Source organism: Bacillus sp. LR--39, from assembly GCF_053613335.1.
This window is the reverse complement of record NZ_JBSIOT010000004.1, coordinates 173,015-263,222: the sequence shown is the minus strand read 5'-3', so window position 1 is coordinate 263,222 and position 90,208 is coordinate 173,015. Positions and strand designations below refer to the sequence as shown.

Annotated in this window: 85 protein-coding genes, 1 rRNA gene and 5 pseudogenes (1 of these 91 only partly in view); 29 read left to right on the top strand and 62 right to left on the bottom strand. The window is 47.0% G+C overall.

The window, feature by feature from the left end; genetic code table 11:
- Positions 1 to 108 (bottom strand): 16S ribosomal RNA (locus ACWHAR_RS18225); the annotation flags it as partial.
- Positions 109 to 336: 228 nt separating this feature from the next.
- On the bottom strand, positions 337 to 1,221 hold the full coding sequence (locus tag ACWHAR_RS18220; protein ID WP_007610197.1) for a nucleotidyltransferase-like protein: 885 nt from the start codon (positions 1,219 to 1,221) through the stop codon (positions 337 to 339).
- Between the two features lie 202 nt (positions 1,222 to 1,423).
- Between ACWHAR_RS18220 and ACWHAR_RS18215 the strand changes: the two genes are divergently transcribed.
- Complete coding sequence (locus ACWHAR_RS18215) at positions 1,424 to 1,777, top strand: YgzB family protein (RefSeq protein ID WP_007408568.1); 354 nt, start codon at positions 1,424 to 1,426, stop codon at positions 1,775 to 1,777.
- 34 nt (positions 1,778 to 1,811) lie between these two features.
- On the opposite strand, the gene perR is transcribed toward ACWHAR_RS18215, so the two are convergent.
- Both perR and bcp read right to left on the bottom strand, forming a co-directional pair.
- Positions 1,812 to 2,249 carry a peroxide-responsive transcriptional repressor PerR gene (gene perR, locus ACWHAR_RS18210; RefSeq protein ID WP_003155465.1) on the bottom strand — a complete coding sequence of 146 codons (438 nt, stop codon included), beginning with the start codon at positions 2,247 to 2,249 and terminating at the stop codon, positions 1,812 to 1,814.
- Between the two features lie 124 nt (positions 2,250 to 2,373).
- The gene (gene bcp, locus ACWHAR_RS18205) at positions 2,374 to 2,847 is read right to left on the bottom strand and encodes a thioredoxin-dependent thiol peroxidase (RefSeq protein WP_032872423.1); all 474 of its coding nucleotides are present in this window, start codon (positions 2,845 to 2,847) and stop codon (positions 2,374 to 2,376) included.
- Positions 2,848 to 3,006: 159 nt separating this feature from the next.
- On the opposite strand from bcp, the gene ACWHAR_RS18200 reads away from it, so the two are divergent.
- Both ACWHAR_RS18200 and ACWHAR_RS18195 read left to right on the top strand, forming a co-directional pair.
- The gene (locus ACWHAR_RS18200) at positions 3,007 to 4,296 is read left to right on the top strand and encodes a glutamate-1-semialdehyde 2,1-aminomutase (protein WP_032872421.1); all 1,290 of its coding nucleotides are present in this window, start codon (positions 3,007 to 3,009) and stop codon (positions 4,294 to 4,296) included.
- A 210-nt stretch (positions 4,297 to 4,506) separates the two neighbouring features.
- A complete protein-coding gene (locus ACWHAR_RS18195) occupies positions 4,507 to 5,571 on the top strand; it encodes an aromatic acid exporter family protein (protein ID WP_032872419.1) in 1,065 nt (354 codons plus the stop codon).
- A gap of 79 nt (positions 5,572 to 5,650) precedes the next feature.
- Here ACWHAR_RS18195 and ACWHAR_RS18190 read toward each other — a convergent pair whose 3' ends face one another.
- The 5 genes and pseudogenes from ACWHAR_RS18190 to fabL all read right to left on the bottom strand — a co-directional run bounded on the left by ACWHAR_RS18190 (position 5,651) and on the right by fabL (position 9,555).
- Positions 5,651 to 7,393 carry an ABC transporter ATP-binding protein gene (locus ACWHAR_RS18190; RefSeq protein WP_032872417.1) on the bottom strand — a complete coding sequence of 581 codons (1,743 nt, stop codon included), beginning with the start codon at positions 7,391 to 7,393 and terminating at the stop codon, positions 5,651 to 5,653.
- Between the two features lie 81 nt (positions 7,394 to 7,474).
- Entirely contained in the window at positions 7,475 to 8,005 is a 531-nt protein-coding gene (ntdP, locus tag ACWHAR_RS18185; RefSeq protein ID WP_003155475.1) for a nucleoside tri-diphosphate phosphatase, read from the bottom strand.
- 135 nt (positions 8,006 to 8,140) lie between these two features.
- Complete coding sequence (locus ACWHAR_RS18180) at positions 8,141 to 8,407, bottom strand: YgaB family protein (protein WP_003155476.1); 267 nt, start codon at positions 8,405 to 8,407, stop codon at positions 8,141 to 8,143.
- A 159-nt stretch (positions 8,408 to 8,566) separates the two neighbouring features.
- Positions 8,567 to 8,719 (bottom strand): annotated as a pseudogene (locus ACWHAR_RS18175) (gamma-type small acid-soluble spore protein); the annotation flags it as partial.
- A gap of 83 nt (positions 8,720 to 8,802) precedes the next feature.
- Positions 8,803 to 9,555: an enoyl-[acyl-carrier-protein] reductase FabL gene (fabL, locus tag ACWHAR_RS18170; RefSeq protein WP_032872413.1), complete on the bottom strand. Its 753-nt coding sequence runs from the start codon at positions 9,553 to 9,555 to the stop codon at positions 8,803 to 8,805.
- Between the two features lie 81 nt (positions 9,556 to 9,636).
- Between fabL and ACWHAR_RS18165 the strand changes: the two genes are divergently transcribed.
- Positions 9,637 to 9,861: a hypothetical protein gene (locus ACWHAR_RS18165; RefSeq protein WP_007408563.1), complete on the top strand. Its 225-nt coding sequence runs from the start codon at positions 9,637 to 9,639 to the stop codon at positions 9,859 to 9,861.
- A gap of 6 nt (positions 9,862 to 9,867) precedes the next feature.
- Here ACWHAR_RS18165 and mutY read toward each other — a convergent pair whose 3' ends face one another.
- Positions 9,868 to 10,965 carry an A/G-specific adenine glycosylase gene (gene mutY / locus ACWHAR_RS18160; RefSeq protein WP_007408562.1) on the bottom strand — a complete coding sequence of 366 codons (1,098 nt, stop codon included), beginning with the start codon at positions 10,963 to 10,965 and terminating at the stop codon, positions 9,868 to 9,870.
- 225 nt (positions 10,966 to 11,190) lie between these two features.
- On the opposite strand from mutY, the gene ACWHAR_RS18155 reads away from it, so the two are divergent.
- On the top strand, positions 11,191 to 12,174 hold the full coding sequence (locus ACWHAR_RS18155; protein ID WP_003155481.1) for a metal-dependent hydrolase: 984 nt from the start codon (positions 11,191 to 11,193) through the stop codon (positions 12,172 to 12,174).
- On the opposite strand, the gene ACWHAR_RS18150 is transcribed toward ACWHAR_RS18155, so the two are convergent.
- The 6 genes from ACWHAR_RS18150 to ACWHAR_RS18125 form a co-directional block, all read right to left on the bottom strand.
- Entirely contained in the window at positions 12,171 to 14,756 is a 2,586-nt protein-coding gene (locus ACWHAR_RS18150) for a YfhO family protein (RefSeq protein WP_032872411.1), read from the bottom strand. The two genes, ACWHAR_RS18155 and ACWHAR_RS18150, sit on opposite strands and share 4 nt — an antisense overlap.
- 36 nt (positions 14,757 to 14,792) lie before the next feature.
- Positions 14,793 to 15,773, bottom strand: coding sequence for a glycosyltransferase family 2 protein (locus tag ACWHAR_RS18145; protein WP_032872409.1), 981 nt, complete (start codon positions 15,771 to 15,773; stop codon positions 14,793 to 14,795).
- 211 nt (positions 15,774 to 15,984) lie between these two features.
- Entirely contained in the window at positions 15,985 to 16,845 is an 861-nt protein-coding gene (locus ACWHAR_RS18140) for an alpha/beta fold hydrolase (RefSeq protein WP_032872407.1), read from the bottom strand.
- On the bottom strand, positions 16,838 to 17,173 hold the full coding sequence (locus tag ACWHAR_RS18135; protein WP_032872405.1) for an SdpI family protein: 336 nt from the start codon (positions 17,171 to 17,173) through the stop codon (positions 16,838 to 16,840). Before ACWHAR_RS18135 ends, ACWHAR_RS18140 begins: the two co-directional genes overlap by 8 nt.
- A gap of 85 nt (positions 17,174 to 17,258) precedes the next feature.
- Positions 17,259 to 17,786 (bottom strand): SH3 domain-containing protein, encoded by a 528-nt coding sequence (locus ACWHAR_RS18130; RefSeq protein ID WP_032872403.1) that lies wholly within the window; start codon positions 17,784 to 17,786, stop codon positions 17,259 to 17,261.
- A gap of 131 nt (positions 17,787 to 17,917) precedes the next feature.
- Positions 17,918 to 18,187 carry a YfhJ family protein gene (locus tag ACWHAR_RS18125; RefSeq protein ID WP_003155492.1) on the bottom strand — a complete coding sequence of 90 codons (270 nt, stop codon included), beginning with the start codon at positions 18,185 to 18,187 and terminating at the stop codon, positions 17,918 to 17,920.
- Positions 18,188 to 18,310: 123 nt separating this feature from the next.
- Here ACWHAR_RS18125 and ACWHAR_RS18120 point away from each other — a divergent pair, with 123 nt between their 5' ends.
- From ACWHAR_RS18120 to ACWHAR_RS18110, 3 genes are all read left to right on the top strand, one after another.
- Positions 18,311 to 18,463, top strand: a complete 153-nt coding sequence (locus ACWHAR_RS18120; protein WP_003155495.1) for a small, acid-soluble spore protein K — start codon at positions 18,311 to 18,313, stop codon at positions 18,461 to 18,463.
- A gap of 145 nt (positions 18,464 to 18,608) precedes the next feature.
- A complete protein-coding gene (locus ACWHAR_RS18115; RefSeq protein ID WP_032872401.1) occupies positions 18,609 to 19,520 on the top strand; it encodes a trypsin-like serine peptidase in 912 nt (303 codons plus the stop codon).
- Complete coding sequence (locus ACWHAR_RS18110; protein WP_032872398.1) at positions 19,483 to 19,872, top strand: DUF2606 family protein; 390 nt, start codon at positions 19,483 to 19,485, stop codon at positions 19,870 to 19,872. Before ACWHAR_RS18115 ends, ACWHAR_RS18110 begins: the two co-directional genes overlap by 38 nt.
- A gap of 39 nt (positions 19,873 to 19,911) precedes the next feature.
- On the opposite strand, the gene ACWHAR_RS18105 is transcribed toward ACWHAR_RS18110, so the two are convergent.
- The 3 genes from ACWHAR_RS18105 to recX form a co-directional block, all read right to left on the bottom strand.
- Positions 19,912 to 21,105, bottom strand: a complete 1,194-nt coding sequence (locus tag ACWHAR_RS18105; RefSeq protein WP_025284446.1) for an MFS transporter — start codon at positions 21,103 to 21,105, stop codon at positions 19,912 to 19,914.
- A 144-nt stretch (positions 21,106 to 21,249) separates the two neighbouring features.
- Complete coding sequence (locus ACWHAR_RS18100; protein ID WP_007408553.1) at positions 21,250 to 21,564, bottom strand: YfhH family protein; 315 nt, start codon at positions 21,562 to 21,564, stop codon at positions 21,250 to 21,252.
- A 6-nt stretch (positions 21,565 to 21,570) separates the two neighbouring features.
- Positions 21,571 to 22,362, bottom strand: coding sequence for a recombination regulator RecX (recX, locus tag ACWHAR_RS18095; protein WP_032872395.1), 792 nt, complete (start codon positions 22,360 to 22,362; stop codon positions 21,571 to 21,573).
- Positions 22,363 to 22,453: 91 nt separating this feature from the next.
- On the opposite strand from recX, the gene ACWHAR_RS18090 reads away from it, so the two are divergent.
- The 3 genes from ACWHAR_RS18090 (at position 22,454) to ACWHAR_RS18080 (ending at position 23,783) form a co-directional block, all read left to right on the top strand.
- The gene (locus tag ACWHAR_RS18090) at positions 22,454 to 23,353 is read left to right on the top strand and encodes a TIGR01777 family oxidoreductase (RefSeq protein WP_032872392.1); all 900 of its coding nucleotides are present in this window, start codon (positions 22,454 to 22,456) and stop codon (positions 23,351 to 23,353) included.
- 57 nt (positions 23,354 to 23,410) lie between these two features.
- Positions 23,411 to 23,521: a YfhE family protein gene (locus tag ACWHAR_RS18085; RefSeq protein ID WP_003155504.1), complete on the top strand. Its 111-nt coding sequence runs from the start codon at positions 23,411 to 23,413 to the stop codon at positions 23,519 to 23,521.
- A gap of 70 nt (positions 23,522 to 23,591) precedes the next feature.
- Positions 23,592 to 23,783, top strand: coding sequence for a YfhD family protein (locus ACWHAR_RS18080; protein WP_003155508.1), 192 nt, complete (start codon positions 23,592 to 23,594; stop codon positions 23,781 to 23,783).
- Between the two features lie 39 nt (positions 23,784 to 23,822).
- Here ACWHAR_RS18080 and ACWHAR_RS18075 read toward each other — a convergent pair whose 3' ends face one another.
- The 3 genes from ACWHAR_RS18075 to mprF all read right to left on the bottom strand — a co-directional run bounded on the left by ACWHAR_RS18075 (position 23,823) and on the right by mprF (position 28,033).
- Positions 23,823 to 24,407: a nitroreductase family protein gene (locus ACWHAR_RS18075; RefSeq protein ID WP_032872389.1), complete on the bottom strand. Its 585-nt coding sequence runs from the start codon at positions 24,405 to 24,407 to the stop codon at positions 23,823 to 23,825.
- A 76-nt stretch (positions 24,408 to 24,483) separates the two neighbouring features.
- Positions 24,484 to 25,368 carry a PhzF family phenazine biosynthesis isomerase gene (locus ACWHAR_RS18070; RefSeq protein WP_032872386.1) on the bottom strand — a complete coding sequence of 295 codons (885 nt, stop codon included), beginning with the start codon at positions 25,366 to 25,368 and terminating at the stop codon, positions 24,484 to 24,486.
- Between the two features lie 94 nt (positions 25,369 to 25,462).
- Positions 25,463 to 28,033, bottom strand: a complete 2,571-nt coding sequence (gene mprF, locus ACWHAR_RS18065; RefSeq protein WP_032872384.1) for a bifunctional lysylphosphatidylglycerol flippase/synthetase MprF — start codon at positions 28,031 to 28,033, stop codon at positions 25,463 to 25,465.
- A 168-nt stretch (positions 28,034 to 28,201) separates the two neighbouring features.
- Here mprF and ACWHAR_RS18060 point away from each other — a divergent pair, with 168 nt between their 5' ends.
- The gene (locus ACWHAR_RS18060) at positions 28,202 to 28,684 is read left to right on the top strand and encodes a MarR family transcriptional regulator (RefSeq protein WP_007610142.1); all 483 of its coding nucleotides are present in this window, start codon (positions 28,202 to 28,204) and stop codon (positions 28,682 to 28,684) included.
- A 108-nt stretch (positions 28,685 to 28,792) separates the two neighbouring features.
- Complete coding sequence (locus ACWHAR_RS18055) at positions 28,793 to 30,385, top strand: MFS transporter (RefSeq protein WP_032872380.1); 1,593 nt, start codon at positions 28,793 to 28,795, stop codon at positions 30,383 to 30,385.
- On the opposite strand, the gene bstA is transcribed toward ACWHAR_RS18055, so the two are convergent.
- The 5 genes from bstA to ACWHAR_RS18030 all read right to left on the bottom strand — a co-directional run bounded on the left by bstA (position 30,345) and on the right by ACWHAR_RS18030 (position 35,557).
- A complete protein-coding gene (gene bstA / locus ACWHAR_RS18050; protein ID WP_007610139.1) occupies positions 30,345 to 30,887 on the bottom strand; it encodes a bacillithiol transferase BstA in 543 nt (180 codons plus the stop codon). The genes ACWHAR_RS18055 and bstA overlap by 41 nt on opposite strands.
- A 25-nt stretch (positions 30,888 to 30,912) precedes the next feature.
- A complete protein-coding gene (locus ACWHAR_RS18045; protein ID WP_029973990.1) occupies positions 30,913 to 31,185 on the bottom strand; it encodes a ribonuclease inhibitor Barstar in 273 nt (90 codons plus the stop codon).
- A 22-nt stretch (positions 31,186 to 31,207) separates the two neighbouring features.
- Positions 31,208 to 33,619: a PEP/pyruvate-binding domain-containing protein gene (locus ACWHAR_RS18040; protein WP_032872377.1), complete on the bottom strand. Its 2,412-nt coding sequence runs from the start codon at positions 33,617 to 33,619 to the stop codon at positions 31,208 to 31,210.
- Positions 33,620 to 33,875: 256 nt separating this feature from the next.
- Entirely contained in the window at positions 33,876 to 34,964 is a 1,089-nt protein-coding gene (locus ACWHAR_RS18035; protein WP_032872375.1) for an acyltransferase family protein, read from the bottom strand.
- Positions 34,955 to 35,557: an NAD(P)H-dependent oxidoreductase gene (locus tag ACWHAR_RS18030; RefSeq protein ID WP_032872373.1), complete on the bottom strand. Its 603-nt coding sequence runs from the start codon at positions 35,555 to 35,557 to the stop codon at positions 34,955 to 34,957. Before ACWHAR_RS18030 ends, ACWHAR_RS18035 begins: the two co-directional genes overlap by 10 nt.
- A 214-nt stretch (positions 35,558 to 35,771) precedes the next feature.
- Here ACWHAR_RS18030 and ACWHAR_RS18025 point away from each other — a divergent pair, with 214 nt between their 5' ends.
- Positions 35,772 to 36,323, top strand: a complete 552-nt coding sequence (locus ACWHAR_RS18025) for a PadR family transcriptional regulator (RefSeq protein WP_012117104.1) — start codon at positions 35,772 to 35,774, stop codon at positions 36,321 to 36,323.
- A gap of 37 nt (positions 36,324 to 36,360) precedes the next feature.
- On the opposite strand, the gene cyoE is transcribed toward ACWHAR_RS18025, so the two are convergent.
- The 19 genes and pseudogenes from cyoE to ACWHAR_RS17930 all read right to left on the bottom strand — a co-directional run bounded on the left by cyoE (position 36,361) and on the right by ACWHAR_RS17930 (position 59,251).
- The gene (gene cyoE / locus ACWHAR_RS18020) at positions 36,361 to 37,308 is read right to left on the bottom strand and encodes a heme o synthase (protein WP_032872371.1); all 948 of its coding nucleotides are present in this window, start codon (positions 37,306 to 37,308) and stop codon (positions 36,361 to 36,363) included.
- Between the two features lie 137 nt (positions 37,309 to 37,445).
- Positions 37,446 to 37,526: pseudogene (locus tag ACWHAR_RS18015) on the bottom strand (hypothetical protein); the annotation flags it as partial.
- A 144-nt stretch (positions 37,527 to 37,670) separates the two neighbouring features.
- Positions 37,671 to 38,528, bottom strand: coding sequence for a VOC family protein (locus ACWHAR_RS18010; RefSeq protein WP_032872368.1), 858 nt, complete (start codon positions 38,526 to 38,528; stop codon positions 37,671 to 37,673).
- A 16-nt stretch (positions 38,529 to 38,544) separates the two neighbouring features.
- Positions 38,545 to 38,949, bottom strand: coding sequence for a DoxX family protein (locus ACWHAR_RS18005; RefSeq protein WP_007408534.1), 405 nt, complete (start codon positions 38,947 to 38,949; stop codon positions 38,545 to 38,547).
- Positions 38,950 to 39,115: 166 nt separating this feature from the next.
- Positions 39,116 to 40,933 (bottom strand): ABC transporter ATP-binding protein, encoded by a 1,818-nt coding sequence (locus tag ACWHAR_RS18000; protein ID WP_032872366.1) that lies wholly within the window; start codon positions 40,931 to 40,933, stop codon positions 39,116 to 39,118.
- Complete coding sequence (locus ACWHAR_RS17995; protein ID WP_032872363.1) at positions 40,914 to 42,647, bottom strand: ABC transporter ATP-binding protein; 1,734 nt, start codon at positions 42,645 to 42,647, stop codon at positions 40,914 to 40,916. The genes ACWHAR_RS18000 and ACWHAR_RS17995 overlap by 20 nt, the downstream gene beginning before the upstream one ends.
- A gap of 284 nt (positions 42,648 to 42,931) precedes the next feature.
- A pseudogene (locus ACWHAR_RS17990) lies at positions 42,932 to 45,258 on the bottom strand (peptidase G2 autoproteolytic cleavage domain-containing protein).
- A 176-nt stretch (positions 45,259 to 45,434) separates the two neighbouring features.
- The gene (locus ACWHAR_RS17985) at positions 45,435 to 47,021 is read right to left on the bottom strand and encodes an alpha-glucoside-specific PTS transporter subunit IIBC (protein ID WP_032872361.1); all 1,587 of its coding nucleotides are present in this window, start codon (positions 47,019 to 47,021) and stop codon (positions 45,435 to 45,437) included.
- Positions 47,022 to 47,037: 16 nt separating this feature from the next.
- Positions 47,038 to 47,799, bottom strand: a complete 762-nt coding sequence (locus tag ACWHAR_RS17980) for a MurR/RpiR family transcriptional regulator (RefSeq protein ID WP_032872358.1) — start codon at positions 47,797 to 47,799, stop codon at positions 47,038 to 47,040.
- A 68-nt stretch (positions 47,800 to 47,867) separates the two neighbouring features.
- A complete protein-coding gene (gene glvA, locus ACWHAR_RS17975; protein WP_032872356.1) occupies positions 47,868 to 49,217 on the bottom strand; it encodes a maltose-6'-phosphate glucosidase in 1,350 nt (449 codons plus the stop codon).
- 170 nt (positions 49,218 to 49,387) lie between these two features.
- Positions 49,388 to 49,570: an H-type small acid-soluble spore protein gene (locus ACWHAR_RS17970; RefSeq protein WP_003155535.1), complete on the bottom strand. Its 183-nt coding sequence runs from the start codon at positions 49,568 to 49,570 to the stop codon at positions 49,388 to 49,390.
- Between the two features lie 65 nt (positions 49,571 to 49,635).
- Positions 49,636 to 51,444, bottom strand: coding sequence for a sigma-54-dependent Fis family transcriptional regulator (locus tag ACWHAR_RS17965; protein WP_032872354.1), 1,809 nt, complete (start codon positions 51,442 to 51,444; stop codon positions 49,636 to 49,638).
- Positions 51,445 to 51,550: 106 nt separating this feature from the next.
- Complete coding sequence (lpdA, locus tag ACWHAR_RS17960) at positions 51,551 to 52,930, bottom strand: dihydrolipoyl dehydrogenase (RefSeq protein ID WP_032872352.1); 1,380 nt, start codon at positions 52,928 to 52,930, stop codon at positions 51,551 to 51,553.
- 14 nt (positions 52,931 to 52,944) lie between these two features.
- Entirely contained in the window at positions 52,945 to 54,138 is a 1,194-nt protein-coding gene (locus ACWHAR_RS17955) for a dihydrolipoamide acetyltransferase family protein (RefSeq protein WP_032872350.1), read from the bottom strand.
- Positions 54,139 to 54,152: 14 nt separating this feature from the next.
- The gene (acoB, locus tag ACWHAR_RS17950; RefSeq protein ID WP_032872348.1) at positions 54,153 to 55,181 is read right to left on the bottom strand and encodes an acetoin:2,6-dichlorophenolindophenol oxidoreductase subunit beta; all 1,029 of its coding nucleotides are present in this window, start codon (positions 55,179 to 55,181) and stop codon (positions 54,153 to 54,155) included.
- Between the two features lies 1 nt (position 55,182).
- Positions 55,183 to 56,184, bottom strand: coding sequence for an acetoin:2,6-dichlorophenolindophenol oxidoreductase subunit alpha (gene acoA / locus ACWHAR_RS17945; RefSeq protein WP_032872346.1), 1,002 nt, complete (start codon positions 56,182 to 56,184; stop codon positions 55,183 to 55,185).
- A 256-nt stretch (positions 56,185 to 56,440) separates the two neighbouring features.
- On the bottom strand, positions 56,441 to 56,941 hold the full coding sequence (locus ACWHAR_RS17940; protein ID WP_032872344.1) for a DUF6884 domain-containing protein: 501 nt from the start codon (positions 56,939 to 56,941) through the stop codon (positions 56,441 to 56,443).
- A gap of 145 nt (positions 56,942 to 57,086) precedes the next feature.
- Positions 57,087 to 58,070, bottom strand: coding sequence for a tRNA dihydrouridine synthase (locus tag ACWHAR_RS17935; protein ID WP_032872342.1), 984 nt, complete (start codon positions 58,068 to 58,070; stop codon positions 57,087 to 57,089).
- 881 nt (positions 58,071 to 58,951) lie between these two features.
- Positions 58,952 to 59,251 (bottom strand): YfzA family protein, encoded by a 300-nt coding sequence (locus ACWHAR_RS17930; RefSeq protein ID WP_032872339.1) that lies wholly within the window; start codon positions 59,249 to 59,251, stop codon positions 58,952 to 58,954.
- Between the two features lie 447 nt (positions 59,252 to 59,698).
- On the opposite strand from ACWHAR_RS17930, the pseudogene ACWHAR_RS17925 reads away from it, so the two are divergent.
- A pseudogene (locus tag ACWHAR_RS17925) lies at positions 59,699 to 59,860 on the top strand (PLP-dependent aminotransferase family protein); the annotation flags it as partial.
- 156 nt (positions 59,861 to 60,016) lie between these two features.
- Here ACWHAR_RS17925 and rlmD read toward each other — a convergent pair.
- On the bottom strand, positions 60,017 to 61,417 hold the full coding sequence (gene rlmD, locus ACWHAR_RS17920) for a 23S rRNA (uracil(1939)-C(5))-methyltransferase RlmD (protein ID WP_007408520.1): 1,401 nt from the start codon (positions 61,415 to 61,417) through the stop codon (positions 60,017 to 60,019).
- 128 nt (positions 61,418 to 61,545) lie between these two features.
- A complete protein-coding gene (locus ACWHAR_RS17915; RefSeq protein ID WP_032872337.1) occupies positions 61,546 to 62,409 on the bottom strand; it encodes a DNA-3-methyladenine glycosylase family protein in 864 nt (287 codons plus the stop codon).
- 106 nt (positions 62,410 to 62,515) lie between these two features.
- Between ACWHAR_RS17915 and corA the strand changes: the two genes are divergently transcribed.
- The 3 genes from corA to ACWHAR_RS17900 all read left to right on the top strand — a co-directional run bounded on the left by corA (position 62,516) and on the right by ACWHAR_RS17900 (position 65,097).
- On the top strand, positions 62,516 to 63,475 hold the full coding sequence (corA, locus tag ACWHAR_RS17910; RefSeq protein WP_032872334.1) for a magnesium/cobalt transporter CorA: 960 nt from the start codon (positions 62,516 to 62,518) through the stop codon (positions 63,473 to 63,475).
- A gap of 63 nt (positions 63,476 to 63,538) precedes the next feature.
- On the top strand, positions 63,539 to 64,186 hold the full coding sequence (locus ACWHAR_RS17905) for a hypothetical protein (protein WP_032872331.1): 648 nt from the start codon (positions 63,539 to 63,541) through the stop codon (positions 64,184 to 64,186).
- 50 nt (positions 64,187 to 64,236) lie between these two features.
- Positions 64,237 to 65,097, top strand: coding sequence for an NAD(P)-dependent oxidoreductase (locus tag ACWHAR_RS17900; RefSeq protein ID WP_032872328.1), 861 nt, complete (start codon positions 64,237 to 64,239; stop codon positions 65,095 to 65,097).
- Positions 65,098 to 65,203: 106 nt separating this feature from the next.
- Here ACWHAR_RS17900 and ACWHAR_RS17895 read toward each other — a convergent pair whose 3' ends face one another.
- From ACWHAR_RS17895 to ACWHAR_RS17865, 7 genes are all read right to left on the bottom strand, one after another.
- On the bottom strand, positions 65,204 to 66,229 hold the full coding sequence (locus tag ACWHAR_RS17895; RefSeq protein WP_032872326.1) for a sensor histidine kinase: 1,026 nt from the start codon (positions 66,227 to 66,229) through the stop codon (positions 65,204 to 65,206).
- A complete protein-coding gene (locus tag ACWHAR_RS17890) occupies positions 66,219 to 66,932 on the bottom strand; it encodes a response regulator transcription factor (RefSeq protein ID WP_014417206.1) in 714 nt (237 codons plus the stop codon). Before ACWHAR_RS17890 ends, ACWHAR_RS17895 begins: the two co-directional genes overlap by 11 nt.
- Positions 66,933 to 67,304: 372 nt before the next feature.
- Positions 67,305 to 67,904: an undecaprenyl-diphosphatase gene (locus tag ACWHAR_RS17885; RefSeq protein ID WP_022552759.1), complete on the bottom strand. Its 600-nt coding sequence runs from the start codon at positions 67,902 to 67,904 to the stop codon at positions 67,305 to 67,307.
- A gap of 96 nt (positions 67,905 to 68,000) precedes the next feature.
- Positions 68,001 to 68,738 carry an ABC transporter permease gene (locus ACWHAR_RS17880; RefSeq protein ID WP_032872325.1) on the bottom strand — a complete coding sequence of 246 codons (738 nt, stop codon included), beginning with the start codon at positions 68,736 to 68,738 and terminating at the stop codon, positions 68,001 to 68,003.
- Positions 68,731 to 69,651 (bottom strand): ABC transporter ATP-binding protein, encoded by a 921-nt coding sequence (locus ACWHAR_RS17875; protein WP_014417203.1) that lies wholly within the window; start codon positions 69,649 to 69,651, stop codon positions 68,731 to 68,733. The genes ACWHAR_RS17880 and ACWHAR_RS17875 overlap by 8 nt, the downstream gene beginning before the upstream one ends.
- Positions 69,652 to 69,861: 210 nt before the next feature.
- Complete coding sequence (pdaA, locus tag ACWHAR_RS17870) at positions 69,862 to 70,653, bottom strand: delta-lactam-biosynthetic de-N-acetylase (RefSeq protein WP_014417202.1); 792 nt, start codon at positions 70,651 to 70,653, stop codon at positions 69,862 to 69,864.
- Between the two features lie 101 nt (positions 70,654 to 70,754).
- Positions 70,755 to 70,940 (bottom strand): SE1561 family protein, encoded by a 186-nt coding sequence (locus ACWHAR_RS17865; protein WP_003155558.1) that lies wholly within the window; start codon positions 70,938 to 70,940, stop codon positions 70,755 to 70,757.
- 146 nt (positions 70,941 to 71,086) lie between these two features.
- Here ACWHAR_RS17865 and yfkAB point away from each other — a divergent pair, with 146 nt between their 5' ends.
- Both yfkAB and ACWHAR_RS17855 read left to right on the top strand, forming a co-directional pair.
- On the top strand, positions 71,087 to 72,208 hold the full coding sequence (gene yfkAB, locus ACWHAR_RS17860) for a radical SAM/CxCxxxxC motif protein YfkAB (protein WP_032872324.1): 1,122 nt from the start codon (positions 71,087 to 71,089) through the stop codon (positions 72,206 to 72,208).
- 6 nt (positions 72,209 to 72,214) lie between these two features.
- Entirely contained in the window at positions 72,215 to 73,048 is an 834-nt protein-coding gene (locus ACWHAR_RS17855) for a mechanosensitive ion channel family protein (protein ID WP_007408513.1), read from the top strand.
- Between the two features lie 28 nt (positions 73,049 to 73,076).
- Here the strand turns inward: ACWHAR_RS17855 and ACWHAR_RS17850 are convergent, their stop codons facing one another.
- Together ACWHAR_RS17850 and cax are read right to left on the bottom strand one after the other, a co-directional pair.
- Positions 73,077 to 73,871, bottom strand: a complete 795-nt coding sequence (locus ACWHAR_RS17850) for a YfkD famly protein (protein WP_087920754.1) — start codon at positions 73,869 to 73,871, stop codon at positions 73,077 to 73,079.
- Between the two features lie 70 nt (positions 73,872 to 73,941).
- Complete coding sequence (gene cax, locus ACWHAR_RS17845) at positions 73,942 to 74,997, bottom strand: calcium/proton exchanger (protein WP_007610064.1); 1,056 nt, start codon at positions 74,995 to 74,997, stop codon at positions 73,942 to 73,944.
- Positions 74,998 to 75,155: 158 nt separating this feature from the next.
- Between cax and ACWHAR_RS17840 the strand changes: the two are divergent.
- Positions 75,156 to 76,332: pseudogene (locus ACWHAR_RS17840) on the top strand (MFS transporter).
- A gap of 186 nt (positions 76,333 to 76,518) precedes the next feature.
- Here the strand turns inward: ACWHAR_RS17840 and ACWHAR_RS17835 are convergent.
- From ACWHAR_RS17835 to ACWHAR_RS17825, 3 genes are read right to left on the bottom strand one after another with little or no spacing between them, the layout of a single operon-like run.
- Complete coding sequence (locus ACWHAR_RS17835; RefSeq protein WP_032872320.1) at positions 76,519 to 77,358, bottom strand: YihY family inner membrane protein; 840 nt, start codon at positions 77,356 to 77,358, stop codon at positions 76,519 to 76,521.
- 11 nt (positions 77,359 to 77,369) lie between these two features.
- Positions 77,370 to 77,696, bottom strand: coding sequence for a hypothetical protein (locus tag ACWHAR_RS17830; RefSeq protein WP_032872318.1), 327 nt, complete (start codon positions 77,694 to 77,696; stop codon positions 77,370 to 77,372).
- Positions 77,697 to 77,709: 13 nt separating this feature from the next.
- Complete coding sequence (locus ACWHAR_RS17825; protein ID WP_012117078.1) at positions 77,710 to 78,183, bottom strand: low molecular weight protein-tyrosine-phosphatase; 474 nt, start codon at positions 78,181 to 78,183, stop codon at positions 77,710 to 77,712.
- Positions 78,184 to 78,338: 155 nt separating this feature from the next.
- Between ACWHAR_RS17825 and ACWHAR_RS17820 the strand changes: the two genes are divergently transcribed.
- The 5 genes from ACWHAR_RS17820 to ACWHAR_RS17800 all read left to right on the top strand — a co-directional run bounded on the left by ACWHAR_RS17820 (position 78,339) and on the right by ACWHAR_RS17800 (position 82,986).
- Positions 78,339 to 78,554 carry a DUF1128 domain-containing protein gene (locus tag ACWHAR_RS17820; RefSeq protein ID WP_003155571.1) on the top strand — a complete coding sequence of 72 codons (216 nt, stop codon included), beginning with the start codon at positions 78,339 to 78,341 and terminating at the stop codon, positions 78,552 to 78,554.
- 332 nt (positions 78,555 to 78,886) lie between these two features.
- Entirely contained in the window at positions 78,887 to 80,080 is a 1,194-nt protein-coding gene (locus tag ACWHAR_RS17815; RefSeq protein ID WP_007408506.1) for an MFS transporter, read from the top strand.
- A gap of 26 nt (positions 80,081 to 80,106) precedes the next feature.
- Positions 80,107 to 80,868 carry a type I 3-dehydroquinate dehydratase gene (gene aroD / locus ACWHAR_RS17810; protein ID WP_032872316.1) on the top strand — a complete coding sequence of 254 codons (762 nt, stop codon included), beginning with the start codon at positions 80,107 to 80,109 and terminating at the stop codon, positions 80,866 to 80,868.
- 65 nt (positions 80,869 to 80,933) lie between these two features.
- Positions 80,934 to 81,818, top strand: coding sequence for a shikimate dehydrogenase (locus ACWHAR_RS17805; RefSeq protein ID WP_032872314.1), 885 nt, complete (start codon positions 80,934 to 80,936; stop codon positions 81,816 to 81,818).
- Positions 81,819 to 81,954: 136 nt separating this feature from the next.
- Complete coding sequence (locus ACWHAR_RS17800) at positions 81,955 to 82,986, top strand: LacI family DNA-binding transcriptional regulator (protein WP_032872311.1); 1,032 nt, start codon at positions 81,955 to 81,957, stop codon at positions 82,984 to 82,986.
- Between the two features lie 20 nt (positions 82,987 to 83,006).
- Here ACWHAR_RS17800 and ACWHAR_RS17795 read toward each other — a convergent pair whose 3' ends face one another.
- Entirely contained in the window at positions 83,007 to 83,522 is a 516-nt protein-coding gene (locus tag ACWHAR_RS17795; protein ID WP_003155578.1) for a type 1 glutamine amidotransferase domain-containing protein, read from the bottom strand.
- Positions 83,523 to 83,742: 220 nt separating this feature from the next.
- On the opposite strand from ACWHAR_RS17795, the gene ACWHAR_RS17790 reads away from it, so the two are divergent.
- The 3 genes from ACWHAR_RS17790 to ACWHAR_RS17780 all read left to right on the top strand — a co-directional run bounded on the left by ACWHAR_RS17790 (position 83,743) and on the right by ACWHAR_RS17780 (position 90,142).
- Positions 83,743 to 88,035, top strand: coding sequence for a multifunctional 2',3'-cyclic-nucleotide 2'-phosphodiesterase/3'-nucleotidase/5'-nucleotidase (locus ACWHAR_RS17790; RefSeq protein ID WP_087920753.1), 4,293 nt, complete (start codon positions 83,743 to 83,745; stop codon positions 88,033 to 88,035).
- A 209-nt stretch (positions 88,036 to 88,244) separates the two neighbouring features.
- Positions 88,245 to 89,384 carry a YibE/F family protein gene (locus ACWHAR_RS17785; protein WP_032872307.1) on the top strand — a complete coding sequence of 380 codons (1,140 nt, stop codon included), beginning with the start codon at positions 88,245 to 88,247 and terminating at the stop codon, positions 89,382 to 89,384.
- A complete protein-coding gene (locus tag ACWHAR_RS17780; RefSeq protein ID WP_007408500.1) occupies positions 89,381 to 90,142 on the top strand; it encodes a YibE/F family protein in 762 nt (253 codons plus the stop codon). The genes ACWHAR_RS17785 and ACWHAR_RS17780 overlap by 4 nt, the downstream gene beginning before the upstream one ends.
- A 35-nt stretch (positions 90,143 to 90,177) precedes the next feature.
- On the opposite strand, the gene ACWHAR_RS17775 is transcribed toward ACWHAR_RS17780, so the two are convergent.
- On the bottom strand, positions 90,178 to 90,208 hold the 3' end of the coding sequence (locus tag ACWHAR_RS17775; protein ID WP_029974056.1) for an NAD(P)H-dependent oxidoreductase. 635 nt of this gene lie beyond the right edge of the window; the window shows 31 of its 666 coding nt (coding positions 636-666); its start codon lies off the right edge, out of view; it ends in the stop codon at positions 90,178 to 90,180.

Sequence of the window (90,208 nt, the reverse complement as noted above, 5' to 3'; positions counted from 1 at the left end):
CCGTCCGCCGCTAACATCAGGGAGCAAGCTCCCATCTGTCCGCTCGACTTGCATGTATTAGGCACGCCGCCAGCGTTCGTCCTGAGCCAGGATCAAACTCTCCGATAAAGTGTTTGACTGACTACGCACATCGCTGTGCGATTTATTTAAAACTTTGAATTAACAGGTACGTTTTGTCTTGTTTAGTTTTCAAAGATCATTTCAACCTCATCTCGAGGCGACTTTTTCAGTATAACATTTCAGCGAGTTGCTGTCAAATGTTTTTTTGTTTTTATTTCTCCGCCGCTGTGAGCTTTTTGTTGAAGCGCATCAGCGACGTTTAATAATATACCATGCCTATAATTCAGCGTCAACACTTTTTTTGAAAGAATATCCTCGATGATATACTTCCTGCCCTTTGGTCTCTATTTGAGATACTTCAACAAAGCCTTTTTCCGTCAGGTAATCAAGCATGACACCGAGATCTTGGGTGAAGTGCACCAGTTCAGGGTGCTGAAGCAATTCTCCAAACTGCCACATTTCTTTTTCTTTCATCACTTGAAAAAGATGCGCAGAACCGATTTCAGCTTTTGAATGGATGAGAAAATCATTTGCTAAGAATAATAATTCGAGCCTTTTCTCCAAACTTTCGTGACTCTCGACAAGTTCGGAATATAGCTTATATACCTGCGGCTCAATGTGACGGACCTGGTTCCAGACTGTCGTTTCGGGATAAAATCCCCGGTCAATCACTTCTATGCGGGCCAAGTGGTGAAGAGCATGCACTACCGCATAATATGCATCCAGAAAATGATCAGCTTCAAAAAACGCTTTTCCTTCTACAAATCTTCTGATCAGCTTGCCGTATTCCATTCCAATCTTTAATTTCCGCTCGGCGAAAGGAAAAGTGCTGAGCCGGTCATTGAGTTCAGATATATATTCATTGCGGTCAAACAGCACTTTGCCGTTGATGATCCAATCTATGACTCTTCTATTGGTCCCAAGCAGAATCCATTCCTGAAGCAGAGCATCCGTTACAATATGTAAAGAAGCGGTTTTTTGTTCGAATTCATAATGCTTTATAAAAAGAGGTTCATCAGCCTGTTTGACAATGACAAGCATGACCGCATCAAAGTTATCCGTGATGGATGATGCTTTACTCCTTCTCTCAATCATAAGGACGGCCAGCGTATCGGGATGACTTGCTCTTTCTTGGTAAATTGGACGGAGAAGATTGTCCATTACGATTCCTCCAATGCGATTGTTTCACTAGCTATTGTTTCTACATTTCTATGATAAAACATGAAAGTCCTTTTTTCTAAACACATTGCACTATTATAACAAATTTCCTTTCAGGTGCCATATTTATTCTTCCCTTTTCTTACGAAAACATGAAGAATATGCCATCTGTTTTGTGCTATAGTTAAACGAGAGGGGGATGGCCATGGCGAAATACTCAAGCAAAATTAATAAGATCAGAACGTTTGCGTTAAGTTTGGTTTTCGTTGGGTTTATCATTATGTACATCGGGCTGTTCTTTAAGCAGTCTGTTTTGCTTGCCAGCTTGTTTATGATTCTCGGCCTGCTGTCGATCGGACTCAGCACCGCCGTTTATTTTTGGATCGGCATGCTGTCCACAAAAGCGGTCCGGGTGATGTGCCCCGCTTGCGAGAAAGAAACGAAGATTCTGGGCAGAGTGGATATGTGCATGCATTGCAGAGAGCCGCTCACATTGGATAAAGGATTGGAAGGCAAAGCGTTCGATGAGTCTTATAACAGAAAAAACAGTGTAAAATAAACGAAGCTGACCGTATCAAAGCGGTCAGCTTCGTTTAGTGGTTTTCTTTTTTGGAACATTCTTGGCATACGCCGTAAATCTCCAAACGGTGGTGGCTTACCTTAAACCCCGTGACATGAGCCGCAAGCTGTTCCACTTCGTCAAGCCCGGGATAATGGAAGTCTACGATTTTTCCGCAGCTTTCACAAATGGCGTGATAATGGTCAGAGGTGACAAAGTCAAATCTGCTGGACGCATCTCCGTACGTCAGTTCCTTTACAAGCCCCGCTTCCCGGAATACACGCAAATTGTTATACACTGTCGCAACACTCATATTAGGGAATTTCCCTTCCAAAGCTTTATATATATCGTCCGCTGTCGGATGTGCCATAGAATCCACGAGATATTCCAGAATGGCATGACGTTGAGGAGTAATCCGGACTCCCGTATCCTTCAACGTGTCTAAGGCTTCTTTTAATTCATGTGCAGCCATCCGTCATGCACCTCTCTTCTAAAAAAGATTCTTACTTTATAATGTTTATAATTAGTGTACATCTTTTTCCGGTCTCCTGTCAAATGTAATCTGAAGAAAACCCCGTGAGTTCAGCATTTGTCCATTAATTAGACGCAATTTGTTCCAATTCTCGAAGCGCCTCGGCAACGTGATCTTTCACTTTTACCTTTCTCCACTCCTTCACAAGACGGCCTTCTTTGTCTAACAAAAAAGTGGATCGCTCGATACCCATATATTCTTTCCCAAAATTCTTCTTCAGCTTCCACACATCAAAAGCTTCCGCCAGTTTGTGCTCATCATCAACGAGGAGCTGGAAAGGAAGATCGTGTTTTTGCTTAAATTTTTCATGTTTGTCACGGCTGTCAGGGCTTACTCCGATGATAACGGCATCAAGTCCCGCGAAACTTTCGTGCTGATCACGGAAATCACATGCTTCCGTCGTGCATCCGGATGTCATGTCTTTCGGATAAAAATAGAGAACGACGTACTTCCCTTTAAAATCCGTCAATGCTACTTCTTCCCCGCTGTCATTCACTAATTTCATATCCGGTGCTGTTTGTCCGATTTCAATCGTCATTTCTTATACCTCCGGGTTTTTTATTAAGCGTATCCAATTGACGTTAAGATTACAACCGTTACCCCCCCCGCTCTTTTCTGGAAGCATGAACCCGTTGTGCTCGCAATGAAGCATGCTACAATAGAACATGATGTAAGGAGATATTAGGAGGGTCATTTTTTGTATACAAAATCAGTTGAACTTCATAAGGAAGCGTTAGAGCATATCGTCGGAGGCGTGAACAGCCCGTCCAGATCCTATAAAGCGGTAGGCGGCGGTTCACCCGTTGCGATGGAAAAAGCGAACGGCGCTTATTTCTGGGATGTAGACGGGAATCAGTATATCGATTATTTAGCGGCTTACGGCCCGATTATTACCGGACATGCCCACCCGCATATTACTGAAGCGATTAAAACAGCGGCGGAAAACGGTGTGCTGTACGGGACGCCGACCAAACATGAGGTCACTTTCGCCAAAATGCTGAAGGAGGCCATTCCTTCACTTGATAAAGTACGATTCGTAAACTCAGGCACTGAAGCGGTAATGACAACGATCCGGGTTGCACGCGCTTATACAGGCCGGACAAAAATCATTAAATTCGCAGGCTGCTATCACGGCCATTCTGATCTCGTACTTGTCGCTGCGGGTTCCGGTCCGTCTACGCTCGGCACCCCTGATTCCGCCGGCGTGCCGAAAAGCATCGCCAATGAGGTGATTACCGTTCCTTTCAATGACATTGAAAGCTACAAAGCCGCGCTGGATAAATGGGGTTCGGAAATTGCAGCGGTTCTCGTCGAGCCGATCGTCGGCAACTTCGGCATCGTTGAACCTGAAGAAGGATTTTTAGAACAGGTAAATGAATTGACCCATAAAGCGGGTGCGCTCGTCATTTATGATGAAGTGATCACGGCGTTCCGTTTTATGTACGGAGGCGCGCAGGATCTTCTTCAAGTGAAGCCTGATTTAACGGCGCTCGGTAAAATTATCGGGGGCGGCTTGCCGATCGGCGCTTACGGAGGCAAAAAAGAGATCATGGAGCAGGTTGCTCCGCTCGGCCCGGCATATCAAGCCGGCACGATGGCCGGAAACCCGGCATCTATCCTATCAGGCATCGCCTGCCTGGAAGTGCTGAAGGAAGAAGGCGTTTATGAGCGGCTTGATGAGCTCGGCGCCAGACTTGAGCAAGGCATTCTCACCCATGCGGAGACACATGGCATTACCATCACCGTCAACCGTTTAAAAGGCGCGCTCACGGTTTACTTCACTGATGAAAAGATCGTCAATTACGAGCAGGCGGAAAATACGGACGGAGAAGCATTCGCCAAGTTCTTCAAACTGATGCTTGAGCGCGGCATCAATCTCGCTCCATCGAAGTATGAAGCTTGGTTTATCACAACCGCACATACTGAAGAGGATATCGACGCCACTTTACAAGCCGTTGAAGATGCGTTCAGACATATGAAAAAATAACTGCTGAAACAAGCGGGAGCCCAGGGCTTCCGCTTGTTCTTTTTGTCCGATTTGTGAGATAATGGTTTTTTCAAAAAAAAGACCTTGAATAATTGGTATGATCCCTGTATATTACTTTATTGTTTAGCAAATCAGCCGACAGGGAAATGTAAGTGTCAGCCGTTCGTTCGGCACATAATTTATTAGAGAAAGGAATGCACGCACAAACCAATGAAACTTGGTGCCCGCATTTTTAAAACAGGGATTGCGATTACGCTCGCGCTCTACTTAGCATCATGGATCGGACTTCCGTCGCCGATCTTTGCCGGGATTGCAGCTATATTTGCCATACAGCCCTCTATTTACAGGTCTTTTCTTATTATTATTGATCAGGTTCAGGCAAATATCATCGGCGCTGTCATCGCTACGGCATTCGGACTGATTTTCGGACCGAGTCCGATTATGATCGGATTGACCGCAGTGATTGTCATCACGATCATGTTAAAACTGAAAATTGAACACACCATTTCGATTGCGCTCGTGACGGTTATCGCAATTTTAGAAACACCGGGAAACAGCTTCCTGACGTTCGCTCTGATACGAACAAGCACCGTTATTTTAGGCGTGCTGTCTTCTTTTATTGTGAACCTTGTGTTTCTTCCGCCGAAATACGAAACGAAGCTGACTCATCATACGGTTGAATATACCGATGAGATCATGAAATGGATCAGGCTGACGATGCGCCAGTCCACGGAACACTCGATATTGAAAGAGGATATTGAGAAGCTGAAGGAAAAGATGATGAAGCTTGATCATACGTACCTTCTTTATAAAGAGGAGAGAAGCTACTTTAAGAAAACGACGTATGTAAAGTCGCGCAAGCTTGTTTTATTCAGACAGGCGATTATTACGGCGAATCGGGCGCTTGATACGCTGAAAAAGCTGCACCGCTATGAAAACGAGATTTATCATATGCCGGAGGAATTTCAGGAGACGCTGACAGAAGAAATTGATTATCTGCTTCATTGGCACGAAAGGATTCTGATGCGGACGGTCGGCAAGATCAAACCGCATGATGACGATGCTGAAGAAAGCATAAGATATAAACAGCTTTTGACGAAGTCTTTCTTGAAAAATCAGCAGAACTGCGAGGATGAACTGCTTGATTACAATATGCTCAGCATTATGGCTGCGGTTGCGGAATACCGCGAGCAGCTGGAGCATCTCGATACATTAATTACGAGTTTTCAGACATACCACCCGGAAGACAGCGAATTAGAAACAGACGAAGAGTAACCCGGTGCTTCCGTAAAACCGGGTTTTTTTGCATTCAAAAAAACTTATGCCGCCCATTCGGACGGCATAAGTTTTTGTATCAGTTCAAATTCTGAATCGTAAATAAGTGTCTGTACTGGCCGCCTTGGGCCATTAATTCCTCGTGCGTGCCGGTTTCGACGACGGCGCCGTTTTCCATGACGACAATTTTATCCGCGTGCGTAATCGTGGACAGCCTGTGGGCGACGATAAATGTCGTCCGGTTTTTCGCAAGCTTTTCCATCGCTTCCTGAATGTAGTGTTCACTTTCAAGATCAAGAGCCGATGTCGCTTCATCCAAGATTAACAGCGGCGGATTTTTTAAGAATACACGCGCGATGGAAATCCGCTGTTTCTGCCCGCCTGACAATTTGACGCCCCGTTCGCCGACTTTGGTTTCGTAGCCTTCGGGGAAATTCATAATAAATTCATGGGCATTTGCCGCTTTCGCAGCCGCAACCACCTCATCCAGAGACGCTCCCGGTTTACCGATGGCGATATTTTCACGAATCGTCTCACTGAACAGAAACGTATCCTGAAGCACCATTCCGACTTGATTGCGGAGGCTCCTCGCTTCATACTCGCGAATATCCGTTCCGTCAATCAGCAGGCTGCCGCCGGATACATCATAAAAACGCGGTATGAGGCTGACAAGCGTCGATTTTCCGCCGCCGCTCATCCCGACGAGCGCGACGGTTTCCCCTTTTGTCACCTTTAAGGAAACGTCCTGCAAAATCGTTTCTTTTCCTTCCTCATAACGGAACGAGACATTTCGGAATTCGACTTCGCCCTTAATGTCGTCAGCTTTTAGTGCATTCGGTTTATCAGTCAGTTCATACGGCTCGTCGATAAATTCAAATATGCGATCCATTGAAGCGATCGACTGGGTCAGCGTCGTCGATGAGTTGATCAATCTTCTGACCGGGTTGTACATTCTGTCAATATAGCCGACGAACGCAACCATCGTCCCTACCGTCAGCGGACCGTTTATGACAAAATAACCCGCAAACGCGATAACAAGCAGCGGCGCCAAATCCGTAATGGTATTCACGACTGCAAACGTTTTTGCGTTCCAATTCGTATGACGGATCGCCCTGTCCAGAAAATGTCCGTTTTTTTCATCAAAATTGGCTTGTTCATAATCTTCAATGGCGAAACTTCTGATAACGGGCATCCCCTGAACTCTTTCGTGCAAATGTCCTTGAACTTGGGCAAGTGCCTGAGAACGCTCACGTGTCAGTTTTCGGAGACGGCCGTAAAAGTATTTCACTGAAATTCCGTATAACGGAAACAAAATGACAGATATCAATGTCAGCTTAACATCGAGTGTAAACATAATGCAGATGACGATCAGCACCGTCATCATATCAAGCCAGATATTCATCAGTCCCGTTATGACAAAGTCTTTTGTCTGTTCGACATCATTTATCACCCGGGAAATGACTTCGCCCGTTCTCGTGTTGGCATAAAACCTCAGGCTCAATTTTTGAATATGATCAAACAATACCCCCCTGATATCGTAGAGCACCCGGCTGCCCGTCCATTGCGCGAAGTATTGCCGATAGTACTCTACCGGGGGACGCAGAATTAAAAACAGCACGAACATGATGCCCATTATCGTGAATAGCGATGATGTTTTAGCGCTTGCCGTTCCGCTCCCTTGAATAATGTCATCGACCACGTATTTTAACAGAAGCGGGAGAGCCAGCGGGATGGAGAATTTTATGATGCCGATTAACACTGTGATAAAAATTTGTTTTTTATAAGGTTTTACAAATTGCATATAGCGTCTGATTACGCCCACACTTTATCCCCCTCTCTCTTTAAGGCGTGTGAGCCCATGTGAAAAACCTGTTGACACCCCAACAGGTTTTTTATTGTATCTTTATTTTGTATAGCGCAGATACCGTTCATACCACATATCAACAAATTCCGGAGCAAACGGTCCTTTCCGCTGATGAATCCAGTGCAGCAGCGTATTCAGATACTCCTTCAGAATGCTGTCGATCTCTTTAGGGTAATTCATTGATTTGCGGTGGTCATCGTATTCATCCTCGTCAAGAATGTTATACGTCATATCCGGAAACACCTTGACATCCAAATCGTAATCAATATATTTGATGGCCTCTCCGTCATAAGCGAACGGCGAGCTGATGTTGCAATAATAGTGCACCCCGTCATCTCTCAGCATTCCGATGACGTTAAACCACTGACGGGCATGAAAGTAGCAGATCGCCGGTTCTCTCGTCACCCACGTCCGTCCGTCGGATTCCGTCACCATTGTCCGGTCGTTGGCTCCGATGATACACAATTCCGTACTTTTTAAAATCGTCGTTTCATTCCAAATTCGATGAAGCAGCCCGTTATGCTTATAGCTGTGAATTTGAATGGTTTCTCCTTCCTTGGGATACCCCATATTTCTCCCCTACTTTCTGTAAAGCCCTGCAGTCAATGCAGCCGCAATTGCTTTCCGACAAGTCTTTTCACTATTATAACGTTACGAATTAAAAAATGAAAATAAAAGAACCACTCCGCTTCCGGAATGGCACATTCATTTCTGCACATAGGAAGACGGCTTTTCCGTGCTGCGATAAGACTGGATGACTTGCTCTGTCTGCCTTTGGAATAACTCCTGTATGCCGGCCAGGTCTTTTCGCTTTGTCGCAATTTCGTCCTGTACATTGTCCAGCTTTGCATCTCTTTCCAGACTGATGAGTTCCGCTTCCACCTGCCGGCAGCGGTCAAGTTCTGACTGCAGCTCGAGAAGCTGATCCATGATTTTCATCTGTTCACTTACAAGCTTTTCAAACTCTGACATCGGGTTCCTCCTTAGGCTTTTAGGTTGATACTCCTTACCATTTCGATTTTCCGCCGGAAAACCCTTTGACTCATTCTGTAGAGGAATCACAAGTTTTGTCGTTTTGGCAACAAAAAAAAGCACTTCATCCGAAGATGAAGTGCTTTTTCGTTTCAGTGATTAGCTGTTTTGTTGTTTGTTTTGTTCAGCAGATTGGTTTTGCTTTCTTACCTGCTGCACATCAGTTTCACTGCCGAATTCAGTGCCGAATTGACCCTGACCGGAAGCTGATTGCTGGTTTTGTCTTTTCACCTGCTGAACGTCTGTTTTGCTGAATTTTGAGTTTGCCATTGTTATCACCTCCACGCACTTTAGAATGCGCAGGAGACGATAAGGCTATTCATCTTTTTTAAAACTTATACGAGCAGAGAGCGTCCGCCGTCAATTATGATGGTCTGACCGCGGATCATGTCCGCTTTTGAAGAAACTAAAAACTCCACCGTATCGATCATATCTTTAATTTCGACCATTCTGCCGGCCGGCGTATTTTGGCGGGCATCTTCCAGCAGTTCATCTCTGTTAGGGAAATGCTTCAGCGCGTCCGTATCAATCGCTCCGCCTGACACCGCGTTTACGATGATATTTTTCGGAGACAGCTCAACCGCCAGATAACGGGTTAACGCTTCTAAAGCGGCTTTTGAGACACCGACCGTCGTATAGTTTTCAAGATAGCGGATGCTGCCGAGCGAGCTGATGCTGACGATGTGGCCGCCTCCGTTTTTCTCCATCATCCTTGCCGCTTCCTGGGCGCAGAAAAGCAATGCTTTCGCATTGATATTCATCGTCCAGTCCCAGTGTGTTTCTTCAAGTTCCATAACCGGTCTCAGCACGCCTGAAGCCGCATTATTGACGAACACGTCCAGTCTGCCGAATGTTTCGTCAATCTGGCGGAACATGTCTTTGATTTTTGCCGGCTGGCCGACATTGGCTTTAATGACGAGCGTTTTCACGCCGAGTTTTTCAATTTCTTCGGCGGTTTCTAATGCCGCTTTTTTACTGCGGGCGTAATTGATGACGATGTTGTATCCTTTTTCCGCGAGTCTGATGGCCGCTGCTTTCCCGACGCCGCGGCTGCTTCCCGTGATCAGTGCGCATTTATTTTGTTCCATTTTTCCTCAGCTCCTTGCTGTGTATAGTTCTTTTCATTCAACAAACAATAAAAGCAATATGTGTTGAAAGGGGTCTTTTATATGTATGTCGGACGTGATATGGGCGAATTGGCCATGATGCCCAAAAAAGATTGGAGAGATTCAGAGCTCGCCTATTTCCATCATGCCTTCCAGCAAATTATGCCGTATTTAAACGAAGAAGGCCAGTCCAAATACCGGGAACTGATTCAGGAAATCGAAGCCCGCGGCGGACTGAAACGGAATGAAGCGGATTACGGCCACGGCACTCGCGTCAGCTATGACTGACGCTTTTTACAGGCGGCCGCTTTCTTCCGCCATTTTCCATATCTTTTGATGGGATACGGGAAATGCGTATTCCTCGAGCTCCTCTTTTGTGACCCGTATGAATTCCGTTGTATCCGACACTTGTTTTACTTTACCGAAAAAGACCGAAATATTCCAGACGAGATGGGTGAAAACATGTTCTACGATGCCTTCCAGCTCCCCAATTTCAGCGGTTGTTCCCATCTCTTTTTCTAAATAGGCTTCAAGCTGCTCTCTTTCGGTTTTGATTCCTTTCTGGGTTTCGGTATTCGGAAACTCCCACAAGTTGGCGAGCAAGCCTTTTGGCGGCCGTTTATGAATATAGACATCGCCTTGATCGTCTGTCAGCACAACGGCTGCCATTGTTTTTATTCCGGGCTTTTTCTTTTTGCTTTTAACGGGCAGCTCCCGCTCTGTCCCTTCCGCAAATGCCGAGCAGTGCTTTTGTACGGGGCAAAGCAGGCAGGACGGCGATTTCGGGGTGCAGATGATCGCGCCGAGCTCCATTAAACCCTGATTGAATTCAGATGGTTTTTCATGAGAAATGAAAGCGGATACCGCCTGTTCGAAAATGGTTCTGGTTTTAGGTTTTGCGATATCGTCCCATATGGAAAGAATTCTCGACATGACACGCATCACATTGCCGTCTACGGCGGGAATCGGTTTGTTGTATGCGATGCTGAGCACGGCGCCTTTTGTATAAGGGCCGACGCCTTTCAGTCCGCCAAATTCCTTTTCCTCGGCAGGGACGACTCCCCCGTATCGCTCATGCACTTCTTTTACAGCGCTTTGCAGATTTCTTACACGGGAGTAATAACCCAGCCCTTCCCAGGCTTTGAGCACTTTTTCCTCATCGGCTTCAGCGAGCGCCGAAACGGTCGGAAATTGCTCAACAAACCGCCGGAAATAAGGGATGACGGTATCTACGCGCGTCTGCTGCAGCATCACCTCTGACACCCACACCCGATACGGGTCCTGATTTTCTCTCCACGGCAGAATTCTCTGTTCTCTTTCGAACCATGTAATTAAGTCCTCGCGAAATTTGTCTATATCTTTTTGTTTCATTTTTTCTTCAAGTGCGTTCATATCTTCTCCTCAGATGTTTCGGGTTCCGCTTTTCTTGACACCGTATTTTGGTGTAAACTTAGGGCACGTTACGATAATATGTTACATTAAATAGTGATAAAGAAAAAGCGGAAACATATGAGAACGGCGGATAAACGCCATGATTGGGCAAACAGAAAATGGGGAATATCTTATAATGCGAAATATGCGGGCGACTGATTGTTAACGCCTGCTAGGAGGTCAACAATGGATACTGGCACTCACGTTGTCATGGGTATCGCGCTTGGCGGAATCGCAACTCTTGATCCTGCCGTCGGCATGCACACCCCCATGTCTCAGGCAGTTATGATCGCCGCTCTTGCCGGCTCTCAGGCACCTGATATTGATACCATATTGAAGCTGAAAAATAATGCCGTTTATATTCGAAATCATAGAGGGTTCACGCACTCCATTCCCGCCGTTTTATTTTGGTCCGTTCTGATTCCGGGTATTTTGTTTATGTTTTATCCGGAAGCGAACTTTTTGCACCTGTGGCTGTGGACGCTCCTCGCTGTCGTGTTGCATGTGTTTGTTGACATTTTTAACGCGTACGGCACACAGGCCATCCGCCCGTTTTCGAGAAAATGGATCGCTCTCGGTTTAATCAATACCTTTGATCCGTTTATTTTCGTCAGCCATTTGGCCGCGATTGCTGTGTGGTATATCGGAGGTCATCCGGGCGTGACATTTCTGATGCTTTATATCATCCTCGCAGGATATTACGCCGTCCGGTTTTTGATGCAGCTGCGGATAAAGCGAAGGCTGCGCGAAATGATTGAAGAGGAGATTGAAACCATCATTATTTCGCCGACGATGAAATTCAGGCAGTGGCGTATCGCCGTGACGACGGCGCATGCCTTTTATGTCGGCAGAAGCCTTGACGGCCATGTCGTGATATTGGATACATTCAACCGCGTGCCCGTTCCGGAAACCGATGTGATGAAGGCCGCGAAACAGGACGAAAATATTGCAGCCTTTCTTTCATTTTCCCCCGTTTACAGGTGGGAGGTCGATACCTTTAAAGATCATTATGAGGTGCGCTTTATTGATTTGCGCTACCGGAGCAAAGGCCACTATCCTTTTGTCGCCATCGTCCACCTCAGTCATGATTTAGAGCTTCTCTCTTCTTACACGGGCTGGATTTTCAGCGAGGAAAAACTGCAGAAAAAATTAAAGCTCGGCTCTGTTTAAGAGCCGGGCTTTTTTTGTCTTCTCACATATAGAGCCGCAAACACGAGGCTGATCACCGATAGAGCGGCCGCGGGTTTAAAAAACGGCGGGTAATACGTTAATTGAATATCGTTTTTTCCTTTTTGCGCTTTAAATCCGATGAAGGAATAATCCGCTTTTTCAATCTGCTCCTGTCTGCCGTTTATCTTCAGCTCCCAGCCTTTTTCATATGGAATCGGAAGCATGATATACGGCGCGCGGGTTTTGTTTTCATACGAGATATGAAGCGTATTTCCGCGCCAGCTGAGATCGGCCGGCGGTTCTTTTTCCGCTTTTCGGTATACGCTTTTCAGCGTATCGTACCGTTCTTCATAAAGCGCCAGTCTGTCAAGCTGATACGACCCTTTCGGCAGACGGATTTGGATGTTTTTTGTTTTCGGCACTCTCACAGTAAGATCGTTGACACCTGTTTTGTAAATGGATTGATTCGATTTTCTCGTTGTCGTGTAATCGTTCACTTTTAATGTAAAGCCCTGGTCCTTCGCTTTATTCTTCAAATAAAAGCTGACGTAATAATCGCCGCCGTCCATCTTAGCGGCTTGCGGCGTAATGATCAGGCCGCCGCCGTCTTCGTTTACCGTCAGGATGCCGTTATGATAATCGCCATGTTCGGCCGCTACCTCTGCATGGCGGATCATATTTTTCGCCTCAGGCGCTTTTTTCGTGTTGATTGTGCTTGATTTCATGACGATCCCGTCAAGCATTGCCCGTTCCCTGGCAAGGGCGGGAGCTTTTTTCAGGCCGCCCTCGTTATATACGCGATCGGCTGTCCGTACGAACGGAAGCACATATTGATTTTGATAAACCGCATAATGGTTTGATTCCATGATTTTTTTGAACCCGTACGGCACGCCGGCCTCGTTTGTTTTTTCCGTCATATAATATTTTCCGTAAAGCAGGCTGTATAAATTAGCCCTGTTTCCTAATGTCGCATAGCGGCTGACGCTTTCTCTGCCCATGTCAATCTGGAGGTCGTTCCAGTAAAAGGACAGCAGATTACGGTTCAGTATGCTTGAGTATACGCTGAATCCGTTGAACCCGTATATGATCGGGGTGTTATTGAAAACACCGTTCATCCAATCTAAACGGGCAAACGGATCAGGGTCTTTTTCTTTCAGACGCTGAATGAGCTCCGATTGTTCTTTGCCTTTATAGCCAGCACCCGTCATAAATGTATGCGATACCGTATAAATCTTCCCGCCTTCTGATAAAGCATATTTTTCATATGTATTAGCCGTAAGCACAGCCGTAAGCAAAATGACGGCATAGACGGCGGGCACCGCGCCTTTCAGTCTTGTCTTTGCTGCAAAGAAAGCGGCTATGCTCAGCACCAGAAGAAGGATGACGGGCAGGTTGGCGTGATCAGAAATATCCAGACTGTACCGCCTCACCTGGCTCCAATAGAGCAGAACGACGAGTACGGCGGACATCAGCATACTCTTCATGCTGATGTCTGAAAGCTTAGAAAGCCCGGCTGAAACCGTTCCGGCAATCGTGAAGCAGAGGACGTATTCAAACCTGTTCTGCGGAGCTGAAAAACCGTTAAAGGCACTTGCCGCAAACGGACTGAAGTGAAACAGAATATACAGCAGACTGATTCCCGCAAACAGCCGGAACAAGCGGTTTTTGTATAAAGTAAATGTAAATAGAAAAAGCAAAAAAGCCGCCGGCAGGATGATAATCCGGCTTGAAAATAAAATGTTGTCGGAAAAATCAAGCCAAGCAATATGCTCTGAATACGGCGGCCGCAGATTATGAAGGTATCCGTATACGACAGGAATAAAGGAAACTGCGCTTATGCCGAACCCGAGAAGACCCGACAGAATAAATATCCTGCATTGAGTGAGCCTTTTCGCCTCATTGCCTTCAAGGGGGATCACCCACCTGAATAAGATATAAATGCCGATGAAAATCAGATTAATATACGCAAAATAAAAGTTGTTGATCAATGTCAGCGCACAGGCGAAGATAAACCACGCCGGCTTTTTTTCCCTGATGATTTTTTCCGCGCCCAACACAAGCAGCGGCAGCCACACCATACTGTCAGTGAAAAAGTCCCAATATACCTCATGCCGGAAGTAGATAATCGAGACCCCGTACAACACGGCGCCGGCAAAAGCAGGCACCGTCCGTTTGACGAAATAACGGAATACACACGCCGCCGTGAATATGATAAAACTCTGCTTGGCAATGCTGATAAAAACGGAGGCCTGCGCCCAGAACAGCGCATCAGCCTCGCCCGTCAGCTGAATAAGCTGCAAAAAGCGGACAGCGGCGGAGATAAACAGGAATAGAAAAGAAGTAGAGAAATAATAGCCGAGCTGACTGTACACTCCCCCGCCCAGTCCGAACGAATAGCTGTAAAACAGCCTGCCGTTCATATATTGATCAAACAGCAGCTTTTTGAAGACCGCCATTTGGGCGATCCCGTCTCCAGACCCCGTCATATAGCGGCCTGCCGACCACTCTTTTAAGAAAAAAATATGAGCGGCTGCCGCAGCCAGCACACAGGCTGCCGGCAAGATCCATTTATTTTTTTTCATACAACGTCCCCAGACCCTGCGCACAGCGGCGGCTGTTTAATGGTTCCACTTGCGCTTTTTTGTATAATTCGTTTCATTTTGTTCTCCGTATGTTATATTCGCTTCTTTAATTAAATAGTGCGGGCGTTTTTTTGTTTCATAGTAAATCCGGCCGATGTATTCTCCGATGATGCCGAGACTCAAAAGCTGGATGCCCCCTAAGAACAGCACGGCGGAAATAATGGTGAAGTATCCGGGTACGGACACGCCGTGTGTCAGAATCTGAACAAAGGTCGTTACAATATAAACCATCGACAGAAGAAGTATCAGAATACCGGTGAAAAAGCATACCCTCAGGGGCTTGTTGTTGAAGGAGACGACACCGTCCATTCCGTAGTTGAACAGATTACTGAATGACCATTTGGACGTGCCGTTCTTCCTTTCGACATTTTCATAAAACACGATTTTCTGGTCAAACCCGATCCAGCAGAACAGCCCTTTCGAGAAACGGTTCCCTTCACTCAGCTTCAAAAGGGCATCAACGGCCTGCCGGCTCAGCAGGCGGAAATCTCCGACCCCGTCACGCAGATCCACTTCGACGGCTTTGTTGATAAATTTATAATACAGGGAAGAAAGCACGGAACGCACAGGGCTGTCCCCTTTTCGGTTGCGCTGCGCGATGACTTGGTCATACCCTTCTTCATAGCCTTGAATGAAGTCTTTCAGCAGATGGGTCGGATGCTGCAGATCGGCGTCCATCACGATTACCGCTTCGCCCTGCACGTGTTCAAATCCTGCCAGAATGGCCGCTTCTTTCCCGAAGTTGCGGGAAAAAGATATGTATTTGACGCGATGGTTTCTGGCGGCCAGTTCTTTAATCTGCTGAAGGGTGTCATCCGCGCTTCCGTCATTGATGTAGAAAATTTCATAGTCATAATGAATCGTCTGAAACTCTTTTTTTAAAGATTCATGGATGAGCTTGACATTGTTCCCTTCATTGTAAGACGGAATAATAATTGAGATTAACCTTTGTTTCATGAAGGCACCTTCTTTGTATTATTCTTTTTTTAGGACGGCCTTAAAGGAATTGTCCGCAAAACTTCAGTAAGGCTTTTCCTTTTTTTAATGACGTTTAAACCCTTTTTTTGTTACACGGGCAGAAAATTTTTTCTGCATATGGTTTATATTTTGTCATGTTTTTCGGCAGATATGAGAAAAAAAAAGAAAAAGTCTGTACGCGGGACAGACTTTATTGCTGAAGGTATTCATGAATCAAATGGCTGACGATGCGCGGTTTTTCGTGAATGACCCAATGTGAGGCATCGTCTATAAAGATTAAGTCGCCGTTTGGAATCATCCGTTTTGTTTCCTTGGCGAGCTTTTTGCTCAGCGCGCGGTCATTGACGCCCCATATTAATCGGTACGGAACGGGCATTTTTAGCGGAACGGCAGGGCCTAAACCGCCGGCTCTGATCGCCCGGTACCAGTTCAGCATCGCCGTGAGCGCTCCTTTTCTGCCCCATGCCTGTTTGTAGCTGTCGACATCTTCCCGTGAAAAAAGCGCCGGGCGTTCGGATAAGCCGATCGCGTGATCCAATACGCGGTAATTGTCTTCAGACAATCTCCGTTCCGGCTTTTCCGGAAGCTGAAAGAAAGCGATATAAGAGCTTTTCTTCCACTGCGGCGGGTAGAACGGTGTGACCTTCCGCATAACCGCCGGGTGCGGGATATTGACCGTGATCAATTTTTCAACGTATTGCGGCCGCGTGGATGCCAGATGCCAGGCCACGGCTCCTCCCCAATCGTGTCCGATGACGACGGCTTTGTCATCTGTAAAATGAGTGATCAGCCCGATAATGTCGTCTCTGAGCGTATCAATGGTATAGTTTTCAATGCCCTCCGGTTTGTCACTGAGATTATAGCCGCGCTGATCAGGCACGACAACATGGTATCCGGCATCCGCCAGCGGTTTGATCTGGCTCTTCCAGCCGTACCAGAATTCCGGAAACCCGTGCAGCAGCACCGCCAAAGGACCGTCTTTCGGACCGGCTGAAGCCGTGTGCAGCGTCACTCCGTTTGTTTCGATCATGTGAAACGTAATGTCATTCATCGATTCTCCTCCCCGTTTGTTTCAATCTTCTTTCTGTTAAGACGATGATCAGTACGCTGATCGCAATCAACAATACGGCCTGAACGATCAGGGCGAACGGCTGAGTCAGCCGGATAAGCAGGCTGCCCGCAAATCCAGCTGCCGCCGATATAAGGCCGAACAAAATCATGAGGAGCGCACTGAATCGATTGCCTTCTTTCCACTGCGACTCATCCGCCATAGAGCGCTTCGTCCGATATCCGTACAGGCTGTTGATCGACTTCGGCGGAAAAAATGTGACTAAAATGCCGGCCGCAGCCATCAGAAGGCCGCCGATTGCCATTATCATATCCGTCACTCTCCTTTTCATCTTTTACGAAAGGAAAGGCGAAAGGTTTCAGAAAAAAAGCAGGCTCATTCGCCTGCCTGAATCTTTATTTTCGATTTAAGTCGGCCGTTTTCACATAACCTGCTTTCCCGCCGTATATGACGTACGCCCATTTACGGTCAAACCCTCCGTCATGGCTGAACCCCCAGCCGAGCACATTGACGGTTTCACCCGCTTTAACGAACCCTTTTTTGCCGGTTTCCAAAGTCGGCGTATAAAAAGCGGTTTGTTTCGCCGTCACCGCCTTCACCGGCTGCTTCATCAGAAAATGTGTGGAGATATAGGCTTTGTGACCTTTGTAGTCAATTTCAGCCCAATCTGCTCCTTGAAGCCGTTTAACCTTTACGGAATCCTCTGAACGAAGCGTGCCGATAATCGACCCTTGTTTATTTGGTTCTTTGCGGACGTTAAGTTCTCCTGCTTTCACGATATATGTATCTGCTGCGGTGTCTATTTTTGTCTGGTGCACTGCTGCGGCATTCGCTGCCGGATCAAAAAACACGGTGCCTGCGGCTAAAAATAAGCAAAGTCCTGCGGCCGGAATAAATGCGGTTAACCCCTTCTTCATGTTCATTGTGGTTCCTCCCCGCTATTTTATGAGTTATTACACATTTCCACATTCCGCGGGTCGTCAAACATGATTTTCCCATTTCTTTTATAAAAAGAAAAAACCGCCGGACGGTATCCGGCGGGCGCACTGCTATGTTAATGCAGGAGACCCCTGCTTTGATCCAAATAATGAGAAACGTCTTCCCGAACGCTCTGGAACATATGGAGCTTGCTGCCGTATGATTCGATCCATTCCTTGACGACGCGTTCTGTCATTTGCTCTCCTTGATACGGGCGGCCGGCTTTTGCGTAAGTCGCTTCGAAATCTCCCCATAAAAGCTCAACCCAAGTTCGCGCTTGCAAATAGCTGAGCATGTCATTTTTCTCAAGCAGCAAATTCGTCAGTTTGTCGATATATGTATTCATGTCTCTGTCTCCTTTCCTTGGGAAAACCTGCTGCTTTTACGCAGCTTGTCACAGGCATATACTAACTTTACGTCTTCAATCCAGAAGGCGCAACCTTTTGATATTGGCCGAGGGGGAAAACAAATGGTCCGGAACAAGGCAAAAGGATTTCCTAATCAGAACAATAATAAGTTTGAAGGCGAACCGCGGGCAAAGGATGACTACGCTTCTAAACGGGCGGACGGTTCAATTAATTCGCACCCGCAAGAGCGCATGAGAGCTTCAGGCAGACGATAACACACACCGTAAGAGACCGGGAATGAGCCGGTCTCTTTTTTTGCAGAAAAAAACATCCTTTTGCGGTCATAACGCTAAATAAATTCCATAATATGTTAAATGTTCAACCGAAAGCCGGTAGACAAAAAAGGAGGGGTTTTATAAAATGAAGACAGTTTCCAAACGATTGCTGAGCCTTACCGCATTCTTACTGTCAGTTTCATTATTTGCTGTTTCAGCTGAAGCAGCGGGCAGCCCGCAGACATCTGTATCAAACAGCGGTGAGGAGTTTGACGCCAATCTGAATCAGCCTGTACAAACAACACAGACATCCCCCGCTTATGAAGGAACGGGCCTCACCAAAAGACAGCTTGCACAAAACAGCAAAGCTGACATCAAGTCATTAAAGCCTTCCAGTATTATTGGGACAGACGAACGAATCAGAATTTCTCCTACAACATCATTTCCATATCGCGCGACAGCACAGCTGACCGTCACATACAGCGGCAGCACAAGCACCTACGGATGCACCGGTTTTTTTGTCAATGCCGACACGATCGTTACGGCGGGACATTGCGTGTATGACCAGAAAAACGGCTGGGCATCGAAAATTACGGCAGCTCCCGGCCGCAACGGGTCATCGTACCCGTACGGCTCTTATTCAGGAAAGACATTCTACAGTGTCAAAGGGTGGACAGAAAACGGTGACACAAACTATGACTACGGCGCAATCAAAGTAAACGGGTCGCCCGGGAATACTGTCGGCTGGTACGGCTACCGGACGACCAACAGTTCCAGTCCGACCGGGCTTTCCTCAACCGTGACAGGATATCCGTGCGACAAAGTGTCCGGTTCCATGTGGTCGGACAGCAAACCGATTCGTTCTGCCGAGACATATAAACTCACCTACACGACAGATACGTTCGGCTGTCAGAGCGGATCGCCCGTTTACCGCAATTACAGCGACACCGGCCAGACCGCCATTGCCATTCATACAAACGGCGGGTCGTCTTACAATCTGGGAACAAGGGTGACAAACAGTGTATTCGACAACATTCAATATTGGTCAAATCAATAAAGCTTTTGTTTTCTTTCTCGCGGCGGCCGTTTTATGCGGATGCGGCAAAGCGGATGATTCCGCCGCCAAAAAAGCACTGCCCGTTACGCTCCGTGTTGAGGATGCAGACGGTTCACCGGCGGCCGGTGTGACGGTCACCGTGATGAAAGCGGCGGAGTCAGATCATCAGCCGAATATAGACCGCGGAGAGATAATAGGCAAGACTGATCACCACGGCGAGATTGCATGGAAAAGCGGCGCAAAAGGAACCTATGCCGTCGTTTTTGAAAAAGACGGAGTACCGGAAACCCGGAATATTTCCTTAGCTGAGAGTGATAAACATACGGTGATCAGCATTACATTGAAACACTGAAAAAAGCTTGCAGGCGGAATATCCCCTGCAAGCTTTTTGTTATCCTTTATGCACTTGATATTCATAAACATCTTTCTTCTCAGACAGATGAGCGAACGTGGAAAGCACAAGGCCGAGAGCTGTCATCAGCGCACCGCCGGCAAACAGCCATGAGTAAGATCCCGTTCCGCCGAGAATCAATCCGCCGATCCAGGCGCCGAGCGCGTTTGCCAGGTTAAAGGCGGAAACGCTCACCGCAGCGGCGATTGTCGTGCCGTTTTCAGAAGAAGAAATAACCTTGGTCTGCAAAAGCGGCGGCGTGCCGAACGCACATGCGCCGAATAAAAATGTCGCTGAAACCGCGGCGGCTGGAAAAACGGCGATATAAGGAAAAATCGCCAAGACGCCGATCAAGCCGATCATCACACCGATCATCGTGCGCGTCAGCAGTTTGAGCGGCACTTTCCCCGCGAAGAAATTCCCCGCCACTCCGCCGAGACCGTAGGCAAATAATGCGCCTGTAATGCCGACTGTGCCGAACCCCGCTGAATCTCTTAAAATCGGCTCAATAAACGTGTAAGCGATAAATACGCCTGAGTAGCCGAGAATGGTGATCGCAAAGGAAAAAATCACTTGTTTATGCTTAAAGACACTCCATTCATTCATCAGCATCGGAATCACTTTCGGTTTCCGGTTCGGTACGACCAGCATCAGTCCGATCAGCCCGATCATGCCTAAAACGGAAATAATGAAAAAGACGGCCCGCCAGTTAAGGGCATCTCCTAAATATGAGCCGAACGGGACGCCGAGCATCAGCGCCACGGTTAATCCGCCGTTCATGGAAGCCGCGGCGGCGGAACGTTTTTCAGGCGGCACCATTTCACTCGCAAATACCATGGCGATCGCAAAAAAAGCTCCGTGGATGGATGCGGATAAAATTCTGGAAATCGCCAGCACGGCGAAGTTCGGCGCAAAGACGCTCATCAGGTTGGCAAGGACGAAGATGCCCATCAACCCCAGCAGCACCGGCTTTCTCGGCAGCTTAACCGCGATAATGGTTACGATCGGGCCCGTCAGGCAGACGCTTGCCGCGTACGCCGTAACAAGCATGCCCGCTGAAGATACATGTATATGAAAGTCATCGGCAATCGACGTCAGAATACCCATGACAGCATATTCCGTATACCCGATGGAAAATGTGCAGATCATTAAAACAAAAATCATTAATTTCACAGATGGCTGTTTCATTTTGATATTCAACGCAAATCGCCTCCTTTTTATTTAAAAAACAACGAATTCCATCTTAAAAGATATCAAAAATGAATTCAATCATTTTTTACTGAAAGGTTGAAACGAATGTGCCCGAAAAGAAAAAGAGGCCGGAACCGGCCTCTTTTGTTATTTTTTTTCTTTTAAAACGGAAATCGGCAGTGCTTCTTCCCCGTCTGACGGGGAAGATCTGTGTCCCCAGGCGAATACGCCGTTGATGTAATCAATGCGGAAAGTGTCATCAGAACCTTCTATCTGATACACCCCGCCGGGCCGAAAGTCTTCCGGGTTCAGCATGTAAGCTTTGGCCATCGTAATTTTCCGTTCAAGCACGGCCAGTTCATTTACAATGCCCATCTGTTCCGCTTTTCGCGCTTTTTCCGTCAGTCCCGCAATTTCTGTCTGAAGTTCATGAGGCGTCATTTGACTGTATCGTTTGTCCATTTCAGTTTACTCCTCTTCCTGCAAGAATTGATCAATATCGTCAATCGAGAATCCTTTTCTGAATAAGTACTGTTTAACCTTCATTCCGCTTTCATAGCTGCCGTCATAGCGGTATTTCCTGATCGCTTTTTCCGCATGAGCCTTCAGAGCTTCCATCTCGGCTTCATCATCATTTTCATACTCCGTCTGCTCCAGAGCGGCATTGATGACGTCGAAAGGGAAACCTTTTCGCTGAAGCTGCATCTGCGCCCGCTGTCTGATCTCTTTTGTGGACAGCTTTTTGTCCTTTTTCAGGATTTTGCTGATATGTTTCAGCGCTTCTTGTATCTGCTCATCAAATGTAAACGCACTGAGCGTCTCCTTGATGGTATCGTCGTCTATTCCTTTCGCTTTCAGCTCGCGGAACAGGACGTCAGGGCCTTTGCCGTTTGTTTTTTTGTGGGTGCTCGCATAGGCTTCGGCAAATTCTTTGTCATTTAAGTAGCGGTAATCGTACAGTTTATGGATGACTTCAGAAATGACCATGTCCGGTGTTTCTTTTTTCTTCAGATGATCGCGGACTTCTTTTTCAGAGCGCATCCGGTATGATAAAAATTCTACGGCGCGGTTAAAGGCTTTTTTCACGTCATCGCCGTACTGGATTTCAAGAATGTCAAGCTCGTCCAGTTCTTTCCCTTTTTTCAGGTCATAACGCACAAGCACGTCGGCGTCGACGCTGAATGCATATTTCTCATCAAGAAAGATGTTGAAGCGCTCGGTATTTTTCTTTTGGGTCGATATTTTTGTAATAAACGGCATCCCGGTCTCCTTCCCCGCCCCGATGTTCAGGCGTTTTTCTTTTTGGCAAATGAGGTACAGTATATATATCAACGTGTAAGGAGAGATGGATATGAATATCGCGATGACAGGCGGCACTGGTTTTCTGGGCCGGCATCTGACAGGTGTGTTTACCCGCCGGGGACATCATGTCTATATTTTATCAAGAAAACAGAGAGAAACCGAACAAAAAAATGTGACATATGTTCAATGGCTGGCCGAAAATGCGGCGCCTGAGCGCGAGCTTCCCCCTATTGATGTATGGGTGAACCTCGCCGGCAAATCCATCTTTGACCGCTGGACGGACACAACGAAGGAACAAATCATCTCAAGCAGAATAGAAGCGACGAGAGAAGTCAGACGGATTATGAAGCAGCAGCCGAAAAAACCCCGGGCTTTGATTCAGGCCAGCGCCGTCGGCATTTACGGCACAAGCACAGAAAAAACGTTCACCGAACAGTCCGATACGTCAAATGAAGACTTTCTCAGTCATACGGCTCGTATGTGGGAGCGTGAAGGCCAGAAAATTGAAGCGCTCGGCATCCGGACGGTATATGCCAGATTCGGGGTGATGCTCGGTGAAAAAGGCGCCCTGCCGCTCATGGTTCTCCCTTATAAGCTGTTAGCCGGCGGCACCATCGGCTCTGGACGGCAATGGCTGTCATGGGTTCATGTGGATGACGCCGCGGGACTCATCGCTTATGCGGCGGAGCATGATGACTTGTCCGGTCCCATGAATGTGACATCGCCGAACCCCGTAGAAATGAAGCAATTCGGAAAGACGATCGCAAGCGTCCTGCACCGCCCCCATTGGATTCCCGTACCGGAACTTTTTCTGGAGAAGACCTTGGGAGAAATGAGCCTGCTGATCGTAAAAGGCCAGCGCGCCCTGCCTAAGCAGGCGCTGACATCCGGTTTTCAATTTACATATGAAGAACTTGATTTGGCTTTAAAGGATCTCTTATCTGCATAAAAACGGAAATAAAAGCCAATCCTATTGGTATTCTGTTTTGAAGGAGGGTCTTCTTTTATGGAAAAGAAGCGCGAAAAACATCAGCAGGGAGCCAATCTGAAAAAAATGCAGGAAGTCCTTTATTCCGGTGAATTCAAAAAAGCGGAAAGAGCAGCCAAACGGAAATAAACTGAATAAAGATCAGGACCGGGCAGATACTATGTTTGTTTGATATCACTTTTTTCAGGGGGCGATTGATATGGGCAGAAATCATACTCACAAAAACCGTGATAAAAACAAACAAAAACTTCCTCAAGTTCCGGATGCTTTGAAACGCGAAACAGACGGCACGTACGAGGAATATTCAAGCGAGCTTGCTGATTCCGCTGACCGCGAAGCGCAGGCGCGGATGAAAGCCGCTGACAACAGAGCTAAAAGCAAAACCCGCTAATACGAAATCCCCGCCTCTGTATAGAGACGGGGATTTTTTTTACAGTTCGGTAAACAGGCTTTTTGCCGGCGTCCGTTCTTTCGCCTTAGGCTGTTCGTCCGGATAGCCCGTTTGAATGATGGCGGCAAAGCGCTCATTATCAGCAAGACCGAAGTCTTGGTGCACCTGTTTGTCATACATGATGCGGCCGCTTTTCCAGACCATGCCGATGCCGTTTGAATGTGCGAGAAGCTGAAGGTTTTGAATCATGCCGCTCAGCGCCGCGAAATCATCGTTTCTCGTAAATTCATTTTCATCTTCTTTTAAGACGACCAGTAAAAATCCCGGAACGGCGCTGAGGTTTTTTCTCATGTTCCGCTCTTTTTCCTCGTTGAAATCATCTTTTATCTTTTTGAAAAATGAGACGTAGCTGTCCGCAAGCTTTGCTTTTCCCGCTTCGCTTGCTGCGTAGATAAAACGCCATGGCTCCGTCAGTCTGTGGTTCGGTGCGTAAACGGCCGTTTCAAGCATCTCTAATATGACTTCAGAAGGTACGGTTTCCGGTTTAAACGACCGGATGGATCTTCTGTTTCTGATTGTATGTGCAAGACTTTCGTTTTGCTGTAATTGTTCGGTTTTCGGCATGCCGATTCACCTTCCTATCCAAATGAAAATGATTATCATTTATAATATAACGGATACGACCGGCTTTTGTAAACCGTTACGGAAGCTGAAAATTGATTGTTTCGGCATACACGGCCGTTCCCGTCATCTTGATGTTCATCTTTTCGTTATCTTCTGTAATCCTGATTTCCACTTTTCCGTCTTTCCCGATTTCCTGGCCTTGTTCAATCGTGAGGCATTCGGCTTCGGAGCCTCCGTATTGCCGCATATAGGCCGCCATGACGCCTGAAGCGGTTCCCGTGACGGGATCTTCGGTCGTACCGGAGAAAGGGGAAGAAAAATGGCGTCCGTGCAGATCACTTTCCGGATGAACGGTTTCAAGAGAAAACGGATGAACGCTCGCTTTCGGAAGATCGCGCAAAATAGCGGGGAATTGTGCGTTGTCCGGCACCATATTCCGTGATGCTTTAAGTGATCTCAGCGGAACAATCAGTGTCCAGATCCCCGTTGATCCGTAAACAATCGGCAGCTCGCTGTGAAAATCCTCAGCCGTAATTCCGAGCGAGGCCGCAAGCTTTTCTTTGTCGCCCGTAAACGGCAGAAATTGCGGGGGAGCCTGTTCGAGTGTGATGTATACCCGGCCGTTTCGTTCAGCGGCTTTTGCGGGAAGAATGCCGGCTTTTGTTTCAATTTGATATGTCTGATCAGCCTGAAGCCTTCCCTTTTCAATTAATGCGTAAAGAGAGGCGACGGTAGCATGTCCGCATAAATTCATTTCGTGGCCGGGTGTAAAATAGCGGATGCGCAGATCGGCTTCTCCGCTTTTACAGAGAAATGAGGTTTCATTGTACCCTGCCATTTCGGCGATCATCTGCATCTCTTCATCTGAATAATCATCTCCGTTAAAGACGATTCCCGCGGGATTTCCCAAATCCGGAATATCGGAAAACGCTTCATATTTAAACACGGTTGCCTGTTTCATTCATCAGCCTTCCTTTCACCTTATGATCATGTTATTCAGTATAACAGAGTGAAATTAGAATTTTTAGTCAATTATTTTTAAAAAAAGACGCCTTTTAACGGCGTCTTTTTTTGGTTTTTCCGATCAGGCGGGTGACGAGGATCATCGTGACGGACAGCGATCTGTTTTTGCGGTACGCCAAGTATTTCCCGCGCCACTCCGGTTTGTATTTTTCTTTAAAGGCCCGCAGCCCGCTGAAGCTGTACATATACCGGACGTTGTTGAAGATGACGGCCGCGATTCTTTCCGACCAGAAAGATGTAAAAGCCGTTCCTACGTTTGACAAAGGCGCCATGCCCATATTGAAGGTGGTATAGCCTTTTTCCTGCGCCCAGAGAAACAGACGGATGAAAAGCGCGTCCATAATACCGTTCGGCGCGCTTTTCCGATAACGCATCAAGTCGACGGATATCTCGCCTTCCTGATACATCGGCATCAGGTTGGCAAAAGCGATGATCTCCCCTTCCGCGTCTTTCACGTAAGCAATCGGCGCCTGTTCCAGATAATCCCGGTCGAAGAAACCGAGGGAAAAACCTTTCTCTTTTTTCGGTCCGAGCCATTCGTCCGAAATGTCTTTCAGCTTGGCGATAAACTCGGAGGAAAACGGCGGTTCCCCGACATGAAATGTGTAGCCTTCGCGGTCAAATTTGTTGTTAATCGCCCGCAGCCCCGCTTTTTTCTTACCTGAGAGCGTAAAGGCCTCCATATCCACGAATGCTTCTTCTCCAAGCTTGAAGAAGTTATAGCCGAAGTCATGGTACAGCGCCAGATCTTCACGTTCGATCTGATAAAACATGACACTCAGCCCCTGCTTATGCGCTTCATTCAGAAATTCCTCAATCACAAGCGGAAAAGAGTCTCTCTGTCCTGACGGATCACCGAGCACGACAAGCCTTCTGGAAATCTGGCTGAACAATAAAAGCGCTTTGCCGTCGCTTGAGAAATAAAACCGCTTATCCCCGAGAAAGCCGAGATGGCTGAGCGCGTTTCCTCCTTCTTCCGCCAAAAAGGACTTCAGCCGTTCAGGATCGGCCTCTTCTCCGATCGGCTTCGATCTTTTATGATAAAAGAACGTAAACAAAAGGAAAAACAGCGGCACAACAATAATGGCCGTCATCGTGGCATATGTAATGTGCGAATTGTTATGGACGAAATAGTCGTGGCGCAGGAGCCGATTCATTTTATCCCAAATAAAGCCGGCAATGAGATTGTAGTTAAACAAGGCGATAATAAACAGAGCGGCCGCAAAAATCATCTGGCCGAGCGTATACGATGCCTGCTCTCTGATAAACTGCCGCTTTAACAGCACAAGCAATACGATGACGACAGGCAGAATAAAGATCGCGCTGATGTTCATTCCTTTTAAGAAACTGAACACAAAACCGCCGACCAGCGCGGCAACCGCCATTGAATAAGAACGTTTCGTCCGTTTGTATAATTCAATCGGCAAAATTAATAGAATCAAAGCCGCGCTTAGCGATAACGCGTTAAACGCAAGGAGCGCCGGGCGCGGAATGTGCGGGATGACCGTCTCCCTGTCGATCGGCAGGGCGACGGACGCAAGCACGACGACTCCCGCCATGAAAACCAAAAGCGACAGCGAACCGTAAAGCACCCTGATTAAGATAGCGCGCTGGAATACGAGAAGCACGTTCGTCGTTTCCACGGCAGGCGCCATCTTCGGATTTGATTCCAGCCGTTTAAGCGTATTTTCCGTTAAGTCGCCGGCCGCAAAGAACAGCCCGAACACAAACGGAATAAATGAATACACAATCCGATAGATGACGATGGATGTCACAACCGCCTCCTGGGGAAAGCCCATATTCTGCATGCCGAGCAGAAACAGAAGGTCAAACGAACCGAATCCTCCCGGCACAAGGCTGATGATTCCCCCGATAGCGGCAATGGCAAATACACCGAATACATGGCGGACATCCGCTTGAATCCCCATGACATACAGGGAATAATACATGACGACGGCCGCCGCAAACCATTCGGCAAACGATGCCCCGATGTAAGAAAAAACCGGATGCCTCGGTTTTGCTTCACCGTCTTCTGCGCCAGCTTTTTTATTGTTGATCCCAGCGGCGATTAAGGCTGCCGGCACAATAAGCGCCACTCCGGCGATAACAGCCCACAGCCACGGTTTCTCACCTGTAATCTCTCCAACCGGCAGAACCCGGGCGATGGTCAGGATACTGAAGACGGACAGCCCGAGCAGCGCTGAGGACGTAAGCCAGGCGATGCCTGCGACGAGGCGTTTTACGTCATTCGTATGTTCTTTGTAAAGCATCGTCCGCAGCCCGATGCCCGCCAGACCGCCGAATCCAAGGACATTGTTAAAGGAATTGGCGATAAAGGAGACCCTGAATACTTTCCAATTCGGAATGTTGAGGCGAAGCGTCCGTTTCAGCACAAAGTCATAAAAGGACATCGCGCTGACGGCAAGAAGGCCGAGCAGAACGAGAATAAATAAATCGTAACGCTCAATCCCGTTAATAATGTACAGCGTTCTTTTAAAAGAAAGGTCTGTCAATTCCTTTTTGGACTGATAAATGACTAAAAGCAAAACTGCAATAGGAAATAATACTTTTAATATCGATAAGGCATTCTTTTTAGTCAGCAATGTTCTCTCCAATCATCATAAAATAGCTTATTTATCATAATTCCCCCAATAATCTCCAACATATTATACACTACCACCTCACATTCAAACAAAACTCGTCTGCAACTTTCTTTCTCTGATTAAAATCAGTAATATGGTATGCAGGAGTATGAATGAGGAAGTGAGACGATGGATTATAATCTGCATGATACAACAGTATTAGGCGGCGATATTTTTTCTCCTGAGGAACGGGATATTTGGGTGCTGTACATGAAAGTGATGACATCGGCGGGGCTCGGCGATGTGTCGGAGTGGATGAAGCTTGATATGAGCATGCCGCAAATGAAGGTGCTGATGCTTCTGAACAACCACGGGACGCTTAAGGTGAGTGACATAGCGGAGAAAATGGGCGCTTCTCTTTCAAATACGACGGGGCTCCTTGACCGTTTAGAAAAATCATGTTTCATTACACGCGCTCCGTCAGAAGAAGACCGCCGTTCAGTCGTCGTTCAATTAACGGAAAACGCGAAAGATATTTTCCGCAGCCTTTATCAAAAAGGACATGTAAAATTGAAGCGTTCATTGGAAACGCTGACCGCTGAAGAAAAACAAACGGTCAATCAAGGGCTTTCCATTTTGGCAAGAGCGCTTGATTCTTCCAAACAGGGATAGAGATGAAAAAGGCCTGCCGGTATCGGCGGCCTTTTTTTGTTTGACATTTAATTCATTTGAAGTGAATAATATATTCGAAGTGAATTAAAAACGGAAGGATTGATCAGTATGCCGGAGCCATTGCAAACAGAAAAAAACCAGAGCTGGGCCATCACTCTCTTTACGATCGGTGTGTTCATGGCGGCGCTGGACAACGGAATTATTTCCGCTGCTCTGACGACGATTAACAGCTCTTTTGATGTTTCTCCTTCATGGGGATCGTGGGGAGTGACCCTTTACACATTGGGACTCAGTGTCAGTGTGCCGATTGTCGGCAAGCTGTCGGACCGATACGGGCGGAAAAAGCTGTTTATGATTGAAGTCGGGTTGTTCGGACTCGGCTCTTTGCTTGTCGCACTCAGTCAGAGCTTCCCGATGTTTTTGGCGGCACGGCTCATTCAGGCCCTTGGCGGCGGCGGAATTTTTATTATCGGGAGTTCGCATGTACTGGCCGTGCTTCCGAAGGAGAAACAGGGGAAAGCTCTCGGGCTTTTAGGGGCGATGAACGGTATGGCGGCCGTCCTCGGACCGAATATCGGGAGCTTTTTGCTTGATGTAACCGGGTCGTGGCATTGGCTGTTCTTGATTAATCTGCCGATTGCCGCCGCTTTGGTTGTGTGCGGCGGTTTGTTTATCGCTGAAACGAAAGAGCCTGAGGCGAAACGGCTTGACCTCGCCGGCACAATGCTGCTGTCTCTTGCGATCTTATCTTGCATGATCGGTATCACGAATCTCGATGGGGCGAAGCTGTCAGAAAGCATAATGAACGTAAAGGTGTACGGGTATCTTTTGGGAGCGGCACTTCTCTTTCTGGTGCTGCTTAAAGTCGAAAAGCGGGTTGAAAACCGAGGGGGCGATCCGATTCTCGCCTACTCGCTGCTGCAAAATAAAGTGTTTCAATGGACGCTCGTCATCGGATTTTTATCGGGAGGGCTGCTCGCTGCGGTCATTTTTATTCCTTCTTATGCGGAGCAATATTTGCACGTATCGGCGGAGAAAGCGGGTTATTGGATGACGCCGCTCGCGTTGGCGTCAGGAATCGGAGCGTGGCTCGGCGGGGCGATCACGGATAAAAAAGGGCCGGTCTTCTCCGCGGTTGTATCAGGCGCCATCGCATTTGCAGGCTTCAGCCTGTTTCCGTTATGGGTGACGGATAAATGGGAATTTGTCACAGCGAGTGTCATTGCGGGGGTCGGTTTCGGATTTCTGCTCGGGGCTCCGCTGAATGTGCTTGTATCAGAAACTTCGGGCCAAAACAAAGGAACAGCGCTCGGCACGCTGTCACTCGTAAGGCAGGTCGGGCTGACGCTCGCTCCGGCTTTATATGCCGGCTTCATTACAGCGGGCTTTGACCGGATCGGAGATGACATCAAAAACCGTTTAGCGAAAAGCGGCATTCCCGCTGATCAGGCGCAAATGCCCGATATCGGCGGCGGACTTTCTTCGTTGCAGGAGCAAGTGAGCCGAATCCCTGTTCCCGCCGTCAAAAAAGCGGTTTCTGATGCAATTGAAGCGGGCATTTCCAGCGGCTACCACCATCTTTATACGGCAGCCGCCGTCATTTCATTATGCACGATTGTGTCTGCGGCTGTTTTGGCGTATTTCCGGAAGCCGGCATCCTCTAAGACAGATGCCAGCCCATCCGCCGGGAAAGCTCAGTAATATGGGCGATGTGATGTTCAGAGTGCCAGACATATAGCCCGAGCGCTTGTTCCAGCGTAACCGTCTCTTTAGATACAGGATGGAAGTATGTCCGTTTGAATTGGGCTTCCGTCATGGAGCGCAAAAGAGCGGCCCATCTTCTGTGCAGGATCGTTAACAGCTCAAGCGCATCCCCGCAAGCGGCGGTTTTGGAATCATGAAGATCGGCCCAGCCTTTTTCATCATAAGGACGGATTTCCGGTTCATTCTCCGTTAAGCTCAATTTAAACCGGGTATAGCCGTTCATGTGGCTGTCCGCCAGATGGTGAACCACTTGGCGGACAGTCCATCCCCCTTCGCGGTAAGGCGTATCAAGCTGACTGTCCGACATCGCTCTGACAGCTTGTTTCAGTTTGGCCGGAGCGTGTTCCAGCGCATTGATCCATTCTTGTTTCTGTCCGGCCGAAATCGATTCAGCCGGCTGATATTCTCCAATCGGATAGCTGAGGGTTTGTTTTTCCATTTTTGTCTCTCTCCCGCTGATCGTATTATGAAAGTATGATGGTGATGTCGCAGCCTTCCGCTTTCGCTTCACGAAAGACCTGAAGCACACTCTCGGCGCCATTTTCTGTAAGCTGCTTGCTTTGTTCAAACTGGCTCCATTCTAAAACGAGGGGGTATTCCACCCAGCCGGTCAGACAATCCCATAAAGCGTCAAGGTTTTCACCGTAGTATTCAGGAAGGGCAAGTTCCTTTTTCAATGTCTGGTGCAGGTCGCTCATACTTCTGATTTGCTCCCCGTTAATAACTGCTTTATTCATGCGCTGCTCCTTTCCCATGTTTTTATTCTATCAGTTTACCATTTTCCTCTTCAGAAGTGGCCGGAGTCTGCCGCGGTTCCAGCTGGACGATGCCTTGCCCGCCGTCAACGGCCACCCTGTCCCCCGTTTTCAGTTTTGACGTTGCATTTCCGCATCCGACAACGGCAGGAATCCCCAGTTCCCGGGCAACGATCGCCGCGTGGGACAAAGGGGCGCCGACATCCGTTATGATAGCAGCCGCTCTTGGAAAAAGCGGGGTCCAGCCTACATTGGTTGTCGACGTCACTAAAATTTCCCCCGCCGCAAAAGAATCCCCGTCTTCCGGAGCATCAAGGACACGGACAATGCCCTCCACTCTCCCGGCCGCTCCCGCGAAACCTTTTAAAGTATGCGCATCATCAGTTTCCGCAGGCATAAAAGCATCGTAATAATCCGCTCTTCTGTCAGGATCCTCAGCCCATTTAAACGGATTGAACCTTCCGTTAATAACGGATGGGAACGGCGGCAGTTTTTTATAGGTTTCATAGTTTTGCTTTCTCGCTTGAATCGACGCAACCGCCGGCTCTTTCCCCGCGAGCAGATCGGTTATTTCATGCAGATACAGGAAGAAAATATCGTCCTTCATGCCGGTCATTTCCGTCGCTCTGAGCGCGAATGCTCTGGCTGTCCGGTACACCCTGACAAATTCGGATCTGGTTGTTTCTCTAATATTCGCGTATTCTGACGCTTTTTCCATTTTGGCTTTGAGCCATTTGACCTTATGAGGATACTTTTCTTCAAATCTTCGGAAGGCCTGTTCATGCGCCCGCTGCTGTTTCAAAAGCAGTTGTTCGGCATCAATACCCGACTCCTTGTGTTCTTTGATCTGCTTCGTCAGCCAATCCCGGTTTTCTCCCGGATGCGGTATGGAAAGTTCGTATTCATGCGGGCCACGGTGGCCTTGGTTCCTGAGATATTCTTCCTCGCTCATACGGCCTTTCATGACTTGATCAATGCCGATAATCGGCTCCAGGCTGGCCAGTCCGCCTTTTCCCCTCAGATTGGACAGCAGGAGATTCGCATCTTCTATCCCTGCGAGTTTTGTTAATTGAGAGGTTAACGACGAAGAGGATTGCGCAGAATCACGCCCGCCGGATATTAACGCAAACCACGCGTTGCATAAATACGGATAGATCTCATTGTTCCATATCGCTAATAATGCCCGCTCCGTTTCGGCACGTTTCAGCTTTTCCTCAATATTCCGGCACCACTCCGGCGATTCGTCCAAGTAGGAGGACATGTTTTTTTTCGCTTGCTTCATTTTCGACAGATACGGTTTCAGTTTTTTCGGGATGATCTTCAAAAGTTCATACTTTGAGAACGGATATAAAGGAATCTTCATTTCCGCCGGGATTTCACCCAATGTATCGCTCATCATTTTTCCTATTTTTCCGCCTTTCGGATTCAGACCGAAAGCGGCAAGAACGGAAAGAGGCTGGCTCATATTGTTATAGGCTCTGCCGCAAATATTGCCGGACCAGACATAATAGCCCGGAATAATGCCCGACTCTTCATCCAGATTCCGGAGGAGCGACCATGTCAGCGGCGTCATCACATCGGGAATCGCTTCTCCTATATTGGTGTTTGTCCATAAAAAATCACCGCTGAAAGAATCATTCCATTCATAGGTTTCCAGATTTCCGGCTTGTAAGGTCGTAATCGGGCGGGATTGAAGAATATACAATGTCCCGCCCGCGGCAGCCCATTCAATATCCTGCGGCCCTCCAAGATCTTTTTCCAGCTTTTTCGCCAGTTTATAGAGCTTTGACGCATATTTGCGAAATTCCCCGGGGCCGTCATATTTTTTCTTGGGCCGTGCCAGTTTAAAAGAATAGGCATCGGCTTCCCCGGAAACAAGCTGCTCCCCGAGACCGTAAACGTAATTGCCTGTCATCTCCCGCCTGCTCCCCGTAATCGGATCTGCGGTAAACAGCACTCCGGATATGTCAGACGGTATCATCAGCTGGATGACGATTGCGATTTCATGCTCATCTTCCATTCCCTGAACGGCGCTGTACGCTTTTACTCTTTCTGACTGTGTCGATCGGCGGACTTCATCAATCGCCCTGAACATGTCTTGATCTGTTTTGACATTCAACACCGTATCGAATTCTCCGGCAAAGGAAGCCTGAGCGGAATCCTCGCTCAGCGCGGATGAGCGTACGGCAAACAACGCAGATGCATGGCGGCTGCGGATGGAATTCACATATTGATCAACAGCCTCTCTCGCCTGATGGCGGAGCTGTCCGTCCTGAAAGGCAGACGGCAAAATCACAAACCCTTCAGGCACAGGATACCCGCTTTGATACATTTTAGAGAGAATGCTTCCTTTTCCTCCCGCAAAGGAATAAAGTTCGGCCGGAAGTTCTCCGAATGTTTTGACACAGTCATTCATAATGTCCCCGCTCCTTTTTAGTCGTTCATCCAAGCTCACAGTTTTTCTCTTTTTCACTTTTTTTGAAAGTATTTCCTATAAGTATACAATATATCGGTCTTCACAAGGGAGAAAATCGATGGCGTTATGTTGTCATAAATGCATCCGTCAAAACGGCCGCAGGCGGGGGCTTTGTTTGCAGGATGTACAACTATCCGTCCTCGTGCCGGATAAGGCGGACCCATATCAAAAAGGCGGCCGAAACGCCGCCTTTTTTTCAGACTGTGCGGCCTTGATGCGCCGCCGTATTTCTTTTGGTCTGCTTCGGCTGATACACTTTCCCGACAAACAGGTATCCGTATCTGAAATGGTTGCACACCCAAGATACGAAAATGGGACCGAGCGTGCAGATCAAAAATAAAAGAAGGATGGCAGCCGGCAAAGGCATTGACCGCAAATAGCCTTCCAGAAGATATCCGCTGATTAAAAAGTAGGAGTGCAGCAGATAGATTGAAAACGAATAGTTGCTGATCATCATCACAATCGCGGGCACTTTTTTGAGCTTTGAAAACAGATGAAAACACAGAAAGATCATACTGACCGCGTAAATCATAATATCCGGACGCTTAGAGGAAATGGAGCCGCCGCTGATATATGAAACGGCCACAATCAATATTGCCGATACGGCTGCACTGAAGTAAACCGCATAACGGTACTGATTGATGAGCGATAAAAAACGCGGATATTCCTTTCCGCAATAAAATGCCAGACAGAAATAAAATACCCAGCCCGGAAACGGAACCCAAAAGAACGGAAAAATAGAATCAAGCCCCGATGATACGGGCGGATGAACGATGGAAAAGTAAGCCAGATAGACGGCGTTGATGATAAACGAAACAGACAGCACCCACACGGGAGATGTGTTGTTCAGCCAGCGGTGCAGCAGCATATGGAGAATGTAAAATTGAAAGATCACAAGAATGAAGTAGCCGATGAAGTTTCCTAAAAACACATTTTCTAAAAATTTACCGATCACTGAAACGAATCCGGCTCCTTCTTCCGCCACGCTTTTCATTAAAATGGCATCCACCGCGGCAATAAACAGAAACGGCACGAAAATGACTTTGCCCCTTTTCTTTAAAAAACCCGCGGGAACGCCTCCCGGGTATGACCTGGCAAGCAGAAATTCCGAAATAAAGATAAACGCCGGCGTGCTGAACATCAACAGGGTCCGAAAAGCATCAACCGTATGGGCGGCACTGGCTAAGGACTCTTCCTGAATCATCAGCACCATTGAAACTGCATGAAGCAGAACCACACTTAAACAGGACAGGCAGCGAATCACGAAAATTTCTTTTATCTGCATGCGGCCGCTCCTTTTTCACAAGCGCGCCGGACTTTAGCGTATGCTTGGCGCAGCCATTTTTCCCGCAGCTCGGGTGTGCTCGTTTTGACGACAGAAAAAAGGTTCCGCTCGGCTTTTTGAATGCCGCAAAATTGCAGAATGCCTTTTTTCAGCGTAATCCAGTCCGAGTTTTTCCGGAACCACTTTAAGTACCAGCCCGGGGAATCCGCCGTATAAAAGACTTGTGCCGTCTCTGCCCGGAGCAGTCCTTTTACGCGGCCGTTTTCATATGTGTAGGCTTCTCCGGCGACAAGCACTCTGTCAAAAAAGCCTTTCATAATCGCCGGAACGCCTCCCCACCACAGCGGGTAGATGAAAATGAGATGATCCGCTTCTTTCATCAGTTTCCGGTATTTCTTCGTTTCAGCGTCCCGGTTCATGTCAGAGCGCTTTTTTTCGCCGCCGTACTTCAGCACGGGATCAAATTGGTCGGCGTATAAGTCAATGACCGTATAGCTTCGGCCGCTGTCCTTTAAAGCCATGACGACGTATTTTACGAGAGCCGCATTGAAACTGTTCTCATCCGGGTTTGCATACACAATCACCGTCTTCATATGTCCCTCCCAGTATTTCTTAATTTTTACAATGATTATATCATGATGTCATATGAATGAGGCAAAGACATGAGAAAGGCTTTTTGATAACCCCTTTCTGCATATTTTCGCTGATTTTGCCGCCGCAGATTCAATTACAAGCATCCGGCACTTCTCCGTTTTTGAGCGGCCGTATGGTATACTAGCTGTCAAATGAATGGGCTTGGAGGACAACATGAGAATTTTAAAGTACGCGATTTTAGGGCTTTTGCGAAAAGGCGAATTGAGCGGATATGATATATCGAGCTATTTTAAGGAAGAGCTCGGCCAGTTTTGGAGCGCAAAGCACAGCCAGATTTATCCGGAATTAAAAAAACTGACGGCTGAGGGATTTATTACGTTTCGCACTGCGATTCAAGGAACAAAGCTTGAGAAAAAAATGTACACGCTGACTGACAAGGGAGAGCTGGAGCTTGCTGCCTGGCTGACGAAAAAAGACCCGATTCCGGAAACGGTGAAGGATGAATTTATGCTGAAGGCTTATTTCATCTCAGCTTTGACGCAGGAAGAAGCGGATGAGCTATTCACCGATCAGCTCGTAAAGCGGAAGGAGAAATTGTCCGATCTGGAAAACAGTTATCAAGAACTGATGACATCGTCCGCGGAGGCGGATTCATTTTCTTCTCCTGATTTCGGCCATTATCTCGTGCTGACAAAAGCGCTTGAGCGGGAACGGAATTATATTTCCTGGCTTGAAGATATTTTGGCTCTCATCAAAAAAGCATAAACAAAACGGGGCGGCTCTGTATCTGCAAGCCGCCTGTTTACGTTCTGAGAACCGCATTGATAAACGAATCAGCCATTAAAATAAGGAAAAGCAGACTGAAATACACAATCGAATAAAAAAACATCCCCTTCGACCATTGCGTGTCATCCGCCGCCTGAAAGCCTTTGACGCTCCGGTACAGCCAGATGGCTCCGAGCAGGAGAGCGGACGCGGTATAAAACGGGCTGACGTCTATATAAAGAGGAACGAGCAGCGAAACCGCAGTCAGAACGGCAATATAGCGCAGCATTTTTATTTTTGTGACGCGATTGCCTTTTATAATCGGCAAAAGCGGAATGCCGGCGGCACGATACTCTTCCTTTCGCCTGATTCCGATCGCCCAGAAATGCGGCGGCTGCCACAAAAACATAATTGCGTATAACAAAATCGCGGGCATATCAATGTACCCAGTCAGCGCGCAATAACCGATTAAAGGCGGAGCCGCCCCCGGAAAGCTGCCGACAAATGTGCTCCAGACGGATTGTCTTTTAAACCAAAGCGTATAAACGACGGCATACAGCAAAAATGCAAGCAGGCCAAGAACGGCGGTCAGTACATTAAGCGAAGCAAGCATGATGAATCCGCATGCGCCGAGACATGTGCCGTACAGGATCATGACCGGCGGCGGTATTCTCCCCGTGACGCTTGCGCGGGTGCGGGTTCGAGCCATCTTTGCGTCCATGCCGCGGTCAAAGAAGTTATTAAAAACAGTGCTTGATGCCATGACCAACGCCGTTCCGATCATAGCAACCGCCATGGCGGCAAATATACCGGGCCCTCCGCCCGTCCTTTCCGACTGAAGCCATGCAATCCAAAATCCGCCCAATGCGGCAAGTGAATTTGAGATGATAATCCCCGGCTTGGCTAGAATGATAAAGTCCTTAACCGTCACCCGGTTTCCGTTATGCTTCATCGGCTGTTCCGTCTGTGCTGCATTTGAATTCATTTGTTCAGGTTCTCCTTTTTCGGCTTATCATATCAGGAAGAATCAGGAAGAACAATTTATTTTGGACATTTTTCACACAATTGTAAATTGTATATGAAAAGCCGCATCTTGTGACCGGATGCGGCTTTTGCCTTTTTCTATTCAAATTCTGCCCATACAACACCCTGATCCGCCGAACGGACACAGTTTTCAATCCAGCGGATGCCCTGAGCTCCGGCCGGCGATGGCGGGCTCCATGCGTCATTTTTGCGCCTCACTGAGATGTTCGCTCTCTTCAGTCACAGACGTTCTTTCCCGAGCCTTTTCAAGAAAAACTTCAGAAAAATAAAAACCCTTGCCGGTTAGACGGCAAGGGTTGTTTCTTACAGTGTAAATGCGATATCCGCCCCTGATACAGGGTCTTTGACGAATACGCCCTCTTCTTTTTCTTCGATCTCAAAGCCGGCATCGGTCAGCGCTTTTGTCACACGTGACAGCTCTTTTTGATGCGGCAGCGCGATGGTGTAATAATCCAGCCCGCTTGCATTTCCCGGTTTCGGCGACGCATGTTCTCCGGCCCATATATTCAGACCGATGTGATGGTGATACCCTCCCGCCGAAACAAACAGAGCAGACATGCCCGCGTAATTGCCGACAATGTCAAAACCAAGAATATCGGTGTAAAACGCTTTGGCTTCCTGTAAGTCCGTCACATGAAGATGGATGTGGCCGATAACAGTTCCTTCTGGGAGACGGCTTTTCCGTTCAGCTCCGGCTTCTTCCAAAAGCCCGTCCACATCGACGGGCGCCGTTTGCATAACATAATTGCCCTCTGCATCCCGGCGCCACGTGCTGCGGGGACGATCGGCGTATATTTCAATGCCGTTGCCGTCCGGATCAGACAGGTAAAGAGCCTCACTGACCGCGTGATCCCCCTGACCGAGCGCGATGCCGTTTTCAATCAGCCTGGCCAATGCGATACCGAGTTCTTTCCGGTCAGGCAGAAGTATCGCGAAATGGTAAAGGCCGGTGACAGACCGCTCCGGCAGAACGACGGCGCCTGGATTTTCTTCAAGCACCAGCAGTACGCGTTTTCCGTCTGCTGACAGTCTTGCTGAACGATCTGTCTGCGAGATGACTTGAAGGCCGATTACATTCCGGTAAAAGCCGAGCGAGCGTTCCATATTTTTAATGGTCATTTTGACATAGCCGATTGCCGTATCTTGATGAATACCGGTCATTTGAACGCCTTCTTTCTTATGCTGAAAAAGTTTCTCCCTTTTTTGATTTGAAAAGGAGCTGATCCAATGAAAGCAGACGGCTTCCTGAAAGCGCTAAGTGAATTGACGCAACCAGTAAGATGAAATCAAATTCCGATCCGCCCATAAATGGTGAGGAAAGCTTCGCCGTGAAGATGGCGCCGACTAATGTGACGGCAAACAGAACGCCGATAATGCGCGTTGCCAAACCGAAAAAGATCAGAACCCCGCCGACAAGCTCAATCGTAGCGATGACATAGACCATAAATGCCGGAATCCCGATGCTCTGGAAAAATTGCGTAGTTCCTTCCAACCCTTGAAACTTGGATAAACCGTGAACAAAAAAGATAATACCTGTTACAACCCTTAAAAGCAGTGTTCCTGTTTCGAATGATTTATTCATAAAATCCTCCTTGAAAATTATTATCACTTACTTTATGTAAGCTAGTATATATACATAACTTATTTACGTCAAGTAATTTTGTTACATTTAACGAAAATAACTTAAAAGTACTATTTGCCTTCGCAAAAAAAGACCTCCGCACTCTGTCGGAGGTCTTTTTCCCTATCTATGATTCCCGGAACTGGCTTTCATATAATTCCCGGTAAAACCCGTTCTGCCTGAGAAGTTCGGCATGGGTTCCTTTTTCAGCCATTTCGCCGTCCTTCAGCACAAGAATCTGATCGGCTTTTTGAATCGTGTTCAGCCTGTGAGCGATGATGACGCTTGTTCTGCCCGCCATTAAACGGCCGAGCGCTTCTTGTATTTTCACTTCCGTCACCGTATCAATGTTGCTCGTCGCTTCATCCAAAATGAGCAGCACCGGGTCCGCCAGCACAGCTCTCGCGATGGAAATAAGCTGTTTTTGTCCTTGGCTGATGCCCGCGCCGTTTTGGGTAAGGACGGTATCGTAGCCTTTCGGGAGCCGTTCGATGAATCCGTGGGCATTGGCGGCTTTTGCGGCTGCCTCCACCTCTTGATCAGATGCGTCCAGACGGCCGTAACGGATATTTTCCCTGATGGTGCCCTGAAAGAGAAAGGAATCCTGCAGGACAAACCCCATGTTTTTTCTCAAACTGGATCTCGTCAGTTTTTTGATGTCCGTTCCGTCAATGAGGATTTTTCCGTTATTCGGCTCGTAAAAACGGGCGATCAGGCTCGTAACGGTTGTTTTACCCGCTCCGGTCGGTCCGACGAAGGCGATTGATTGTCCTTTCGGAACGCTGAAGGACAGGTGTTTTAAGATCGGGCTGTCTTCCTGATAGCCGAAGGAGACATCTCGGAATTCAATCTCTCCCGTTTTGATCGGCTGGTACAGCGCATGCTCTTCATCTTCCCGCTCCTCTTTTTCATCCAGCACGTCAAACACCCGCTCAGCCCCGGCGATGGCCGATAACATCGTATTGAACTGATTGGCTAAATCATTTAAAGGGCGCGTGAACTGCCGCGAGTATTCGGCGAATACGACGATAGATCCGATTGAGATCCATCCCTTCAGCGCAAACAGCCCGCCGACCGCCGCTATAATCGTAAAGCTTAAATTGTTTAAAGAGTTCATGACTTTCGGAATGAATCCCGAAATTGTCTGCGCCCAAAACCCCGATGATTGTAACGCCGCGTTTTTTTCTAAAAATTGTTCCATGACGCGGTCTTCCCTCGAATAGGCTTTAATGACCTTCGCCCCTGATATCGACTCTTCAATAAAACCGTTCAGCTCGCCGAGGTTTTTCTGCTGCTGTTTAAACAGCAGTCCCGTCCGGTTGGTGATCCATTTAATGCTCAAAAGCATGATCGGAATAATCAAAAGCGTGATCAATGTTAAAAGCGGACTCATGTACAGCATGACGGAGATTGTGCCGATGAATGTAATGACGCTCGACAGCACTTGAATGACGGATGTATTTAAAGTGGAGCTGACATTTTCGATATCATTGGTGACCCGGCTCATTAAGTCCCCGAGCCGCTGTTTATCAAAAAACGGAATCGGCAGCTCATGGAGATGGGTAAACAGCTCGCTCCGCATTTTAAACACGGTGCTTTGCGAGATATTGATCATCCAATAGTTTTGAAACCATAAGGACAATGATTGCACGAGGTAAATCCCAAACAGGATGAACAGCACCCCCGCCAATCCGTCTGTCGTCTGTCCGACGATAAAATGATCAATCGCTTTCCCGATGACGAACGGTCCGAGCAGGCCGAATATGGCGCTTATGACTACCATGATGATCACAAGGGTTAAAAGCCCTTTTTTCTCGGCTACATAAGACCAGATTCTGCGCAGCGTGCCTTTTGTATCTTTTGCTTTCGCGCGTTTTCTGCCGCCTTCATTTGATTTGAGCGGTATTTTCGGATATCGGAAAGGTTTACGAATGTCTTTTTGCATTGTCAGCTCCCTCCTTTCCGAATTGTGATTCATAAATCTGCCGGTACAGATGAGACTGTGCCATCAGCTCTTTGTGCGTGCCTTTGGCCAGCAGTTCGCCGTCTTCAAGCAATAAGATGGTGTCAGCCTTCATTGCAGTCGTTATTTTCTGCGTAATAATCAGTGTCGTGCATTCATAGGATCTGATCGCTTGTAAAAGCTTCGCTTCCGTCTGAAGATCGAGCGCGCTCGTACTGTCATCTAACAGCAGGAGGGACGGCTTTCTGATAAAAGCGCGTGCGATGGAAATCCGCTGTTTCTGCCCGCCTGACAAATTGACGCCCCGCTGTCCCAGCACGGTGTCGTATCCGTTTGACAGCTTCATAATTGTGTCATGGATTTGCGCGTCTTTGGCCGCTTCCATTACTTCATCTAGTGAAGCATCCTCCCGCCCCCAGGCGATATTTTCACGGATTGTTCCCGAAAACAGAAGCACTTCCTGCGGAACATAGCCGATTTCCCTGCGCAGCCCGCAAGCGGAGAATTCACCGATCGGTTTGCCGTCTATGAAAATACTGCCCGAATCAGCCGTGTACAGGCGCGGAATCAGCTGAAAAAGCGTTGATTTTCCTGAGCCTGTCGCGCCCATAATGGCAACCGTCTCTTTTGGGCTGGCAGAAAAGGACACGTGATGCAGCGCGTCTTTTTCCATGCCCGGATAGCGGAAGGACACTTCGCGAAACTCAATCCCGCCTGCAAGCGCCCGTGCCGGGTCCTGCCCCGTTCCCTCGCCGCCTTCTGTTTCCAGCACCTCGCCGATTCTTTCCCCGGAAGCCTTCGCCCGGGAAAATACCATGATGAGAAAAGGAAGGACGGACAGCGCGCCTGTAATCCGCGTCGCATAGTTAATGACGGAAACGACATCGCCGACCTGCGCTCCGCCCTGAGCAATGCTTTTGGCGCCGAACCATAAGATAAACAAAATGCAAATGTTCATCAGCAGCATTAAAATCGGCATCGCCGCTTCCACGAGACGAAAAGCGGAGACCGTTTTTTCCATCAGCTTCGTATTCGATTTCAAAAAACGTTTCACTTCGTGGTTTGCACGGAGGAGCGCTTTAATCAGTTTGATCGCCGTCAGGTTTTCCTGCATGATCGTGTTGACCTGATCAAGCCGCTTTTGCACAGACCGAAACAGCGCGCCGCCTCTTTTCAGCACCCACAGCAAAAACAAAAGCAAAATCGGGACCGTGATCAGCAGAAAAAAACCGAGTTTCGCATTGACGGTCAGCGAGAGAATAATGCCGCCTGCGATCATTAACGGCGCACGAAGCATAAACCGGAGACTCATGAAAAGCATATTTTGGACCTGTGTCACATCGTTTGTCAGCCGGGTGATAAACGATGTGGATGAGAATTGCGCAAACGTCGAATAAGAGAAGGATTGAATTTTTTGAAAAATCCCCTTTCGCGTATCATACGCATAGCTCTGGCTGATGTGGGCGGAGTAGAATGAATTTATAATTCCCGATGCGAATGAAACAGCGGTCAGTCCGATCATCACGCCGCCCCACAGCCAAACCGTACCGAGATCCTGCTTTAAAATTCCTTCGTCAATGATTTTCCCGATCAGCAGGGGCTGTATCAGCTCTACCGCAAGCTCGATGAGCATGAAAAACAGAGCGATTCCCGCCAAAAGAGAATACGGTTTTACATATGATAAAGCCTTTGACATGTGTAAGCCTCCAAATCCTTTGTTCAATATGTATGTATATTTATTTTATTTGTTTGTCTTAAATGAATAAAGGATTAACCCTTGAACTCGCACTTTTATTATGTACTTTGTGTAAAATGATTGAAGATAAAAATGAAGGGATGAGGCGTGCAGATATATGGAGGCTGTCTTATCTTTTCTTATTACCAGCTTTTGAATCGGAGCCTTGATTTTAAAATGAATTAGCGGAGCCTTTAAAAAGGCGTCCGCTATTCAGGATGGTCAATTATGCTTTGTCATTTCATTTAACGAATGAAAACGAGAGCGACCCCGAATCCTTTACCAGCATCAAACTCATTGATCACTTTCATGACCTGCCAGCGCTGGTTTGAAGCATCAGATTTTGTTGCAATCCCGTTATGAGCGTGAATAAAATCTCCCGGTTTCACAGTCTCATCGCATCTGACATATACCTGGCCGATGAGCCCGACAATGTTCCATTCGTCTCTCTCTTCTCTTGAAGCGTAGTCTTCTTCAGGCCGAAAGTCCGGATTTTCCTTTGGCGCCATGACCGTATGGCCGTTCGCATCTTTCTGTTCTTCATAAACATAGCCGCCAAATTCATTCTTTACGTATCGTCCCGACCAGTGAAAACTCGACTCGCCAAGAATCACTCCGGCGGTCTCGGAAATGACCCCAAGCATGAGGTCACCTTTTTCAGCCGGTCTGATCTTATCACCTTCAAGTGTGACAAGTGTTCCCGTCGGAATCTTTTCCCCTCTCAGGCTTTCAAAATACTCGGCGTAGTCAGAGAATGTCGAGGAACCTGTTACGCCTCCCGCAGCCTTAATTGTTCCTTCTTTTGCGTGAAGCTCAATCTTTCTGTTGGCTGATGACGGAGTGCTGCCGGCACCCCAGCCAAGTGCTACAGAATCTGAATTCGGATTAATTGTATTGTACGAAGAAAGCACTGAAGATTGAGCCGCTCCGGTTGCTCTTCCCCGAACAGAACCAGCCACAAAATTATTATTGCCTGTAGCGTGAGATTCACGGGAGCCAATGACTCCGCTTCCTTTATGTTTGAATAAGAAATAAGGAGTGACTGCTCCTCCAATGTTAAAGTCAGTTTCATAACCTGAAAAATCACAATTGGATACATTAAGATCTGGATCTGAGGAATAAATTCCAACTGTCCCGCTATTATTTTTTGGAGATCTCTGTCCCCAAACATTACTAACAACAGACTCGTACATTCCGCTGCCAAATGCAACTCCTTTTTTTCCGGAGTCAATCAAGGTGACACCATCCACCATTACTTTCCCTACTGAGTTATCCCCGCCGACAATATATAAGTCATTGTCTGCAGTCTTAAATCCGCGAATGGTTATATTCTTTAAGCTAATTAAGCGTCCTTTATAAAATACGCTGACTACCGAATTACCCTTATAATCAATTGAACTATCATCACAAACAGCATGGAAATTCACAACACTCACCCCATCATATCCGGAGATTTGCAACGCGTTTGGACCCGCCCCTTTGTAAAGATCATTCGGCTTAGGGTTATATGCGATACAATTCGCAAGCTGCACATCGTGGGCTGTCGCTGACTGAGGATCGCTTGCTGTGTGGTGACCGATATGGCGAATGCTATATCCAATGGCATTTTCGTATGCGCGACAGTTAACAAGCTGCACTCTCTCGCAGCCGGTGCATAACCGTGTGCCTTAATCTCAAAGCCTCGGACTCCTCCAATTGAGATACAACTATCAATCATTACGTCTTGAGAGCCGTCATCAATTTCAAAACAGTTTGTGTTAGAAGTTCCATCGTTTAGCCCCATAGGATGATAAGAGAGGCAATGACTGAAAGTCGTGTGTTTCCCAAAGTGACAAGTAAAGTTATCATCGCCGGACCCTGTTGCTTCACAATGTGAAAACGTTACAAAGTTACAGCCGTTGGGCTGATAATAAGTTGGATCATCTTTTTCTCCATGTCGGTTATAGTTCGGGCTTGTAGAATCAAAGCCGTGCAGGCCGGCGTTCTTCGCAAACACATGCTCAACAAAAGAATAGTCAACATTCGCAAAAAGCAAACAGCTTGAAGTGGGACCTTTCGGAATCTTCCAGCCGGCAGGACGCGTATCCTTGTTCCAATCCAAAGTGAGATGGCCGACATAAATATTTTCATTACCGTTCGTATAATCACTGTTGGTCAGAACAGAATGGCCGACCGGTGTTTCGTCTAATAATTTAATGACCGTTCTTTTCTTGCCTGCTCCGACAAGCATTGTATTTGACGGAACAAACAATCCCGATGTTCTGAATACACCCGCGGGAACTGTTACGACATAACCTCCGTCGGCCATGGCATCATGAAATGCCTGCGTATCATCCGTTACGCCGTCACCTTTAGCTCCAAAATCCATAACGTTCCGCTCTGTCACATGTTCAAATCTGTTTTCATACATGTTAAGTCTTTCATTTAAATTTTCATAAGTTGACGTGCCGTTGCTAAGCGCAGCACCGATTTTGCTGTCAATCGCTTCAAAGTTTTGAGCAATGCTTTCAACCTCAATCCCCTCCGTTTTATCGGGTTTGTAAAGTCCTAAGAAAGTCGTATAGTTTGTCATTGCCTTGCCTCCTATTTTTGAATTGCTGTTTAAAACACCGAACACCACAGAAGTCTTTCGTTTTCACTCCTGCATGTACAGGTGGCAAAGGTATGACAAATTCATACATTTCTTCAAAACATAAAAAGAGCGCCGGATTAACAAGCGCTCTGTACATAGTCTGCTGCTGCAGTATTTTAACCGTTCAATATTTTCTCGACACGCTCCCGCATTTGCGGAACGCCTAATCCGACAATGACCTGAAGCGCCCTGCCTTTTCTGACAACCCCGTGGGCTCCCAGCTCTCTGAAATCGGCGTCACTTTTGACCTTTGATTCATCAGCGACAGTGACGCGGAGACGGGTGGCGCAGTTGGTGACCTCCGTAATATTGTCCTTTCCGCCCAGCGCTTCAATATACAAAGCGGCTGTATCCCGCCGTGTTTCGTCTGCCGCCGCTGTTTCTTTTGAAGCCTGCTTCCGTTCTCTGTACTCCTTTTTCGAATAGAGCTTTGTTTCCTGCCCTTCCTCTTTTTCTCTGCCCGGTGTGGCGATGTTGAATTTGAGAATGAGGAAACGGAAGACGAAAAAGTAAACAGCGGTAAAACACAACCCGATGATGATCTGGTATACATACGTCAAGCCGTGGCTTGACGCCAGCGGGATCCAGTTCAAGGTCGCAGCTTCGATCAAACCGCCTCCCATATTTCCGACGACGCCGGCCATATACATGACGGTTGCCATGGAAGCGGCAAGCAAAGCATGAACCGCAAATAAAAACGGCGAGATAAAAAGGAATGTAAATTCAATCGGCTCTGTAATTCCTGCGACAATGGACGTCAAGGTGACCGGGATCAATAGGCCGGCGACGATTTTTTTCTTTTCCTTTGAAGCCGTGGCGTAAAAAGCGAGCGCGATTCCCGGAATGCCGAAGATTTTCGAGTTGCCGTGAAGCGCGAAGCCCCCCTGCGGGAACAATTCTTTCAGCGGTTTGACGCTTTGAGAGTATTCCCCGAGATGCTGGGCCCAATAGGTGACGATACCGCCTTCAGCCACAGCCGGACCGTAAATAAACGGCGAGTAAATAAAATGATGCAGGCCGGTCGGAATTAAAATCCGCTCCAGGAATGTGTAAATCCACACGCCGATCGCCCCGGAAGAAACGAGAAAACTTTGCAGCGAGCCGATTCCGGACTGAACCATCGGCCATACGTATGCCACCGCAAGTGAAATCGGTATCATAATGAAGAAAGAAATGATAACGATGTATGAAGATCCTTGAAAAATCCCCAGGAAATCCGGCAGTTTTTTATCAAAATAACGATTGTGCAAATACACGACAATAGATGAAATAAAGATGGCGCCGATAATATTCGTATCAAGCGTTTTGATGCCGGCAATCATCGTCAGCCCGCTCGTTCCGCCGGCTTCCTGAGTCATATCGACGTGAAAAGCCCCGCCCCAAACCGTCAGAATCGCATTGATAAAGTAATTGAATGTCAGATAAACTGTAAGCGCTTCCAAACAGGCTCGTGCCTGCGCTTTTTTTGCTAAGGCGACAGGTATGCCGATCGCAAACAGGAGCGGCATTTGATTAAAGACGGTCCAGCCGCCCTGTTCAATGACGTACCAGCATTGATACCAAAGCCCGTCAGGATCAGCCAGCGGCCCCATCAGCGTTTTATTTTTAAACAGCGTACTCAGACCGACAATTATACCGGAAAATGCAAATAATAAAACAGGCACAAACATCGCGCTGCCGAAGCGCTGGACTTTTTGCATCATTTCACGTGACCTCCCGCTATTTATCAAAATGTTCGAGCTCTTTATAATCAACATATGCACGGAATAACGCTTCGCCCACCAGAAAAAACGGGGCAAATGCGACGATTTCCGTTTTATCGCTTAACGTCACCGGCTTGCTGGTCGCATAAAGATTATACGGCGTCGTTTGCGCCAGTACGTTGTTTTTCAGATTGGTGATTGAAATAAACGGAACTCCCTTTGCGGACAGGGTCCTTACCTGCGGAATTAATTCGGGTGTTTCGCCTGATAAAGAAATAATGATGAATACGTCATCAACCTTAAAATCATCACACATGATATCAAACTCTGTGATGTCCTGAATTAAAATCAGATACTTCCGCCGGGATACAAACATCCGCTGCAGCTCACGGGCGCACACCCTCTGAGCCGTCCCCGATCCGTAAACGAAAATCCGTTTTGCTTCATCTATCAGCCGGCACATCTCCGTCATATCTTTTGACTTCACGTATTTTACATTGGCTTCAATATCATCCAGCAGCTTTTCAAACGTCATATTCTCGCCCTCTTCAGGCTGATCCTCCCATTTCAGAAAAACCCGGAATTCACTGTAGCCGCTGAAGCCCAGTTTTTGGGCGAGCCGCAGGATGGAAGACCGAGAGACATTGCAGGCTTTCGCCATGTCATTGATCCCGAGATGGTAGCACGTATGTTTATGATTCAATATATATTTTAAAATATAAAAATCGTTGTCATTTAATTTCGCGTAATGCTGGTTAACCAGTTCTTCAAGACTCATCCCAAAAATCCCCCCGTTTTCTTTCTATTATATAGAATAACAGATAAAGAAAACGGGGAAGATTTTCATCAGGAAATAGGAGACGGACTCACATCAAGCTCAGGCCAGTAGTCCTTATTAGCCTCCATCAGATCTTCAAGAATCAGTCTTGCCACACGGGCATTCGGCACTGTTTTTGATAGGATCAGCGCCTGCCACAGCTTTTGAAATGACCGCTCTTCCCACGCTTCAGCCGTCAGTTTTTCGACAGACACCTGCTGTTCCATCAGGCCTTTTTGAAATTGCGGTATTTTCCCGACTGAGAGGGGTTCCGGTCCGTTTGAGCCTACGAGACAAGGAATCTCAACCATGGCTGATGGATCAAAGTTTGCGATCGCGCCGTTATTTTCAACGATTAACAGCATTCTCTCCCCGGTGTTGTAAGCGATGGCCCGGGCAAGGTCGACGATATATGAAGCATGATCATCAATTTTAATTTCACTGTTCTCCGATGATTGTTCGCGCGTAATCATATCGCATTGGCTGAAAATGAAAGCTTCGCGCCCTTCCATAACTTCATTGGCTCTCGTATGGTTCGGGTTTGATTTTTTCACCATATCATCCGGGAATAAGTAATATTGCAGATATGTGTTCGGGAGCGTATCCGGATCAGCCGCCTGTACGTCGCGCGCTTTTTTGAATGTGTCATTCCAGCTTGCTTCAGTCTGTTCGGCCTCCGTCTTCGGAACGTAGCCGTATTCACGGACATGCTCTTTCAGCTTCGGCATTAAATCATTGCCATGCCGGTCTGTGATGGACGTCCACCAGCCAAAGTGGTTTAAGCCGTAGTAACGGACGTTCATTTCTTTTCGTGAAGATAATCCGAGGATGTTCGCCATGCGATCCTCAATTCCGACCGGCATGTCGCAGATGTTCAATATTTTTGAATTCGGTCTGAGGCGCCGTGTAGCTTCGGCCACAATCGCCGCCGGATTGGAGTAATTCAGCATCCATGCGTCAGGCGAGTACGTTTCCATATAATCAAGAATCTCCAGAACACCGCCGATAGAGCGCATGCCATATGCGATTCCGCCCGGCCCGCATGTTTCCTGGCCGACCACGCCGTACTTCAGCGGGATTTGTTCATCAAGCGCGCGCATCGCATATTTTCCGACGCGGATATGCGCCATGACGAAGTCAACATCCGTAAAAGCCGTCTCTGGGTCATCAGTCGCCAAAAATTCAATGTCCGGCGCTTTTTCTTTTATGAATACCTCACACGCACCCGCAATCCGCTCCTGCCTTTCTTTATCATTGTCATAAAGTTTCAGCTTTCTGATCGGAAACTCTTCCAGGTGATTCAAAAGCATTAATACAATTCCGGGGGTAAATGTGCTGCCGCCGCCTGCAATAACGATTGAGAATGATTTGTCTGTCATGTGAAGCCCTCCTCTGATAACGTTTACATTTTATTTATATCATGAGAAGGTCCGATCTGTACCGGGTTTGGAGGAGTTAGATCATTTAATCATTTTTAGTTATTTTTCTCAAAAAGCGGGAAAGTTCCCACAGGTACGAAAGAGGCCTGCTGTCATCAGCAGACCCATTCTCAAAAATGCTCTTGTAAATCAGAAAGCAGCACTTCCTGCTCAAATTGAGGATTTCCGATCGGAAAAATTCTGGCTGTTTCCTTGTCTTCGTTGACATGCTGAATATAAATCGGAACTCCTTCATACGTCACATACGCCATGGCGGCGGATTCCGAAATGTCTTTCGCACGCTGTGTATTCACGTCTCAAACCTCCTTTAGGCCTCACACATAACGTGTCCGGCAGCCAAGAGAAGTATGCTTGTTTCTTACAATTGTCCGGCGGTGAGTTTGAATTTTTTGAGACGTTTGTAAAACGTGCTCCGCGGGATTCCAGCCATTTTGGCGGCCAGCGTGACATTCCCCTTCGCCGATTCAAGCGCGTTTACGATGATGTTTTTCTGAATGTGCTCCCGGATGGAGACGGGGGACGCTTCTTCCTGTTCATAAGACTCGGCCGCCTCTTTAAGACCTGACGCTTCAAGCAGGGCTGCGATGGGGCGCCCTGACAGCCGTCCGTCCGGGAACATGACGGAAAGACGTTCAAATACATTAAACAATTCCCTGATATTCCCCGGCCATTTCCGGCTCTTTAATAGGTCTAAAAAGTCATCAGGAAGCTCCCCCCGCCAGCCGCGATTTCGCTGAAATTCAAGGAAGAGGCCGGGAATGTCTTCGGTGCGTTCTCTTAATGGAGGGAGATGGATCGGACAGACGTGAAGCCGGTAAAATAAATCTTCTCTCAGCTTTTTGCATTCGACAAGCTGTCTCAGATCAGTGTGGGTGGCAGTGATGATTCTGATGTCAACGGGAATCTCTTTTGTCCCGCCGACCGGGGTGACTTTCCGTTCCTGCAGCACCCGTAACAGAGCGACCTGCATGGAGTGTGATATTTCTCCGATTTCATCGAGGAAAAGCGTGCCTTTATCGGCTTTTTGCAAAGCGCCGTTATGTCCTTTCCGTTTGGCCCCGGTGAAGGCGCCTTCCGAGTAGCCGAACAGTTCGCTTTCAATCAGCTTTTCGGGGACCGCTCCGCAATTGACGGCGATAAACGGGCCGTTTTTCCTGGAGCTGTTGTTATGAATCGCCCGGGCGGCAACCTCCTTTCCCGTCCCGGTTTCTCCCGTAAGACAAACGGTTGCGTCCGTTCGGGCGACAAGCTCCAGCTGCTGAAGCATATGTCGGGATGACGGGCTTTTGCCTGCCGCACCATGGAATATAAAAGACGGCTTTTCTTCTCGTTTGGATAAATAAACGCATGTGTAACCGTTCTCCTCCCGCTTCGCCTGCTTGATGTGATAGCCCTGTTCCTCAAGCTCGCGCAGCATATGTCCGGTAAAATGCTGAACGGGACGGCTTGCGGCGATAACCCGGCTCATTTCATTGCAAAGCACGATCGGATCGTGTGACCGGGTCAGCCCGGTGAATTTGCTGATCATGTCAAGTTCTGTCATTTTGATCTTTAGGGCAAGCTCCCGTTCCGCCGTATAAGCGATGGAGGAGGCAATTCCGAGCATAAAAGGCTGAGCGCGGGCGGCGGGGCAGGAAATATCAATGACACCCGCCAGCCGCCCGTCTTCATAACGGATCGGCGCGGCGGAACAGCTCCATTGATGAGAAGCGAGCGAATAATGTTCAGAGCCGTGTATCATGACCGGCTCATTTGTATAAAGAGCCGTCCCGATTGCATTCGTGCCGACGGCCGTTTCCGTCCAGCGGGCGCCTTTTAAGAAATTGATGCGGTTCGCTTCATGAATGGTGCGCGGGTGGCCGTCAACTGAATGGACAACGCCGTCTGAATCAATCAGGAGAACCATCATTTCCATTTCCCGCATTGCCGTTTTCATTCTTTCTGCATGAGGCATTGAGGCTGCTAAAAATAATGAATGCTTCTCGGCCTGCCTTTCTAAATGATCTGCCGGCATCACATTCGGCCCCTTTTCGAGATAAGGGTTGACGTCGGCTTTTTTGCAGCGGTGCCATGAGGCGGCCACCCGCTTCTGAATACGGGATTCATCAAGCACACCTTCTTTCACAAAGCGCTTCCAGGTTTTAAAATCATTCCGAATGACATTCATTGTATTCGCTCCCCCCTGTTCAGACCATCTTTTCATATATTGTAGGGGAAAAATAAAGCGCTTTCAACGAAAAACACCCCTTCTCATCTGAGAAAGGGTATTCCGGTTATACGGAATGCACCGCAAGTCCGGTGACATTCAGCAGGGCTTCCTGAAGCGTTTCTGACAGAGTCGGATGCGCCGCGATAAAGTGCTCCGACATATCCGCCGTCATTTCACCGTTCATCATCATGACCGCCTGACCGATCAATTCCGTCACGTCCGGCCCGATCATTGACACGCCGACGATTTCTCCGAATTCCGGTTCGGCAATGATTTTCATTTTGCCGCCATGCTGATGTTTAATTAACGCTTTTCCGTTAGCAGAAAATGAGCATTCTCCGATTTTCACATCTCCGTATGTCTCTCTCGCCTGTGTTTCCGTCAGCCCGACAGCGGCCATTTCCGGCGATGTATAAATACAGCGGGGCACCGCCCGCATATTGACTTTGCTGTCCTTTCCCGAGGCATGCGAGGCGGCTGTGATTCCTTCATGAATGGCGGCATGCGCGAGCTGCATTCCTCCGGCCGCATCGCCGCATGCGTATATATGAGGCACATTGGTCTGCATATGGTCATTGACTTCAATGCCGCGCGGAGAATACCGGATGCCGGCCTGCTCCAGATTCAAGCCATGCAAACGCGGCTTTCTCCCGATTGCAACCAAAACGTGATCAGCCTGCGCCTCAATTTCTTTGCCGTCTTTTGTCCACACGGCGGTTTTCCTTTCTTTGTCAATCCGCTGAAGGACGGCTTTTGTCTGAATATCAGCCCCGCTGTCTCTTAAAGAGTCTTCAAAAACGGCGGCGATTTCCCCGTCTTCTGCCGGGAGCAGCCGGTCAGCCGATTCAATCACCGTCACTTTCGTTTTAAACCGGCTGAATAAAGAGGCAAATTCACAGCCGATCACACCTCCCCCGACAATAAGCAGGGAAGAAGGGATTTTCTGTAAAGAAAGCGCGTCTTTGCTGTCGATCACCCAATCGCCGTCAAATGGGGCAAACGGCAGCTCCGCCGGTTCAGATCCGGATGCAATCAATATCCGATCCGCTTCCAGAATGTCTTTTGCGCCTCCTTCTCCTTCAACAAGCAATGTCTGCTCTGTGAGAAATGAAGCTGTCCCGCTGATGACTTTAATCTGATTTGCTTTCATTAAGTATTGAATTCCCTGCACGAGCTGGCTGACGATTTGCCGTTTGCGCCCCTGCATGCGGGCCCAATTGAGTGTAATGTTTTGCGGCAGTTCGATGCCGAATGTATCTGCATGCCTGATTTTATCGAGCACATTCGCGCTTTCCAAAAGCGACTTTGTCGGGATGCATCCCTCATTGAGACAAGTGCCTCCGAGCGGCCCTTTGTCGATCAGAACGACTTCTTCTCCCCTCCGCGCGGCAGTCACGGCAGCTGCATATCCGGCAGGCCCGCCGCCGATAATGGCTAGTGTCAATCTCTTCACCCTCTCTATAAAATCAATCCGGCCGGCTCTTCAAGCAGCGCTTTGACCGTTTTCAGGAAGTCCGCAGCCGGTGCGCCGTCACATACTCTGTGATCAAAGGTAAGGCTCAGCGGCAGCATGGTGCTTTTGACAAGCTCATCTCCTTTAAACGCAGGCGTTTCATAGCTTGCGCCTACTCCGAGAATACCGGCTTCAGGCGGATTAAGAATCGGGGTGAAATGCTCGATTCCGTAACCCCCGAGATTTGTAATAGAAAATGTCGATCCGTGCAGATCATCTCCGGAAGCATTGCCTTCCCGCGCCCGGCGTGCCGATGTGCTGATGTGCTCCGCAAGCTCAAGGAATGAAAGCTTTTCCGCATCCCGGATCACCGGCACGACGAGACCGTTTTCAAGAGAAACCGCCATCCCGAGGTGGACATATGGATAGGTGATGATCCGCTCCTCTTGATAAGAGCTGTTCAGCTCAGGATGCTGTTTCAGCGCAAGCACCGCGGCCCGGGATACGAAATGTGTGACCGTCAGTTTAACACCGCTCCGCTTTTTCGCGCTGTCGGCGAGCTGCTGCTGCCATTTTACAAGCTCCGTAATGTCCGCTTTCATCGTCAGCGTCAGCTGGGCGCTGTTTTGCAGGCTTTTGTGCATTCGGTCTGCAATCACTTTTCTCATCGCTGAAGCCGGTTTTCCCTCCGGCTGTGTCGTCTGAACCGAAGACTGCGGTTCAGATTCCGTCTTCATGGCCTTGATGACGTCAGCTTTTACGATTCTGCCTCCGGGCCCCGTCCCGTTCAGCATATCAACTTTCAACCCGGCTTTCTCCGCCATTTTTCGGGCAACGGGAGATATTTTCACGCGGTGTTTACGCTTTTGCACGGCTTTGGGAGCGGGAATATGTTCAGGTTCAGATTGCGGTTTCCCTGCATTTTCAGGAGCCGGCGCCTCCTTCTCCCGCACTTCTTCGCCGTTTTCCCCGATATAACAGATGGGCGTTCCCGGCGGGACTCCTTCTCCCTCTTTGACTTTAATGTGAAGAAGTGTGCCGCTTTCAGGCGCTTCTATTTCCATTTCTATTTTTTCCGAGTTGATGCTGGCGATGCTTTCTCCCTTTTCAACCGGGTCGCCGACTTTTTTATTCCAGACGGATACTTCACCTTGCTTCATCGCCATTCCCAGCTTCGGCATTACTACTTTTACAGCCATTCTATATCCCTCCTTTAATTCATTGCCGGCTCGCCAAGCAATTCAAGCGTGACGCTGACAATTTGGTCTGGTGTCGGCAAATATTGATCTTCAAGCACCGGCGAAAACGGTACCGGTGTATGCGGCGCTGTAATCCGCTTAATCGGCGCATCAAGCAAATCAAAGCCCTTATCGGCGACAATCGCAGCAATATCCGTGGCGATGCTGCAGCGCGGATTGGCTTCGTCAATGATGATCAGCCGGTTTGTTTTTTCTAACGATGTGAAAATCGCTTCCTCATCTAAAGGAGACAGACTCCGGGGATCAAGCACCTCGGCGTCGATGCCTTTCTCAGAAAGCTGTGCAGCCGCTTCAAGCGCGGTATTAACCTGCTTGCCGACCGCAAACAGCGTGATGTCGCTGCCTTCGCGTTTGATATCCGCTTTTCCGAGCGGAATTGTATAATAATCTTCCGGCACCTCACCCTTCATGTTGTAGGACGTTTTGTCTTCAAAAAAGAATACCGGATCATTGTCTTCTATTGCCGAAAGCAGCAAACCTTTGGCGTCATATGGATTGGACGGCACAACCGTCTTCAGACCCGGGATGCTGGTGAACAGGCCATACAGCGCCTGCGAATGCTGAGCGGCTGCCCGGAACCCGGCTCCGTATGTGGTGCGGACGGTGATCGGCACTTGCGCTTTACCGCCGAACATATAGCGGAATTTCGCCCCTTGGTTGATCACTTGGTCAAAGCACGTTCCGATAAAATCGTTAAACATCAGTTCCGCAATCGGTCTCAGCCCCGTGGATGCCGCAGCCATGGCCGCACCCATGTAGCCCGCCTCAGAAATCGGTGTGTCCAGCACTCGGCTGCGCCCGAATTCCTGTACGAGCCCCTTTGTGACCCCGAGTACACCGCCCCATGCTTCATCATCCTGCAAATGATCGACCGCCGCTCCCCCGGCGACATCTTCACCGATTACAAGCACATTTTCGTCTTTTCTCATCGCAAGCTTCATTGCTTCATTGATCGCGTCCGACATGCTTATGACTCTCGCCATCTCACATTCCCCCTTTTTCATATGACACGTAGACGTCTGTCAACAGCTCCGACTCTTTCGGATATGGACTCTTTTCGCTGAACGAGACGGCTTTTTCAATCGATTCGCTGACACGCTGTTCGATGTCTGACAGTTTATTTGCATCTGTTTCTTTTAGAAGATAGTTTTTAAAGCCTTGAATGGCATCCTTTTCTTCAAGATGCTCAGTCTTTTCATCCTTTGTTTTATAAGTTTGGGCATCCCCTTCGAAATGGCCGTAGTTTCTGTAAGTCATACATTCAATCAAAGACGGGCCTCCGCCGTTTCTTGCTCTTTCTATCGCTTCCCCGGCTGCCTGATAAACCGCTAAAATATCTTTTCCGTCCACCGTGACCCCCGGCATGTTATAGGCAGCCGCCCGATCGGCGATTGAATCACAGGCTGACGCGTACTCAAATGTCGTGGCTTCGCCGTAGCCGTTGTTTTCGGCGATGAACACGACAGGAAGGTTCCATACTGCCGCTAAGTTCAGCCCTTCATGGAAGGTCCCTTGGTTATTGGCTCCGTCTCCAAAGAAGCAAACGCTTACATTTTTAGTTTGTTTATATTTAGCCGTGAGCGCTGATCCGCATGCGAGCGTAAAGCCGCCCCCGACGATTCCATTTGCGCCTAACATGCCTTTATCAAGATCCGCAATGTGCATAGAACCGCCTTTTCCTTTACACAGTCCGGTCGCTTTTCCGAATATTTCCGCCATCATGCCGTCCAGATCACAGCCTTTAGCGATACAATGACCATGTCCCCTGTGCGTGCTTGTAATGCTGTCGCCATCATCTAAATGAGCGCACACGCCTGCAGCTACCGCTTCTTCACCGGCATACAAATGGACGAATCCGGGAAGCACTCCTTGCGCGAACAGTTCATGCACTTTGTCTTCAAAGCCCCTGATTTCCAGCATCTTTTGGTACATCCACAGCGCTTTCTCCTCAGTTAATGACAAGTCTTCTCGTTTTAACAATTCCATTTTGTGCGCCTCCTTCTATTTAGGGTTCACATATACAAATGCAAGAAGTGTGCCAGCCTTTGGAGCCCGGAAAATGAATGTTTTTATTTTTACACTGGAGACAGTTTGAGACAGGTGTCTCATTTTGTCTCGATCTGTTCCCTTTGTCTCGTTTTATGGCATACAAAAAAGACCGGGCATCACCCTGTCTTTGACAATGATCGACGTATTTATTTCCTCGGAAATCTTTTAACTGCTTCATTCTTCTGCATACAGTCTATCGCGGCGTTTGAGTGGTTACACTCTTTTTTTCATATCCGCGTGCTTGCAGTTCATGCTTTTCTTCAACAGCCCGATTCAGCGCTTGAAGCATGTAGCCAATGCCTTTATACGATGACAAAGGCCAGGTGATATGCTGATGCTCTCCGATGACGGCCTTTAGGACGCTTCGGTATTTTTTCCCGCCAAGCATGACAAGCTCTTCGATGTCGGAAAAGCCTTTTTCATGAAATTGACGGCGCAGCTCGTCCGCTGCCATGATCTCCGGATGACCGGTTCCAAAAGTGACATCGTAATTTCCGGGAACAATATCATCCGGACGAAGGAATCCGTGCTTCGCCGACAAAATCACCCACTCATCGAAAAATGCTTTCGCATATTGCTCGCACGCCTGATGAAACGGGCTGAGATAAGCGTCTTCCGCCCTTACCGGACCTGTATCTGAATGGACATCCCAAATTTTTTTCTTGCCGCAGGGGATGATGCACAGTCGTTTCATTTTTCTCTCCCCCTTTATGATGTATCTCCTATCAATGTACCATTATTCGTTTATTTCTGCATGACGGATATGTCTGGGTAAAAGCCGCACACAAAAAGACCCGGAATTCAAACCGAACTCCGGGCCGGATGAAGAGTTGTTTATGTCACTCTTGCTCCATCCCATCAAGATACTTTCTCTCAAAGTCATCGAGCAATGCACGCACTTCATCTGTTGACTTTGTATTCATGCATTGATTTCTTAATTCACTTGCTCCCCGGAATCCGCGGAGATATATCTTGAAAAAGCGAGGGAGCGGTTTATATGCTCGAGCTTCTGCTTTTGAATATTCATCATGAAGATCCAGATGCAATCTCAAAAGATCAAGCAATTCCTTACTGCTATGCTCTCTCGGCTCCTTTTCAAAGGCGAATGGATTAGTAAAAATGCCTCGTCCAATCATAATCCCGTCAACACCGTATTGTTCAGCGAGTTTCAAGCCGGTCTCCCGGTCAGGAATATCTCCATTGATCGTCAAAAGGGTCTCTGGCGCTATCTCGTCACGAAGTTTCTTAATGTCCGGGATGAGCTCCCAATGCGCATCTACTTTACTCATTTCCGCTCTTGTACGCAGATGAATGGAAAGATTCGCAATGTCTTGTTTCAGTATGTGTGTCAGCCAGCCGCGCCATTCGTCTATATCCGTGTAGCCGAGTCTGGTCTTCACACTTACCGGCAGACCTCCTGCTTTCGCCGCCTGTATTAATTCGGCTGCAACTTCAGGACGGCAAATCAGGCCGCTTCCCTTTCCATTCCCCGCCACATTAGGTACAGGACAGCCCATATTGATATCCAGGCCCTTAAACCCTAATTCCGCCATCCCAATACTCATTTGGCGAAAGTTTTCAGGCTTATCTCCCCATATGTGGGCAACCATCGGCTGTTCATCCTCCGTGAAAGTCAAACGGCCGCGCACACTATCCTTCCCATCCGGGTGACAATAGCTTTCTGAGTTTGTAAACTCTGTGAAAAACACATCAGGTCTGCCTGCTTCACTCACAACATGGCGAAAAACGACATCCGTCACATCTTCCATTGGTGCCAGTACAAAAAATGGCCGCGGTAATTCACGCCAGAAATTATCTGTCATAACAAATCCAAATCCTTTCATGATGGGATACAGCCAAACCTTTATCCCAAAATTAAAAACTGACCATGCTTCTTTTACACTTATAGCATGTGTCAGCACTTCTTATCAAACGATAGTAAATTTTGAACATTTCACTTTTTACACGTTAAAAAGTGAAAAGCAAACTGAAGCAGAACACCTTAATTGAGTTAACGTAATAGACTATCGCTAAAGTTAACCCCATATCGTTCATTTCTGATCAACTCAGTCAACTCCTTAACCTTTAAAAGGGTTTGAGAGAGAAAAAAGTGTGAAGATTATCTACACCTATTTTTTTATTTATATTGTGGTTTATTAATAGTAGCGCTGACCTTCATCTTACTTAGCGGCCTTACTTTTGCTCTTTTTGGACAAAAAGGATTCCAACCTAAATAGAATATCATAAGAGTTCTCCCTATTACCAATGCAAAATAATTGTCCTGTTATCGAAGATAAAATATTTAACGCTGCACCATATCCTTATCTCAATATCATTTTGCGGAAAACTAATTTCAAGAGATTTAATTATGCAAATTGAGTTGGGGATGGTATGGAGTAAGGAGGATGAGAAGAGAAAATAAACTCTTACTTAAAAGAATTCAAAACTTCAATCTGGACCATTTGAGATTTGCTCATGGTTTAGAAATAACCAACGCAGCAAGTGGCTTCTGGCTCTATACAGTATATGTACTAAAGGGCGATTGGCTTTCAAACCCCATATGTTAATATCTTTATACAATGTATAAGGTTACGATTCGGTAATCCTGATCCAAAACCAATAAAATAGACTGCTGACTAAGTGCCGCAGTCCTCACTCATAAGAATAAGAAAGTATTCATTTTCTTTCATCATTAAATAAGGCATCAGAAGTTATTGCTTTTATTTCGAATATCCTTTGTTACACCTGTAATTATTTGTATAACAGTGAAAACCCCCAAGAAAACAGTGACAATATTAAACCATGGATTATCATAGAATGAAAGATATGTTTGAAAGAAATCCAGTTCAACTATGTTTGCTGGGAATCCATTCATTTCTCTATAATTAGGACCCCATCCCGTTAATACTGCAAAATTAAAATAAAGCTGTGAAACTAAAAATGCCAACAACGTTTGAAACCAACTTCTTTTAAATAACAGTCGTTTTTTGTTTACTTTATCCATTTCCTTTTCTCCAATACTTTTTAGCCTAGTGTCAATCTAACATCATTATATGATGAAGAATGATTGTCGCGATAATTACTTATTAAGGATATAACCATCGCAGGTATTACTGTAATAGTTGTTATCACTTGCGTTTCCGCCTCGGATTTATTTCTTTTTTAGTAATAAGGAAAGTAATCGGGGGCCTTTTTTCCTGTTTAGGCTTTCATATCATGTATAACGACGAAACATGCTTTTTTAGTTTGTTTGATCTTTTATCCACAGTTGTTGCTGATAGTGATGTGCCAACTGCCGTTGTGATTAGTGTAAGTAAGCAACCTTGTCTTTTACAGTTTCTACTTCAGAACCTTCGTTCAGTTGTTGAGGTTCCAATATCTCTCATTCGGTTTCACCTCCTTTTTATCATTTATTACAACTATCGCCAATAGTAGATGTGCCGATGAGTGTCGGGGACTTTATTCTTTAAGAAAGAAGTTCACAAAATATTAACTGAGATTACAAGTATTCACGGAACTTGAACGACTTGTTATTGCTTCTGGTTCACAACAAGATCTTCATATTTTGTCTGTAATGCCGTTTCCAAACGGAAAAAAGAAAGTGTTAATAGAAAGCAGCCTGCTTGGCTGTTTTTCACTTGCTTTTCCATACGTTTTTTCAACTCTTTTTATCAGTTAAATAAAGACAGATAGGACAAGGGCAAAACATGAAAAAGACCCGGAAATCGGAATTGTTTATTTACCGAAATCCAGGTCTGAATTGTTTATTTTAGTTAGACGATTTCAAAACAAGCTTCGCCACGGCTTCCACATGAGCCGTCTGCGGAAACATATCCACAGGCTGAATATATTCGACGCGATAGTCCTTCGATAGCGTCTGCAAGTCTTTCGCCAGTGTGGAAGGATTGCAGGATACGTATACGAAGCGCTTCGGTTTTACTTTTTTGATGGTATCTAAAAATGTTCTGTCGCAGCCGGTTCTCGGCGGGTCGACGATGACCACGTCAGGGCGGAAGCCTTCTTTCGTCCATTTCGGGAGCCAGTGTTCGGCTGTTCCTGTGACATATGCCGCGTTTTTGATGCCGTGTTTTTTGGCGTTTTTCTTCGCATCATCAATTGATTCTTTAATGACGTCCATGCCGCGGATCTCTTTTGCGCCGCTTGAAACCCACATGCCGATCGTACCGACGCCGCAATACGCGTCTACGACTTTTTCTTTTCCTGTCAGCTGAGCCGCTTGTTTCACTTCGTCATACAGCTTGACCGTCTGCTCAGGGTTGAGCTGGAAGAAGGCGCGGGCGCTCAGTTCAAATGACACGTCACCGAGCACTTCTTGAATGGCATGGCTTCCGGCCAGCGCTTTTGTTTTGTCACCGAAAATGACGGATGTGCGCGCGCCATTGACGTTTTGAATAATCGATTTCACTTCCGGCAGACGGTTCTGAATGGCTTTGACGATCTCGTCTTTATTCGGCAGTGTCTCTTTCGCGGTGACAAGCACGACCTGCACTTCGCCTGTTTCAAAACCGACTCTCGTCACGATGGTGCGGACATCGCCTTTTTTGGTTCGTTCGTTATAAACGGATACGTTGTGTTTTTCCAAAATACGGCGGACGATACCCGTTGTTTTGTTTGTCGCCGGATGCTGGACAATGCATTCCTTAATCGGGACGATTTTATGGGAATCAAGTCCGTATAAGCCGGCAATGATGCTGCCGCTTTGCGAGCGTCCGACTTGGAACTGGCTTTTGTTCCGGTAATTCCAAGGGTTGTCCATTCCGATCGTATCTTTAATGTTCATTTCTTCGACATTGAATCTCGTATGACGTTCCAGAGACTGAATGACGATGTCGCGTTTTTCGCGAAGCTGCTGGGTGTATGCCAGATGCTGAAGCTGACAGCCGCCGCACTGGTCGTAGACCGGGCATGGCGGCGTGACGCGGTGTTCAGACGGCTTGCGGATTTTTTTGACGCGTGCTTCTGAAAATTTCGGCTGCACATTTGTCGCTTCGGCAACGACTTCTTCCCCTGGCAGAGCGCCGGGTACGAAGACAACTTTTTTCTTAAAATAGCCGACGCCCTCTCCGTTAATGCCGAGACGTTTGATGGTCAGCGGAAATGTCTGTCCGATTTTCAATTCGGCAGGCGCCTTTTTTTGATGTTGATTCACGTTTTTTTCTCTCCGTTTCTATATAAAGCCTTTCTCATGGGAAAACGGCTGATTTGAAATATCACATCTTTTCAGTATAACATGCAGCCGGCGGTTCCTTCATGTTTTTCACTGGAAGTTTCCTTTTTTCATTCAATGCTTCTCCACAAGTACAAGGACGCATAGCTTAAATACGGCGCCCATTCCCTGCTTACCTGGAGCATCATGTCTTTTGACGGTTTATCCTCTAGAGCGAAGCGGCGTTTGACGGCGTTTTGCAGGCCGATGTCCGCCAAAGGAAACAGATTCGGGCGGCCGAGGCCGAACATGAGCACGTTTTGAACGGTCCACGGGCCGATGCCTCTGATGGCGATCAGCTTTTTCATAATGTCTTCATCCGATAAATGAGAAAGTTCCGCCAGATTGAGCGCTCCGTCTGCAATCATCCGTGAAATGTCAATCGCATATTCCGCTTTTCTCATGCTGAACTGGAGCTCCCGCAAGTCCTGATAATCAAGCGCCGCGATCGTTTTCGGCTCGGGATAGCACCAGACGCCGTCTATTTGTTCACCGAAGGCATGGACGAACCGTTCCGTTAAAGTAAAAGCGAAGGAAAGGTTGAGCTGTTGGTGGATGATGCATTTCATGAGACAGTTGTAGACGTCATATTCCAAGACGAGCGGGGTTCCCGCATGCTCCTCAAAAAGCGCCGACAGATTTGTTTTTGAGAAATGATCAAGTACAGGCTGAAGCGGCTGCTCCCACTGAAAAATGTGTTTGATCCGTTCAATCATCTCTTTGCGGTCCGTTTCTCCGCTGACGAGAAAAACCGGGTCTGCGGCGGTGCCTTCCCCTTGAACCGTGATGACGGACAGTTTACCGTCCCGTGTTCTGAGCGGCACTTTGATTGACCTTGCTTTAAGATCGACCGCATTCAGCGGATCGAGCGACAGCCTTTCAAGGACTTTATCAAAATGATACGGCGGTGTGACCGAAACCATTTCCTTCCACATATGCTCCACCCCTTTTTGTCCAAGTATATCATGAAGCGGCCGAGCGGCAATTCGTATACTTTTCTTCATAACGCCGCATGATATAATGGCAGGCGGAGGGTTGTTTATGATACATATAACCGCAATCACAACACATAATGAGATATTAGATAATATCCCCCTATCACGTACAGAACAACCGGACATCGCATGGTACTGGATTGATTTTTTCGGCGCTGAGATGCATGAAACCGAGCTGCTGCGGGATTATTTTCATTTTCATCCGCTTGCGATCGAGGATTGCTTTCAGCACATGCAGCGGCCGAAAATCGACCACTATGACGGCTACCGTTTTTATGTGCTCCACGCCTTGAACCCGGACACACTGGAAATGGAAGAGGTGGACATTTTTCAGTCTGACCGTTTCATCGTCAGCTTCCATTTGCACGAATCGCCCGGCGTCTCAAAGGTGAGAGAACGTTTTTTCGCTTCTCCGGGATTAGCCAAAAAAGGGCCCGGGCACATCACTTATATGATTATGGATCAGCTTGTCGATGAATATTTCCCCGTGCTGTACAAAATTGAAGACCGGTTGAATGAAATTGAAGACAGCAGAACCCATAAATCTTACGGCACTTTAATGAATGAAGTGTTTGAATTGCGGACTGATCTTTTGAACCTGAGGCGGACGATCATTCCGATGCGCGATTTAATGTACCGGATTTTGAGCCTTGACCATGTAAGAGAAAGCCGTGAAACGAAAGCGTATTTCAGCGATATTTATGACCACCTGTTAAAACTGGCTGAGCTGATCGAGTCAAACCGTGATATGACTTCAGATTTGCGGGACAGCTATGTGACGCTGAATTCAAACCGGATGAACGCCATTATGATGACATTAACCATCGTCTCGACCATTTTTATCCCGCTGACGTTCATCGCGGGGGTTTACGGCATGAATTTCGATAACATGCCTGAACTTCATTGGAAATACGGGTATTTTATCGTTTTGGGCGTAATGGCCGTCCTTGTGGCCGCCATGCTGTTTTGGTTCGCTCGCAAAGGCTGGTTTAATATTTTCAAGTAAGAACGGCTGCCGGCTGTTCTTTTTTTTGAGAAAACATGATAGTCTGGAAAAAAACGTAAAGAGGTGTGCGCCGTTACCATCTTTTCTCACAAAATCATTTCTTCTGTCCTCCTGGCTTTCAGTGTCATGTCCATTGCCCCGCTGTATAACGGCCGCACGGTGTCTGATTACATCTTTGAGTTACTCGGCTTTTCCTCTTGGTCGGAAGATGGAGCCCATATCTCCGTCATTCCCGGGGTCGTGCTTTACTTTGCGGCGTTAATCTGGTGTGCCGCCGCGTTCAGGCGGACGCTTCCCGCGGCGGGGCTGTTTCTGATCTTTCTCAGTATGGGGGCCGCTTCCGGTATCAGTCCTGCCACCGAATATGCCGCTTTTTCCTTAAAACAGTTCGCGCCCGAAAAAGAGGCTGTCGAATATTTGAAGCACCGCAGCGAATGCAGTCATCTGGTTGAGCGAAAAAGAGCGGGCATGAGCTGCACGCTTTATATCAATCATTACGGAAAAGGGGAACAAACCATTTCTGTCACCCCGGATTTATCAGAAAACATAAAGGACGTCACATTCAACTCAAAAACGTTCACTGTAAAACCCCGTTCAAAAACAATCATTAAAACGCGGTTTAGCGGATTTTATAAGGGGAAAGCCGCCTCAGACTCCGGATGGTCTTCAGAACCTGAACTGAAAGTGGCAATCCTGTACACAGCAGAATAACCATTTTGCATGTATAATGGTGGAAAACTTTTCATTGGAGGGACTGTGAAATGAAGATCGCCATCGTCGGACTCGGCAATATGGGCCGCCCCATCGCCGAAAATATCATAAAAGCCGGATACAGCCTGACTGTATATAACCGGACGAAAGAAAAAGCGGCTGACCTGCTGGAAAAAGGGGCCGAATATGCCGAAACGCCCCGCCAGGCAGCTGAACATGCAGATATCGTGCTGTCCATGCTGTCAGACGATGAAGCCGTAACAGACGTGACTTTCGGAGCTTGCGGCATTATTGCCGGGTTATCTGAAAACGGCATTCATATTTCAATGAGCACGATCAGTACGGCGCTGTCAGAACAGCTTTCCGCCGCACATTCGGGCAGAGGGCAGTCCTTTATCGCCGCTCCCGTCCTCGGCCGCCCCGATGCCGCCGAGAAGGCTGAGCTTCGCATCATCACAGCCGGACCGGCGGAAGCGAAGAAAAAGGCCGAACCGCTGCTTAACATCCTGAGTCAGCAAGTATTTGACACTGGTGAAGAAACAAAGACCGCCAATGCCGCGAAAATCAGCGTCAATTTCTTGCTCGTTTCTATGCTGGAGGCGTTATCTGAATCATTCTTAATGATGGAGAAGTTCGGTTTAGAACGGAAACAATTTTTAGAAATTGCCGGCGCGCTCTTTGGCTCTCCCGTCTATCAAAATTACGGCACGATCATGGCTGAGGAGAAATTTGAGCCGGCCGGTTTCAAAATGTCTTTAGGGCTGAAGGATACCAATTTGGCGCTCGCCGCCGCAGAACAGGTTTCCGCAAAACTCCCTCTTGCCGAGCTGGCCAAGAGCCATTTTGAAAGCGGGATCGCACAAGGCTTCGGGGATCTGGATTGGGCTGCACTGATTAAATGTATCAAATAAGCAGTGAAAACCTCTCCCGTTTAGGAAAAAATGAAACCAATGTGTTCTCTAACACATTGGTTTCTTGGCTATTATAAGCGTCTGTTTCTCTTTCTAATCATTCCATTCATGTCCGTATTAATTTTATTTTTCCAAATGCAATGCCGAATGTTGTTTTTATATAAGGGGTGCTGTCAACCCATATTCTCCCTTGATTTTTCTCAATTAATGCTTTGGCAATTGAGAGTCCTAAACCGCTTCCCGAGTGTCCTGAGCTTCTGGATAAGTCTCCCCTGTACATCCTCTCAAATACCTTCTCTGATTCTGTCTTTGGTATCCCCGGCCCCCTATCCCAGATCAGCAGTTCAAATTCTTTGTCATTCTCTTTAAGTTCTATGCCAAGAACCTTTCCTTCTTTTCCGTAAAGGATGGCATTCTTCAAGATATTCTCAATAATTCTAACGATACTTAGACGATCCGCCATAATAAGACACTTTCTTTCAGGAATATTTATTTTAAGCTCTAATTCATTTCTTTTTATCTCCGGCAAGTATTCAATCAATAACTCTCTGGTTATTTCAGAAAAGTCAATAATATCTGGCTGCATCGGCATTTCATCTGCATCCAGTTTAGCCATGTTAAATATTTCATCAATTAACTGCTTTAAATGATTCGACTTCTTTGAAACAATGTTTACGTATTCTTTCTTTTCTTCTTCCGAGGCTGCAATATCGTCTTTCAACGCATCTAAATATCCTATAATTGATGTAAGCGGTGTGCGAATATCGTGTGATATGCTTGATAACAGGCTTTTTCTCGCTGCGTGCGTTTGAATCGTTTCCACCTGTATTTTCTCTAACTTCTCGATCAATTCGTTTATTGAAAAAACCATTTCATTAAATATCGGAGCCCCATTCGCAAATATTCTTGTCGTTAAGTTCCCATTTAATGTCCGCTTAACCGCATGGATCATTTGAATGAGCTCATTGTTGAATTTGCAGTAAATTGTAATAAGGATTACAGACAAACCGATCAGCAGACCATAGACAACCAATTTAACAGTGTTAAGCTCTTGGTGCTGCCAGTCATATAAACAATTGAGGCAAATCAGTGTAATCTGCAGAAACATAAGATATATGATTTTACGACTCATCTTTCTCACCTGCAAATTTGTATCCTATTCCCCAAACTGTTTGTATAAATTGAGGATTAGATGGGTCTTTTTCTATTTTTTTTCTCAGCTTTCTTATGTGAACCATCACGGTATTGTCATCTTCTAAGTAATGATTGCCCCAAACATTCCGAAACAACTGAGCCTTCGTAAATACCTGTTCCGGATTGGAAGCCATAAATTTCAGCAGCTCCAGCTCTTTTGCGGTTAATGATATTTCTTCACCTGCAACGCATACGATATATCTTTTCACATCAATTGATAAACCTTTATATTTCAGCAGCGGCTTCTCTTCTGTTCCGCTGCCGCTCCCTAAAATGAAAAACCTTCTCATCAGTGCCTTAATTCTGGCCACAACCTCGTTTACGCTAAAAGGTTTTGTAATATAATCATCTGCTCCTATACTCAACCCTACAATTTTGTCAGCTTCATGGTCCTTTGCAGTAAGCATAAGTATTGGCACATTGGTTTTTTCTCTTAGTTTTCTGCATACTTCAATCCCATCCATTTTTGGCATCATGAGATCCAATATTACGAGGTGATAAGTATTTTGTTCAAATAATGCCAAAGCTTCCTGTCCATCCTTTGCAACATCTGCTAAATAAAGTTCCCGTTCAATGTATTTTTTTAATAAATCTCTGATCACTTTTTCATCATCAGCGATAAGGACACGAATTTCTTTCACTTCATGACACCCGCCTTCATATTTTTTGTATTTATGTAAGTAACAGTGGGTATTCATTATTACATGATATGCAATCTATCATGTGATCTTTTAGCCAATTTTCAGTATTTTATATAAACACAGGTGTATTCAAATTGTCGGCTTATGAAAATTGTAACGCTCAGCTTCCAAATATAACTTTGACACAAACGTCATGATATTTAAAGAGTAAGCCCTAATTCCAACAAGATCAGTATTTCGATTATGTTTTTATGTCGGGAATTTGTCCCCTATCCGCTAAATTATTACCTGTTGATCAATCATCAATATGAGTTTTTTGTTTGTGCTCGAACGAACAAAAACACCTGGTTCATACAGGTGTTTCTCATCCGCCTAAACATTTTTCGACCTCTCTTTTCGGGGTAAAATACAGCCCTCCCCCTTTTCATAAAGAGTAAGAACTTTTTTAGTCAATGCAAGCCTTGGTACAATCCAATACGATAACACAGCTGATATAATTCCAAAAAGAGCTCCTGCAGCAACATCGAAAGGATAGTGTACACCTACCCATATGCGTGAAACAGCTACACTAAGCGCAAATATGATCCAGATCCAGCCTGTTTTTTTATATACAAGCCAAAAAGAAAATGAGATAGAAAAGAATAGGATGGTGTGATCGCTTGGAAATGAATTATCCACCGCATGATCTGCCAGTTTGTTAACATTTGAAAGAACTGCAAATGGTTGATGATTGGAATAGAGTTGACCGGCAATTTTCCCGATCATCTCTGCTATAATGAATGCCGCTCCCGCCTGTATGACCATCATTCTGTTTCTATCATTTCGGGTAAACCAGAAAACAAGCATAACGAGTGCTAAAATAAACACTGCATATTCAGCAAGTATGACCATTGCTGAGTTTAGAAATGGATATTCTTTTCCCAGATCGTTTACAGCACGAAAAGCGGTCATATTCATCTCTGAAAAAGACACTTATACCATCCTCCTATTTAAACACTCATTTATATTTTCACGGAATTTATGCGGCACAAATCAATCGGCTTTTCACTTGAAAGTCTTTCATAAACATTAATGTATATCCGCTTTGTTAAAATAGATCACCAAGGAAGCAAATCCCAATATTGAGATTAGGGCAATTCCTGCATAGGAGTACTCCGGAGGATAAGTAGGGAGAAGCGTATTCATTGAAATGTCTCCGGCTGCTGCCCACGGGAACAATCCTCTGTGTTCTGAGTTAGCTGTCATAATATTTATCAAAGTAATTAGGATTGTAAAAATAATGGTAGGTACGTAATTCTTTAGAACAACTGTGATCAGAACAATAGGTGTTGATAAAACAAATAGTAAAATTCCCCCAATTGAAAAGTGCAAAAATGATTTGAGTATGAGTGATTGGCTGAGATCCGGGAATTGCAAGATCACACCCAGTAATAAAGTAAGCCCCCACGCAACTAAAGTTAAAAAGAATATCCAGATAAATAGCAGCAATAGTTTACTAAGTATCAGATTGATTCTGGAAACGGGTATGGTTAAAAGGTTTTTCAGTGTATCATCCATGTATTCCCTGTTAAAAATATAAGCGGCAACAACTCCATACAGCGGGACCCCCACTACCAAGACTGTATATAAGTTAGCGTTGCTGAAAAGTTCATGAAATTTTATGACAGGAGCGGGATTCTCAGTCTTTATCTGTACATAGGATGCAACGACAACCATAAATGGGACGACCGAAGCTCCTATCGTACTTATTAGAAGCATCGCAGACCTTCTGAGTTTTAGTAACTCTGCATATAACAGATTAACCAATGGTTCCACCCCCAACCAATTTTGTGAAATAATCCTCCAGGCGGTCTTCACTCATCAAAATTTTAAACACCTCAATATCGTTCTGAACAAGTAATTTATTAATTGCTCCCTGTTGTCCAATATGCGAGAAAATGCGGATAATTCCGTCACCATGTACTTCGTAGTCAAAGATCTGAAAATGTTTCTCTAAAAGCATCGCAGCTTTATTATCATTCGAAACTTGAAACTCAAGAAACTTTCGATTTCTCTTCCGGAGAGTATCAAATTCGGTTTCCTCTAACAGTTTTCCCTCGTGAATAATGCCCAAATGATCAACTAATTGTTCAATCTCAGACAGGATATGGCTCGATATCAGCAGAGTAATTTTTCTTTCTTCAGCTAATGTTTTAATGAGCCTTCTCATCTCTTTAATCCCAATCGGATCTAAACCATTCGTCGGTTCATCTAATATTAGTAATTCCGGATAGTGAAGAAGAGATCGGGCGATGCCAAGTCTTTGCTTCATTCCTAAAGAGTATTTGCCTACAAGCTTTTTGGTTTCATTCTCTAATCCCACAATTTCTAATGCTTCTTCAATTGCATTTTTTTTGTGAATTCCAACGATCCTGGCATTTATTTCAAGGTTTTCTTTAGCCGTGAGGTTTCCATAGAATCCTGGTACTTCTACAATTGAACCAATTCTTTTTAGAATGTCTTTCTTATTCGTATGTAAATCCTCACCGAATATCTCAATCTTTCCATGAGTAGGCTTTATCAGCCCCAGCAGCATTCTTATTGTCGTTGTTTTACCTGCCCCGTTTCTCCCCAGAAACCCGTAAATATCACCTTCATTAACTGTTATGTTGAGGTTATCAACTGACTTTTGTTTTCCATAAACTTTTGTTAAATTTGTCGTTTTAATTATTTCCGGCATTGATCCAGACCTACTTTCCTAATGCTTATGTACAATAGTATAGGAATGCGTTTTTAACTGGGGATTAACTATTTCTTAACTATCTCTTAATTAGAGGGGCAAAAAAACCTGCCCCCTTTAACTGGGAGCAGGTTTCATCTCAGTGATGTTTATGGCGTAAGGGTTTTGACGCCTGCATCAAGATAAGACTATATGATGAGGCGCTTCCCGTTACAAAGACGGCAGCTTCATTTCTTTCTCAAACATCAGGTCATCAATGCTTTTAAACGTGTAGCCTTCTTTTTTCAAATCGGTAATGGCATCGTCCAGAGCTTCTGAATTGTCCTTTGAAACGGTGTGAAGAAGGTAGATCGCGCCGGGATGCGCCTGCTTTATCATGTGATCATAGGCATATTGTTTCCCTTTTTGCTCGTTAACCTTCCAGTCGACAAATGCGACGGACCAGAAAACGGTTTGGTAGCCGAGGCGCTTCGTTTCTTTGAGGACATATTCGCTGAATACGCCGCGCGGCGGACGGAGATACAGGTTGTCCCGCTTTCCGGTAATGTTGTACACAGCTTCCGTGACGGAATCGAGTTCGTCTTGAATCTGATCGCCCGTTTTTGTCGTCAGATCAGGATGATGAAAAGAATGATTGCCGATGATATGGCCTTCCTTTGACATCCGTTTAATCAAATCAGGCTGCTCTTTCACAAAATGACCTGTGACAAAAAAAGTGCCCGTGACGTGATGTTTTTTTAACACATCAAGCACTTTCGGGGTGTACCCATTTTCATATCCGTTATCAAACGTTAAATAGATGGTCTTTTCTTTCGTATTGCCCAAATAAAAGGCATCATATTTTTTGACCAGATTGTCCAGCTGTCTGCCGGCATCCGGCGGCTGATGATTGACGCTGCGTTTAAAGCCCCAGTTTATCCGTTCATTCGGCACGGCTTCTGCGCTGTTGATGCCTCCCGCAAGTAAAACGGCCATGCAGCAAATTGAACAAAACCATTTCATGACCAGCACTCCTTCTGCATTTTTCCTTATTTTGCAGTAGGCCCTGCCCTTTTATACAGCCGCATTATGGAAAAAGAAAAACCCCGGCATTCCGCCGGGGTTTATTCCCAATCCTTTTTAAAGCGTTCGTATTTTGCTTCCAGATCATCAAGCATGCCGATGAGCCGGTCTATATCTTCAACGTCCGTTGATTCAGGGTCTAATGAATCAATGACATTCATAAACATATCGAGTCTGTTCTTCAGGTAATCGAGCTGCTGATCTTTGCTGTTTACTGCATTCCCCATACTTCCACTCCATTCATTTTTTATAATGGTAGCGTATTTTTTGCCGTTTTTCAATGGTTCCGCTACTTGCGATCTTGGCAGATCAGGTCTAAAATTAACAGTTGGCAGACGTTAGTATGCCCCATTTATAAAGGAGTTAGATAGTCATGACACAAAACACAACACTGCGTCCGATCACACCGGAGTACGATCCTTGGGAAGCGTACATGGATGTCGACCAGTATGGAGATATGAAACTGACGAACGTTGAATTCACAACGACGACTTTGTGCAATATGAGATGCGAGCACTGCGCCGTCGGGTACACGCTCCAGCCGAAAGACCCGAATGCGCTGCCGATCGACCTTTTATTAAAGCGGCTTGATGAAATTCCTCTGTTACGCTCTATCAGCATTACGGGCGGCGAACCGATGCTTTCGCTGAAATCGGTAAAGGAATACGTCGTCCCGCTTTTAAAATATGCGCATGAACGCGGCGTCCGTACACAGATCAATTCAAACCTGACGCTTGATATCGGGCGCTACGAACGGATTATTCCTTATTTGGACGTTCTTCACATTTCTCACAACTGGGGAACGGTCGAGGACTTTGCCGACATCGGATTTGCGATGATGGAGAAGAAACCGACATTTGAACAGCGGGCGCGCTATTTTGACAAAATGATTGAAAACAGCCGCACGCTTGTCGAAGCAGGCGTAATGGTTTCAGCGGAAACGATGCTGAACAAACGGACGCTGCCGCATATTGAACATATTCACCGGCAGATTACGGAAGAAATGAAATGCCAGCGGCACGAAGTCCATCCGATGTATCCGAGTGATTTCGCCAGCGCGCTTGAATCACTCAGCCTGACGGACATGAGACAGGCTATTCATCATCTGCTCGACATTCGCGATGAAGAGACATGGATGCTGTTCGGTACGCTCCCGTTTTACGCATGCAGCCCTGATGAAGAAGACCAGAAGCTCCTCCGCCGCCTGCGGGAAGCAAAAAACGTTACGGTGCGAAACGACCCTGACGGCCGCTCCCGCCTGAATGTCAACATTTTTGACGGAAATATCATTGTCACGGATTTCGGCGATACACCGCCGCTCGGCAATATTAAAACAGACAGCCTTCCTGAAGCATATGACAAGTGGAGACAGACGAAGCTGAGCAAAGAGCTGAACTGCCGCTGCACAAACGTCCGGTGCCTCGGCCCGAACGTCCTTGTCAAAAACAGTTATTATCAGGATACGGATTTTTCATTACGAAAAGCCAGAGGTTAACAGAAGATGGAAACGACAATTACGGACATTTTGAAAAGCAAAGTGGTTGAGATCATCATCGTCGCTCTCGTGCTTTACGCCGGTGTTTTTTTGATCAACCGCTTTGTCCAGGTGTTATTTAAACGCACGGATTTCTTAGAGGAACGGAAAGGGAAAACGATTGAAAGCCTCGTCCGGTCCATCACCCAGTATACGGCGACGATCGGTTTTATCTTTTACGTCATTTCTTTATTCGTTCATGATTTCGGCCGAATTTTAGCCGGGGCGGGTGTTGCCGGTATCGTCATCGGTTTCGGCGCACAGTCGTTAATCAAGGACATATTGGCCGGTGTCTTTTTGATATACGAACGCCAGCTTCATAAAGGCGATTACGTGACGATTAACAATCTGTTCAACGGCACAGTCGAAGAAATCGGACTCCGTTCCCTCCAGATCCGTGAGTGGACCGGCAAGCTGCTTACCATTTCAAACGGTGAGGTCAGACAGCTTCAAAACTATAACATTGATTTTATGCGGATTACCGAATCCGTCGTGATCAGTTACAAGGAAGATCCCGAGCGGGTATATGCCGTCTTAGAAAAAGCCTGCGACATGCTCAATGATGAGCTTCGCGATTCACTGAAGCGGGATGAATTTCTCAATGCGACGGAGCCGTTTCAAGTACATGGAATTATGAGCCTGAACAAATTGACAAGAGGCATAGAATTTACTGTCAAAGGCATGGTTCAAGACACAGAATACTTCTCGGCGAGCCTTGCGGTGAGACGCGTTCTTGCCCGGGAGCTGTACAACAACAATGTGCAATTGCTTGAGGAAATGTATCACACACAAAAAAGCTGATTCCCGAACCGGAATCAGCTTTTTTTATTTATCTCGGCTGCGCTGTCATTTGAAAACCGAATGTGACGTGATCCTGCACCGGAATCCAAGCCCCGATTCCTTGCGAAGTCACATTTTTGACGACAAGTTTCCGCTTGCTGCCTTTCAGCACCAAATACACTTCACCGTATGTTACTTTTCCTTTTTCATTAACGGCCGGAGCGTAGGCGTGCAGGTAGCCGAGCCGCTGCGGAGAAATTTTGTAGGTTTGATCGCGTTTTGTGCCTGCGCCGATAACCGTTTCAAACGCGAGCGGCAGTTTTGTTTTCTTCATCGCTTTTTGCATCATCATGCTTTTTACGTCTTCTGCGTTCGGCACCTTCGCAGTGAGCCCGCCTTTGATTTTGTATTGCTGTTCTTGGGCGTATGAGATAACCGCGGTTTGCTGCCCGCCCCGGTTATCCGCTCTGTTCGTATTGATTTTTTTATATTCCCAGTTGGCGACCGTTTCGTTCGATTGATAGCCGAGCGCCCATTTCCCGAGAAATATTGTCGCCCGGTATCCGATGGCAAGCGGTGAACCGGAAACCGAGGATTCATTCAGCATCTTTATCAGATGCGGATTTTCGATGTTGATCTCGGATGTATCTAACAATTCCTTTGCCAGTTTGCTCGGCTGAAGCATCGGCTGATCCTGTGAAGCATTCGGATACGTATTTTCCTTTGAAATGCTTACGACAGAGTTGGGAACTTTAAACGGTTTTTTTGCATCGGCAGACGGCGTTGCGAAAAAACTAAAGGATAACAGCAGAATCAGTGTGGCATGAAACAGCTTTCTCATCATATCACTCTTTCTATAGCATTTTCCTTTAGTCTTTTCCTCCGCAATCGTTGTTATCCGCATTTTTTACAGGTTAAAGCAGGAAAAAACCGATCGCCATGATGACATAAGCGGCAAGGAGCGTAGCCCCCTCAAACCAGTTCGAATCACCGTCATTTGAAATCATCGTCATCAAAAGGACGGATGAGATCATCGCGACAAGCTCGGGCAATGTGAATACAAGCGGCATATTGACCGGAAAAAAGATGGAACAGATCACAAGAACCGGAGCCACAAACATGGCGATCTGCAAAGTCGAGCCTACCGCGATTTCAACGGCGACATCCATCTTGTCTTTGTACGCCATAATAATCGCCGACGCATGCTCTGCGGCATTTCCGACGATCGCGACGATAATCACCCCGATAAACAGCTCGCTCCAGCCGAACTGTTCAGCCACCGCATGAAACGTATGGACAAGGTTTTCAGATATGTAGGCGACGATAATGGTTGAAATAAATAAGACGGCTGTCGCTCTTTTCCCCGACCACTCAGGCTGCTCCTCTTCTACCTTTGCCTCCGGCTGATTCGGCTGATAAACACCGCGGTGGGTGACGAGCTTGAAATAAAGAGCCGCCACGTACAAAAGGATCATGATGATGCTGATGCCGACACTCAAATCAAGCTTGTTTTTTTCCCCCATATCCATGGAAAACACTTCGGGAATGACAAAAGCTACGATAATGGCAAAAATCAGCAGGCCGGAATTATGCCGGGCATCATGAATATTGAATTCCTGCCGCTTGTATTTCAAACCGCCGATAAAAAACGACAATCCCGCGACGAGCAGAAGATTGCCGAGCACCGAACCGGTCAGTGAAGCAAGCACGATGCCCGTCAGCCCTTCTTTTAAGGCGAAAAGCGATATAATCAGCTCTACCGCATTGCCGAACGTGGCATTCAGCAGACCGCCGATCCGCGGTCCCGCGATAATGGCAAGAGATTCAGTCGCTCTCCCCATATAACTTGCAAGCGCAATAATCGTCAAGCAATAAATAATAAACAAAACCGCTGACGGCCAGTGCATCAGGCCGCCGATGACTGAAAGCGGCACTCCCGCCGCAGCCGTAAAGAAAAAAATCCGATTCATATCTGCCTGGCTCCTTTTTTCGAATGAGTCTTTTTATATCCTTCTCAAAAACTCCCTCAATTACACTTCCGCGGCAGCCCGAATTGGCATTTTCAGGTTGCCGGACGCGACAAATCCGTGTACGATCAAGAAAGATACTGAAGAAGGAGAAATACGCGATGTCACGACTGTACTTCTATTTTGGTTCTGCTTGTTTCCATCTCCGGATTTTCCCAAGGCATGCTTCTGCCGGTGATCTCCGTCATTTTTGAAACGAACGGGGAATCAGCAGCCATAAACGGACTTCACGCAACCGGCCTTTATATCGGCGTGCTTCTGGCGTCGCCGTTTATGGAGGCCCCGCTGCGCAAGCTCGGGTTCAAACCTCTGATGGTCATGGGCGGATTTCTTGTTATCATCAGCTTATTCAGTTTTATTTGGCTTCAATCCATATGGTTATGGTTTTTTCTTCGGCTCTTTATCGGAATCGGGGATCATATGCTGCATTTTTCAACCCAAACGTGGGTGACGTCAAAGTCAACGCCCCGAAACAGAGGAAGAAACATTTCGCTGTACGGACTGTCCTTCGGGCTCGGATTCGCTGTCGGCCCGTTCATGGTCCCTCTTGTGAAAACAAGTCCGTCCCTTCCGTTCATCGTATCCGGCTGTATCAGTCTTGCCGCCTGGCTGTTTGTATTTGTCTTACGTAATGAGTACCCGGCGCAAGGTCCGGATGAAACATCCGGGGACAATAGCGCAAAACGGTTTTACCGCGCCCTTCTTTTCGGCTGGGTCGCTTTTCTCCCGGCTTTCGGGTACGGTTTTTTAGAAACGGCGCTGAACGGAAGCTTTCCCGTGTACGCCCTGCGTTTAGGCATATCAGTCGATGCCGTCGCGCTGATATTGCCCGCTTTTGCCATCGGAAGTATTGTATTCCAGTTCCCTCTCGGTTTATTAAGCGATCGATTCGGGAGAAAACGTGTCCTGCTCGTCATCTTATTAACGGGTGCCCTTTGCTTTTTGACGGCCGGACTGTTTCCGTCGCCTTCTGTCATCGGCTGCTGCTTTTTCACGGCGGGAATGGCGGTCGGCAGTATGTTTTCTCTCGGCATCAGCTATATGAGCGACCTGCTGCCGTCCCATCTGCTGCCGGCGGGCAATCTGCTCTGCGGCATTTCCTTCAGCCTCGGCAGCATGATCGGCCCGGTGGCGGGCGGCTGGTATATGCAGCGGTTTGAAAGCGCCAATTTGTTTTACTTTATTACGGTGATTCTGGTCTGTATTTGGCTTGCGCTCGTCTTCGGGAAAACAAAGCACAGTCCCGCATCCGAATCCCATTCTTTTCCGGCCTCATAAAAAAAGCCGCCTGATCTAAGTCAGGCGGCTTCTTTCTAGTGGTATCCGTTCTGCCCGTTAGCGCTTCCGCTTGTTTTATTCTTCGGGCCGTTTTTTGAATTTTGTTTATTATGGCTTCCGCCTTTTTTCGTATGCTTGGTCATAGCCGATTCCCTCCGTTTTTCAGCTTGAACGTCATCCGTTCCTCTATAGCTTGCTCCCGCGGTACGGATTTTCATCAGGAAGCTTTTTACGTTTATGTAAAAGCGCGTTGATTTCTCCTCCTAAAATCAGCAGTGTTCCCGTAAGGTAAAACCAGATCATAAGGACGATAATTCCCCCGATGCTCCCGTATGTGGCGCTGTAGTTGGCAAAGGTGCCGACGTAAAATGAGAACAGCATACTGACGATAATCCAGCCGGCTGCCGCAAATACGGCTCCCGGCAGGACAAAACGGAGGGAAAGCCTTTTATTCGGCGCGAAAATGTAAAGCGCGGTAAACACGATTAACAGGATAAGCGGACTGATACCCCAGCGGACAACCGACCACACCTGCAAAAACAGGCCGGAAGCGCCGATGAAATCTGCGGCCAGCATTCCGATTTCTCTGCCGAACACCGGCAGAAGCAGTGCGATTAAAATCGTAACCACCATCGCGATGGTTAAAAAAATTGAGGTCAGGCGAATGATGATAAATGAGCGGTTTTCCTCGACTTCGTAGGCATGGTTAAATGCTCTGACAATCGCGTTCATGCCATTCGAAGCCGACCAGATGACGGCGATAATCCCGAATGACAAAAGCCCGCCGCTGCGCTTGTTCAGCGTTTGCTCCGTTATGGATTTCACCATAGACATGGCGCTGTCGGGCGCGTATTGATCGACCGCCCCGAGCACGTCTTCTGCCGATATGGGAAGATAGGCGGTGAGCGTCAGCATGAAAATCATCAACGGAAACAATGACAGCAGGAAAAAATACGCCAGCTCCGCCGATTTACTTTGTCCTTCATGCAGTGAAAACCTTGCAAACAGCTCTTTTATAAAACCCATGACATCCCACCTCAATGATCGTTTTTCGAAAAATGCTCCTTCGTTTCTTTTAACAGGTCAATGACCTGCGGCGTCGTCTGCTTCAGCTTGGTGATCTGCCCGTTTAAAAAACTCAGATCTTCCGATACGGTATTGGCGATGATTTTCACTTGATCAAGTTTTGCGGAAGCCTGCTGTTTCAGGGCTTCAGGATGTTTTCGGTAAAATGCCGCACGGCGCCTGCACGCGTCCATGTTCCGGAAACATCCCTCTCTCGTGGGCTTATGTAATAAGGACAGTGCTCCGCCGGCGGCAGCGCCGATCAGAATCGCTTTTGCCATGATGCGTGTCTGCTTCATCGGTCAATCCCCCTTATAAGTGATGGTCTTTCTTTATTGTCTCCAGCAAATGACGGCACCCGGACTCGACCAAAGCGTACACCTCGCTGAAATTCCCGGTATAATACGGATCGGGCACGTCCGCAAGGTCCGACTCCGGTACATAATCAAGCAGCCTTGCAATACGCGGCGCCGCTTTTTTATAACCGGCCATGCTGCGCAGATGTCCGATATTTTCTGCATCCATCGCAATGACGTAATCAAAATCGGTCAGATCAGACTCACGGACCTGCCTCGCCGTGATGCCGCTTGCGCTGATCCCTTTCTTCTTTAGGATCTCCTTTGTCCCTTCATGCGGCGGATTTCCCGCATGCCAGGCGCCGATTCCCGCTGAATCAATGTTAATCTGCCCGTTCAGCCCGTTTTTCTTCACCATATCAGAAAATACCGCCTCTGCCATAGGCGACCGGCAAATATTTCCCAGACAGACAAACAGCACATGTATCATATCAATAACCTCCCTATTCTTTCCCCGCATTTTGAGGATCAAAAACCTTATCATCATCTTAGCAACTTTTCTGCGGCTGTGGAAATAAGCTTTTATTCTAAATGAATTCTGTTAGAATAAAGGGTACGAAAACGGTCATGAAAGGATGCATGAATTTGCCGAGCCAACAAACAGAAACGTTAAACAAAATGATTGAAGACATTTCGCAAAAGCTCAACATGCTCAATGTCGGTGTCATCAGAGCGGAAGATTTCAGTGATGAAAAAATAGAAGATCTTACATACCTTCATCAAATGGTGATGAAAAAAGCATCATTCAGCCCGAGTGAAATGCAGGCCATTGCCGAGGAGCTCGCCTCTCTCAGAAAATAAACCCATGTCAGACCTGCCGAAAAACGGCGGGTCTTTTTTGATTTAAAAAAGTAAAAAATAAAAGTTCATCGGTTTGACACATATAAAAAGAAGGAGTATAGTAACTGTGAACTTGGTAGAACGATATACTAAATGAGCGGGCCGCTTATCTTTTTTTATTTAGTAGAACGATATACTCATTGTGATATCAGCGTTATTCAAGTTTGTCTCAGCAGCCGTTTTATCAAACAGTTTTCAAAGAAAGGCAGTGGTTCAATAAAGGGGAATGGATCTGCGCTTATCAATTTAAAAAATAATTTAATTCTTTATTAACCGCATTAGGGGATGTCATCATGAAAAACATATACACCAAAATGGCAGCGGGTCTTTATATTAACTATTTCCTGCTGGGCATGATCAATATTATTATCGCATCCAATATGGAGGCATTATCAAAACAGCTTCATACATCCGCAGCCGGGGTCAGCTATTTGGTCTCCGCCATCGGGATCGGAAAGCTGATTTCGCTTCTGTTTGCCGGGAAGCTTTCGGATACATTCGGGAGACGGCCGTTTATCGTGTCGGGCGCCTTTCTGTATCTGATTTTCCTAATCGGAATTCCGCTTTCGACAAACTACACGGCCGCGTTTATCTTCGCCATTTTCGCCGGGATCGCCAATTCCTTTTTGGATTCCGGGACATATCCGGCGCTTATTGAAGGATTTCCGAAAAACGCAAGCTCTGCAACCGTGTTAATCAAAGCGTTTGTATCCATCGGTGCGACGGTGCTTCCGTTTTTTATCGCGTTTATTGCGGACAGGCATTTGTTTTACGGCTGGACGTTTTTCGTACCGGGCATTATTTTCTTCCTGAACGGCTTTTTCCTGTTAAAAGTTCCGTTTCCGAATCATAAGCAAAAAGAAGACGGCGGCCGGACGGAAGCCTCTCCGTCTGATGACGCGTTCACATCACAGCCGTCGATATGGCGCGAAGGTCTTGCGATCATTCTGTTAGGCTTTTCATCTACGGCGCTGTTTATGCTCGTTCAAGTATGGCTTCCTAAGTTCGGGCAAACCGTTTTGGGCATGCCTGAGGTGCAGGCCGTCAAATTGTTGAGCTATTACAGCATCGGGGCGCTTGTATCCGTATTATTGCTGGCTGTGCTGTTAAACAGAGTGATTCAGCCGATTACGGTAATGGTGCTGTACCCTGTGATCGCGGCAATCGCGCTGCTTGCTCTGATTTTCATTCATCAGCCGGCCGTATCGGTCATCAGCTCCTTTGTCATCGGACTTTCAACTGCGGGCATTCTGCAATTGGCGATGACGGTTATGGCTGTTTTATTCCCTAAAAATAAAGGTACGATCACATCTTTTGTTAATATAGCATCAAGCTTATCTTTTATTGTCATTCCGCTTGTAACGGGAGCGATATCCAAAGCGGCCGGCCTGACGCCTGTTTTTCTGCTTGATATCGGAATTGCGGCCGTCAGCGCCCTTCTCGCATTGTTTATCGGAATCCGCTTTAAGCAAGTGATGAAAGCCTGACTATTTTTTAAGGGAGAGGATTTATCATGCAATCTATCACGATCAGAAACACGGTCATCGGCGAAGGGCTTCCGAAGATCATTGTGCCGCTGATGGCGGCCGGAGAGAAAGAACTGCTCGAAGAAATTGAAGCCGTCAACAGGCTTCGCCCGGATATCATTGAGTGGCGGGCGGATGTGTACGAGCACGTTGACAGCCTGAACGCCGTAAAAAGCATGCTTGAAAAGCTGCGGAAAGCCGCAGGCGCAACACCGCTGCTTTTCACATTCAGAACTCATAAAGAAGGCGGAAATAAAGTTATTGATGATCGCTTTTACATTGAATTGCTTAAAACCGCCATCGAAACAAAACACATTGACCTTGTGGACGTTGAGTTGTTTACGGGAGAAGCGGAAGTCAAATCAATTGTGAAAACCGCTGAAGACAACGGCGTATATGTCGTCATGTCCAATCATGATTTTCATCAGACACCGAAAAAAGAAGAAATCATTTCCCGGCTGCGGAACATGCAGGCGTACGGCGCGCACATTCCGAAAATCGCGGTGATGCCGCAAAGCACTGAAGATGTTTTCGTCTTATTGGATGCCACTCACACGATGAAAACACAATACGCGGACCGGCCGATCATCACAATGTCAATGGCGGGGACAGGCCTGATCAGCCGCCTGGCCGGCGAAGTCTTCGGCTCAGCGTGCACGTTCGGAGCGGGCAAAGAAGCATCAGCGCCCGGACAGATTCCCGTTGAAGAATTGCGCAGCGTACTCAGCATTTTAAATAAACATATGTAATCAGCGTTTTTCTGCCCTCAAAGCGGGATGAAAAACAAATGAATGGACTTACGGAGGAATACATCATGAAGAAAGAATTAGGACGGATTAACGGAAAAACTCAGCTTATCGGATTATTCGCGACACCGATCGGACACTCTTTATCTCCGGCGATGCACAACCTGGCGTTTAAAAAATTAGGATTGAACTACGCTTACCTCGCGTTTGAAGTCGGCAATGAACAGCTGGAAGATGTGGTAACGGGAATGCGCGCCTTAAACGTCAGAGGATTCAATGTCTCGATGCCGAACAAGATGAACATTCTCCCTTACCTCGATGAACTCGCGGATTCAGCGAAATTCACCGGCGCGGTGAATACAGTCGTTAATGAAAACGGCAAACTGATCGGACACTCCACTGACGGTATGGGATACGTCCGCAACTTAAAAGAACACGGCATCAATATCACAGGCAAAAAAATGACGCTGGTCGGTTCCGGCGGGGCCGCCACTCCGATAGCGATTCAATCCGCATTGGAAGGCCTCGGAGAAATCTCTATTTTCGCCCGCAATGACGCGTTTTTCGAAAAAGCGGAAGAAAACGTCCGCATCATCAATGAAGAAATGAAGGGATCTTCTTGCAAAGCGAAAGTCTTCCCGCTCGAAGATCAAGATGCGCTGCGTGCTGAAATCGCTTCAAGCGATATTTTCACAAACGGAACGGGTGTCGGTATGAAACCGCTTGAAGGCTTGAGCGTCATTGAAGATACATCCATGCTCCGTCCTGATTTGATTGTGACAGACGTCGTTTACAACCCCGTGACGTCGAAATTGCTTGAACAAGCTCAAGCGGCCGGCTGCAACACCATTAACGGCCTCGGCATGATGCTTTGGCAGGGCGCCATGGCGTTTGAATATTGGACAGGCCGTGAAATGCCGGTTCAGTATATTAAAGAGCAAATGTTTGAATAACCTATTGTGACAGAAGCGCCGAAGGACAATCCGTCTTCCGGCGCTTTATCATTTTCTCCCCCTCTCTCTTTCTTCTCAGCCTCCAAAACGCTTATAATGGATGTAACGAATAAAAACCAAGTGAGGAATGCGACGTATGAAACAGCAAAAAAAACGCCGGGTGACATTGCAGCAGGTCGCTGAGCATGCCGGCGTCTCAACATCCACCGCTTCATTAATTGTCCGCAATAATCCCCGAATTTCCGAAGCGACCCGTGAGAAAGTGCTGCAATCCATGCGGGAGCTGGGGTACGTATATGATCGGGTTGCCGCGAATTTACGATCACAGACGTCCACAACGGTAGGATTGATTATCACTGACATTTCCAATACGTTTTTCTCAGAGTTTCTGATCGGCGTTCAGAATACGCTTGAGGAAGTCGGATTAACGGTGCTGTTAGGCACGACATTTGATTCCGTCGCCAAGCAGGAGCAGCTGATCTCGACCATGCTGGAGCACAGGGTAGGCGGATTGATTTTGTGTCCGGTTTCAGGTACGGCTGAGGAAACCCTTTCCCGCCTTGAGCAGCTTGACATTCCGGTCGTGCTCGCCGTCAGGGAGATTGCCGATGCCGACTGTGATTTTGTCGGAGCCGATTATGAGGAAGGCACCTATAAGGCAGTGCGTCATTTCATTGAGAAAGGCCATCAGGAGATTGCGTTTCTGGGCGGCGTGAAGCACTCGTCAACATGGACGAAACGTATGAAAGGGTTTAAAAAAGCGCTCCGTGAAGCGGATCTGGAAGTAAAAAATGACTATGTCATTGACAGCACGCCGACCCGCGAAGCAGGCTGTGAAGCCGTGACGGAGCTCCTCCGCCGGTCTGAGCGCCCGACCGCGATTTTCTGCTTCAGTGATTTGGTCGCGTTCGGCGTCATGCAAGGGATCAGAAAAGCCGGGCTCATTCCGGGCGAAGATATTGACATTGTCGGCTTTGATAACGTGCCGGAAGCTGAAATTTCTTATCCCCCGCTTACAACCGTTTCTTCCTTTCCGCGGCAGTCGGGAAAAGAAGCGGCTCAATTGCTGCATCATAAAATCACCAATTCCCAGCACAAAAAACAACGCATTATTCTGGCGCCTGAGCTGGTCATCCGGGAATCTTCACAAAAAAAGCGGAACGCCTGATACGGCGCTCCGCTTTTATATTACGCAAGCAGTTTTAATGATTCGCGGTTGAATGCCGGAATGTCATCCGGTGTGCGGCTTGTGACCAGCTGGTTCTGACAGACGACAACTTCTTCATCCACCACATTCGCGCCCGCGTTTTCCATGTCGATTCGGATAGAAGTAAATCCTGTCGCTTTGCGCCCGTCCAATGCTTTCGCGTTGATAAGAAGCTGAGGTCCGTGGCAGATGGCGAACACCGGTTTTTTATCATCCATAAACGCTTTGGCAAATTGGACGAAACGGTCATCCGCACGCAGCATGTCAGGAGAGAATCCGCCCGGGATCAGCAATGCGTCAAAGTCTTTCGGATTCACATCATCGATGGACGCGTCCACTTTCACTTCCGCTTCCCCTTGTTTGCCTTTGACTGTTTTTCCTTTTTCCTGTTCAATTACGGTTAATTCATGACCTGCATCTTTAAAAGCTTTCGCAGGTTCAGTATACTCGACATCCTCAAAATAATCCGTTAATACAACTGCAATTTTTTTACCCATAGTTACTACCTCCTGCTTGATGAAGTCTACATAAATCTATGTACCCCAGCCACACTAACATCAAACATAGGTAACGCGTTTGCCGCTCATCCGTTTTACATAGGTCATTATCCTCATTTTTCATCTTTTTACAAGAATCATCATGAAATCTATATGAACTTTCACAAAATATTCTTACAATGGTACTGCATGACAAAATTTGTTGAAAGGTGGAGAACAGGTGAGAATACAGAAAAGACGATGCAGCGTCAATATGACACTCCGTATTCTGCTGCCCCTAGTTATGATACTTAGTCTAATCCTCCCAACATCACCCATTAAAGCAGAAGAAAACAAATCCTCCAGTGTGAATCTCAGCATTTTAGCCACAACTGACGTTCACGCTAACATGATGGACTACGATTACTACAGCGACAAACCGACAACGGAATTCGGGCTGGCCAGAACGGCTCAGCTTATTGAGAAGCACAGGCGCGAAAACCCGAATACGCTGCTTGTCGATAACGGAGACCTGATTCAGGGGAATCCCCTCGGAGAATACGCCGTAAAATATGAGAAAAATGATATCATTTCAGGCGCAAAGACCCATCCGATCATTGAAGTGATGAACAGTCTGCATTATGACGCAGGAACACTCGGCAATCATGAATTTAATTACGGGCTTGAATTTCTGGACGGGACAATCAAAGGCGCTGATTATCCGATCGTCAACGCCAATGTGAAAACATTAAGCGGCGAAAACCGTTATACGCCTTATGTCATAAAAGACAAAACCGTCACGGATGAAAAAGGCGGCAAGCATCAGATAAAAGTCGGCTACATCGGCTTTGTTCCTCCCCAAATCATGACGTGGGATAAGAAAAATCTCGAAGGCCACGTTCAGGTCGAAGACATTGTGGAATCCGCAAAGAAAACCGTTCCGAAAATGAAAGCTGAAGGAGCCGATATCGTCATCGCCCTCGCCCACAGCGGCATCGAAAAAAAAGCGCAGTCTTCCGGAGCGGAAAACGCCGTTTTTGACCTGGCAACGAAAGTCGCCGGAATTGACGCGATCGTATCCGGCCATCAGCACGGGCTTTTCCCTGATGCCGAATACAAAGGCGCTGATCAATTCGACGTCGATAAAGGCACGATTAACGGCATCCCCGTTGTTATGTCAAGCAGCTGGGGCAAATATGCGGGCGTCATCGACCTCCGGCTTAAAAAAACAGACAGCGCGTGGCATGTGGAAGATGCAAAAGGCAGCATCGAGCCGATTGCCGGCAATGTGACGTCGGAAAACGAAACCGTCGTCAATACCGTCAAAAAAGCGCACGAAGGCACTTTGAAATACATCAGAGAACCCGTCGGCCAGACAAAAGCCGATATCAACAGTTTCTTCGCCCAAGTCAAAGATGATCCGTCCATTCAAATCGTAACGGATGCGCAAAAATGGTACGCCGAAAATAAGATGAAGGATACGGAATACAAAGATCTGCCTATCCTCTCGGCGGGCGCCCCGTTTAAAGCCGGCGGGCGGAACGGCTCAAACTACTATACAAACATTTCCGCAGGCGACCTCGCCATCAAAAATATCGGCGATTTGTACCTGTATGACAACACGGTTCAGATCGTCAAGCTGAACGGAAGCGAAGTGAAGGACTGGCTCGAAATGTCCGCGGGGCAATTTAATCAGATCGATCAGGCAAAAGGCGGCAGCCAAGCGCTTTTAAATGATGCCTACCGCTCATACAATTTTGATGTCATTGACGGTGTCACCTATCAGGTCGATGTCACAAAACCGGCGAAATACAACGAAAACGGAACAGTCATTCATCCCGATGCAAGCCGGATCGTCAACCTTTCTTATCAAGGAAAGCCCGTCAGCGCCAAGCAGGAATTTCTGATCGTCACAAATAATTACCGCGCTTCAGGCGGCGGAGGATTCCCTCACTTAAGCAATGATAAAATCGTATATTCATCAGCCGATGAGAACAGGCAGGTCTTAATGGATTACATCATACAGCAGAAAACGATTAATCCGCAGGCTGATCATAACTGGTCCATCCTTCCGGTCAAAGGGACAAACCTGACATTTGAATCTTCCTTGGCCGCAAAGCCGTTTGCCGACCGCGCAGATGACGTCGCCTATATCGGTGAATCACAAAACGCGGGCTACGGACAGTACAAGCTCCAATTCAAAGATGATGAACCGGGCACAGATCCGCCGAAAGATGATGCATGGAAACTCACCGTTATGCATACAAACGACACGCACGCCCACCTTGATAACGCGGCGAGGCGGATGACGAAAATCAAGAAAATCAGAAGCGAAACCGACCGCAGCATTTTACTGGATGCGGGAGACGTTTTTTCAGGCGATCTCTATTTCACAAAGTGGCAGGGGCTGGCTGATTTAAAATTGATGAACAGCATGGGCTACGACGCAATGACCTTCGGAAATCATGAGTTTGATAAAGGACCGGGTGCTCTCGCCAGCTTCCTGAGCGGTAACGGGAGCGCGGCTGACCCGTCCGGAAAATACGATTTCCAAGCGCCTGACTTCCCGCTCGTCAGCTCAAATGTCGATGTGTCCAAAGAGTCAAAACTCAGACCATTCATGAAAAAAGCAGACACATTTACGGCAGGGAAAAAGAAAAAAGCAGGCATCTATCCATATATTCTGCTTGATGTAAACGGAGAAAAAGTCGCCGTATTCGGCTTAACGACAGAAGATACGTCCGTCACATCAAGCCCGGGAAAAAGCATTGTCTTTCATGATGCCTTCCAATCCGCACAAGATACGGTAAAAGAAATAAAGAACAAAGAACATGTCAATAAAATTATCGCCCTGACCCATATCGGGCATCAGCGTGATCTCGATCTTGCCAAAAAAGTAAAAGGCATCGACTTAATCGTCGGCGGACATACGCATACGCTTGTAGATAAAATGGAAATTGTTAAAAACGAAGAGCCGACCATCGTCGCTCAGGCAAAAGAATACGGCGAATATTTAGGCCGTGTCGATGTCGCATTTGACAAAAACGGCGTCGTTCTGCCGGAACAATCCTCTCTTCAAGCGCTGCCGGTGAACGAGCAGACGAAAGAAGACCCGGGTCTGAAAAAAGAGCTTGATCCGTTTAAAAAAGAGCTCGTCTCAGTCAAAAATGAAAAAGTCGGCTCAACGAAGGTCGCACTTGACGGCCAGCGCGAGCATGTCCGCTCCAAAGAAACCAATCTCGGAAACTTCATCGCGGACGGCATGCTGCAAAAAGCGAAGGAAGCGGCCGGCGCCCAAATCGCGATCACAAACGGGGGCGGCATCCGCGCGGGCATTGATAAAGGAGACATCACACTCGGCGATGTGCTGAATGTAATGCCGTTCGGCAACACGCTTTACGTCGCGGATTTAACCGGCAAACAGATCAAACAAGCCTTGGAACAAGGGTTAAGCGGAATTGAGGCTCAAGGCGGCGCCTTCCCTCAAGTTGCCGGTTTAACATACACGTTTACACTGAATAAAAAGCCGGGACACCGCGTTCTTCAAGCTGCGGCCGTACAGGATGACGGCAGCGTAAAGCCGATTTCTGATAAGAAGACATACAGAGTCGCCACCAGTAACTTTGTCGGTGAAGGCGGAGACGGATATTCCGTCTTTAACGAAGCGTCCCATAAAGAAGACCTTGGCTTTGTCGACTATGAGGTCTTCACCGAGCAGCTTGAAAAAGCGGGAAAAGCGGTGGAACCGAAAGTTGACGGCCGCGCGCAGGAAGTGTACCTGCCGACGAAACAAAAAAACGGTTCGTGGACGCTTGAAGATGACAGCGCATTTGCCGTTTATGCCAAAAACGCCAACACGCCGATCGTGTATTACGATAAGAATGACGGCGCCAAAAAGCCGATTGATCTCAGCGTGACAAAAAAACAAATCAGCCTGTTAAAGGACAGAACATCGGATTCTTCCCTTACGATCCTGCATGACAAGTTCAGCATGAAAATGCCGATGGCAAACGCTGCTTCAGCTGATACACGATTCGGCGTGACGCCGAAAGGAAAAGTAAGCGGGGCGCTTTCAAATGTATACGACTTTACAATGAAGCAGAAAAACAAAGACATCAAAACATTCAAAGCGCCGGTAAAGCTCACCCTGCGCATTGAGAATACGAAAAAGGCGAAACAGCCCGGCATTTACCATGTAGACCGGAAAAAGAACGTCTATACAAAAACAGACAACGGTTCGGTTTCACACGATCTCGTCACGGGCTATACAAATCATTTCAGTGAATACACCATATTAAACGCAAACACGAAGAGCGCGCCGCCGACAAGCGGAGACCACGGCTCCGGAAAGCAGCCAAGCGGACAAAAACCGTCATCCGGCCCTGCACAGGACGGGGTATCGCCGGGCGGCCTGCTTCCTGATACGGCCACGACGATGTATTCCATCCTTCTTGCCGGGTTACTCATCAGCGCGCTCGGAACGGCACTGTATCTGCATCAAAGAAGAAAAGCAAAAAAAGTGAACGAAGCATAAAAAGACCGCTTTTATCGTGCGGTTCATCCCAAGAGCTCTCCTGATCTGAAATCAGGGGAGCTTTTTCTCTCGGTCCCCTTCTGAGTCGACAGCCGTACGGCCGAATGATAAAATATGACCGTTATTCGCGAAAGACTGCATCCGCATCGTTTAACACTTCACGGCAGGGCCTCTCTTTCACACGGCGCCGCCTGTTTGGAGGACTTTTTTTGAAGATAACAGGAAACAAACGAAACCGCATGTCTTACAAGAAAAAGCTGTTTTACGTGATAACAGCGCTCTGTTTTATCAGCTCGCTCATTTTCGTCACTCACAACGCTTCTTTTTATGAGCGGCCGATTGCCAAAGTGACGAAAACAACATTGGAACATCAGTCTGACGTACAGGACATGCATAAAAACAAAGATAAGATTTTCAGTCAGACGATCACTGCCCGACTTGAAAACGGCAGTCAGAAAGGACAGCTCATTCATTTGTCCAATCAGTATTCATCATCCGGAGCGAATGATCAGAAATATTCGATTGGCGATGAAGTATTCGTTTCTATTGATAAAGGGAAACCATCAAACAAGGATATATCGGGAAGCATTATAGATAAAAAACGGGATAAACAGCTTTTGCTGATCGCTTGGGTTTTCATCTTCACCTTGCTTATCGTCGGAAAAAAACAAGGCTTCTTTTCGATCGTCAGCCTGATGTTTAATGCCGTTTTACTGTCGTTTGCATTAGATTTGTACAGGAAGCATCCTAATATAGGGTTAATTTTCATCTGCGGTATCTGTATTCTCATCTTTACTGTTATCTCATTGCTGCTTGTCAGCGGTTTTCACGCGAAAACATACGCCGCCATTGCCGCGACGCTCGCAGGCACTTTCGTTTCCCTGCTGATTACGTATCTGGTGATGCTGGCAACCGGAGAGAAAGGTCTCAGATATGAGGAAATGCAGTATTTAACCCGCCCTTATCACACGGTGTTCATGGCCGGGGTATTTATCGGATCACTGGGAGCGGTCATGGATGTAGCCATTACCATGACATCATCTGTCTTCGGATTATATGAAGAAAACAAGGGTATCTCATTACAAGCTCTCAGACGTTCCGGGATGGAGATCGGAAAAGACATCATGGGGGCGATGACCAATATTCTGTTTTTTGCTTATATAAGCGGCTCTATTCCGATGATGCTTTTGTATTTGAAAAATGATTCCCCGATAGGATTCACTCTTTCTATGAACATTTCCTTGGAAATAGCCAGAGCATTGGCCGGAGGGATCGGAATCGTATTAGCCATACCCGCCAGTCTGTATGCTTCTATCTTTTTTATTAAACGAAAGAAGGCAAGCTCATGAATGTCATCGTAATTCTCGCGGCGATTTTATTTCTATTAATGGTCATCATCGGCGGAAAAAAAGGAGCGAGGTCTTTTATTGCGTTATTCTTAAATTTCGGAGTTCTCTTTCTCACCATCATTTTCATGACAGACCCGCATATCAATCCGATTGTTTTAACATTGCTCTCTTCCGCCGTGATCTGCAGCATTACTCTTTTTTATATTAATGGAGGAAACGTCAAAACCGTAACCGCCTTTATTTCTGCAATGCTGACGATTGTACTGCTGCTGTTTTTTATTATGTCCGTAACAAAACATACTTCGATTCAGGGATTCGGTGAAGAAGAATTGGGTGATATCGGCATATTCACACTGTTTGTCGGGGTGGATTTTGTGAAGGTTACCGCAGCCATGATCATCATGGGCACGATTGGGGCGATTACCGATGTCGCGATTTCCATTACTTCACCCATGCGGGAAATTTACAGTCATAATCCGTCCATGAGCAGAAAAGATCTGTACACATTCGGATTAAGCATCGGGAGAGATATTTTAGGAACGAATACGAATACGTTATTCTTTGCTTTTTTCGGCAGCTATTTGGCTTTAATTATCTGGTTTAAAGACTTATCATACTCAGCTGAAAAAATAGTGAACTCAAAAGTATTCAGTGCGGAAGCCGTCACCATTCTTTGCGCCGGAATCGGGATCGGCATCATCATTCCCGTTACGTCCTGGATCACCGCCTGTTTTTTAGCAAAACCAAATAAACGTTAAAAGCTGCCGGGACACGCCCGGCAGCTTTTTTTATCTTATACCCACTTTACAACGTCTTTTGAGGCA

What these genes read in the sequence shown, in the direction of transcription:
- ACWHAR_RS18220 (WP_007610197.1), bottom strand. Translation starts at nt 1,221, where the DNA reads ATGGACAATCTTCTCCGTCCAATTTACCAAGAAAGAGCAAGTCATCCC.
- ACWHAR_RS18215 (WP_007408568.1), top strand. Translation starts at nt 1,424, where the DNA reads ATGGCGAAATACTCAAGCAAAATTAATAAGATCAGAACGTTTGCGTTA.
- perR (WP_003155465.1), bottom strand. Translation starts at nt 2,249, where the DNA reads ATGGCTGCACATGAATTAAAAGAAGCCTTAGACACGTTGAAGGATACG.
- bcp (WP_032872423.1), bottom strand. Translation starts at nt 2,847, where the DNA reads ATGACGATTGAAATCGGACAAACAGCACCGGATATGAAATTAGTGAAT.
- ACWHAR_RS18195 (WP_032872419.1), top strand. Translation starts at nt 4,507, where the DNA reads ATGAAACTTGGTGCCCGCATTTTTAAAACAGGGATTGCGATTACGCTC.
- ntdP (WP_003155475.1), bottom strand. Translation starts at nt 8,005, where the DNA reads ATGGGGTATCCCAAGGAAGGAGAAACCATTCAAATTCACAGCTATAAG.
- ACWHAR_RS18180 (WP_003155476.1), bottom strand. Translation starts at nt 8,407, where the DNA reads ATGTCAGAGTTTGAAAAGCTTGTAAGTGAACAGATGAAAATCATGGAT.
- fabL (WP_032872413.1), bottom strand. Translation starts at nt 9,555, where the DNA reads ATGGAACAAAATAAATGCGCACTGATCACGGGAAGCAGCCGCGGCGTC.
- ACWHAR_RS18165 (WP_007408563.1), top strand. Translation starts at nt 9,637, where the DNA reads ATGTATGTCGGACGTGATATGGGCGAATTGGCCATGATGCCCAAAAAA.
- mutY (WP_007408562.1), bottom strand. Translation starts at nt 10,965, where the DNA reads ATGAACGCACTTGAAGAAAAAATGAAACAAAAAGATATAGACAAATTT.
- ACWHAR_RS18155 (WP_003155481.1), top strand. Translation starts at nt 11,191, where the DNA reads ATGGATACTGGCACTCACGTTGTCATGGGTATCGCGCTTGGCGGAATC.
- ACWHAR_RS18150 (WP_032872411.1), bottom strand. Translation starts at nt 14,756, where the DNA reads ATGAAAAAAAATAAATGGATCTTGCCGGCAGCCTGTGTGCTGGCTGCG.
- ACWHAR_RS18145 (WP_032872409.1), bottom strand. Translation starts at nt 15,773, where the DNA reads ATGAAACAAAGGTTAATCTCAATTATTATTCCGTCTTACAATGAAGGG.
- ACWHAR_RS18140 (WP_032872407.1), bottom strand. Translation starts at nt 16,845, where the DNA reads ATGAATGACATTACGTTTCACATGATCGAAACAAACGGAGTGACGCTG.
- ACWHAR_RS18135 (WP_032872405.1), bottom strand. Translation starts at nt 17,173, where the DNA reads ATGATAATGGCAATCGGCGGCCTTCTGATGGCTGCGGCCGGCATTTTA.
- ACWHAR_RS18130 (WP_032872403.1), bottom strand. Translation starts at nt 17,786, where the DNA reads ATGAACATGAAGAAGGGGTTAACCGCATTTATTCCGGCCGCAGGACTT.
- ACWHAR_RS18125 (WP_003155492.1), bottom strand. Translation starts at nt 18,187, where the DNA reads ATGAATACATATATCGACAAACTGACGAATTTGCTGCTTGAGAAAAAT.
- ACWHAR_RS18120 (WP_003155495.1), top strand. Translation starts at nt 18,311, where the DNA reads ATGGTCCGGAACAAGGCAAAAGGATTTCCTAATCAGAACAATAATAAG.
- ACWHAR_RS18115 (WP_032872401.1), top strand. Translation starts at nt 18,609, where the DNA reads ATGAAGACAGTTTCCAAACGATTGCTGAGCCTTACCGCATTCTTACTG.
- ACWHAR_RS18100 (WP_007408553.1), bottom strand. Translation starts at nt 21,564, where the DNA reads ATGGACAAACGATACAGTCAAATGACGCCTCATGAACTTCAGACAGAA.
- recX (WP_032872395.1), bottom strand. Translation starts at nt 22,362, where the DNA reads ATGCCGTTTATTACAAAAATATCGACCCAAAAGAAAAATACCGAGCGC.
- ACWHAR_RS18090 (WP_032872392.1), top strand. Translation starts at nt 22,454, where the DNA reads ATGAATATCGCGATGACAGGCGGCACTGGTTTTCTGGGCCGGCATCTG.
- ACWHAR_RS18085 (WP_003155504.1), top strand. Translation starts at nt 23,411, where the DNA reads ATGGAAAAGAAGCGCGAAAAACATCAGCAGGGAGCCAATCTGAAAAAA.
- ACWHAR_RS18080 (WP_003155508.1), top strand. Translation starts at nt 23,592, where the DNA reads ATGGGCAGAAATCATACTCACAAAAACCGTGATAAAAACAAACAAAAA.
- ACWHAR_RS18075 (WP_032872389.1), bottom strand. Translation starts at nt 24,407, where the DNA reads ATGCCGAAAACCGAACAATTACAGCAAAACGAAAGTCTTGCACATACA.
- ACWHAR_RS18070 (WP_032872386.1), bottom strand. Translation starts at nt 25,368, where the DNA reads ATGAAACAGGCAACCGTGTTTAAATATGAAGCGTTTTCCGATATTCCG.
- ACWHAR_RS18060 (WP_007610142.1), top strand. Translation starts at nt 28,202, where the DNA reads ATGGATTATAATCTGCATGATACAACAGTATTAGGCGGCGATATTTTT.
- ACWHAR_RS18055 (WP_032872380.1), top strand. Translation starts at nt 28,793, where the DNA reads ATGCCGGAGCCATTGCAAACAGAAAAAAACCAGAGCTGGGCCATCACT.
- bstA (WP_007610139.1), bottom strand. Translation starts at nt 30,887, where the DNA reads ATGGAAAAACAAACCCTCAGCTATCCGATTGGAGAATATCAGCCGGCT.
- ACWHAR_RS18045 (WP_029973990.1), bottom strand. Translation starts at nt 31,185, where the DNA reads ATGAATAAAGCAGTTATTAACGGGGAGCAAATCAGAAGTATGAGCGAC.
- ACWHAR_RS18040 (WP_032872377.1), bottom strand. Translation starts at nt 33,619, where the DNA reads ATGAATGACTGTGTCAAAACATTCGGAGAACTTCCGGCCGAACTTTAT.
- ACWHAR_RS18035 (WP_032872375.1), bottom strand. Translation starts at nt 34,964, where the DNA reads ATGCAGATAAAAGAAATTTTCGTGATTCGCTGCCTGTCCTGTTTAAGT.
- ACWHAR_RS18030 (WP_032872373.1), bottom strand. Translation starts at nt 35,557, where the DNA reads ATGAAGACGGTGATTGTGTATGCAAACCCGGATGAGAACAGTTTCAAT.
- ACWHAR_RS18025 (WP_012117104.1), top strand. Translation starts at nt 35,772, where the DNA reads ATGAGAATTTTAAAGTACGCGATTTTAGGGCTTTTGCGAAAAGGCGAA.
- cyoE (WP_032872371.1), bottom strand. Translation starts at nt 37,308, where the DNA reads ATGAATTCAAATGCAGCACAGACGGAACAGCCGATGAAGCATAACGGA.
- ACWHAR_RS18010 (WP_032872368.1), bottom strand. Translation starts at nt 38,528, where the DNA reads ATGACCGGTATTCATCAAGATACGGCAATCGGCTATGTCAAAATGACC.
- ACWHAR_RS18005 (WP_007408534.1), bottom strand. Translation starts at nt 38,949, where the DNA reads ATGAATAAATCATTCGAAACAGGAACACTGCTTTTAAGGGTTGTAACA.
- ACWHAR_RS18000 (WP_032872366.1), bottom strand. Translation starts at nt 40,933, where the DNA reads ATGCAAAAAGACATTCGTAAACCTTTCCGATATCCGAAAATACCGCTC.
- ACWHAR_RS17995 (WP_032872363.1), bottom strand. Translation starts at nt 42,647, where the DNA reads ATGTCAAAGGCTTTATCATATGTAAAACCGTATTCTCTTTTGGCGGGA.
- ACWHAR_RS17985 (WP_032872361.1), bottom strand. Translation starts at nt 47,021, where the DNA reads ATGATGCAAAAAGTCCAGCGCTTCGGCAGCGCGATGTTTGTGCCTGTT.
- ACWHAR_RS17980 (WP_032872358.1), bottom strand. Translation starts at nt 47,799, where the DNA reads ATGAGTCTTGAAGAACTGGTTAACCAGCATTACGCGAAATTAAATGAC.
- glvA (WP_032872356.1), bottom strand. Translation starts at nt 49,217, where the DNA reads ATGACAGACAAATCATTCTCAATCGTTATTGCAGGCGGCGGCAGCACA.
- ACWHAR_RS17965 (WP_032872354.1), bottom strand. Translation starts at nt 51,444, where the DNA reads ATGAATGTCATTCGGAATGATTTTAAAACCTGGAAGCGCTTTGTGAAA.
- ACWHAR_RS17955 (WP_032872350.1), bottom strand. Translation starts at nt 54,138, where the DNA reads ATGGCTGTAAAAGTAGTAATGCCGAAGCTGGGAATGGCGATGAAGCAA.
- acoB (WP_032872348.1), bottom strand. Translation starts at nt 55,181, where the DNA reads ATGGCGAGAGTCATAAGCATGTCGGACGCGATCAATGAAGCAATGAAG.
- acoA (WP_032872346.1), bottom strand. Translation starts at nt 56,184, where the DNA reads ATGGAATTGTTAAAACGAGAAGACTTGTCATTAACTGAGGAGAAAGCG.
- ACWHAR_RS17940 (WP_032872344.1), bottom strand. Translation starts at nt 56,941, where the DNA reads ATGAAACGACTGTGCATCATCCCCTGCGGCAAGAAAAAAATTTGGGAT.
- ACWHAR_RS17935 (WP_032872342.1), bottom strand. Translation starts at nt 58,070, where the DNA reads ATGACAGATAATTTCTGGCGTGAATTACCGCGGCCATTTTTTGTACTG.
- ACWHAR_RS17930 (WP_032872339.1), bottom strand. Translation starts at nt 59,251, where the DNA reads ATGGATAAAGTAAACAAAAAACGACTGTTATTTAAAAGAAGTTGGTTT.
- ACWHAR_RS17915 (WP_032872337.1), bottom strand. Translation starts at nt 62,409, where the DNA reads ATGTGGAAGGAAATGGTTTCGGTCACACCGCCGTATCATTTTGATAAA.
- corA (WP_032872334.1), top strand. Translation starts at nt 62,516, where the DNA reads ATGATACATATAACCGCAATCACAACACATAATGAGATATTAGATAAT.
- ACWHAR_RS17900 (WP_032872328.1), top strand. Translation starts at nt 64,237, where the DNA reads ATGAAGATCGCCATCGTCGGACTCGGCAATATGGGCCGCCCCATCGCC.
- ACWHAR_RS17895 (WP_032872326.1), bottom strand. Translation starts at nt 66,229, where the DNA reads ATGAGTCGTAAAATCATATATCTTATGTTTCTGCAGATTACACTGATT.
- ACWHAR_RS17875 (WP_014417203.1), bottom strand. Translation starts at nt 69,651, where the DNA reads ATGCCGGAAATAATTAAAACGACAAATTTAACAAAAGTTTATGGAAAA.
- pdaA (WP_014417202.1), bottom strand. Translation starts at nt 70,653, where the DNA reads ATGAAATGGTTTTGTTCAATTTGCTGCATGGCCGTTTTACTTGCGGGA.
- ACWHAR_RS17865 (WP_003155558.1), bottom strand. Translation starts at nt 70,940, where the DNA reads ATGGGGAATGCAGTAAACAGCAAAGATCAGCAGCTCGATTACCTGAAG.
- yfkAB (WP_032872324.1), top strand. Translation starts at nt 71,087, where the DNA reads ATGACACAAAACACAACACTGCGTCCGATCACACCGGAGTACGATCCT.
- ACWHAR_RS17855 (WP_007408513.1), top strand. Translation starts at nt 72,215, where the DNA reads ATGGAAACGACAATTACGGACATTTTGAAAAGCAAAGTGGTTGAGATC.
- ACWHAR_RS17850 (WP_087920754.1), bottom strand. Translation starts at nt 73,871, where the DNA reads ATGATGAGAAAGCTGTTTCATGCCACACTGATTCTGCTGTTATCCTTT.
- cax (WP_007610064.1), bottom strand. Translation starts at nt 74,997, where the DNA reads ATGAATCGGATTTTTTTCTTTACGGCTGCGGCGGGAGTGCCGCTTTCA.
- ACWHAR_RS17835 (WP_032872320.1), bottom strand. Translation starts at nt 77,358, where the DNA reads ATGGGTTTTATAAAAGAGCTGTTTGCAAGGTTTTCACTGCATGAAGGA.
- ACWHAR_RS17830 (WP_032872318.1), bottom strand. Translation starts at nt 77,696, where the DNA reads ATGAAGCAGACACGCATCATGGCAAAAGCGATTCTGATCGGCGCTGCC.
- ACWHAR_RS17825 (WP_012117078.1), bottom strand. Translation starts at nt 78,183, where the DNA reads ATGATACATGTGCTGTTTGTCTGTCTGGGAAATATTTGCCGGTCGCCT.
- ACWHAR_RS17815 (WP_007408506.1), top strand. Translation starts at nt 78,887, where the DNA reads ATGAAAAACATATACACCAAAATGGCAGCGGGTCTTTATATTAACTAT.
- aroD (WP_032872316.1), top strand. Translation starts at nt 80,107, where the DNA reads ATGCAATCTATCACGATCAGAAACACGGTCATCGGCGAAGGGCTTCCG.
- ACWHAR_RS17805 (WP_032872314.1), top strand. Translation starts at nt 80,934, where the DNA reads ATGAAGAAAGAATTAGGACGGATTAACGGAAAAACTCAGCTTATCGGA.
- ACWHAR_RS17800 (WP_032872311.1), top strand. Translation starts at nt 81,955, where the DNA reads ATGAAACAGCAAAAAAAACGCCGGGTGACATTGCAGCAGGTCGCTGAG.
- ACWHAR_RS17795 (WP_003155578.1), bottom strand. Translation starts at nt 83,522, where the DNA reads ATGGGTAAAAAAATTGCAGTTGTATTAACGGATTATTTTGAGGATGTC.
- ACWHAR_RS17780 (WP_007408500.1), top strand. Translation starts at nt 89,381, where the DNA reads ATGAATGTCATCGTAATTCTCGCGGCGATTTTATTTCTATTAATGGTC.